At 58.0% G+C, this 114,343-nt stretch carries 110 protein-coding genes, 1 tRNA gene and 1 pseudogene (2 of these 112 cut by a window edge); 53 read left to right on the forward strand and 59 right to left on the reverse strand.

The window, feature by feature from the left end; all coding sequences use genetic code 11:
- The 4 genes in view from Q0792_RS15555 to Q0792_RS15570 are tightly spaced (at most 59 nt apart) and all read right to left on the reverse strand, a layout consistent with a single transcriptional unit that may run on beyond the window.
- Positions 1-379: the 5' portion of a hypothetical protein gene (locus Q0792_RS15555; protein ID WP_298842751.1), read on the reverse strand. 8 nt of this gene lie to the left of the window's left edge; the window shows 379 of its 387 coding nt (coding positions 1-379); it begins with the start codon at positions 377-379; its stop codon lies beyond the left edge, outside the window.
- Positions 380-430: 51 nt separating this feature from the next.
- Entirely contained in the window at positions 431-1,471 is a 1,041-nt protein-coding gene (locus Q0792_RS15560; protein WP_298843824.1) for a DUF2235 domain-containing protein, read from the reverse strand.
- 16 nt (positions 1,472-1,487) lie between these two features.
- On the reverse strand, positions 1,488-3,785 hold the full coding sequence (locus tag Q0792_RS15565; protein WP_298842754.1) for a xanthine dehydrogenase family protein molybdopterin-binding subunit: 2,298 nt from the start codon (positions 3,783-3,785) through the stop codon (positions 1,488-1,490).
- Between the two features lie 59 nt (positions 3,786-3,844).
- Positions 3,845-4,744, reverse strand: a complete 900-nt coding sequence (locus tag Q0792_RS15570) for a LysR family transcriptional regulator (RefSeq protein WP_298842756.1) — start codon at positions 4,742-4,744, stop codon at positions 3,845-3,847.
- Between the two features lie 102 nt (positions 4,745-4,846).
- Here Q0792_RS15570 and Q0792_RS15575 point away from each other — a divergent pair, with 102 nt between their 5' ends.
- The 4 genes from Q0792_RS15575 (at position 4,847) to Q0792_RS15590 (ending at position 9,897) form a co-directional block, all read left to right on the forward strand.
- Complete coding sequence (locus Q0792_RS15575; RefSeq protein WP_298842759.1) at positions 4,847-5,725, forward strand: phytanoyl-CoA dioxygenase family protein; 879 nt, start codon at positions 4,847-4,849, stop codon at positions 5,723-5,725.
- On the forward strand, positions 5,725-6,321 hold the full coding sequence (locus Q0792_RS15580) for an HD domain-containing protein (protein WP_298843827.1): 597 nt from the start codon (positions 5,725-5,727) through the stop codon (positions 6,319-6,321). The genes Q0792_RS15575 and Q0792_RS15580 overlap by 1 nt, the downstream gene beginning before the upstream one ends.
- Positions 6,322-6,492: 171 nt before the next feature.
- Positions 6,493-9,558 carry a valine--tRNA ligase gene (locus tag Q0792_RS15585; protein WP_298842762.1) on the forward strand — a complete coding sequence of 1,022 codons (3,066 nt, stop codon included), beginning with the start codon at positions 6,493-6,495 and terminating at the stop codon, positions 9,556-9,558.
- Positions 9,559-9,567: 9 nt separating this feature from the next.
- The gene (locus Q0792_RS15590; RefSeq protein ID WP_298842765.1) at positions 9,568-9,897 is read left to right on the forward strand and encodes a DUF1992 domain-containing protein; all 330 of its coding nucleotides are present in this window, start codon (positions 9,568-9,570) and stop codon (positions 9,895-9,897) included.
- A gap of 96 nt (positions 9,898-9,993) precedes the next feature.
- Here the strand turns inward: Q0792_RS15590 and Q0792_RS15595 are convergent, their stop codons facing one another.
- Positions 9,994-10,782 carry a crotonase/enoyl-CoA hydratase family protein gene (locus tag Q0792_RS15595; protein WP_298842768.1) on the reverse strand — a complete coding sequence of 263 codons (789 nt, stop codon included), beginning with the start codon at positions 10,780-10,782 and terminating at the stop codon, positions 9,994-9,996.
- A gap of 114 nt (positions 10,783-10,896) precedes the next feature.
- Here Q0792_RS15595 and Q0792_RS15600 point away from each other — a divergent pair, with 114 nt between their 5' ends.
- Together Q0792_RS15600 and Q0792_RS15605 are read left to right on the forward strand one after the other, a co-directional pair.
- Positions 10,897-12,000, forward strand: coding sequence for a pyridoxal phosphate-dependent aminotransferase (locus tag Q0792_RS15600; protein ID WP_298842772.1), 1,104 nt, complete (start codon positions 10,897-10,899; stop codon positions 11,998-12,000).
- 54 nt (positions 12,001-12,054) lie between these two features.
- Positions 12,055-12,300 (forward strand): hypothetical protein, encoded by a 246-nt coding sequence (locus tag Q0792_RS15605; protein ID WP_298842774.1) that lies wholly within the window; start codon positions 12,055-12,057, stop codon positions 12,298-12,300.
- On the opposite strand, the gene Q0792_RS15610 is transcribed toward Q0792_RS15605, so the two are convergent.
- Positions 12,277-13,485, reverse strand: a complete 1,209-nt coding sequence (locus tag Q0792_RS15610; RefSeq protein ID WP_298842776.1) for an aminotransferase class V-fold PLP-dependent enzyme — start codon at positions 13,483-13,485, stop codon at positions 12,277-12,279. The genes Q0792_RS15605 and Q0792_RS15610 overlap by 24 nt on opposite strands.
- A 93-nt stretch (positions 13,486-13,578) precedes the next feature.
- Entirely contained in the window at positions 13,579-14,253 is a 675-nt protein-coding gene (locus Q0792_RS15615) for a TIGR04283 family arsenosugar biosynthesis glycosyltransferase (RefSeq protein WP_298842779.1), read from the reverse strand.
- Between the two features lie 69 nt (positions 14,254-14,322).
- Between Q0792_RS15615 and Q0792_RS15620 the strand changes: the two genes are divergently transcribed.
- The gene (locus tag Q0792_RS15620; RefSeq protein ID WP_298842783.1) at positions 14,323-15,063 is read left to right on the forward strand and encodes a folate-binding protein; all 741 of its coding nucleotides are present in this window, start codon (positions 14,323-14,325) and stop codon (positions 15,061-15,063) included.
- 51 nt (positions 15,064-15,114) lie between these two features.
- Here Q0792_RS15620 and efp read toward each other — a convergent pair whose 3' ends face one another.
- Positions 15,115-15,678, reverse strand: coding sequence for an elongation factor P (gene efp / locus Q0792_RS15625; protein ID WP_298842786.1), 564 nt, complete (start codon positions 15,676-15,678; stop codon positions 15,115-15,117).
- A gap of 220 nt (positions 15,679-15,898) precedes the next feature.
- Here efp and Q0792_RS15630 point away from each other — a divergent pair, with 220 nt between their 5' ends.
- The gene (locus tag Q0792_RS15630; RefSeq protein ID WP_298842792.1) at positions 15,899-16,219 is read left to right on the forward strand and encodes a DUF6280 family protein; all 321 of its coding nucleotides are present in this window, start codon (positions 15,899-15,901) and stop codon (positions 16,217-16,219) included.
- Between the two features lie 57 nt (positions 16,220-16,276).
- Here Q0792_RS15630 and Q0792_RS15635 read toward each other — a convergent pair whose 3' ends face one another.
- Positions 16,277-16,855 carry a cobalamin biosynthesis protein CobQ gene (locus tag Q0792_RS15635; protein WP_298842795.1) on the reverse strand — a complete coding sequence of 193 codons (579 nt, stop codon included), beginning with the start codon at positions 16,853-16,855 and terminating at the stop codon, positions 16,277-16,279.
- A 62-nt stretch (positions 16,856-16,917) separates the two neighbouring features.
- Between Q0792_RS15635 and Q0792_RS15640 the strand changes: the two genes are divergently transcribed.
- Positions 16,918-18,372 (forward strand): cobyric acid synthase, encoded by a 1,455-nt coding sequence (locus tag Q0792_RS15640; protein WP_298842797.1) that lies wholly within the window; start codon positions 16,918-16,920, stop codon positions 18,370-18,372.
- 8 nt (positions 18,373-18,380) lie between these two features.
- Here Q0792_RS15640 and Q0792_RS15645 read toward each other — a convergent pair whose 3' ends face one another.
- The 3 genes from Q0792_RS15645 to Q0792_RS15655 form a co-directional block, all read right to left on the reverse strand.
- Complete coding sequence (locus Q0792_RS15645; RefSeq protein WP_298842799.1) at positions 18,381-19,115, reverse strand: hypothetical protein; 735 nt, start codon at positions 19,113-19,115, stop codon at positions 18,381-18,383.
- Between the two features lie 69 nt (positions 19,116-19,184).
- Entirely contained in the window at positions 19,185-20,615 is a 1,431-nt protein-coding gene (locus tag Q0792_RS15650; protein WP_298842802.1) for a TolC family outer membrane protein, read from the reverse strand.
- Between the two features lie 56 nt (positions 20,616-20,671).
- Positions 20,672-21,325, reverse strand: a complete 654-nt coding sequence (locus Q0792_RS15655) for a protein-L-isoaspartate O-methyltransferase (protein ID WP_298842804.1) — start codon at positions 21,323-21,325, stop codon at positions 20,672-20,674.
- Between the two features lie 146 nt (positions 21,326-21,471).
- Between Q0792_RS15655 and Q0792_RS15660 the strand changes: the two genes are divergently transcribed.
- Positions 21,472-21,545 (forward strand) — tRNA-Cys (locus Q0792_RS15660).
- 62 nt (positions 21,546-21,607) lie between these two features.
- Here Q0792_RS15660 and Q0792_RS15665 read toward each other — a convergent pair.
- Both Q0792_RS15665 and Q0792_RS15670 read right to left on the reverse strand, forming a co-directional pair.
- Positions 21,608-22,684 (reverse strand): tyrosine-type recombinase/integrase, encoded by a 1,077-nt coding sequence (locus Q0792_RS15665; RefSeq protein WP_298842807.1) that lies wholly within the window; start codon positions 22,682-22,684, stop codon positions 21,608-21,610.
- Positions 22,671-22,928, reverse strand: coding sequence for a hypothetical protein (locus tag Q0792_RS15670; protein ID WP_088634877.1), 258 nt, complete (start codon positions 22,926-22,928; stop codon positions 22,671-22,673). The genes Q0792_RS15665 and Q0792_RS15670 overlap by 14 nt, the downstream gene beginning before the upstream one ends.
- Before the next feature lie 227 nt (positions 22,929-23,155).
- On the opposite strand from Q0792_RS15670, the gene Q0792_RS15675 reads away from it, so the two are divergent.
- Positions 23,156-23,461: a hypothetical protein gene (locus tag Q0792_RS15675; protein ID WP_050673817.1), complete on the forward strand. Its 306-nt coding sequence runs from the start codon at positions 23,156-23,158 to the stop codon at positions 23,459-23,461.
- A gap of 2 nt (positions 23,462-23,463) precedes the next feature.
- Here the strand turns inward: Q0792_RS15675 and Q0792_RS15680 are convergent, their stop codons facing one another.
- The gene (locus Q0792_RS15680; RefSeq protein WP_298842824.1) at positions 23,464-24,063 is read right to left on the reverse strand and encodes a hypothetical protein; all 600 of its coding nucleotides are present in this window, start codon (positions 24,061-24,063) and stop codon (positions 23,464-23,466) included.
- 200 nt (positions 24,064-24,263) lie between these two features.
- Here Q0792_RS15680 and Q0792_RS15685 point away from each other — a divergent pair, with 200 nt between their 5' ends.
- From Q0792_RS15685 to Q0792_RS15695, 3 genes are all read left to right on the forward strand, one after another.
- Complete coding sequence (locus Q0792_RS15685; protein ID WP_298842829.1) at positions 24,264-24,476, forward strand: helix-turn-helix transcriptional regulator; 213 nt, start codon at positions 24,264-24,266, stop codon at positions 24,474-24,476.
- A gap of 2 nt (positions 24,477-24,478) precedes the next feature.
- The gene (locus Q0792_RS15690; RefSeq protein ID WP_298842832.1) at positions 24,479-24,679 is read left to right on the forward strand and encodes a hypothetical protein; all 201 of its coding nucleotides are present in this window, start codon (positions 24,479-24,481) and stop codon (positions 24,677-24,679) included.
- Between the two features lie 126 nt (positions 24,680-24,805).
- A complete protein-coding gene (locus tag Q0792_RS15695) occupies positions 24,806-26,632 on the forward strand; it encodes an AAA family ATPase (protein WP_298842835.1) in 1,827 nt (608 codons plus the stop codon).
- 88 nt (positions 26,633-26,720) lie between these two features.
- Here Q0792_RS15695 and Q0792_RS15700 read toward each other — a convergent pair whose 3' ends face one another.
- Positions 26,721-26,978: a hypothetical protein gene (locus Q0792_RS15700; protein WP_298843830.1), complete on the reverse strand. Its 258-nt coding sequence runs from the start codon at positions 26,976-26,978 to the stop codon at positions 26,721-26,723.
- Between the two features lie 193 nt (positions 26,979-27,171).
- Here Q0792_RS15700 and Q0792_RS15705 point away from each other — a divergent pair, with 193 nt between their 5' ends.
- The 14 genes from Q0792_RS15705 to Q0792_RS15770 all read left to right on the forward strand — a co-directional run bounded on the left by Q0792_RS15705 (position 27,172) and on the right by Q0792_RS15770 (position 37,987).
- Positions 27,172-27,498, forward strand: coding sequence for a hypothetical protein (locus Q0792_RS15705; RefSeq protein ID WP_298842838.1), 327 nt, complete (start codon positions 27,172-27,174; stop codon positions 27,496-27,498).
- Positions 27,499-27,562: 64 nt separating this feature from the next.
- Positions 27,563-28,141, forward strand: coding sequence for a lytic transglycosylase domain-containing protein (locus Q0792_RS15710; protein WP_298843833.1), 579 nt, complete (start codon positions 27,563-27,565; stop codon positions 28,139-28,141).
- Positions 28,141-28,431 (forward strand): TrbC/VirB2 family protein, encoded by a 291-nt coding sequence (locus Q0792_RS15715; protein WP_298842840.1) that lies wholly within the window; start codon positions 28,141-28,143, stop codon positions 28,429-28,431. The genes Q0792_RS15710 and Q0792_RS15715 overlap by 1 nt, the downstream gene beginning before the upstream one ends.
- 7 nt (positions 28,432-28,438) lie before the next feature.
- On the forward strand, positions 28,439-28,717 hold the full coding sequence (locus Q0792_RS15720; RefSeq protein WP_024096577.1) for a VirB3 family type IV secretion system protein: 279 nt from the start codon (positions 28,439-28,441) through the stop codon (positions 28,715-28,717).
- Positions 28,707-31,073, forward strand: coding sequence for a type IV secretion system protein B4 (locus Q0792_RS15725; RefSeq protein ID WP_298842843.1), 2,367 nt, complete (start codon positions 28,707-28,709; stop codon positions 31,071-31,073). The genes Q0792_RS15720 and Q0792_RS15725 overlap by 11 nt, the downstream gene beginning before the upstream one ends.
- Positions 31,066-31,224 carry a hypothetical protein gene (locus Q0792_RS15730; protein WP_298842846.1) on the forward strand — a complete coding sequence of 53 codons (159 nt, stop codon included), beginning with the start codon at positions 31,066-31,068 and terminating at the stop codon, positions 31,222-31,224. Before Q0792_RS15725 ends, Q0792_RS15730 begins: the two co-directional genes overlap by 8 nt.
- Before the next feature lie 46 nt (positions 31,225-31,270).
- Positions 31,271-32,365 carry a lytic transglycosylase domain-containing protein gene (locus tag Q0792_RS15735; protein ID WP_298842852.1) on the forward strand — a complete coding sequence of 365 codons (1,095 nt, stop codon included), beginning with the start codon at positions 31,271-31,273 and terminating at the stop codon, positions 32,363-32,365.
- Complete coding sequence (locus tag Q0792_RS15740) at positions 32,362-33,141, forward strand: type IV secretion system protein (protein ID WP_298842855.1); 780 nt, start codon at positions 32,362-32,364, stop codon at positions 33,139-33,141. Before Q0792_RS15735 ends, Q0792_RS15740 begins: the two co-directional genes overlap by 4 nt.
- Positions 33,142-33,145: 4 nt before the next feature.
- Positions 33,146-33,796 carry a virB8 family protein gene (locus Q0792_RS15745; protein WP_298842858.1) on the forward strand — a complete coding sequence of 217 codons (651 nt, stop codon included), beginning with the start codon at positions 33,146-33,148 and terminating at the stop codon, positions 33,794-33,796.
- 3 nt (positions 33,797-33,799) lie between these two features.
- Positions 33,800-34,495, forward strand: a complete 696-nt coding sequence (locus Q0792_RS15750) for a TrbG/VirB9 family P-type conjugative transfer protein (RefSeq protein ID WP_298842862.1) — start codon at positions 33,800-33,802, stop codon at positions 34,493-34,495.
- Complete coding sequence (locus tag Q0792_RS15755) at positions 34,488-35,801, forward strand: TrbI/VirB10 family protein (protein WP_298842865.1); 1,314 nt, start codon at positions 34,488-34,490, stop codon at positions 35,799-35,801. The genes Q0792_RS15750 and Q0792_RS15755 overlap by 8 nt, the downstream gene beginning before the upstream one ends.
- Before the next feature lie 2 nt (positions 35,802-35,803).
- Positions 35,804-36,799, forward strand: coding sequence for an ATPase, T2SS/T4P/T4SS family (locus Q0792_RS15760; protein ID WP_298842868.1), 996 nt, complete (start codon positions 35,804-35,806; stop codon positions 36,797-36,799).
- Positions 36,792-36,968, forward strand: coding sequence for a DUF4177 domain-containing protein (locus Q0792_RS15765; protein WP_298842871.1), 177 nt, complete (start codon positions 36,792-36,794; stop codon positions 36,966-36,968). The genes Q0792_RS15760 and Q0792_RS15765 overlap by 8 nt, the downstream gene beginning before the upstream one ends.
- 20 nt (positions 36,969-36,988) lie before the next feature.
- Entirely contained in the window at positions 36,989-37,987 is a 999-nt protein-coding gene (locus Q0792_RS15770) for a type IV secretion system protein (protein ID WP_298842874.1), read from the forward strand.
- Positions 37,988-38,093: 106 nt separating this feature from the next.
- Here Q0792_RS15770 and Q0792_RS15775 read toward each other — a convergent pair whose 3' ends face one another.
- From Q0792_RS15775 to Q0792_RS15820, 10 genes and pseudogenes are all read right to left on the reverse strand, one after another.
- The gene (locus Q0792_RS15775) at positions 38,094-39,164 is read right to left on the reverse strand and encodes a hypothetical protein (RefSeq protein ID WP_298842877.1); all 1,071 of its coding nucleotides are present in this window, start codon (positions 39,162-39,164) and stop codon (positions 38,094-38,096) included.
- 83 nt (positions 39,165-39,247) lie between these two features.
- Positions 39,248-40,147, reverse strand: a complete 900-nt coding sequence (locus tag Q0792_RS15780; protein ID WP_298842880.1) for a hypothetical protein — start codon at positions 40,145-40,147, stop codon at positions 39,248-39,250.
- 126 nt (positions 40,148-40,273) lie between these two features.
- Positions 40,274-42,166, reverse strand: coding sequence for a type IV secretory system conjugative DNA transfer family protein (locus Q0792_RS15785; protein ID WP_298842883.1), 1,893 nt, complete (start codon positions 42,164-42,166; stop codon positions 40,274-40,276).
- Positions 42,159-43,967 carry a relaxase/mobilization nuclease domain-containing protein gene (locus Q0792_RS15790; protein ID WP_298842885.1) on the reverse strand — a complete coding sequence of 603 codons (1,809 nt, stop codon included), beginning with the start codon at positions 43,965-43,967 and terminating at the stop codon, positions 42,159-42,161. The genes Q0792_RS15785 and Q0792_RS15790 overlap by 8 nt, the downstream gene beginning before the upstream one ends.
- Positions 43,954-44,544 (reverse strand): hypothetical protein, encoded by a 591-nt coding sequence (locus Q0792_RS15795; RefSeq protein ID WP_298842888.1) that lies wholly within the window; start codon positions 44,542-44,544, stop codon positions 43,954-43,956. Before Q0792_RS15795 ends, Q0792_RS15790 begins: the two co-directional genes overlap by 14 nt.
- Before the next feature lie 174 nt (positions 44,545-44,718).
- Positions 44,719-45,000 carry a hypothetical protein gene (locus Q0792_RS15800; RefSeq protein ID WP_298842891.1) on the reverse strand — a complete coding sequence of 94 codons (282 nt, stop codon included), beginning with the start codon at positions 44,998-45,000 and terminating at the stop codon, positions 44,719-44,721.
- A 22-nt stretch (positions 45,001-45,022) separates the two neighbouring features.
- Positions 45,023-45,211: pseudogene (locus Q0792_RS15805) on the reverse strand (hypothetical protein); the annotation flags it as partial.
- Positions 45,208-45,411: a hypothetical protein gene (locus Q0792_RS15810; RefSeq protein WP_054463963.1), complete on the reverse strand. Its 204-nt coding sequence runs from the start codon at positions 45,409-45,411 to the stop codon at positions 45,208-45,210. The pseudogene Q0792_RS15805 and the gene Q0792_RS15810, both read right to left, overlap by 4 nt.
- Positions 45,408-45,716 carry a hypothetical protein gene (locus Q0792_RS15815; RefSeq protein WP_298842898.1) on the reverse strand — a complete coding sequence of 103 codons (309 nt, stop codon included), beginning with the start codon at positions 45,714-45,716 and terminating at the stop codon, positions 45,408-45,410. Before Q0792_RS15815 ends, Q0792_RS15810 begins: the two co-directional genes overlap by 4 nt.
- Positions 45,717-46,340: 624 nt before the next feature.
- Entirely contained in the window at positions 46,341-47,219 is an 879-nt protein-coding gene (locus tag Q0792_RS15820; protein WP_298842903.1) for a zincin-like metallopeptidase domain-containing protein, read from the reverse strand.
- Between the two features lie 584 nt (positions 47,220-47,803).
- Here Q0792_RS15820 and Q0792_RS15825 point away from each other — a divergent pair.
- The 8 genes from Q0792_RS15825 to Q0792_RS15860 are packed head-to-tail and all read left to right on the forward strand — an operon-like array spanning position 47,804 to position 62,559.
- Positions 47,804-48,700, forward strand: a complete 897-nt coding sequence (locus Q0792_RS15825; RefSeq protein WP_298842906.1) for a WYL domain-containing protein — start codon at positions 47,804-47,806, stop codon at positions 48,698-48,700.
- A complete protein-coding gene (gene brxF, locus Q0792_RS15830) occupies positions 48,697-49,155 on the forward strand; it encodes a BREX-3 system P-loop-containing protein BrxF (RefSeq protein WP_298842908.1) in 459 nt (152 codons plus the stop codon). Before Q0792_RS15825 ends, brxF begins: the two co-directional genes overlap by 4 nt.
- 14 nt (positions 49,156-49,169) lie before the next feature.
- Positions 49,170-52,901 carry a DUF6079 family protein gene (locus tag Q0792_RS15835; protein ID WP_298842911.1) on the forward strand — a complete coding sequence of 1,244 codons (3,732 nt, stop codon included), beginning with the start codon at positions 49,170-49,172 and terminating at the stop codon, positions 52,899-52,901.
- A 5-nt stretch (positions 52,902-52,906) separates the two neighbouring features.
- On the forward strand, positions 52,907-54,256 hold the full coding sequence (locus Q0792_RS15840; RefSeq protein WP_298842914.1) for a hypothetical protein: 1,350 nt from the start codon (positions 52,907-52,909) through the stop codon (positions 54,254-54,256).
- Positions 54,257-54,268: 12 nt separating this feature from the next.
- Complete coding sequence (locus Q0792_RS15845) at positions 54,269-57,037, forward strand: DNA methyltransferase (RefSeq protein ID WP_298842918.1); 2,769 nt, start codon at positions 54,269-54,271, stop codon at positions 57,035-57,037.
- A complete protein-coding gene (locus Q0792_RS15850; RefSeq protein WP_298842921.1) occupies positions 57,034-59,847 on the forward strand; it encodes a DEAD/DEAH box helicase in 2,814 nt (937 codons plus the stop codon). The genes Q0792_RS15845 and Q0792_RS15850 overlap by 4 nt, the downstream gene beginning before the upstream one ends.
- Positions 59,844-61,856, forward strand: coding sequence for a BREX-3 system phosphatase PglZ (gene pglZ, locus Q0792_RS15855; RefSeq protein ID WP_298842924.1), 2,013 nt, complete (start codon positions 59,844-59,846; stop codon positions 61,854-61,856). The genes Q0792_RS15850 and pglZ overlap by 4 nt, the downstream gene beginning before the upstream one ends.
- Entirely contained in the window at positions 61,837-62,559 is a 723-nt protein-coding gene (locus Q0792_RS15860; protein ID WP_298842927.1) for a hypothetical protein, read from the forward strand. The genes pglZ and Q0792_RS15860 overlap by 20 nt, the downstream gene beginning before the upstream one ends.
- A 175-nt stretch (positions 62,560-62,734) precedes the next feature.
- On the opposite strand, the gene Q0792_RS15865 is transcribed toward Q0792_RS15860, so the two are convergent.
- The 5 genes from Q0792_RS15865 to Q0792_RS15885 all read right to left on the reverse strand — a co-directional run bounded on the left by Q0792_RS15865 (position 62,735) and on the right by Q0792_RS15885 (position 66,958).
- Positions 62,735-62,932 (reverse strand): hypothetical protein, encoded by a 198-nt coding sequence (locus Q0792_RS15865; protein ID WP_298842930.1) that lies wholly within the window; start codon positions 62,930-62,932, stop codon positions 62,735-62,737.
- Positions 62,933-63,233: 301 nt separating this feature from the next.
- Positions 63,234-64,256 carry a hypothetical protein gene (locus Q0792_RS15870; RefSeq protein WP_298842933.1) on the reverse strand — a complete coding sequence of 341 codons (1,023 nt, stop codon included), beginning with the start codon at positions 64,254-64,256 and terminating at the stop codon, positions 63,234-63,236.
- A gap of 87 nt (positions 64,257-64,343) precedes the next feature.
- A complete protein-coding gene (locus Q0792_RS15875) occupies positions 64,344-65,564 on the reverse strand; it encodes a type II toxin-antitoxin system HipA family toxin (protein WP_298842936.1) in 1,221 nt (406 codons plus the stop codon).
- Positions 65,557-65,859: a helix-turn-helix transcriptional regulator gene (locus Q0792_RS15880; protein WP_298842939.1), complete on the reverse strand. Its 303-nt coding sequence runs from the start codon at positions 65,857-65,859 to the stop codon at positions 65,557-65,559. Before Q0792_RS15880 ends, Q0792_RS15875 begins: the two co-directional genes overlap by 8 nt.
- Before the next feature lie 235 nt (positions 65,860-66,094).
- The gene (locus Q0792_RS15885; protein ID WP_298842942.1) at positions 66,095-66,958 is read right to left on the reverse strand and encodes a hypothetical protein; all 864 of its coding nucleotides are present in this window, start codon (positions 66,956-66,958) and stop codon (positions 66,095-66,097) included.
- A gap of 1,201 nt (positions 66,959-68,159) precedes the next feature.
- On the opposite strand from Q0792_RS15885, the gene Q0792_RS15890 reads away from it, so the two are divergent.
- Entirely contained in the window at positions 68,160-69,167 is a 1,008-nt protein-coding gene (locus Q0792_RS15890) for a tyrosine-type recombinase/integrase (RefSeq protein ID WP_298842946.1), read from the forward strand.
- Positions 69,168-69,214: 47 nt separating this feature from the next.
- Here the strand turns inward: Q0792_RS15890 and Q0792_RS15895 are convergent, their stop codons facing one another.
- From Q0792_RS15895 to Q0792_RS15905, 3 genes are all read right to left on the reverse strand, one after another.
- Entirely contained in the window at positions 69,215-70,240 is a 1,026-nt protein-coding gene (locus Q0792_RS15895) for a tetratricopeptide repeat protein (protein ID WP_298842948.1), read from the reverse strand.
- Between the two features lie 10 nt (positions 70,241-70,250).
- Positions 70,251-70,799 carry a recombinase family protein gene (locus Q0792_RS15900; protein WP_298842951.1) on the reverse strand — a complete coding sequence of 183 codons (549 nt, stop codon included), beginning with the start codon at positions 70,797-70,799 and terminating at the stop codon, positions 70,251-70,253.
- 947 nt (positions 70,800-71,746) lie between these two features.
- A complete protein-coding gene (locus tag Q0792_RS15905; RefSeq protein WP_298842954.1) occupies positions 71,747-72,937 on the reverse strand; it encodes a hypothetical protein in 1,191 nt (396 codons plus the stop codon).
- Positions 72,938-73,465: 528 nt separating this feature from the next.
- On the opposite strand from Q0792_RS15905, the gene Q0792_RS15910 reads away from it, so the two are divergent.
- The 4 genes from Q0792_RS15910 (at position 73,466) to Q0792_RS15925 (ending at position 77,428) form a co-directional block, all read left to right on the forward strand.
- Complete coding sequence (locus tag Q0792_RS15910) at positions 73,466-74,689, forward strand: YcaO-like family protein (protein WP_298842957.1); 1,224 nt, start codon at positions 73,466-73,468, stop codon at positions 74,687-74,689.
- A complete protein-coding gene (locus Q0792_RS15915) occupies positions 74,686-75,465 on the forward strand; it encodes a TfuA-like protein (RefSeq protein ID WP_298842960.1) in 780 nt (259 codons plus the stop codon). The genes Q0792_RS15910 and Q0792_RS15915 overlap by 4 nt, the downstream gene beginning before the upstream one ends.
- A gap of 38 nt (positions 75,466-75,503) precedes the next feature.
- The gene (locus Q0792_RS15920) at positions 75,504-76,778 is read left to right on the forward strand and encodes a hypothetical protein (RefSeq protein ID WP_298842963.1); all 1,275 of its coding nucleotides are present in this window, start codon (positions 75,504-75,506) and stop codon (positions 76,776-76,778) included.
- Between the two features lie 74 nt (positions 76,779-76,852).
- The gene (locus tag Q0792_RS15925) at positions 76,853-77,428 is read left to right on the forward strand and encodes a pentapeptide repeat-containing protein (protein ID WP_298842966.1); all 576 of its coding nucleotides are present in this window, start codon (positions 76,853-76,855) and stop codon (positions 77,426-77,428) included.
- Positions 77,429-77,433: 5 nt separating this feature from the next.
- On the opposite strand, the gene Q0792_RS15930 is transcribed toward Q0792_RS15925, so the two are convergent.
- Positions 77,434-79,209: a tetratricopeptide repeat protein gene (locus tag Q0792_RS15930; RefSeq protein WP_298842971.1), complete on the reverse strand. Its 1,776-nt coding sequence runs from the start codon at positions 79,207-79,209 to the stop codon at positions 77,434-77,436.
- 1 nt (position 79,210) lies between these two features.
- Positions 79,211-79,840, reverse strand: coding sequence for a GNAT family protein (locus Q0792_RS15935; protein WP_298842974.1), 630 nt, complete (start codon positions 79,838-79,840; stop codon positions 79,211-79,213).
- 291 nt (positions 79,841-80,131) lie between these two features.
- Between Q0792_RS15935 and Q0792_RS15940 the strand changes: the two genes are divergently transcribed.
- Complete coding sequence (locus Q0792_RS15940; RefSeq protein ID WP_298842977.1) at positions 80,132-80,533, forward strand: ACT domain-containing protein; 402 nt, start codon at positions 80,132-80,134, stop codon at positions 80,531-80,533.
- 1 nt (position 80,534) lies between these two features.
- On the opposite strand, the gene Q0792_RS15945 is transcribed toward Q0792_RS15940, so the two are convergent.
- Genes Q0792_RS15945 through Q0792_RS15960 form a run of 4 tightly spaced genes read right to left on the reverse strand, consistent with a single transcriptional unit; the run spans position 80,535 to position 84,261 of the window.
- The gene (locus tag Q0792_RS15945) at positions 80,535-81,818 is read right to left on the reverse strand and encodes a TRAP transporter large permease (protein ID WP_298842979.1); all 1,284 of its coding nucleotides are present in this window, start codon (positions 81,816-81,818) and stop codon (positions 80,535-80,537) included.
- Positions 81,815-82,363 (reverse strand): TRAP transporter small permease subunit, encoded by a 549-nt coding sequence (locus Q0792_RS15950; protein ID WP_298842982.1) that lies wholly within the window; start codon positions 82,361-82,363, stop codon positions 81,815-81,817. Before Q0792_RS15950 ends, Q0792_RS15945 begins: the two co-directional genes overlap by 4 nt.
- A gap of 23 nt (positions 82,364-82,386) precedes the next feature.
- Positions 82,387-83,418 (reverse strand): TRAP transporter substrate-binding protein, encoded by a 1,032-nt coding sequence (locus tag Q0792_RS15955; protein WP_298842985.1) that lies wholly within the window; start codon positions 83,416-83,418, stop codon positions 82,387-82,389.
- A gap of 24 nt (positions 83,419-83,442) precedes the next feature.
- The gene (locus Q0792_RS15960) at positions 83,443-84,261 is read right to left on the reverse strand and encodes a putative hydro-lyase (RefSeq protein ID WP_298842988.1); all 819 of its coding nucleotides are present in this window, start codon (positions 84,259-84,261) and stop codon (positions 83,443-83,445) included.
- Positions 84,262-84,386: 125 nt separating this feature from the next.
- Here Q0792_RS15960 and Q0792_RS15965 point away from each other — a divergent pair, with 125 nt between their 5' ends.
- Positions 84,387-85,295, forward strand: a complete 909-nt coding sequence (locus tag Q0792_RS15965) for a LysR family transcriptional regulator (RefSeq protein ID WP_298842991.1) — start codon at positions 84,387-84,389, stop codon at positions 85,293-85,295.
- Here Q0792_RS15965 and ptsP read toward each other — a convergent pair whose 3' ends face one another.
- The 7 genes from ptsP to Q0792_RS16000 all read right to left on the reverse strand — a co-directional run bounded on the left by ptsP (position 85,296) and on the right by Q0792_RS16000 (position 92,011).
- Positions 85,296-87,539 (reverse strand): phosphoenolpyruvate--protein phosphotransferase, encoded by a 2,244-nt coding sequence (gene ptsP / locus Q0792_RS15970; RefSeq protein ID WP_298842994.1) that lies wholly within the window; start codon positions 87,537-87,539, stop codon positions 85,296-85,298.
- A 48-nt stretch (positions 87,540-87,587) separates the two neighbouring features.
- Positions 87,588-88,826, reverse strand: coding sequence for an aspartate kinase (locus Q0792_RS15975; protein WP_298843000.1), 1,239 nt, complete (start codon positions 88,824-88,826; stop codon positions 87,588-87,590).
- Between the two features lie 124 nt (positions 88,827-88,950).
- Entirely contained in the window at positions 88,951-89,589 is a 639-nt protein-coding gene (locus tag Q0792_RS15980; protein ID WP_298843003.1) for an SDR family NAD(P)-dependent oxidoreductase, read from the reverse strand.
- A 4-nt stretch (positions 89,590-89,593) separates the two neighbouring features.
- Positions 89,594-90,016: a DUF1178 family protein gene (locus Q0792_RS15985; RefSeq protein WP_298843006.1), complete on the reverse strand. Its 423-nt coding sequence runs from the start codon at positions 90,014-90,016 to the stop codon at positions 89,594-89,596.
- 71 nt (positions 90,017-90,087) lie between these two features.
- Positions 90,088-90,543 (reverse strand): NUDIX hydrolase, encoded by a 456-nt coding sequence (locus tag Q0792_RS15990; protein ID WP_298843009.1) that lies wholly within the window; start codon positions 90,541-90,543, stop codon positions 90,088-90,090.
- A gap of 116 nt (positions 90,544-90,659) precedes the next feature.
- A complete protein-coding gene (locus Q0792_RS15995; RefSeq protein WP_298843011.1) occupies positions 90,660-91,451 on the reverse strand; it encodes an EcsC family protein in 792 nt (263 codons plus the stop codon).
- 44 nt (positions 91,452-91,495) lie between these two features.
- Positions 91,496-92,011 (reverse strand): GNAT family N-acetyltransferase, encoded by a 516-nt coding sequence (locus tag Q0792_RS16000; RefSeq protein WP_298843835.1) that lies wholly within the window; start codon positions 92,009-92,011, stop codon positions 91,496-91,498.
- 64 nt (positions 92,012-92,075) lie between these two features.
- On the opposite strand from Q0792_RS16000, the gene Q0792_RS16005 reads away from it, so the two are divergent.
- On the forward strand, positions 92,076-92,681 hold the full coding sequence (locus Q0792_RS16005) for a flavin reductase family protein (protein ID WP_298843013.1): 606 nt from the start codon (positions 92,076-92,078) through the stop codon (positions 92,679-92,681).
- A gap of 77 nt (positions 92,682-92,758) precedes the next feature.
- Complete coding sequence (locus tag Q0792_RS16010) at positions 92,759-93,586, forward strand: GMP synthase (protein ID WP_298843015.1); 828 nt, start codon at positions 92,759-92,761, stop codon at positions 93,584-93,586.
- Between the two features lie 60 nt (positions 93,587-93,646).
- Here Q0792_RS16010 and Q0792_RS16015 read toward each other — a convergent pair whose 3' ends face one another.
- Positions 93,647-95,281: a SulP family inorganic anion transporter gene (locus tag Q0792_RS16015; protein WP_298843017.1), complete on the reverse strand. Its 1,635-nt coding sequence runs from the start codon at positions 95,279-95,281 to the stop codon at positions 93,647-93,649.
- A gap of 286 nt (positions 95,282-95,567) precedes the next feature.
- Between Q0792_RS16015 and Q0792_RS16020 the strand changes: the two genes are divergently transcribed.
- The 5 genes from Q0792_RS16020 (at position 95,568) to Q0792_RS16040 (ending at position 100,681) form a co-directional block, all read left to right on the forward strand.
- The gene (locus tag Q0792_RS16020) at positions 95,568-97,325 is read left to right on the forward strand and encodes a hypothetical protein (protein WP_298843019.1); all 1,758 of its coding nucleotides are present in this window, start codon (positions 95,568-95,570) and stop codon (positions 97,323-97,325) included.
- 115 nt (positions 97,326-97,440) lie between these two features.
- Positions 97,441-98,313 (forward strand): S-methyl-5'-thioadenosine phosphorylase, encoded by an 873-nt coding sequence (locus Q0792_RS16025; RefSeq protein ID WP_298843021.1) that lies wholly within the window; start codon positions 97,441-97,443, stop codon positions 98,311-98,313.
- Between the two features lie 25 nt (positions 98,314-98,338).
- On the forward strand, positions 98,339-98,959 hold the full coding sequence (locus Q0792_RS16030) for a LysE family translocator (protein ID WP_298843022.1): 621 nt from the start codon (positions 98,339-98,341) through the stop codon (positions 98,957-98,959).
- Positions 98,960-98,969: 10 nt separating this feature from the next.
- On the forward strand, positions 98,970-99,500 hold the full coding sequence (locus Q0792_RS16035; protein WP_298843024.1) for an adenine phosphoribosyltransferase: 531 nt from the start codon (positions 98,970-98,972) through the stop codon (positions 99,498-99,500).
- 23 nt (positions 99,501-99,523) lie between these two features.
- A complete protein-coding gene (locus Q0792_RS16040) occupies positions 99,524-100,681 on the forward strand; it encodes a CynX/NimT family MFS transporter (RefSeq protein ID WP_298843025.1) in 1,158 nt (385 codons plus the stop codon).
- Between the two features lie 5 nt (positions 100,682-100,686).
- On the opposite strand, the gene Q0792_RS16045 is transcribed toward Q0792_RS16040, so the two are convergent.
- The 11 genes from Q0792_RS16045 to coxB form a co-directional block, all read right to left on the reverse strand.
- Complete coding sequence (locus tag Q0792_RS16045) at positions 100,687-102,102, reverse strand: FAD-binding oxidoreductase (protein WP_298843027.1); 1,416 nt, start codon at positions 102,100-102,102, stop codon at positions 100,687-100,689.
- 41 nt (positions 102,103-102,143) lie between these two features.
- Positions 102,144-102,968, reverse strand: coding sequence for an MBL fold metallo-hydrolase (locus Q0792_RS16050; RefSeq protein ID WP_298843029.1), 825 nt, complete (start codon positions 102,966-102,968; stop codon positions 102,144-102,146).
- Positions 102,969-103,160: 192 nt separating this feature from the next.
- Positions 103,161-103,754: a GNAT family protein gene (locus Q0792_RS16055; protein WP_298843031.1), complete on the reverse strand. Its 594-nt coding sequence runs from the start codon at positions 103,752-103,754 to the stop codon at positions 103,161-103,163.
- Positions 103,754-105,016: a pitrilysin family protein gene (locus Q0792_RS16060; protein ID WP_298843033.1), complete on the reverse strand. Its 1,263-nt coding sequence runs from the start codon at positions 105,014-105,016 to the stop codon at positions 103,754-103,756. The genes Q0792_RS16055 and Q0792_RS16060 overlap by 1 nt, the downstream gene beginning before the upstream one ends.
- On the reverse strand, positions 105,013-106,401 hold the full coding sequence (thrC, locus tag Q0792_RS16065; RefSeq protein WP_298843035.1) for a threonine synthase: 1,389 nt from the start codon (positions 106,399-106,401) through the stop codon (positions 105,013-105,015). Before thrC ends, Q0792_RS16060 begins: the two co-directional genes overlap by 4 nt.
- Before the next feature lie 5 nt (positions 106,402-106,406).
- Positions 106,407-107,087 carry an SURF1 family protein gene (locus tag Q0792_RS16070; protein ID WP_298843036.1) on the reverse strand — a complete coding sequence of 227 codons (681 nt, stop codon included), beginning with the start codon at positions 107,085-107,087 and terminating at the stop codon, positions 106,407-106,409.
- Between the two features lie 67 nt (positions 107,088-107,154).
- The gene (locus Q0792_RS16075; protein ID WP_298843038.1) at positions 107,155-107,976 is read right to left on the reverse strand and encodes a cytochrome c oxidase subunit 3; all 822 of its coding nucleotides are present in this window, start codon (positions 107,974-107,976) and stop codon (positions 107,155-107,157) included.
- A gap of 25 nt (positions 107,977-108,001) precedes the next feature.
- On the reverse strand, positions 108,002-108,586 hold the full coding sequence (locus Q0792_RS16080; protein WP_298843039.1) for a cytochrome c oxidase assembly protein: 585 nt from the start codon (positions 108,584-108,586) through the stop codon (positions 108,002-108,004).
- Complete coding sequence (locus Q0792_RS16085; protein ID WP_298843043.1) at positions 108,586-108,747, reverse strand: cytochrome C oxidase assembly protein; 162 nt, start codon at positions 108,745-108,747, stop codon at positions 108,586-108,588. The genes Q0792_RS16080 and Q0792_RS16085 overlap by 1 nt, the downstream gene beginning before the upstream one ends.
- Before the next feature lie 3 nt (positions 108,748-108,750).
- Positions 108,751-109,689, reverse strand: a complete 939-nt coding sequence (gene cyoE, locus Q0792_RS16090; protein WP_298843045.1) for a heme o synthase — start codon at positions 109,687-109,689, stop codon at positions 108,751-108,753.
- Positions 109,690-109,744: 55 nt separating this feature from the next.
- On the reverse strand, positions 109,745-110,626 hold the full coding sequence (gene coxB / locus Q0792_RS16095) for a cytochrome c oxidase subunit II (RefSeq protein WP_298843047.1): 882 nt from the start codon (positions 110,624-110,626) through the stop codon (positions 109,745-109,747).
- 191 nt (positions 110,627-110,817) lie between these two features.
- On the opposite strand from coxB, the gene tldD reads away from it, so the two are divergent.
- From tldD to topA, 3 genes are all read left to right on the forward strand, one after another.
- A complete protein-coding gene (gene tldD / locus Q0792_RS16100) occupies positions 110,818-112,239 on the forward strand; it encodes a metalloprotease TldD (RefSeq protein ID WP_298843048.1) in 1,422 nt (473 codons plus the stop codon).
- Between the two features lie 114 nt (positions 112,240-112,353).
- The gene (dprA, locus tag Q0792_RS16105; RefSeq protein ID WP_298843050.1) at positions 112,354-113,520 is read left to right on the forward strand and encodes a DNA-processing protein DprA; all 1,167 of its coding nucleotides are present in this window, start codon (positions 112,354-112,356) and stop codon (positions 113,518-113,520) included.
- A gap of 271 nt (positions 113,521-113,791) precedes the next feature.
- Positions 113,792-114,343 carry the start of a type I DNA topoisomerase gene (gene topA, locus Q0792_RS16110; protein WP_298843052.1) on the forward strand. It continues 2,031 nt past the right edge of the window, so the window shows 552 of its 2,583 coding nt (coding positions 1-552); the start codon lies at positions 113,792-113,794; its stop codon lies beyond the right edge, outside the window.

Here is a 114,343-nt window from a genome sequence, read left to right on the forward strand (position 1 = left end):
GATCAGTTTCCAGTCCTTCGTGCCGCGCAAGTGCGCGGCAATAGGCAGTCCAGTCGCGGAAATCCTGTGTAAACACGTAACCGGCGCCATGATCGTACCAGCCATTACACTTGCTGCGCCACATGCCAGAAACCCAGTTCTCCGGATCTGTTCGCCCTTTATGCTCCGCGCGGGCATAGGCCGCCTGCGCCCAGACATCCGCCGCGTGCAGCAGGCGTTCCTGACCGGGTCCTTCACTCACCCACTCCGCTGCGACAGAATAAAGCGCGCCACATTGCACCATGCTTTCACTGATGGGCTGGCCGGTCTGCGCCGGTGCGGCAATCCCCGCCAGCAATGCTGCGCTTTTTATCAGATGTGCGATGCCAGATCTTTCCATTCGCGATGGAACGCAGGTTAACCGCAGAACCGGGCATAAAAATGACGCGCCTCAGACCGTGCGACCGGTTCCACGCCAGCCCGTCGCCTGCGGCAGCGCCGCCTCGCGGATAGCCACACTGTCGTGCACCCGTTCCGAGCTGTCGCGCAGCGAAATGCGCGGGCGGCGCGAGACGAGCCACCGGCCATGCCCGCGGAACGTGCCCAGCATGGGGACCGTCGCATCGCGCGGGAAACGTTGTGACCACCCCGCCGGTAATGGCAGACCGCGTTTCTGCGCCTGTTCCAGCATCCACACCAGCGGAATATTTGCCAGCGGGCGCGCAGGCTCATAGCCGCCGAGCTGGCCCCCGACATCGCCGTGAGTGCCCGGAAACCACAGCTGTTCCACGCGCCCGGGATAGCCCTCGGGCGTGGTCCAGAGCACCGGAGAATAGGCCACCCGTGTTTCGTCCAGCGCCAGGGCCTGAAAACCCGCCCGCACATTGTGGCTCAGCTCGTGGCTGTGAAATGCATGCTTTTTCTCTGAAAGGCGCCACAGCCACGGCATGTTCAGTCCCAGTGATTTGACCGTATCCCAGACCCCGATCATTTCGATCTCGGTCGCTTCATGACAATAGGCCTTTGAAAAGGCCCCTGCCGCGTCGCTGGCCGGGTCATTCTGATAATGGCGGTACACCTCGCGGATATTACGCTCCGTCGCCTGTTCCGCACGCAGCAGTCCGACAAGATCGATAACCCCGGCGAGACTGCGCACGGCATAGGCGCCGCGGGAATAGCCAAAAAGGAAAATACTGTCGCCGGGTCGATAGCGCGAGGCAAGGTACCCGTAGGCGCGCCGGATCTGACGGTTGATACCGCGCCCCATCATCACATCGATCGCAGACCGCCAGTTGCGCCACTGCACCCCCGGCTCGTAAAACAACGAGACCTGGTGGCCCGTCTCGCGCAGAAGTTTATACGTTACACCGGCGTTGGTTTCACAGCCCGGCTCCAGCGACGACAGTGTCCCGTCAAGGATCACAACATGAACAACGGGGCCCCGGCGGGGACCAAAATCGCTGGCCGGACGCCGCCATAACCGCGCGCCCAGCCAGTCGAAAACGCCGTTATTCTGCAGCGATATCCTCACTGTTGAGAAGCTCCCATACTTTGTGCGGCGTAAAGGGCATATCAGCCTGCCGCACGCCACGCGACCACAGTGCATCCTGTACGGCGTTCGCCACAGCAGCCAGGGCACCAACAGTGCCTGCCTCGCCACAGCCCTTCATCCCCATAACATTCGCGGTTGACGGTACCGGTTCGGACGTAAAGGAAATATTGGGTACGTCATCGGCACGCGGCAAGGCGTAGTCCATGAACGATGCCGTGAGCAACTGGCCGTCTTCGTCATAGACCACGTGCTCTGTAATGGCCTGGCCGATCCCCTGGACAACCCCGCCATGAACCTGACCTTTGGCCAGCATCGGATTGATAAGATTGCCAAAATCGTCGACGACGGTATAGCGGTCCACGGCAGCAACTCCTGTCTCGGGATCCACCGTTACCTCTGAAATATGGCAACCATTGGGAAAGCTGCGGGCCTCCAGCTTTGCGCGCGCAACGTGACGTAACAGATCCGCGCGCCCCTTTGCGCGGGCCATTTCAGCGACCTCCAGCATGGTGGGGGTCATGTTCGATCCCTCAGCACGGAAGCGTTCGTCGTCAAAACGGATCTCCGGGGCCGGCACACCCATTTCATCGGCCAGAAATGCGGTAAAGGCCTCTGTCATCACCGACACCGTGGCCAGGGTAGCGTTGTTCTGCACCGTCACCGACCGGGAGCCACCGGTACCGCCGCCCTGGGAAATGCGGTCACTGTCGCCCTGCACCACCTCAATCAGATCAGCGGGAATACCCGTCTGATCCGACAGGAAGGTGGCATAGACTGTCTCGTGTCCCTGCCCCGTGCTTTGCGTGCCGACATAGATCGTCACAGTGCCATCCTCGTTAAACTCGACGCATGCGCCTTCCGCAGGATCGCCCAGAATACTTTCAATATAGTAACAGATGCCGATACCGCGCAGCAGACCCCGCGCGGCATCCGCCTGGCGCCGCGCCGCAAAGCCCGCAATATCGGCCTCGGCCTCGGCACGCGCCTGCACCCGGCCAAAGTCGCCCACATCGTAGGTCTCGCCCGTCGCAGACTTGTAAGGGAACTGATCGGGACGGATGAAATTGATGCGGCGCAGCTCAAAGGGGTCTACCCCCAGCTCGCGTGCGGCACGGTCCATCAGGCGCTCCAGAACATAGATCGCTTCGGGCCGTCCTGCCCCGCGATAGGCGTCGACCTGCACAGTATTGGTGTAAAACCCCTCGACCTGCAGCCAGGTGGTCTGCACGTCATAGCATCCCGCCAGCACACGGCTGAAAAGCTGGGTCTGAATGGGCTGGCCGAACTGCGAGTTGTAAGCGCCCAGATTGCACTTGGTATGCACCCGGTAGGCGGTGATTTTGTTGTTCTCATCGAAGGCAAATTCGGCCAGCGACGTCAGATCGCGCCCACCGTTGTCGCTCAGCATCGCCTCTGTCCGGTCGGACGCCCAGGCTACCGGGCGGCCCAGAACCCGCGCGGATTGTGCGCATAGGAAATACTCCGGATAGGCAAAGGCCTTCATCCCGAACCCGCCGCCCACATCCGGGATCGTCACCCGCACCGCTTCCGGGTCCAGGTTCAGCGCTTTCGCCAGCTGCGCTTTATGGGCCCAGACGCCCTGCGCGCCCAGCGACACATGCAGCCGCGCGCCGTCCCATTCTGCATAGCACCCGCGTGGCTCCATCGCGTTGCAGATGATGCGGTTATCGTCCACATCCAGCGACACGGTGCGTGCCGCTGCCTGAAACGCCGCCTCGGTCGCGGCTTCATCGCCCATGCCCCAGTCAAAAGCGCGGTTGTGCGGTGCCTCCGGGTGGATCACTGCGTCACCGGGACCCACATCCATATGCGCGTCCAGATCATCATAATCGAGTTCGATCAGCTCAGCTGCGTCCCGTGCCTGCTCCGGTGAGTCCGCCACGATAAAGGCCACAGGCTCGCCCACGAACCGCATCCTCTCCTTCGCGAGGATCGGGCGCAGTGGCTTTGCGCCATCCGTCCCGTCTCGGTTTTTGACGACGGTGCATTGCATCGCGATGTCCATACCGGCCGCTTCGAGATCTTCAACCGTCAGGACCAGATGCACACCATCGGCAGCACGCGCGTCTGTGACATCGAGACGCGTAATGACGCCATGCGCGACGGGTGCGCGGAAAACAAACCCGGTCAGCGCGTCCCGCGGTGCAATATCACTGACATAGCGGCCCCTGCCTGTTAGAAACCGTGTATCTTCGACCCGTATGACGGGCTGCGATCTGCCAAATTTATCCATAGGAAGGCTCCTTCGGGCGCTGGTCTGCGGGTGCGGATACCGCATGGGTACGCCGGTGTTCAGGTGGCGGGCGGTGTCCCGCCATCACGCTTCATATAGTCAAGAAGCCAGCCACGGAAAGCCCTGGCGGCCGGTCTCAGCGCACTGCGGTCCGCGCAGACCAGAAAATACTGGTCAGTGCCCGGGATTTCGACGTTTCCGGCACAGGGTATCAGTCCAGACTGCGCGACCACCAGATCGCTGGCAGGGGCACGTGCAAGCATGACGCCCACCCCCTGCGCGGCCATGGCGGATGCCATAACAGTACTGTCCGCATGCACAATTCGCAGCGGTGCCAGCGGCTGGCCCAGCGCGTGCATCACATGCCGCCAGCCAGACCGGTGCGTCGCCACTTCGATCAGGGGATGCCGGCTGAGCTCTGCCGGTGCCGTGATCTGCGCGGCCAGTGCCGGGGCTGCCACGGGACACAGTGTTTCACCCATCAGCGGATCATAGTCGCGCCCGAACTGCCCCGGCGTGCCAAAGACAATCTGCAGATCACTGTATCCGCCGTCAAAATCAGAGGCTGCATTGCCGGTGTTCAGCGTCAGCCGCACCCGTGGGAAAGCCGTCTGAAAATCCTTCAGCCCGCCCGCCAGCACCCCGTGGGCAAAGAGCAGGACGGAGCGCACAAAGACAGGCTGTTCCGCACCGCTGCCGAAAATACCCTCGGTCGCCTCTTCCAGCAGGCCCAGCGACTGCTGGACAGTCGGCAGATAGGACCGCCCCAGATCTGTCAGCGTGACCGAATGCGCGCCCCGCTCAAAGAGCGGCGCGCCCAGTTTGTCCTCCAGCGCTCTGATCTGCTGGCTGACGGCAGCCGCGGACAGGTTCAGCTGGCTGGCCGCCCGGGCAAAACTCTCGGTGCGCGCAGCCGCCTCGAAGACGCGCAGCCAGTTCAGGGAGGGAACACGGGACATGAGCGGAGGATAAGTTAAACTTAGCCTCAGAGGCAAGAGCCACCGTGCTGCATTCCCGCAAACCGGTGCGATGCTGCGGCAACGTCACAAAGGAGACCAGAGATGCCCCAGCCCCTCCCGCTTGCAAACGGTCGCCTGAGTGCGGCCCAGTCCGACCAATACCGCGCGGACGGGTACCTTTTTCCCCTGCCGGTCATGCCCGCCCACGACGCGCAGGCCCTGCGGGCCGAACTGGAAGCGCTTGAGGCCGAATGGCTCGACAGCGATCTGCCCCTGCCCTTCGGCACCTACAAACGGGTCAACGCGCATTGTGTCATGCCACTGGCCTGGCGCATCGGTCACGACCGGCGCATCCTCGATGTGGTCGAGGGCGTGCTGGGGCCCGACATCATGGTCTATTCCGTGGAGTTTTTCATCAAGGAGCCCAATACAAGGCACATCGTTTCCATGCACCAGGACCTGACCTACTGGGGTCTGGGAGAGATCGACGGGCTCGTGACGGCCTGGCTCGCGCTGTCACCCGCCACGCCCGCCTCGGGCTGTATGGACTTCGTGCGGGGCAGCCACAAAAACCCGATCCTGCCCCATGACGATACCTTTTCCGAGGATAATCTGCTGTCTCGCGGCCAGGAAGTGCGCGTGGATGTAGCGGAAGCCGACAAGGTTCCCATCGAAATTCACCCAGGTCAGATCTCCCTGCACCACGGGCTGATGATCCACGGCTCGGGGCCCAACACCACCGACGACCGCCGTATCGCTGCTGTTGTGCGCTATTGCACCCCGGCGATTAAACAACAGGTGGGTGCGCGCGACTACGCGGTTCTGGCGCGGGGCCAGGACCGTTTCGGACATTTTGAGGGGTTTGAGGCCCCGCAGGCCCCCTTTACGCCCACAGCCCTTGCCACCTACGATGAGATCCGGCGCGCCCAGGCCGCGACAATGATGAGGGGCGCGGAAAAAGAGGGAGGGCTTTACGCGTGATGGACAAGGTCAGCTTTACACAGATGAAGGACGGCACCGCCGAGGATTATGCCTTCCTCACAAAACACGAGACCGAATACACCCTTGGCACGGCCGACCGGCTGCTGCAGGCGATGGTGAGCCTGGATGAAGGCCTCTCGGGCTATCAGGTCACGCGGCTGGGCCACTCGCTGCAGTCAGCCACCCGTGCGGAACGCGACGGTGCAGACATCGACTGGATCGTTTCCGCGCTGCTGCACGACATCGGCGATATCTATGCGCCCTATAATCACGACGAATATGCGGCAACGATCCTGCGGCCTTTTGTGCGCGAACAATGTACCTGGGTGGTGGAAAAACACGGCGATTTTCAGATGGTCTATTACGGCCATCATGTGGGCGCTGACCCGCACAAACGCGACAGGTATAAAGGGCACGCCTATTTCGACGATTGTGCGACCTTCTGCGAGCGCTGGGACCAGGCGAGTTTCGATCCGGACTATGAGACGCTGCCGCTGGATCATTTCGCGCCAATGGTGCGCACAGTTTTTGCCCGGACGCCCTACGACCCGGAAGTAATCCGCGCGGGCGCGCGGGAGCCTCTTGTCGCAGGCTGAATACCGGCCGAGCAGTACGAAGCGGCCGACCGCCCATCGAGGCCGGACGGCCACTGCCCGGCTGCGCCGTGCGTACACCACACCGAAAGTCGGCGCAAACTTTGCGCGTGACCTTTTCCTTCGCCCCTCCTTCCGCTAGATGATCGCGCAACGCGGACAAAGGATACCGTCATGGCGCTCAACAAGACATTTGATGCAAAAGAAGCCGAAGCACGGCTCTATGCTGCCTGGGAAAAAGCCGGGGCTTTTGACGCCGGGGCCAATGCCTCGCGCGATGAGACCTTCTCCATCATGATCCCGCCACCCAATGTGACTGGTTCCCTGCACATGGGACACGCGTTCAACAACACTCTGCAGGACATCCTGATCCGCTGGCACCGGATGCGTGGATTCGACACGCTCTGGCAGCCCGGCACAGACCACGCAGGGATCGCAACGCAGATGGTCACAGAGCGGGAAATGGCAGCAAACGGTGAGCCGACACGACGCGAAATGGGACGGGAGAAGTTCCTCGAACGGGTCTGGGAGCAAAAGGTAAAATCACGCGGCACCATCATCGGTCAGCTGAAACGCCTGGGCGCGTCGTGTGACTGGTCGCGCGAGGCCTTTACCATGGGCGGCGCCCCAGGCGATCCGGAGGCCGGCACCGGCGCGCCTAATTTCCACGATGCGGTGATCAGGGTCTTTGTTGATATGTACAACAAGGGGCTGATCTATCGTGGCAAGCGCCTGGTCAACTGGGACCCGCATTTTGAGACCGCGATCTCGGATCTTGAGGTCGAGAACATCGAAGTCGACGGTCACATGTGGCATTTCAAGTACCCCCTGGCGGGCGGTGAGACATATGAGTATTTGGAGAAGGGTGAAGATGGAGAGGTGCTCTTCCGCGAGGAGCGCGACTATATTTCCATAGCCACCACGCGGCCGGAAACCATGCTGGGGGATGGTGCAGTTGCGGTTCATCCATCAGATGAGCGTTATGCGCCAATTATCGGAAAGCTTTGTGAAATTCCGGTTGGCCCAAAAGAACACCGTCGCCTGATCCCGATCATCACCGATGACTATCCTGACCCGGACTTCGGTTCCGGCGCGGTCAAGATCACCGGCGCGCATGACTTCAACGACTATGAAGTCGCAAAGCGCGGTGGCATCCCCATGTACCGCCTGATGGACACTAAGGGGGCAATGCGCGCCGACGGGGCCACATATGCAGAGGCCGCCGGCATCGCCATGACCGTGGCTCAGGGCAGTCAGACCCTGTCGGAAGCTGAAGCCGATGCGGTGAACCTCGTCCCCGACGAGCTGCGCGGGCTGGACCGGTTTGAAGCGCGCAAACGCGTGGTAGAGCAGATCACAGATGAGGGGCTGGCCGTCATGCAGACACAGCCGGTCATTGACCCCGAAGACGGCCAGGAAAGCAGCAGGTTGGTGCCGCTGGTCGAGTCGAAGAAAATCATGCAACCCTTTGGGGACCGGTCGAAAGTTGTGATCGAGCCGATGCTGACGGATCAGTGGTTTGTGGACACAGCACAGATCGTGCAGCCAGCGATTGATGCGGTGCGCAAGGGCGATGTGGCGATCCACCCCGAGCAGGACAAAAAGGTCTATTTCAACTGGCTGGAGAACATCGAGCCGTGGTGTATTTCACGGCAATTGTGGTGGGGGCATCAGATCCCGGTTTGGTATGGTGCGCCCAAAGGCACTGATAACACTCCACGTAGTCTCGAGCTCAAGGAAAATGTACCGTTTTGCGCTGCGAACGAGCGCGAGGTTCTAAAAATGGCAACTGACTACTACGGCGAAGACTGTGTCATCGCACAAGATGCCCGGGAGTACACGGAAAAGCTGGCCACGGAAACCCGTCCCATACTGGTTCGCGATCCCGACGTGCTCGACACCTGGTTCTCGTCTGGCCTCTGGCCCATCGGTACGCTCGGCTGGACCGGTGACGCCGATCAGGACGCCCAGAACGATGCGCTGCAGAAGTACTTCCCCACGTCTACGCTGATCACCGGGTTCGACATCATCTTCTTCTGGGTCGCCCGGATGATGATGATGCAATACGCCGTGGTGGGCCAGAAACCCTTCGACACCGTTTACGTGCACGCCCTCGTGCGCGACGAGAAGGGCAAGAAGATGTCCAAATCGCTGGGCAATGTGCTCGACCCGCTCGATATGATCGACGAATACGGCGCGGATGCGGTGCGCTTTACGCTTACCGCCATGGCGGCCATGGGGCGCGACCTTAAGCTCAGCACGCAACGTATTGCGGGATATCGGAATTTCGGCACAAAACTGTGGAACGCCTGCCGTTTCGCCGAAATGAACGAGGTATTCGCCCACCGCGCGGCGCGCACCGACATCATTCCTACGTCATACCGTCCCGGTGCCAACGTGACACAGTCGGTGAACAAGTGGATTATCGGCGAAACGGCCAAAGTACGCGAAGAGATCGACACAGCACTGGAAAACTACCGTTTCAATGATGCCGCGAACGCCGCTTATGCCTTTGTCTGGGGCAAAGTCTGCGACTGGTATCTGGAGCTGTCCAAGCCGCTTCTTCAGGATGCGGATAATACTGAATTTGCCGAAGAAACCCGCGAGACGATGGCATGGGTGCTGGATCAGTGCATGATCCTGCTGCATCCGGTGATGCCGTTTATCACCGAAGAGCTCTGGGCAGCCACGGGCACGCGCGACCGCATGCTGGTACATGCGGAATGGCCCGCCTATACCTCCGCCGAACTGGTTGATGCCGACGCTGATCGTGAAATGAACTGGGTGGTTTCTCTGATTGAGGCCATTCGCTCAGCCCGGGCTCAGATGCATGTGCCAGCGGGCCTCTATGTCCCGCTGATCGTGACGGAAATCGACGCAGCAGGTCAGGCAGCATGGGCGCGCAACGAGGTGATGATCAAGCGCCTGGCACGTGTTGAGGCGCTGGAGGAGGCAGACAGTTTTCCAAAGGGAACTGTTTCGCTGGCGGTGGCTGGCGCTTCTTTTGGTCTGCCGCTTGCTGATATCATTGATATTGCAGAAGAAAAGTCGCGGCTTGAGAAGTCTCTGGGCAAACTGGCAAAGGAACTGGGCGGTCTTCGGGGCCGCCTCAACAACCCGAAATTCGCAGAATCTGCCCCGGCGGATGTTGTTGAGGAGACCCGTGCCAACCTTGCGCTCCGCGAGGAAGAAGAAGCCCGTCTGAACGAGGCACTCGCCCGGCTGGCCGAACTGGGGTAAACTGCGTTTATGCGCAGTTTTCGCTCACTCATCGAACGCCAGATCGCCAAAGCGCGTGCCGAGGGTAAGCTGTCCGGCCTTGAGGGCGAAGGGAAACCGCTGCCTGATCGCCGCATAGCAACGGGTGAAGAAGCTGCTGTTTCGGCTGGCATGAGGATCATGGCCGAAGCAGGCGTGTTACCTGAAGAGTTCACTCTTAAAAAACAGCTCGACCTCGCGCGCACCGACTACGCCGCCTGTACCGATGCAGGAACACGCAAAGAACTGATGCGTCGCATATCCGACCTTGAGCTGCGCTACGGCATAGCGCGGGAAGCACGGCAGAAGTTTATGTCCTGATCCGCCTGATAATTTGCAAACAGCAGATCTGGTATTTGCAAACACCTCGAAGGGTTTTGCAAACAGGGGCAATTGATTTTGCAAACTGTCCGACAGCTAAGGGAAAACAGGCGTTCGGCGCGCAAAACGCGCTGCGATAACTTCCATCTGCTCCGGGGTCCCGAGCAATCCGGCCTGTGTTTCCGCTTCGGCAACCAGCACCTGTTCGGGTGTCATGCCACCGATGGACCCCATCAGTTGTTTTGCAGCCTGAACCGCCGCAGGGCTGTTGGATGCGATCTGCCCGGCCAGAGCAAGAGCCGCTGCAAGCGGATCATCATCGACCGAGGTAACAAGCCCCCAGGCTTCGGCCTGTGCAGCGCTGACCGGCGCCGCGGTGTACACCAGCAGGCGCAGTACGTCGTCCCGCACGAGGCCAGGCAAAAGCACCATACCGCCCATGTCCGGGATAATGCCCCACTTCATTTCCATCACCGCAAGCTCTGCGTCCGGAGATGCAATACGGATGTCTGCTCCCAGAGCGAGTTGCATGCCGGCCCCGAACACAGATCCCTTGAGCGCGGCAATCACAGGAATGTCGAGGCGCCGCCATGCCATCACCACTTCCTGCCACTGGTTCGTCGTACCGCCTCCGTGCGTGCGCGGGACCAGAAGTTCGCGCATGTCGCTGCCGATCATGCTGCCAAGGCTGTTCAGGTCGATACCAGCGCAGAACGTACCGCCGTCACCATGCAAAACCACCACCCGGGCACCCGACCCGGCAACGGTTCCGGCGGCGTCAATGATGCCATCGATCATTGCCTGATCCATTGCGTTTTTTTTGTCCGCCCGTGTCAGCGTGACACGTGCAATATGATTATCGACATTAACGCTGACCCGTGACATCTGCCTCTCCCTGCGGTTGCCCCCACAAGAGCGCAATCACCCGTGCTTTTCCAGCAAAACGTAGGGGCACACGTCAGGCTTGCTCAATTATCGCAGCGTGTTTTAATAGAGCTGATGACTCACTTTCGACTGACACCGCTGGCCGCCTCGCTGCCCGACACCGTACCCTTCGTCGGCCCCGAAACCCAGGAGCGCAGCCGGGGGCATCTTTTCGATGCACGCCTTGGCGCAAACGAGAACGTGTTCGGCCCCTCACCCAGCGCCATCCGTGCCATGGCCGAGACCCCGCAGTGGATGTACGGCGATCCTGAAAGCTATGACCTGCGCAACGCGCTGGCCAGTCACTACAGCATTGCCCCCGACATGATCATGGTCGGCGAAGGTATTGACGGGCTCCTGGGCTATCTGGTCCGGTTGATGGTCGGGCCGGGTGACGCAGTGGTCACATCAGATGGTGCCTATCCGACGTTTAACTATCACGTCGCGGGATTTGGTGGCGAAATACACAAGGTTCCCTACAACCGCGACCATGAAGACCCTGTGGCTTTGTTCAGAAAAGCCGCCGAAACAGGGGCCAAGCTCGTATATCTGTCCAATCCGGACAATCCGATGGGCAGCTTTCTGAAAGGTACAGATCTGCTGGCGGCGCTGGAACATCTGCCCGAAGGCACGTTGCTGATCCTGGATGAGGCATATATCGAATGTGCGCCGGATATCGCAGAGCTGCCACTGGCCTGGGATGATCCGCGTATAGTCAGGCTGCGCACCTTTTCCAAAGCGTATGGCCTTGCAGGTGCACGGGTTGGTTATGCCATCGGCGCGCCCGAGCTGATTGCCGCGTTTAACCGTGTCCGGAACCATTTCGGCATGAACCGCGCAGCCCAGGAAGGAGCGCTCGCCGCGCTGCACGATCAGACCTGGTTGCGTTCCGTGCTCGCCCGCATTGTCGCATCGCGTTTCCGCATCATGGAAACCGCGCGGGACTGTGGCCTGAAGCCTTTGCCGTCGGCAGCAAACTTTGTCTGCGTAGACTGTGGTCAGGACGGTGCCTTTGCAAAAAAAGTGCTCGATAATCTGGTGGAAGACGGCGTGTTCGTGAGGATGCCGTTTGTCGCCCCGCAGAACCGCTGCATCCGTATCAGCTGCGCAACCCCGGCTCAGATCGAAATTCTGGCAGATGCACTGCCACGCGCTCTGCGTGAGGCAGAAATTAGCTGACGAAAACGCAATTGGTTCTATAATTCTTCTGCACAGGCAGCAGAAGAGGTACTGATGCGCGACCCGACGCCCGGACGAGCCCCGAATTTCACCGGAGCCTGTATCGTGATGTTTGGCGTAAACCTTGGCTGGGTTCTGCTGCTGCTATTCGCGATCTATGGCTTGATTGCAGCTGTTTTTCTCGGTCTCGTGGTGAACCACTGGCTGAACTGGCTGGAAACCCGGCGCAGGCTGGCGGAGCAGGCGTTTGATAGCATGAACCGGGACCGGCACAGATCAGCGTCCGGCGATCACAGCTGAGGCCGCGTCGAGTGCGCCCTGTCCATGGGGAATACCGAGCGCCCGGAACCCTGCATCCATACCGCCCAGCAGGCCCATGATCATATGGCCATTGATGTGGCCCATGTGGCCCAGGCGGAAAAATCCGTGCCAGGCGGGATCGCCCGCCGGGGCCATGCCCAGACCGATGCCGAGCGTCAGCGCGAGGTTTTCCTCGGTCCAGTCGCGCAGGGCTGTGGCCTGAGGGCTTTCCAGGCGCAGAGATGTGACTGCATGACTGCGGTGCGCGGCATCCCGGATGTTCATTTCCAGACTGCCCCCCTGCCCCCAGGCGTCACAGGCGGCCCATATGGCGCGCGCCAGACGTTCATGTCGTGCCCAGACGTTTTCCATGCCCTCTGCCATCAGCATGTCTAGTGCGACACGCAACCCGTAAAGATGATGCGTGGGCGCCGTGCCGTTCCAGTATTGCCAGAAGCCATCGGGGTCGGCGCGCGGCGCCCAGTCCCAGTACCGGCTGACGCGGGGCATTTCGGACCGCACAGCCGCAGCGCGGTCATTAAAGAATACAAATGACATACCCGCCGGGACCATCAGCCCCTTCTGGCAGCCAGTGACCATGACATCGACGCCCCATGCGTCCATTTCAAAGACATCGCATCCCAGTGACGCGATACAGTCCGCCATCAGCAATGCAGGGTGACCACAGTCATCCAGCAACTGACGCAGCGCGGATACATCGTTTCTGACTGACGTCGAGGTATCCACATGCACGGCCAGTACGGCCCTGATCCGGTGGTCGGTATCCGCCTGCAGCGCTTCGGCAATCTGCTCTGTCTGCATCGGCGCCCGGTCACCGAACTCAAGGATCTGTGCACTGGCGCCAAGGCCTTCCGCCATATCGGCCCAGCCATGGGCGAAATGCCCTGTCGCCGGGACCAGCACTTTGTCTCCCGGAGCGATGACATTGGACAGAGCGGCCTCCCAGGCCGCATGACCATTGCCGATATAAAGCGCGACATGGCCAGCAGTGCGCGCGACTTTCCTGAGGTCAGACACGATGCCAGGCATCATTTCCGGGAGCTCTCCTGCATAGATGTTCGGCGAGGCGCGGTGCATCGCCCGCAGCACGGCATCCGGGATCACGGACGGCCCCGGAATGGCCAGGTAGGAACGGCCCGAAGGAGGCGCGGAAAACTGCGGCATAACTGCTGTCCTTTTTGTCTGGGCTGACACTAACCCGCGCGTGGCCCGCGTCAATCGGGCGGAGCGCAGAAACAGGCTGCAGCGCAGCCGATTTCAGCGCCGGTACTGCCTGGCAAGGACGGACACATCCACACCGGCGAAATAACGCAGCAGTGTCCAGAGGTTTCTGGCACCACGCCGAAGCCAGCCCTGCGACCTGTAGCGCTCTGGCGAGGTCCCGGCCACAGCCTCGATACGCGCCAGACGCCCGCGCAGGGCACGCGCGATCGCGACGTCCTCCATCAGCGGCTGATCGGGATATCCGCCAACGGCCTGATACAGCGCACGGGGCAGCAACAGCCCCTGATCGCCGTAGGGCAGGCCAAGCAGACTGCGCAGGTTCGCCCAGCCCGCCACAAACCGACCAGCGAGGCCACCCCGTGTAAAGGCAAGACGAAACCAGCCCGCCCGGTCGGTCTCCAGATGCTGAACGACCGGACCAACCCAGTCCGGAGCGAGTGCCGTATCCGCGTGCAACACCAGTAACCAGGCGCCCTGCGCCCCGTCACACCCGCGCCTGAGCTGCCCCCCGCGGGATGCGGCACCGCTCACCACCTCAGCACCCCAGGCCCGTGCCACGGCGACAGTTGCGTCCGCCGACCCGCCATCTGACACGATGACTTCACGGATAAGGCCGGCCTCGAGCCCGGGCAGCAGTGCGCCGAGACAGATGCCCAGCTGGTGTTCTGCATTCAGTGTCGGCACGATGACCGATATGGGAGCCCGCATACGTCTCCGCCCCTTCCGTTTGGCGTTGCCGGCGTTATATGACAGTCAGCACGCAAAGAGGAGCCCCCCATGTCCAAACGTCGCATCCTTCAACTCACAGGCGAAGACGTACCGGACTTCCTTCAGGGGCTGATCACCAACGACATTGGCGGGCTCAAAGACGGGCTGGTCTATGCGGCCCTGCTGACGCCTCAGGGCAAGTATATCTCGGATTTCTTTGTGGTTCCGCAGACAGATGGGGTGCTTCTGGACGTGACCGACGATCAGGCAGACATGCTTGTGCAGCGCCTGAGCATGTACAAACTGCGTGCTGATGTGACAATTTCCCAGACCGGTCTGCACCTGCACAGGGGAACCGGTGACATACCATCGGACGGGTTCGCTGACCCCCGCCACGCCTCTCTGGGCTGGCGCGCCTACCGCGATCATGCACAGGCCGACGACACCACTGACTGGACTGCGATACGCGTGGCCGCAATGATCCCGGAAAGTGGTGTGGAACTCACACCCGATACCTTTATCCTCGAAGTCGGGTTCGAGCGGCTCAACGGTGTGGATTTCCGCAAAGGCTGTTATGTGGGCCAGGAGGTCACAGCCCGGATGAAACACAAGACAGAACTGCGCAAGGGGCTGGCTCTTGTCTCTGTTTCAGGCGCGGCAGAGCCCGGTACCGAAATCACGGCCGGTGGCAGAGCTGCCGGAAAGCTGCTCAGCCGGAGCGGCGACACCGCCCTGGCCTATCTGCGGTTTGATCGTGCTGGTGGCGAAATGCAGGCCGGAGAGGCCCGGCTGACCCGTATCGCGACGTAAAAACGCCCCGCGGACGGATCCCGGGGCGTCACGTGCTGGTGCCTGCGGACCTCAGGCGCGCTCGGCGTATTCCATTGTCTCGGTGTTCACAACGATGTCCTCGTCCTGACCTACGAATGGCGGGACCATCACCTTGACGCCGTTGTCGAGGATCGCAGGCTTGAAAGAGTTCGCAGCGGTCTGGCCTTTGACGACCGGTTCGGTTTCCACGATTTTGCAGGTCACTTTCTGCGGGAGCGTGGCATTCAGCGCTTCTTCTTCGTAGAATTCCACGACAATCGTCATTCCGTCCTGCAGAAAAGGGCGACGCTCACCCAGAAGTTCGGCCGGCAACTGCACCTGTTCGTAGGTTTCAGTGTCCATCACCACGAGCATGCCGTCATCTTCGTAGAGGAACTGCTGGTCTTTCTGTTCCAGCCGCACGCGCTCAACTTTGTCGGCGCTGCGAAAACGTTCATTCAGTTTGGAACCATTACGCAGGTTGCGCAGTTCTACCTGTGCGAACGCCCCACCCTTACCGGGTTTTACATGATCGACCTTCACCGCGGCCCAGAGGCCATCGTTATGCTCCAGAACATTTCCAGGCCGGATCTCGTTACCGTTGATTTTTGGCATGTGGCTTACCTGTGTCCAAAGGTTGATGAAAAGTTGATGAACCCTATATCTGGGAGGAATGAGGGTGACAAGACAACGATATCTCGTGCTGCACATGCAGAAAGCCATGCAAATTGTGCATATAAGGCATGCAAAAACAGGGTATCCGAATCGGGCAAAACCCGTCATAACGGGCGTCACGCCGAAAAGACAAGAGCAAGAATAATGGAAAGGACGACGGATGAAAGACTTCGTTGACGGCACAGCCTTCAATAACGAGCAAGGCAACCGTGCACGCAAACTTTTCGCAGCCGTGGTACTGGCTGCACTGGACGATGCGATTGCAGACGACAAGAAGTACGGCAACGGGCCGGAACAGATTGCCCGCTGGGCACGCTCGCGCGACGGGCGTGAGGTTCTGAGCTGTGCCGGAATTGACCCGAACGAACGTGTTGTTCAGGGTCTGATGGAATTTGTGGGCAAAGGCGTGCGGACTTCCGTCGCCCTGTCCCGCGAGGAATCGGAGCGTCGCAACGCGGCGCAGCAGGCCGAAGCAGCCTGACAACCAACTGATTTCAGAAAATAAAAGCGCGTCCGCAAACCGGGCGCGTTTTTTTATTCAGGCAATATTAAAGACAAAGAGCCACTGGCGCACCACCCACAGTTCGGCTGCCAGCAGCAACAGGACAAATACTGAAAGTCCGGCACCGATCCCGCGCCGCCAGAGCAGAAACGCCGCCACGGTTGCGGCAAATGCCTCCAGGGGGGCAACAAATGCAGCACCCTGATCCCTGTCCCAATAGCTGAACGGGCTTTCAAAAATCCAGCCACTGACAGGCCAGAAATGCGCGCGCCCGTCGTCGTGGTGCAGGGGAAAGTCGAAGCACAGGTGCAGAAGAGCTGCGCCTGTCAGCGCAACAGCCCATGGCGCCCGACGCCAGATCGCAGCAGCCAGAAGCACACCCCAGACGACAAACGAATTGTCGATGGCGAAAACCGTCTGCCAGCTGTCCGAAAAGTAGAGTTCGTTAAAGACCCGCTGCGGCGGAATCCCGAACACGTACATCGCCCCGCCAGCCAGCACGTAAAGCGACAGATCAGGCATCAGAGCACCCAGAAAAGCGGCCAGAATGATCCCGCGGTCTGCGCTGCGCGTCATTGCGGCAGCCCCCAGCAGAAGATGTGCAGGCGTGTTCATCTTTGTTCCTTTTCTTTGGTCCGATCATGCGGCAGTTTGCCCGGAGAATGAAGAGGTGGCAGATGCGCGGCAAAGCCATAATGATCCAGGGCACCGGAACGAATACAGGCAAGTCCATGCTTGTCGCGGGCCTCGCGCGCGCCTTCTCAAAAAGGGGGCTGAATGTGCGCCCGTTCAAGCCTCAGAATATGTCCAACAACGCGGCCGTCACGCCCGGCGGCGGCGAAATCGGCCGCGCTCAGGCGCTGCAGGCGATGGCGGCCGGCGTGCCTGCCCATGTGGACATGAACCCGATCCTGCTCAAGCCGCAGACATCGACCGGTGCGCAGGTGATCGTGCAGGGACAGGTTGCCGGTACGCAGGAGGCGCGTGATTTCGGCCGCAACCGTGAAAGCCTGATGCCGCGCGTACTGGAGAGTTTTGAGCGGCTGCGTGGCGCGGCAGACCTCGTTCTGGTCGAGGGGGCCGGCAGCCCCGCAGAAACCAACCTGCGCGCGCGCGACATTGCCAACATGGGGTTTGCCCGGACAGCCGATGTGCCGGTGATCCTGGCAGGCGACATAGACCGTGGTGGCGTGATCGCTCAGATCGTCGGCACGCAGGCCGTTCTGGATGCAGAAGATAACGCGATGATCGCGGGCTTTTTGGTGAACAAATTCCGGGGGGATGTCACATTGTTTGACGGCGGGCGTGATGACATCGCAACGCGGACGGGCTGGCCCTGTCTTGGTGTCGTCCCGTGGTTCGATGCGGCGCGGAAACTGCCCGCCGAGGATGTGATGGACCTGCCGGCGCGGTCTCAGTCCGGTGGACAGGGTATCCGCGTGGTGGTCCCCCGCCTGCCCCGGATTTCCAACTTTGACGATCTGGATCCGCTGGCGGCAGAGCCTGGGATCGACCTGGTGGTGGCTGAACCGGGTGCGCCATTGCCGCGGGACGCCGATGTTATCCTTCTGGTTGGCAGCAAGGCGACCCTCAGCGATCTGTCTGCACTTCGGGCAGAAGGATGGGACAAGGATATTCTGTCGCACGTACGGCACGGCGGTCATATTCTGGGCCTTTGTGGCGGCTACCAGATTCTGGGGAACCGGATTTCTGATCCTGAAGGTATCGAAGGCCCTCCGGCATCAGCCCCCGGGCTGGGATTGCTCGACGTGGAGTCCGCACTGGTACCGGTCAAGGAACTGGCGCTGCGCGAGGGGCGCGCGTTGCTCACAGATACGCCGCTCACAGGTTATGAAATCCACATGGGGCGCACCAGCGGCCCGGACTGCGCGCGGGGCTGGCTGGATTTTGGCAAAGGCCCGGAAGGGGCCGCATCCGCAGACGGCCGGATCCGAGGTTGCTATCAGCACGGTATTTTCACATCAGACGCGTTCCGTGCAGCCTGGATGCAGGACCTGGGGCAGACATCCGAACGCGCCTATGCGCAGGAAGTCGAGCAGACCCTTGATGCGCTGGCGGCACATCTCGAAGCGACAATCGATCTGGATCTGCTGATGCGGCTGGCCCGGTAAACGTGCGGTCAGTCAAGGTCGCGGGTGGCAAGGGCCTGCATGATCTCGCGGCGCACCAGTTTGCGTACGTTGCGCGTGATGCGCTCACCCAGATCGCCCTGCAGCTCGCGCCGCACGATCTCTGAAACCAGTGCCGTCAGAGCCGCCTCGTCAAGAACCTGCTCTTCGCCTTGCGCGCGGGACTGCGCCGGCGCGGCACCGGCAGGCGCATGCGTCTCGTCGCCGACAGAAGCCACGGGTGTCATCGGCATCCCGCTGTCTGCAAGGGGTGCGCCGGTACCGTCCAGATCAACAGTGCTCTGCAGAGACACTGATGGTGCGCGGGTGCCGGCATAGGCATCGCGGCCATCGCCGTCTGGCTCCCACTGTTCTGACCGACCAGCAATTGCAGTTTCGAGCGCTGCTATCTTGTCCGCCAGACTGCTGGTAGCGCGCCGGGAGTCCGATTGCGCGGCCCCGTTGTTGTGGCGGATGAACTCGGGAACAGGCAGATCCGCGTCATCCTGCGGCGTCTGCCGGATGGCGTCTTCGGGCATCAGGGTCAGAACGGTTCTGTCGGATGTCGTATTAAGCTGTGGCGCGGGTTCGTCTGACACCGCGCTGCCGACGCGCTGTTGTGGCGACAGAACCAGCCGCTGGCTTTCATCAGCCTGCGGCGTGTTTCCACGCTTGTTATCACTGACCAGCCGCCGGATCGACGAAAGGACATCTTCTACCTGAGAATTTGTTACCGGATTCGACATACTGCACCACTCTTGCCCGCCCCGATCCTAACCCGGCGCAGGCAGTGGCACAATGCCTGGCGTCGGATGTCAGTTTTTTTGCAGAGACTTCAGCACTCGGTCCAGCTTCTGCCCCTGGGCAGACCGCGCAACGGGCGCGTCCTTGACGAGGTTGTAATATGCCGTGGGATCATATTGCTGAACGCCCAGACCCAGATCTCTGGCAGTAAGCCGGCCCGTTGCCTGCAGCACTGAATAGGCTGCAACATAGACATTGGCCTCAGCCGAAATCCGCGAGGTTTCCGCGTCCAGCAGTTCCTGTTCCGCGTCCAGCACGTCGAGTGTTGTCCTGGCCCCCAGCTGGGCTTCTTCGCGCACACCGTCAAAGGCAATGCGCGCCGCGCGGATCCGCTCTTCGGATGCAGAAAGGCTTGCCTGCTGCGCCGACAGCTGAGCATAGGCGGACCCCACGTTCTGCGAAATCGTCTTCTGTACCTCAAATAGGTTCCCGCGCTGCGCATCCCTGGAAGCGATGGCCTGGCGGATCGAGGAATCGATCAGCCCGCCCTGATAGATCGGCCCGGACAGCGTGATTCCGATGCTGCCGGAATTTGTATACGAGCTGTCGCCCAGGTTTTCCTGAACATTCAGAGCGCCGTTGGCGTTCAGCCGCGGCTTGATGCCGGCTTCGGCCCGCAGAATATTGAGTTCGGCTGCTGCCACCGAATGCTGTGCTGCTCGCAGGTCAGGGTGAACGCGCAGTGCCTGAGAGCGCGCGGCCTCGACATCACTGCCAAAGGACGGCAGAGACGGCGGCGTTGTCAGCTGGCCGGGGGTCCGGCCCACAACATTGCGATATTCTTCGATCGCCTGCTGCAGGTCACCCTGAGCTGTCGCGAGACCACTGCGCGCTTCTGCCAGCTGTGCTTCGGCCTGCGCCACGTCGGTTCTTGTCACCTCACCCACTTCGAAACGGTCCTGTGCGGCGCGCAGTTCCTGTTGCAGAAGGTTCAGGTTGTTGCGGCGCAGTTCAACAAACTCGCGCAGGGAGCGGACATTCAGAAAGGCAGAAACAGCACGCAGCAGGACCTGCTGTTCGATGCTGATCAGCTGCTGGCGCGTGGCCAGAACGGTTTCCTTTGCCGCTTCGATACCCAGCTGCGTTGCGCCAAAATCATACAGCAGCAGTTCGGCGACAAGACCGACCGAAGCGGTGGTCGACTCCAGATTATTCGTGCTGGGCAAACCGCTGAAGGAGGAAATACTGCGCGTGTCGCCGAAATCCCGTGTCACACTGGCTGTATAATTGATAACCGGCTTCAGTGCCGCCGCAGCTCCGGCAACATCCTCATCCGCCGCACGCAGCAGCGCGCGGTTCTGATCCAGCAGACCACTGTTGTTATACGCGCCCACCAGTGCGTCTGCGAGAGTCTCGGCATGCACCGTGCCCCCCGCAGTGATCACGAAAATACCGATCGCTGCCCGTTGCAGTGTCTTTCTGACTGCTTTTGTTATTGTCATACCTGTCATCCGTTGCACCTCTGCGGTTTTGCCGGGCCTGCTACCGGCTGGATTGTTCAGAATTCAAATGCTGCTGCGCGGTCAAAGCCCGGAAGAACCGGTGCGCCCGCGTTAAAGGACATCCGCCAGGACACCGCACCATCACTTTTGCGTCCGATACGGACCTCTCCCAGCGCGCCCTCGACAAAGAGACATGCGATGCGGCCGCCTTCCTTGAGCTGGTCCATCAATGCATCCGGCAGTTCACGTACACCGCCCTGCACCACCATGACATCATACGGGCCATGCTGGGCTGCGCCCTCTGTCAGCGGTCCTTCATGCATGATGACATTATCCGCACCGGCTTCCGACAAAGCCTCCTGCGCGTCACGCGCCATATCAGGATCTTCCTCAACGGCAACCACCGCCTCGGCCATATGTGCAATAACGGCAGAAGAATAGCCCAGACCGACCCCGATATCGAGCACCAGCTCGGCGTTTGACACATCCAGTGCATCCAGCATTTTGGCCAGCGTTCTAGGCTCGAGCATGACCCGGCCCGGCGCAAGTGGCAGGTTCTCCCCCATGTATGCCGCCTCTCTGTGGCTGGCGGGCACAAAATCCTCGCGCCGCACCGTCAGCATCGCATCAATTATAGGGAATTTCGTGACGTCGGACGGACGGATCTGCGTATCCACCATCATTGTGCGTCGGGCTGCAAAGTCAGTCATGCGTCTAAACTCATCCGTTCAGAAAATGTTCAACCAGATGTGGCACAGTTGCGGCGCTGCGGCAACGCCCGACACGCGAATTTTGGCAATCTGTGGCACTTGCGACCGCCTGCATTATCGGTTAGCTCTGCGCGCACACCACCGGCGGCGAGTTGGCGGAGTGGTGACGCAGCGGATTGCAAATCCGTGTACACCGGTTCGATTCCGGTACTCGCCTCCATTTAAAAACAATCACTTACATCACTCCTTGCCGTGTTTGAGACCCCGCGTTTACAGGGGCGTTTACATTTTTGTGTCTTGAGACAGTGATTTTGCTCGATTGAGCTTGCGCAGAACCGCATCGCTTTCGTCCGGGCTAACCTGCGCATAATGCTCGATTACCTGCGCCGCATAGCGAACCGACCACCCCATCAGCACCGCAATCTGACGCAGGGACAGATCGGCATTTAGCAGTCTTGTCGCTGCCGTCCCGCGCGTATCAGACAAAGTCTTCTCCCTGCCGTCGATCCAAGGGGGGATCTGAGCTTCGCGCCGCCACTTGGTGATCTGGTTCGATGCCCAACGGGCCGTCAAAGGCCTGCCAAGCTCTGATACCAGCAACATTTCTTGGCCTTCCGGCGTCTCTGCGATCAGTTTCGCAAGGGCCGATGTGGCAGGGATATATGCGATCTGGCCGCGCTTACTGGTCCTGAAACGAAGGCGTTTGCCGTGCGGCGTGTCTTCGAATTGGTCCATTTTGACCTGAACCAGATCGGCCGCTCGCAAGCCGGTTTCGCATCCGGCGGTCAGGATCCTTTGGACCCACTTGGGTGCATGTTTGTTAAACTGAGCGATGTCGCCGCTCGTCCAGATGATCTCTGTCCGGTTCGATTGGTAGAGCTTCTTGAGCTTGTGGCAGTGATGCTCTTTCAGCTTCCCCTCTTCCACCGCCCAATTGAGGGCGCGCGTCGCATGGGTGCCCGCCATATCGTGCTGCTTGGGCGAATGAAGCCACTTCTTGCGCCAATTGTTAACCTCGCCTCTTGAGGCGCGCTCTTCGAACATCGCGACAGGATCGGCACCGAACTCCTCGCGAAACAACTCCAGCCATTTGCGGATATCAGCCTTTGAACGCTCGGCCTTGGGCAGCGACGCACTGGACAGGAAATCGTCGACCAAGTGAGTCGTCAGATATTCAGCCGGGCTCACAGGGGTGCCACACTGAGAAAACGCATGGAAGAATTCGGGCTCTTTGGGGTTTGGGTCCGTCCCTTCCCAAAATTTGGGGCCACCCCGCCAAGCATAGAAATGGTAGCGAACACCGGACACGACCTTGCGCCGGACACGGTGGACGCCCTTGGGAAGATTACTTCTGGGCACGGCGCGCTCTCCGCTGTGCAACGAGGCTCGGTTGCGACGTGGCCTCGCGTTCTGCCGCGCTGATACCCTGAACAGCATCCAATCGCGCGCGGATGAGTTTCGGGTCATACCACCCGCGCCGGCCGGGCACTGGAGCGATACCAGTCCTGCGGCAAAAGTCGTAGAAAGACGCGCTCGGCTCGTTGTAGCCGAAGAGAAGCGCAAGCTCTGGGGTCGGAATCAGCTGAATATGGCTTGGGCTCATTTTTCGGCCCTTTCACCCACGGCTTCCTGTCGCGACATGGCTGCCCGCAAACAAGACACCACCTGCGCGCCCTGTGAGCGCAAGTTCCGCACAGCTTCTTCTTCAAGCCAGGCTTTGACGTCCGCTGGTAGGTTCAGTTTGAATTGGGTTGTCTTCATATTTACACCTCAACAAAAGGACATAAAATGTCCATACCATTGAGGACAAATATTGTCCATCATCGAATCATGAAAGAAGAAGCCTTGGTCCAATTCAAACTCTTGCTTCCTGCCGCGCTCAAGAAGCGCCTGGAAACGCATGCAACACTGAACCGGCGCAGCCTGTCTCAAGAAATCGTCGTCGCCCTTGAGGAGAAGTATCCGGCCGCAGAACCGGATGCGACATCCGATCCAGCGGCCCGTATGCTGTTCTGGCTCGCCAAACGCATCCGTCGAAGAAACCCAAAGCCTGGGACGCCAAGGGACAAACAAGCCGCCCTGTATGAGCGCATTGCGGGCGACATTGCTGAACGCATGAAGGACATCGGCGAATAACCCTAGTAGGCCACCCACTCATATCCGTGGTTGCCTTCGTGATCCTCCCATTCAACACCGACCCCGCGACGCCAGCTTGACGACGAACAGCGCCGTGACGGCAGAACCCATTGCGGGGCGGCGGCTGGTGTCGTGCGTTGCCAGCCAAATTCGCCTTGTGTGCCGTAGGTCCCGAGGCGCATGTAATAACTCTCAGAGCAATCATCGTCGCGGCCGCGTTCGCGATGGCTGTAGTGCCGAACATCCCAAACACGGATCGAGCGCACAAAATCGAATTCCAGACCACTGATGTCGATATCGGCACCATCTTCGACCACCTGTGTCAGAATGACTTGGCCGAACGTCTGACCTGATTGGTTGCTGGCCTCCCAGATTTTCGGGGCCGTGCTTTGCAAAGGCGCGCGCTCAGAAACACCCATCGGGCAGCGCCAGATTTGCAACGGCGGCTCTATTGGCCAGGGCGTAATCCTGCGGATAAACACGGCGCGGGCATGGGCACATTCTGCGGACGCGGGCCACCCACCAGCCAGGCAAAGCAGAATGGCGCAGTCAACCTGATAGGCTTTCGCCGCTTGTGGAGCCACGGTTGAAAGCAAAGCCATAGCGACCCCGCCGAGCCAATTCTTGATGAATCTGCACCGCATATCAATTCATGCCTTTTGATTACATTACTGCACTATTGTTACCCTACCGCCACTCTCTGCCTTTACACCATATGCGAGCATGCTCTTTCTGAGGCTCGCGCGTGTTTTGTGGAATATATTCCGTAGAGCGGTTCGTGTGATCTGGCCGAATACAGGCCATGAAATTGAGGGAACAAGTAGGGCTAAACATCCGGAATTTAAGAAATTCCAAAGGTATGAGCCAAGAACAACTAGCTTTGGCTGCAGACGTGGACCGCAGCTACATCAGCGAGATCGAACTCGCCAAGAATTCAGCATCAATCGATATTCTGGAGCAGATTGCGCTTGCCCTCGAAGTTGCCCCGAAGGAATTGTTTAACGAGAGGGGCTAGTTTTGCCCAAACTTGATAGTGTTCGCAAGACGGCCGAAGCCATCGGCCGTATTTCATGCATCAAATCAGGTGAAGAAATCGGCCTTCTGTATCGCTGGGACAACGGCGAGACGCAGGCAGCGCTGTACGAAGACGGCCTCCCTACAGCACCCGACTGCTTAAATCGTACAGCTGAACCGGAAGTTGGCACAAAACGCGGCTAACGGCTCGACACTCCCCGATGTGAGCGATGCTGCGTATTGTTCGAAAGGCAGCAAATAAGAGTTCACGACTCGCAAACTGACCCTCTCAGAAGTATATTGAGGCAACGATTGAACTTGGGGCAGATTATGCGGCTTTCAGAATTTTGTATCACGAATTATCGAAACATCATTAATTCCGGATGGATCAAGGCAACCGACGTGACGGCGATCGTCGGACAGAACGAAGCGGGGAAGAGCAATCTCTTTGAGGCGCTGTATTGTCTGCACTCCTACGTCGACACTCGGTATAACCCGGATGAGGACTGGCCGGTCGACGATTGGAAGGGCAAGAAAAATGCGGACGGAAAGCCCGTGGCCCAAGCATACTTTGAATTTGGTCCAGGGGAAGCCGAAGCTCTGTTTGAGTTTGCCGCGGAAAAACAGACCGATGATGAAGGAAATGAGCTTCAAGCCGCGATCGATGAGCCTCCCGATGGGCTTCGTCTCTTCGCCCGCCGCAGCTATGGCCACCGTACTGGCTTTTACTTGCACGATCAGCAAGGCAACGTGATCCCTGCGGTTGATTTAAAGCTATCTAACGAAAAAGTATCCGAGTGGGCTGTTGAGCACGTCCCGCGCTTCGTCCTGATTCAGGACTATGAATTTTCCGGAGCACAGGTTGAGTTGAACGAGCTTAAGAGCCGACTGGACGCGGCGGGTGGCCGTAGCCATGAGCTCTCCGTTGACGACCAGACGATCCTGATTGTGCTGGACCTAGCTGAGATTGATCTCGAGGACTTTGTTGAGAAAGGCGGTACCGCAGAGGGTCGAACCCTACGCCAGTTCGATAAGCGCGCCGCCTCTGCCTACCTGACACAACAGTTTCAGAAGTTGTGGAAGCAGAAGAAGGTCAAGTTCGATATTGATGTTGACGGTCCAACACTGAACATCTTCGCCGAAGACGAAGCGATTGGCTTTCCTGTGCGTCTAAATCGGCGTTCTACCGGATTCCGGTGGTATGTTTCTTTCGCTTGGAAGTTTACCCACGCCTCAGAGGGTGATTTCGAGAATTGCACGCTTCTACTGGAAGAGCCTGGCATCCACCTTCACTACAGTGGCCAACGTGACCTCTTGGGCGTTTTTGAAGACCTGTCATCTACGAACACAGTCATGTACACAACACATCTATCTTCGATGGTCGATCAAGCAAATCCCGAGCGGGTGCGCATCATCGAAACTGATGCCAACCACCATCTGCAGGTTACACATGGCGTTGTTAGCAGCCAATCAGCACCGATGGCTGTCATTGAAAGCGCTCTTGGCTTGACGCCCGATCTTTCTGGGATGCTCGGCAATCGTAAGGTGTTGATTGTAGAGGGTGGAACCGATGCCCTGATCCTTAGTAAACTCTCGGGTTTACTCGCCAAAAGCGACAAGGTTGGACTGTCCGATCAAATATATTTATGGCCAGCTCAAACCTCGACCAAAGCACCAATGTACGCGGCGTTTGCGGTCGGCCAGCGGTGGGATGCCGGGGTTTTGCTCGACACCGATGAGGCAGGCCACCAAGCGCGCGCGAAGATCAAAGATATGAACCTCAAAGCCTACGCCGATGATACTGGACACGAGTTTCGGGTATTGATGCTTGGAGAAGCGGCTGGCGTGAAGAAAACAGATGTCGCGATTGAGGACCTATTTCCGGATGAATGGTTTCTCGATTGCGTTAATCGCGCCTATGGTCTGGCGCTAAAGCTGGAAGACCTTCCCGAAGACGGCTCGACACTGATTGCCAAGCGCGTGGAAATTGCCTTGAAGCAACGCCAAGGTCGAGATCTCAAGAAGAAGGATGTGCTAAATGAAATGCTGAGGGATTTCGACGGGTGGACGAAAATCAGTGACTTGCCGGAAGGCACCGCTGCCAATGCAGAACGCTTGTTCAAGAAGGTCAATGCTGCATTTGGGGTGGAGAGCTAGACTGTCTTTTCAGTTGCGAGCCAACAAGCGTTGGCGACCATCGTGGCAGAAATATTGAACGGGAGTTTTCTCTACGTGAGGAAGGGTTTCATTTCCTCACGCCGTCCAAAATCTCCAAAACGCGCGCATAGTCTCCACTGACCGCGCGCGCTTGCTCGAAGACCTCACGACGCTCCTGATCCAGACAACGGAAGTACCGCTCGACATCGGTAAAATACGTCTCGGCATCGCGCCTCAACAGGTCCGCATAGGCCCGCACGTCATCTGAAACGGCGGGCATCCAGGGCGGCGCAGGCGGCAAACAACTGCCCGCGATCGCGGCAGATCCCCAGCTCAGAACGACCATAGCCACGCATGTTTGTTTCAAAAGCGCCATATTATCTTGGCTCAGCCACTCCGTTGCAGTAAATTTGTTTCAACGCATGAAGGGTGCAATAACGCAAATTGCACCTATTGATTGCAACATTATAATATTGTATCGGTTCGGTAGTCCATGAGGGACTGCCGGGCTAATGCACAATTCTGCAAGGCTCGATCCTATGAATTTGATGCAAGACGTCCCCAATGTTGTCAGTGAAGACGGGCTGCGCACACTACTTGCCGAGGGTCATTCGGCGGATGTTGTGTGCCGGGTTACGCCCAAGCGTACAGGTGCTCAGTGGTCCGGAGTTTGGACCGTGCATTGCGTCTCGCCAGATGGCGAGACGCGTCGCCTGCTCGTCACTGCACGCAACAACATGGCAGCTCGGGAATTCAAGACAATCAATGGCTTATCCAGCTTCCTTGCGGGCCTTGGTGTTTCGATCGTCTCGATCCCGATGCTCGAAGGCAAAGTTGCCTCACACAAGCTGGACGACGGGGGCTAAGCTATTTACCGTCCTGGCAGCATTCCTTGCTGCCCCTGCCTATTCTGAAGGCTTCGTGCTTTCCATGCGGGTCGATGGCCAGCTAGAGACCAAATCCCCCCAATCAGGCTTTGCACAAAGCTACGTCGACGGGATTGGCGCAAACCCGCCAGAGCTGATCGTTTTTGCAGCGCCTGAGCCTGAGGCATCGCCTCCTACACCCGCCCGCGTAGTTCCCCGCCCCGAAATCCTCGCAGCACTTGAAAGCACCGCGCATCGCTATGGCGGGCACCCGGCGTTGCGTCGCGCGGGTCTGTCGGTGACGGAATGGCAGGCCCTCTTCCAAGCCAATATCGAGATTGAAAGCGCCTATCGCCCGAATGCGCGTAGTTCCGCAGGGGCGATTGGCCTCGGGCAGTTGATGCCCACGACAGCCGCGCAGCTCGGCGTCGATCCGCATGATTGGCAGGCCAACCTCGACGGGTCCGCCCGCTACCTTCTGATGATGTTGGCACAGTTCGGCACGCCCGAACTCGCGCTTGCCGCATACAACGCAGGGCCTGACGCGGTCGCGCGCTATGGCGGCATCCCTCCCTACCAAGAAACCCAAAATCACGTGCGCCGCGTCATGGCTGTGCGTGACCGACTGACTGGAGCCTCCTGATGCACATTCATTTCCGCACGATCCTGTCGCTGGCTCTGGCCAGCTTGATGATTGCCAACCCCGCCTTTGCGCAGAGCATCGACCTCTCGCCGGTGCAGAACCTGTTGCAAGGTATCGTCGACACGATCACCGGCCCCTTGGGTATTGTCATCGGCACCTTGGCCTTGATCGGTGTGTTCCTCTCCTGGCTCTTCGGCATTCTGGATTTCCGCCAAGCCCTTTGGGTGCTGGTGGCCATTGCGGGCATCGCAGCGGCACCGACCATCGTGACCGCGATCTGGGGCGCGTAAACCCGGCATGGCAACGCAAACCCGCCTCTTCCTCGGTCTGATCCGGCCGCCAAAGCTCATCGGCTTGCCGATCATGTATGCCATGGTGTGGCTCTTCGGGTTTGTGTTGCTGTTTCTCTGGGTCCAGAGCTGGCCGGTGATCATCATCGCCGCTCTGGCCTATCCCGCGCTGTGGAAAGCAGCCGATTGGGATCCGGCCTTTCTTGAGGTGATGGTCACCGCGTTGCAGGAAACGCCGCCCACTCCGAACCGCAAGATCCATTCGGGGGACAGCTATGCTCCGTGACCCCTCGGATGATCTTGAAACGCTGCCGGACTGGGCGCGTAAAGAGCGCCCGATGGCCAGCATGCTGCCCTATGTCAGCCTGGTGAATGATGTGACGATCCGCACGCGCGGCAATGCATTGTTCCAGTGCATCCGCCTTGATGGCGTCAACAGCATAACCAGCGATGACGCGCATCTGGAGAAGGTCCGCGCGCTCTTCGCGGCGATCATCGCACAGATTGGGCCGGAGTACAGTTTCTACGTCCACAAGGTTTCAAAAGCGATCGAGACCGTCTTGCCGCCGGTGCCAAATGAAGGATTTGCACAAGCGCTGGATACCCGCTGGCAGCTGGCCATGGCGAGGGCAGGTCTGCGGGACAAGACGCTCACGCTCACCGTGCTGAAGCGTCCGCCCCTCGGCGCACGGCTGCGCCTGAAGCGTTCAGACTCAATCGCACAGATGAAAGACCAGACAGCCAAACAACTGCGCAAGCTCGAGGAGGTCGTTGGTTTTCTGCTGTCGTCCTTTGCAGAGATGAACCCGCGCCTTCTTAGAGCCAAATGCGGCGAACTGCTGGGTTTCCTCGGGGCGCTCAACATTGGTCAGGAACTGCCGCTCTTCGCAAAATCCCGCTTTGGCGTCATCGCAGAAGATGTAGCCAACACCCGCGTCACGTTTCAGGGGCGAGGTTTTGCGCTGGACGATGGGACGGCGGGCAAGCGGTTTGGCACCAGTTTTGCGATCAAGACCTATCCCGCCAAAACCAGCTGCACCATGTTCGATGAGCTGAACCTGCCTGTCGACATGGTGGTCACGCATTCTTTCACGCCGATCAACAGCAACATCATGGCAAGCCGGATCAAGCGCCAGCAGCGCCTGATGAAGGCCAGCGATGATGGGGCAATTTCTCTCGCAGAAGAACTGGTCGACGCGCTCGATGATCTTGAATCCAAGCGCCTCAGCTTTGGTGATCATCACATGACGGTGACGGTTTTCGCCGAGACCGAGGAAAAGCTGGAAGCAATCGCCGCCGAAGTGCGCAACATAGCCGCCAGTGAAGGCGTCAATCTGGTGAATGAGAGCTTTGCGGCTCGGACCCATTATTTCGCGCAGCATCCGGGCAATGGGCAGATGCGCAGCCGCAAGGCCGCCATCACCAATACGAATTTTGCCGATCTCGCAGCGCTGCATCGCGGTCAACTTGGGAAACCTGGTCACCAAGTGCCTTGGGGCAAGCCAATCACCCTGTTCCCGACGCCTGAACGCTCGGGCTTCCTGTTCAACTATCATGAGACGGGTCAGCCGGACAAAGAGCCGACGGGCGGGCACACCTTGATCCTCGGTCGTCCTGGCTCTGGCAAGTCGGTATTGTCGGCCTTCCTCATGACCCAAGCCCGTCGCTGCGACGCGCGCGTGTTTGTCTTTGACTATCGCGCAGGCATGGAAATGGCGGTGCGGGCCAATGGCGGGCGCTACAGCGCCATCAAGGCAGGTGAAGCAACCGGTCTGAACCCGCTGCGCACCGAAATCGACGGGCGCGGGCAAGCCTGGCTTTCTGATTGGCTGGCAACACTGCTGCATCGCACCGACAAGCCCCTGAGCCCTGTTCAGATTAATCGGATCCAAGAAGTGGTGCGCCAGAATGCCGGTGCCAGCGATGCCGCCCTGCGCAACTGGCAGGATTTGGCCTCACTCTTTGTCGCTGGGGCGGATGAAGGCGATCTGTTTGAGCGGATACAGGAATGGACCGCAGATGGCCGCTATGGCTGGATCTTCGGTCAAAGCGCTGAGGATACCTTCTCGCTCGATGGTGATGTCGTGGGGTTCGACCTGACCGGTATTCTCGACAGCGAAAGCGAGAAAGAGCGCATGGCGGTCCTCTCCTACCTGTTTCGGCGGGTGGAACGCGTGATCGAGGACCGCAAGCCGACGTTGATCATCATCGATGAGGCCTGGAAGGCACTCGACAACCCGTATTTTGCCGACCGGCTCAGCAACTGGCTGGTTACGGCACGCAAACAAAACGCGGTTGTCGTGATGATGACCCAATACGCAAGCCAGCTTGAGAAAACCCGCACGGGGAAGACGATTATCGAGGCCGTGCCGACGCAGCTCCTGCTTCCCAACATCCGCGCTTCGGCCAGCGATTACACCATGCTGGGGCTCACTGAAAAAGAGCTCAGCGTTCTGCTCGGCACCGGCAGCAACTCCCGTTTGGCGCTGGTGCGTGATGATCAAGGATCGGTCGTGATCGATGCCGATCTGAGCGCCCTTGGACCCTACCTCACTATCCTTGGCGGCATGGAAAAAGGAGAAGCGCTGGTCGGCGCGGATTATCGCCAGAACCCAGTTTTTTGGAGACAGATTGATGCGTAGAATTTGCGTGCTGACCCTCACACTTTTGACCCTGACAGCCTGCGCGGAATACCGGCCCTCTGAAGCCGAATGCTTCAGCTCCTTTGCCGAGGTCAGCCGCAGCAACTGCAATTTTGAACTGCTTGGGCCAATTGGTGGTCTCGGTGAGTAGGCACCGCCTGCATATCTTTGCGGGCTTGATGTGGTTCGCCACGCCAATGGCCTATGCCCAAGGCGTGCCGACCTTTGATGCGGGCATGTTCCTGCAGCGTGAGCGCGTGTTGCAGCAGGGCGAACAAGATCTGGCGCTGCAGCGGGATCGGCTGACCAAAGAAGAAGAGCTCGAAGAGCTCGAACAAGAACAACTCCAGGCGCTGGAAGACATCCTCAATGCCACGACGTTGGCCAGTGGGAACTCAGGCGCACTGGTCGCTAGTTTGGAAGCTGGTTCATCGCCTGAGAGCGCCGCAGAGACGCTTTACGGTCCGGTCGACCCAAACCCCGGCGCGGAACAGATGTTCGGCGATGCATCCGGCTCGATCGAAGAGCTGATCATTCGGGCCGCGCAAGAAACGCACCATATGTCCGGCGTGCGCGCAGCGGGTCTGTCGCCCAAGCAGTGGCGCTGCCTAGTGCAGGCGCTGATCTGGCAGGAAAGCCGCTTTACCATCGGCGCGCGCTCACCTGTTGGCGCATTCGGCCTGACCCAGATTATGCCCGGCACGGCGCAGGACCTCGGGATTTACCCGGCCTACTACGAAAACCCCTATATCCAAGTCACGGGCGGAGCGCGCTATCTGGCGCAAATGCTGGCCATGTTTGACGGCAACATCATTCACGGGCTGGCCGCCTACAATGCAGGTCCCGGCAACGTGCAGCGCTACGGCGGCGTGCCGCCCTTCACTGAGACCCAACACTACGTTCAGGTGATCCCCGAGCGCTACAATCTCTACCTTGCCCGCGTCGGCGGCGTCGATGCGCTTGGCACCATCGATCCGGTTCTCCTCGCCAACTCCACAATGAGCCTCACCTCTTTCGGCGCAGGGGTCTATGGCGATTATTCCATGGTATCGGTGCAAGCGGCCGCGCTGCGCGTGCAGGACATCATCACCCGCATTGGCGAGACAGATGACATACACGCGGCCGTGTCGCTCAACACCTATGCGCGGGCCGAGCTCGCTCGCCTGATCGCAATTCGCACGCGCCTCAAAGCCGCTCATACCGGCACCCTAGGGGCTGCCGAGCTGACCATGGCAGCCGCGCAAGCCCGTGAGCAAGACTTCATGCAATTCGATCTGGAGGTACTCCGATGATCCGCTTTCTTTCTGCCGTAGCCGCCTGCGCTTTGATGGTTGCCTCACCCCTTTCTGCCCAAGGCGTGCCGACGGTCGACACGCGCAACATCGCCCAGGAAATTCGCCAGCTGCAGCAGATGCTGGAGGATTTTGGGATCCAGACCGACCAGCTCGACACGCTTCTCGAACAGCTTGACTTAGTGCAACAGCAACTCGACACGCTCAACGAGACCTACGCGGCTCTGACCGGCGCGACAGATATCATTGAAATGGCCATGGGTGGTGATCTCGACGGGCTTCTCGATCAGGAGTTCGGCGATCTCCTTGGCACCATCCGGCAGATCCAAAACGGTGACTTCAGTGGCCTGATCGGCAATGCAGCCCCTGAAATGGAAGGTCGCATGACACAAGCCTTGGAGGATGCAGGCTTTGACCAAGACAGCCTGTCCGACATGGCTAGCAGTGGCAATCCGGGGGCCGAGCGTATCGCCAGTCAGGCAAGCACCGGGGCGGTGATGTCGGCGGCCGCTGAGAACAGCTATGAAGAGGCCGCGCAGTCCCTCGAACGGGTCGAACAGCTGGTCTCGCTGATCCCGGACATGGAAACGCTCAAGGAAGCCGTCGATCACAACACCCGCGTCACAGCCGAACTGGCCATTGCCATGACGCGCATGTGGGAGCTCGAAGCCATTCAAACCGTTGGCGCGGGCCAATCTGGCGTGGTGGATGCCGCCACGCTGGCCGAAGAGCGCCGCTACATGGACTTCACCCTGCCAGAGCTTCGCGCGGACTGACCCCATGAACAGCGAGGCCGAAAACATCGAAGAAGAGCTCGTCTACGGCGCAAGACGACGCGAGCTTTTGTGGCAGAAACTGGGGCTGACAGGCATGGCGTTTGGCATGACAGGCTGCCTCGCCGCTGCCCTCGTGGCCCTGTTCGACGTGGACCCGCCGCCCATGATCGTGCCCTTTGATAGCGAAACCGGCATGGCCCTCCCCAATGCCGTGGTTGAAGCGGTCTCACTCACGGAACGCCCCGCTATCATCGAGGCACAGGTCTACCGCTATGTCATTGATCGAGAGACGTACAATCAGCTCGACAATGATGTGCGGGTGCGGCGGGTCCTGGACCAGTCGGACGGCGCGGCCGCTGCAGGACTGCGCGCGCTTTGGACAAGTGGCCATGAGGCCTATCCGCCGGACAGCTATGGCACAGATGCCCGCCTTGATGTGGAAGTTTTGTCGATCACGCACATCAGCGCCAATCGTGCCCAAGTGCGCCTACGCAAGCGCCTTAACTCGCCGCGCGGCAGTCAAAACGGGCTCTTCAGCGCCACGCTGATGTTTGAGTTTCGGCCCGAGAACAGCCGGTCGATCGACGATGTCTGGCAGAACCCTTTCGGCTTCACCGTCACCGAATACGCGATCCGCTCGGATCGTTTGGAGTAACCAATGCGCCGCCTGTTCCTGATCCTCACCCTCATTGTTCCGCTTGCTGGCACCGCCTATGCGGAAACGCAGCCGCGCCAAGGCCCCTATGACGCCCGCGTCAGACTGGCTACCTATCAGGATGGACAGGTCTACCGCATCCGCACCAGCCTGACCCATGTGACCAGCATCGAGTTTGGCCAAGGCGAGACCATCCGCTCAATCATTGCAGGCGACACTGAAGGCTTTCTTCTCGACGGTGTGCCCGGCGGTCAGGCCTTCGCGATCAAGCCGGTTTCGCGCGGCGCGCATACCAACATCACCGTCTACACCAACCGACGCAGCTATTATTTCAATGTGACCGAGGCAAGTTCACCGACCTTCTATGTCATCCGCTTCACCTATCCTGAGGCGGCCCCTCAGCAGTCTCGAGTTGCCGCAAGTCAGCCCGCAAACCATGCCTATGGCGTTAGCGCGCGATCCGAGATCACACCACAAGAAATCTGGGACGACGGCACATTCACCTATTTCCGCTTTGCCGCGAATGCGCCGTTGCCCGCGATCTTTCGATGGTCTGCTGGAAATGAGCGGAGCGTGAACGCGCTCACGCAGCCAGACGGCGTGATCCGCGTGTCAGGTGTTAGCGATCGATGGGTTCTCAGGCTCGGCGAGGATGAAATCTGCGTCCAAGAGATGAGCGAGGTAAGCCACGATGAGTGAGACAGCTGAGCTGAGGAAACGCCTCGAAGCACTTGAAGGAAAACCACAAAATCGAAGATCTCGGCCGTCTGCTAGCACGATTGCCCTAGGCATTGCGGCAATCGCGGCTCTTGGTGGCCTCTTGCTGCTGTTCTCTGGCAGCTCTGAACCCGACAGCCTGGAAACCGCGTCCCCTGATGAGTTCCAAGCGGCGGGTCTGGGCTTTGGTGCGCTTGAGCCCACGCCTGCACCGATAGAAACAACCCCGTCGCCGGAGCCGCAAGCAGACAGCGAAACAGAAGAGCTGCGCGCGCAAATGGACGCTATGCGGTCCGAGCTTGAAGCGCTGCGCAACGCACCTGCACCTCAGGCCCCTGCCGTCGACACGGAGGCGCTTGATACCTTAGGCGCAGAAATCGACGCGCTGCGCAGCGAGGCCGCAGCGACGCAAACCGCCCTGCGCGAAGAGTTGGAAGAACGCGCACGTCAGATACAGCGACTGCAGAACGATCTGGAGCTTGCGCGCCTGGAAACCCCGCGCACGCCCGCAACAACCGGCCCCACGGCCGAGGAGCTGCGTCTGCAAGAGCTCGAGCGGCGGCGGCAAGCCGAACTTGAGGAACTCCAAGCCCGTATCACCAGCCCAATTATCGCCTTTGGCGGTTCGAGCAGCAGCAACACGGAAACCGCAGCACAGCAGCGGCGGCTTGATGGCGACACAGAGTTTGTCCGCAATGGTGCTGAGCCAGCTGAGGTGACGCAGGCCCAGTTGATCGTGAATCCGTCAAACACAGTTGTTCAGGGCACGATGATCCAGGCCGTGCTCGAGACAGCGATCGACAGCTCGCTCGCCGGTCAGGTCCGCGCGATGGTGTCTGAAGATGTCCACGCCTATGACGGCTCACGGGTTCTGATCCCGCGCGGCGCGCGTCTGATCGGGAGGTATCAATCCGGTCTCGATATCGCACAGCAACGCGTGACCATCGCTTGGGACCGGATCATTCTGCCCAGCAACCAGACTGTTGAAATCAGTGCCTTCGGTGGTGATGAACTGGGCCGCTCCGGCACAACTGGCTTTGTCGATAGCCGTTTTGGCACGCGGTTCGGGTCAGCGGCCCTGATATCGCTGATCGGAGCCTTGCCCGCCGTGGCCGCCCAAAACACCGAAGATGAGATTGCCTCGGATGTGCTCGAGGGCATTGGCGAAGACCTTCAGGACAGTGCGCAAAGCGTGATCGGCGAATATTTATCTGCATCGCCCGTGATCTATGTCGATCAAGGTTCCCGCGTCACCGTGATGGTCGACCGCGATCTGGAGATTTTTTGACCATGGCGGCCAGCTATCTGCAAAGCTCGATGGACAAGATCCCCGAGGCGCGTGACCCCAAGCTGATCGAGCTTTGCATCAACCCCGACGGCACGCTGTGGGCCGAGTTTCAGGGGGATCACTTTATGCGGCGCGTCAATCGACAGCTCTCGCCGAACGAAATCAAGGACCTTGGCAATCAGATTGCGTCAGCCGCGAACACCACGCTCAGCCGGACCAAGCCTATCGTCTCGGTCAGCATCACCTATCGCGACCGCCCCATCCGCGCGCAAGTCATACAGCCTCCGGCCGTTGATGGCGGTTACGCGATTTCCCTTCGGTTCTTTGCTGACCTGCCGCTGGACCAGATCAAGCTGTCCTATCTCTTCGGCAAAGAGCGCAGCAACGAGGGGGCAAGGCTCAAGCGCAACGCCGAACTGCGCAATGTCGTGGCCAGCGGCGACATCGACGCTGCGATCAAGTTCTGCGTAACCCATAAGCTCAATATGATCGTGTCCGGCGGAACCTCGACCGGCAAGACCGTCACGGCGCGCAAGATCCTCTCCTTTGTGCCCGCGGACGAGCGGATCATCACCATCGAAGAAGCCGCCGAATTACGTCCAACGCAGCCAAATGTCGTCACACTAATGTCTGACCGCGACGAAGCCACGCGCAGCGCTGATGTCCTGCTGACCTCTACCCTGCGGATGCGGCCGGACCGTATCGTCCTGGGCGAAGTACGCGGCAAAGAGGCCATGACCTTCCTCGAGGCCATTAACACCGGCCATGGTGGCTCACTCACCACGCTGCACGCTGAAACGCCTCAGCTGGCTGTCCAACGTCTCGCCATCGCCGCCCTGAAAACCGACGTGCCCATGACCTACCAGGACATGAACGACTACATCACCCGCTCGATCGATGTGATCATCCAAGCCGGTCGACATGAAGGCGCGCGCGGCATCACCGAATTCTACCTGCCGATTGATCCGGCCCATTCGAAGGAAACAGCCCATGTTTGAATACAAGATTGAACTGATCAACACCGCCAAAACCAAGCCACCGAAGATCGAAGCACAGCTGAGCGCTCTTGGCAAAGACGGCTGGGAGTTGGTCTCGGTCGTGCCGGATTTTGACGGCGAACATATCCTGAAGGCCTTCATGAAACGTCGCACCGGCGCGAGCGCCTAAAGTAGACCGAGGAAGATCCGATGGGCGTCGTCACCTGGATGGTAGAAACAACCGACAACTTTCTGGACGACGCTGCCCAAACCACCTTTGGCAACGTCGCTGGTCAGCTTGGCGGTGTCATTGCGGTGGCCTCGACGCTCGCCGTGATCGGCGTCTTCCTCAATATGGTGTTACAGTACAAATCCATGGATGGGCGGACCGCCTTCTGGTTCGCCCTCAAACTGATGCTGATCTCCCTCTTCGCGATGAACTGGATCCAATTCAACGCAGTAGCCAGCGCCCTTATCAACGGGCTCGACCAGCTCGCGGGCGGCATGGTGGCAGGGCTTGGCGGCGGCGGTGCAGGTGCATCCTACTTTGCCGGGGCCTTTGACGACCTCATCGAAGAATTTGGTGACTACCTGAACGCGGCCGGTGACAACATGCATTGGATGGCCGGAGCCCTGATCGGCGCGATTGGTGCGTTCCTCCTCGGCGTCATCGGCGCGCTCTGCGGCCTGGTCCTGATTTTCGCGAAGATCATGCTGGCGTTCATGATCGGCATCGCCCCAATCATGATCGCGCTGTCGCTGTTCGACGTCAGCAAGGACTATTTCCACCGCTGGCTGTCCAGCACTGTGTCCTACGCGCTCTATCCCCTCGTGATCGCGGGCGTGTTTTCCACCGTCGTGGGAATGTCGCGCTCGCTCATGACCGAACTCGGAGACCCCTCTGGCGCAAGCAACATTGGCGCGCTGGTGCCTTTCTTCATGATGATGTTCCTCGCAGGCGGCATGATCATCGCGACCCCGCTGATCGTGCGCTCAATCTCAGGCAATTTTATGATGGCTGGACCGCCAAGCATTCCCGGTCCCGGCGGTTTCGTCAAAGGCTTGATCGGCACCAAAGGCTCACGGGCACGGGCGCGGTTCGGGACAAGGTCGAATGCTGAGATCGCAGGGGCTGGCATACGTCAGGCAGGTGGCGTGACTGTTTCGATGGTTCAAAGGGTAGCTGACCGGGCGAAACGGTTGGAGTGAGGGTTTTAGGCCCTACGGAACTTTGCGAACGGTCATAGACGCGGCACCGAAGTTTACTACAAGCAAACTATTGCATACTTAACTGGCGTTGCCAGAACGCGAATAATCAAGATCTTTTTGCCGAGAACTTCACGAAGGCTCCGATTTCACCTGCAGCATTTAGAGCTTCATGAACTTCCTTATGGCGATCAAAATAAGCAGATGGATCGGTCCATATTGTTGGCATTCTCTCGTCGATAGTTCTTAAAGAAAGGCGTGTGTCATCTAAAACTCGGTGTATAGCAGTTGGCAGTATCGCGTTTAAATGATTGTCCTGATGAAAGAATCGCCGTCTTCCAGCAGCAGTCAAAATCCTGCCCGCATCATGATCTGGAATTAGCAAGAACCTAGCTTGCACGGTTGAATCCACCGCGTGCTCGTAAACTCTGGAGAAGTGATCCAAGGTACCATTATGAACGGTCTCATCACGAAGAACCATCAACATTCTCAAATCATCGGTTTGGTTGGTAAGAGCCGTATCTTTTGCCAACTTGATCTTTCGCCACCCTCCGAAAGTCACACTCGACGTGTTGAGGCGACCGGTAACTTTTTTACCGTCCATCGCCGACAATTCGGCTATATATTTACTAAGAAAATCGAGGAAGCTTATGACTTTCTCGATACAATAGCTCAATCTCTCCCATATCCTATGGCAAGTCGGGGAAGTCAGGTTTCGATAGTGTTCACCGCCATGGGACTGAACCGCCAGTGGCACCTTCTCTTCCAAATTTTCGTTAGAAAGCAATTCATAAGCATCCCCAAGGCTGATGATCACATGTTTGAGCATATTCTGGGCAGCATGATTGTACCCCCTAACAGAATAGTAGAAGATCAATTTTTGGGCATCGCCTGAAGCGGACTTGAAGAAGTCGTTGAATTGATCTCGACCTGCACGTGCCTCTGGGTCGAGTCCAGCCTGCAAAAGATCAAAATCAAAAGTGGCCAGGGCGTCCCAAAAACCCAAAGGATCAGAGAAAAGGCGTTGGAGCAACTTCAAATTAATATCCTCGAGCGAGGACATTATTTCATCAACTGGTAAGCTCGGATTATTTGAAATCCATATCCCATCCAAAGTTTTCTCAAAGTACCCAGTTGATGGCCGGTCTACTGTTTTTCGACCGTAGAAATCTATATACATTGATTGTAATTCCTTACGGCCCTCTGCGTTACTTTTATGGAAAGACAAGGAGTAGCACTTAGCGAACGGACAGTCAGATCATATCAAACTTTCTGCTCTGCAGCATCTACCGCCAAACCAATTTCGATGGCCTTCGAGTAAAGAGAGTTCAGATCGCGGCTTGAAATCCCTACTAAGAACTCGGAATGATCTTTGGATCCATGTCCTGCCTTTCTTGCTTCCATCAGAATAAAGTCTTCGGCTGCCCTTGCGCCAGCGACTGTAGCAAATTGACTCGATGATCTTTCGGACCACTTCGCTTCCCCTTGGCTCAGGCGACGATACCGATTTAGATCTTCAATTCTTTCTGCAGCTTTCCCTGAGCCGATTTTGAAGGTCAATCCGTGGGCGTCGTAGATTTGTGCGATGTACAGATGCCTGCCAGGATCCACACTTGCGGATGCGCGCATCCCGGCCTTCTGGCGCCAAGGACGCCGAAGCGAGCCTTGGAATGGTAACTTTTCAGTAGCCTCTTCTCTAACCTGTTCACGGACACTGAGCGACATAAGTCGGCCAATCTCCTCTGGCCTCATCTCGTGGATGCTCGCTGCGCCTTGCATGCCCTTGTCGGCGTGGTCCGGGATCAGCGTATCGTTGCTTTCTTGCTCGATGAAAACCCATGTACGCGACACTGCAATACCAAAAGGCCAACGAAACCGCCCATCTCCCTCCCTGTAATGCTCGGGCAGTCGTTTCCCGTCTGGTCTCAGGGACTCGACATCGACCTCCTGAATAGGATCAGCAATCTCTACAGCACCGGCAAGTCGTCCGCGCAGCATGGGATCGGACTCTTTTGCGTCGCTAGTGAGAAAGACAACGATGTCGCCGGGTTGGAGGTAGCGTAAGATACGACGCCGCGTGCCTTCGTGGCTCAGCGCCAGCGCATCGTATTCAGGGACGTCAGGCGCACCCCAGGTCTTGGTCCAATAGTACCGGCGGCTCATGCTATCATTCTCATTTTCTAGTGATCGCATGGTAATCATTCGATTGGCGAAAGCCAGAAAAGACAACGTATGCGCACCGCTCGACTGGTATTTTCCAAAGGCGCAGCGTATGGTCGCTTTCCGGTTTTATCCTCCAGCTGCATCCTTCATAAATCTTTCCACACGTTCAGTTCCTGCCTGATAGTCACCCAAACTAGGCTTGTCACCGGACGATACTCCACGCGATTCATCGACTAAGCCATCAACTTCCTCGCGCCGCTTCCCACCACCTTCAGCGCCATCACCTGAAACCGCTCTCGGCATCTGAAGCGCCCCAATCTTTGCCTCCAGCGCCTTGATCTGCCCTTGCAGCCCGCATATTTGATCCCCGGCCGAGGGATATGGGAGATCGCCTGCCTGCTTATCAAAGATCTGCTTAAAGAACCGGTCATCATAGTATTTGATCCGCTTGGCGCGCACGGGCATTTGCGCGTCGACGACCAGAACGATGTCATCAAGATCCATGCGCCGCGCTTCATCCTCGGGTAGCAACGCAGTTTCCTCGGTCCGTTCGGACATGCTGCGCCCGGCGAAAGGGTTTCGGCCGACGGAACGCGAGCGGGTCACAACGCGCTTGGTGGTTTTGCCGACGGCTTTGCTGAGCTCTTCGATAGTCTTTTCATCCGAGGGGGTCAGGTAGAGCTTGATGCCCGCGTTGCCCTGCAAGGCACGGCGGGCGTTTTCACCGTAAATTTCATCAAGCGCAGGAATGGTCTGAGTGACGATCGCAAGATTGGCTCGGTACGATCGCAGGGTTTCAATGCTGTCCAGAACGATCGGCATTTTGCCCAGGCGGTTGAACTCATCGAGCATAATCATCACCGGCCAGGGTTCGTCCTTGCCGGGTTCATGATCCTGAAGCGATGCCAGCAAATCCGAGAAGAACAAGCGGATCAACGGCGCGAGGGGTTTCACCATGAGCGGCTCGACCACGAGATAGACAGAAAACGGCGCTTTTCGGATGTCGCGAAAATCGAAGTCTGAAGTTGCTGTTGCACGGTCGATGGCGGGGTTGGACCATTGCTTGAGGCCTGAGGTCATCAACAGTGACAGGTAGGACGTCAGCGTGTCATTGTTGGTCGAGGCCATGCGCATGAAGATCAGCTTGGCGGCTGGATTGACCACTTCATCGGCGCGGCGGCGATACTCCTTCTGCTTGTCCCCGCCTGATGCGGTGATGCGGTAGATCTCGCCCAGGGTCGGCCGCTTTCGCTCAAAGGCCAGAAGCCCTGCCGCAACAAACAGATCGATGCCGCCATCGAGAAGCCCTTGGACGCGGTCGGTATCTGCTTGCAGGAACAACGAAGCCAATAGCTGCAGCTCCATTTGCTGGCGGTCGACGTTTTCGAGCGCCGATATCCGCAGCAAGGGATTGTAGCGGTGCGAGCGGCCATCCTTCCAGTCAGTCGGCGCGAACCGGAACACCTTGTCGCCCTGCGCAGCCCTGTGGCGGGCCGTTGCCTCGAAGTTCTCGCCCTTCACGTCCAGAACCACCGCACTGCCCTGATAGGTCAGAAGGTTCGGGATAACGAACCCCGTCGTTTTGCCGCGTCCGGTCGGGGCGACGATCAGGGCATGGGGAAACACCTTGGACATCACGAAGGGTTTACGACTCTTGGGCTTGCCCATTTTGCCGAGGACAAAGCCGTGGCCGGGCTTTCCGAAAAAGCCGTTCCGCCTCATCTCGGACATCTTCTGCCAGTGGGTTTCCCCAAATTTGGTCAGCGCATCGTTCATCAAGACCGCACTGAGCAAAACACCGGCACCAGTGCTGATCCCCACGATCAAATGAACAATCTGCATATCGGCCGGATGGGTCATTCGAAGAACCCCATAGCTGCGTGCCAGCATCAAGAAATCGATGTCCGCCCCAACCCCGAACCAGCGGAACGTCAGAAAGGCCGACGCCAAAACATACCCCAACACCGCGCCCAGAAGAGCAAAGCTCATGACGCCGAGTGCGATCCGCGCCTTACCCATGCGTCACGCCCTTTTCGCCATCGCTATCGACATGCCGCTCGCGTCGGGCGTCTATTTCTTCATTGGCGATCTCGTCGAGGACGTGCTCCATTGCCACGCTGCTCGCCAGAGCGGCATCGCTCTGCAGATAGGCTTTGGCCGCATAGAGCCGATCCAGGCGGTCTTCGATATGTTCCTCCAGCGCGGTCTCATCGCCAATCGCCAAGTCAAGGGTGTTTTCTTCACCGGCCAGATCCTCCAGTTCGGCCCTCAAGGTCTCGCGCTCCAGATCGCTGCGGAATGGATCTGCGGTTGGGTCTTCCCTCAGACGGCTCAGGATATCAGAGGTGGTCGGCGGAAGCTGGTCGATAATGGCTTCCTGCCGGTCAGACTCCGCCGATCCGCTGTCTTTGAGAACCTCAGCATCTGCCAACACACGGCCCAGATCACTGTGCACCTGGTCAAGGCGGTCGATCGCTTTCTCCAGCTCATCGGCGCGTGACAAATCAAAGCCGTCCTTCTCGGTAATCGCCTTCAAATCCTGTCCAAGCCATTGCCGTTCCAGCGCGGCATTGCCCGCGCCGATTTCGACGCGGCGCGTCACCTCTTGCGCGTCAATGCCGGTGCCTTTCAAAGCCTGCTGAAGACGTTCTGCCAGAGCTGGATCCTGCAAAGCGCCTTGAGCCTCGGCCTGAATATTCGCGGCCGAATAGATCCCACTTCGGGAGGCGTCCTCGAGCAAGGTGTGGGACTGCGTTCCCATGGGGCTCAGATGTGACAAAGAGCGATAGATGTCGTTCAGCTCATGCTCGAGCGCCGCGCGCCGCTCTACCGGGGCATCCGCCACAATGCGTTCGGCCTGGTTGATCTTGTCGTGGAAGGCATCCACGACAAGATCAAACGAATGCTGTTCTTCGGCCATGCCATATACCTTTCCATCTGCTTCTATCGATTTGCCCTGCGCCAAAAGCACCGCGGCCTTGTCCAAGGCAGCTGCAATGTCATGCTGGTTCTCGCGCGAGGCCTCGGCAGCCAGGCCGCGATATAGCTGCGCGTTCTGCGCCACCTCAGCCAAGGCACGGTCAAGCTCTGGCCCCACGCGCTCACGCTCAGCCAGCTTCTGGCCCGTGGCTTCCGCGCGACGCTGTTCTATATCGCTTGGCCTCTTCGTCGTGATCCCGCGCTCAAGCTTTCGGGTCGCCTCAAGCCGCAGCCCATAGCGGTCCGACACCTCCACCATCGCCTCGCGAAAGCTGTCGTAGTTGAAATGGTGCCCTTCCTTTAGAAAGAAGAACTCGCCGTCCTTGCTGCGCCGGTTGAGAACAATATGGGCGTGCGGATGGTCCCGGTCCTCATGCACGGCGGCGGTGTAGTCAAAATGGCTGCCTTCGCCCTGAAAGAACCGCTCGCAAATCTCGCGCGTGATCTCGGCGACATCCTCTCCGCGCGTGCCAATTGGGAAGGCCATCAAGAGATGCGAGGTATGCCCCAGCTTGGGATGAAAGCCCTCATTCCACTGCGCTGAAAACCGGCGTGTGACCTGCTCGATCTCTTTGGCTGACAGAACGCTTTGGCCGTCATAGGTGCCACGGCTGTCGATGATATAGCTCGACTTGGTGGTCAGGTATTCCAGCTGGTTGCGCAGCTGCGCTTTGTTGTGGGTGCCGCCGTCGCGAATGGCTTTGAAGATCGCGGGTGAATGGCCCATGGAGGCGCGCGCCATTTGCTTGGCACGGGCACGCGGCACGCTGCCGCGAATGCGGCTCCAGTCGCGATCGAAGAAGGCCTCCTGCGCGGCGGCAACGGCGCTATTCCGGGCCATCGGCAAAGCCTCCCAGAACGCGAGCAACCTCGCCAGACAGCGCACTTCGGCGGCGCTGCGCCATGTCTTGGACTTGATCAGCGATATCGAAGATCAGCCCGGCCAAAGCGCGCACCTGGCCATGGGCAGAATTGCCATAGGGTGGCGTTTTACCCTGGCGCTTTGCCTCATTCAGACGCTGCGCAATTTGGTTGATATTGTTGCCGGTGCGATTGAGCGAGGCCGATAGCCCCTGCATCTGATTGGCCAGTTCATCGTCAGGAACGAAGAGATCGTTTGACGCATGAATGAGTCGCCGCAGCCCCTCCGCCCGGCTGGTGATATCATGCCGCGTCAGGACCGCATCAAAGCTCGCAAGCTCCTTTGGCGTCAGCCGGACATTCACCAGTTCGGAGCGCACACGCGCATCAAGTTTGCGGCTTTGATCGGCCTTCAACGTGTAGAAGATGCTGCGGGTCGTGACTCTGAATTCATGGGCCAGATCCTCGATTGGCACACCTTCGGCACGCTTGCGCACGATGGCAAAACGCTGGTTCTGCGTCAGTCGCTTGTGCCGTGGTGCGCGCGGTCGGCCCATGTGAAGTAATCACCCCTATTTCTTGCCAGCATCATACAGGCAGCCCTGTTATGGCATTTCGACATAATTGATTCAATATTATAATATTGCATCAACTGCCTGTATTCCGTTTGGAGCAGCCATAGGCTGCGAACGCCGGGCAAAGCACGGCTACATGCGCAAGGCATGGCACCACTAATCGTGGTTCCATACCTCAGCATCGCCAAGCAATTGCAGCGCTATTGCGCGGGCCGCGCGTTCAGCGCTGGCATAGGTTTGATGATCGGGCAGCTCTTGCAGATCAAAGGGCTGTTGCGGGTCGTCCGGAGTCTCAACTCGGACATAGATCGCCCAGCCATCAATCAGTTCCGGATCATCACAATACTCCTGACCGCCGTCGGGCAGATTGCAAAACCCATGTAGGTGCACACTGGCGCGACCCTCTCGGGCCGCCTGCCTGATGTCAGAGTATTTCATCGCAAACCTTGGCGCTTTCACCGACGAAAAATTCGTCAGGCTCGCCGTTCAGGCGGGTGCCATCCCGACTGGTCAAGCCGATAGCCGACCCGTTCCGCGTGAATGTGATGAGGTATTGCCCGAGGTCATCACGCGTCACCACATACCCGCTATTGACCCAGTGAACGCGGTTGCCCGCGTCCACTGCTGTTTTGATCTCTTCCAAGGTCATCGCAACGCCTCCTCAAGGATTGCGAGAGCCCCAAGACAATCGTCGATATAGGGCTGCTCCTCACCCTCCAGATCGTTCAGCTCCAGCCGGTTCAACACCGCGTAAAGCGTGGCGCGGGCCTCACGGGCGGCGCTTCGCAAGCTGACGGTATCTTCCAGACGCGCTGTCGCAAAATCATCACTGTGATAGTCAGGGATCATTGGATTTCTCCCGCCTTGTGCTTCCAACGCGGAGCGATGTCTTTGAACGGCACCGTGAAGGGCGGCAGCGCGTCAAAGCCGTTCGAGCTTTTGACCACCTTCACCTTGGCGCAATCATCCTCGACGCTGAGGATCTCGACGTAGAGCACGCCGCCCAAACCCGACGGAACAACGATTTCCTTCAGCTCGTGCCGATGCTTCCCGCAATAGACGCAGGTGCTATAAAGCCCGTCGATGATGTGACCGCCGGTCGCGCGATCACAGTCGCAGGTCCAGAATTTCGGGGGCTGATATTTGTGAGCCATTTGTGGCCTCCTCTTGGGTGCTGCGGTTGGGGCTTGCGCCCCCTTCCGCCGATGGGCTGCACACCGGCCAATCTGATCTGACCGAATACGCATGTATTCGGCGGAACAGAGTGGGTGGGGGCACAGCCCGACCCACGGCCCAGGAGCGTCCAGTCAATGGGTCAAAGCCAGCAACTGGTGCGGCCCGCAGCGCGCCTTCGCGCGAGGACACGGGTTGCAGGCTTTGACGACGCGCCCGCGCGGCGCTTGCCCATTGACGGGACGTGACAGGGATGTTGGGCGGACCAATCAATTGAAAGAAGCCTGAAGGAGGTGAGCGGGCTGAAAGCCAGTCGATCCTCCGCACAGTCCGTTTCTCAGAGAGGCCCGTGCGCAGCAGCACGGGCCACAATTTATCATCCCGATCAAAAATGCCTGCGCCCCGCCACGTGAGGCGGGGCGCAGGTGCTCAAAGCTCAACACCGGCTTTCAAGTTACCGTCCTGATCCAGCCATTTGCGCGCCTCTGCGCAGTCCAAGCAAATGCACGAACAACTGCCTTTCACGATGACCGGCGCGAGAAAGATCACTGGGTTTGACGCGCCGCATCTGCGGCACGTCATCGGGGGCAGGATTGCGGGGCCGCTCATGCTGCGGCCGCTTTCCATTGACCTGCGGCTGCTAGGACAAAATCGGCTGCCTTCTGCGCCTCGGACGCCGCGCGAAAAATAGCCCGCTTGTCCTCTTTGAGCGCTTTCAGCCACCCTTCGACATAAGCAGCGCTTTGACCGAACTCAGGCGCGACGCCAATCTGAGCACCAAGGAAGCAAGCGCCGATTTCCGCCACCAGCTCTTCAAAGGCATAGGCCTCTCGGTTCGCAAATTTCTTGATCCGCTCAAGCCGCTTTTCGCTACCGGTCCAGTGGATCACCTCGTGGGCCAACGTCCCATAGTAGCCTGTCGCATCATGAAACGTGGCAATTGGCGGCATGTGAATGTGGTCTTTGGCAGGGCTGTAGTAAGCACGGGGATCATCGCTGGTGAGGATCTCCGCCCCTGTCCGGCTGAAAAACGCCTCAAGCTCAGGATCTTCCGCCGTCCCAAGATCGCGCGGGGCCTCGGGTCGGATGTAGTACTCCTCCGGCAAACCTTCGATCTGATCGGCATTGAAGACGCGGTATGCGCGCGCATAGGGCAACTCTTCCTCGATGCCCAGCTCGTTCTCTCGGGTGAACGTCCCGTATTTGACCACGGTCGACGACGTTTCGCCTTTGCGGACTTGGCCGCCCAGCTCCTGCGCCTGTTTGTAGGTCATCCAGCGGCTGGACACATAGCCATGCTTTGCTGCCATGACCCAGAGCATCAGGATATTAATCCCGCGATACTCCTCGCCATTGTGTCGGGTCGGCAGGGCAATGCCCGACGCGCTCCCTGTCCACGGCTTGCGCCAAGGCGGCGTGCCTGCCTCGATCTCTGCAATAATGCTGTCGGTGACATGGGCATAAACATCAAACTTCGGTGCCATTTGTGGCCTCCTCGATCAAAGTGACGCGGGTGAGGCTTCGCGCCCCCTTCCGCCGATGGGCTGCGCCTCGGCCATCTGATCTGACCGAATACGCATGTATTCGGCGGAACAGAGTGGGAGAGGGCAAAGCCCGACCCACGGCCCTGAACGGGGCTGTCAATCGGCCACATTTGCGAAGAAAATGTCTGCGCCAAAATCAGACGCCAATTTGTCGCGCGAGGAATGGATCGCCCGCGAGACAGGGGAAATTGGTGGCTGATTTTGGGGGTGGACTAAGGTTGACCGCCACGGTCAGGGATGTTGGGCGGACCTAAATAAAGACGATTTCAGTATTGCAGGGAGGTTAGCAAAGCTGCCGATCCGCAATACTGCCACTCGCGCTTCAAAACCCACTGACGCCATGTGTAGACTTGCGCAAGCAATGCTTCCGAATAGACCACCAACCCTACAACCCTGTGATGTTCTAAACACCTGAAAAACACCAAAAACGGCCTTGTAATTGAGCAGCTGCAAAGCTAGCGTGGCGCCAGACCAAAAATTGTGCGCGCATAGTTTTCGTACGCATTTATTGCTGGGAGGCCATCTTGAAGAACGAAAAAACGGGACTTCGATGGGGAGTCGAGCAAAGGCTCGAATTTATTGAGTTTCGTCTTTTCTGGGAGGGGCATGTGAACCGGAGCGATTTGATGGATCAGTTTGGACTTTCGGTCAACCAAGCGTCCGCCGACCTGAACCGCTATATCGGCTTCGCCTCTGAAAACATGATCTACGACAAGAGTGCGCGGACTTACGTGCGAGGCAATGATTTCCAACCACAATTCCTGGAGCCTGATGCGAGCCGCTATCTAGCTCAGCTGCGGTCCGTGGCCGAAAATATTCTTGACCGTGAAGACTCTTGGATCGCCAATCTTCCGTCCTTCGCCTCTGCGCCCACGCCGGTCCGTGGAGTTGATCCGGTGACTCTTCGTTCCGTTGTGGGAGCGATCAGGCGGTCCGAACAGATAGAGATCCGATACCAGTCGCTTTCCAGTCCGGATCCGCGATGGCGGTGGATTGCACCTCATGCAATTGCCTTCGACGGATTTCGTTGGCACGCCCGCGCGTTCTGCCTAACCGACGGGTGTTTCAAGGATTTTCTTCTCTCCCGGATGATCGAGATTCGTGGATCGCGCGCGAGCGAGGCCTCGGCCGATGATGATCTTGACTGGAATTCGGAAGTCGTGCTTGAAGTCGCACCCCATCCCGAACTGTCAGAAACGCAGGCTAAGGTGATTGCCCTTGATTACGGGATGCGTGGCGGCAGCGCGAAGATCAAGGTGCGGCGCGCGTTGCTCTATTACGCGCTGAGGCGCTTGGGATTAGATACAGATCCCGCAGCGAGGCGCCCGCAAGACCAACAGATTGTCCTTATGAACGCCCCCGAAATCGGGCACTCAACACTGAGCGTCTCGGCACCTGTGAGCGGAGGCCTAAGCGGATGATCGGGGCACTTGAACGCGTTGTCGACGATCTTGCCGTGGTGAACAGCAAGCTATTGCTGCTGATCGGCGCACCAAATTCCGGGAAAAGCGACTTGCTACGCCAACTTGCTGGACGTCGAAAGCTGCACATCCTCAACATCGGAGCCGCCCTCGGACGTGAACTGCTCACAATCCCGCGTCCCCGGAGACACCTTCAAGCAGCCGACCTTCTGAAAGGGTTGGCGGATGAGTTCTCGCGGGAGGGACTTCTCCTCATGGACAATCTCGAACTCCTGTTCGATCAGGAGCTGAAGCTAAGTCCGCTCGATTTGCTCCGGCGGCACTCTCAGGCGCGACGCGTTGTTGCGGCTTGGCCGGGGACGCTCACAGACAACAGGCTGTCGTATGCAATGACAGGACATCCAGAATATCAGGACTACAGCTGTGATGGCGTGGTTCCGTTCAGAGTTAATTGAAAGGAAATATCGAGATGGCAATGCGTTACGGCGATCTCATTCAGTTTGAGCCCATTGAATCGGTTATTCAGCTTCTCGATGCAGATCGTCCTGACGAAGCCAAGAAGCTTGTGTCCACCTATGTCATCTCGGATGACATGGCCGAACGCATCGCCAAGCTCATGATCCCGCAGCTCTCCTTCGATGAGGCGGTGGACCACAAAGGCGTCTTGGTAGTCGGAAACTATGGCACTGGTAAGTCGCACTTGATGTCGGTGTTGTCACTCGTCGCTGAGGACGATGCCTATTTGCCGATGATCCAGCACCCCAAAGTGGCTGAAGCTGCAAAAACAATTGCAGGTCGTTTCAAGGTACATCGGATCGAGATTTCGAGTCAGATGTCATTGCGCGATATCATCACCCAACAGCTTGAAGTCTTCCTGGAAAAGCACGGTGTGAACTACACGTTCCCGCCTGCCGATCAGGTCATCAATAACAAGGCTGCGTTCGAGGAGATGATGTCGGCCTTTGCGGAGGTTCACCCGGATCAAGGTGTTCTCCTCGTCGTCGATGAGTTTCTCGAATACCTGCGATCGCGCAAAGACCACGAACTGGTACTCGACTTGTCCTTCCTCCGCGAGATCGGAGAGGTTACCAAACATCTCCGGTTCCGTTTCGTTGCAGGCGTTCAGGAAGCGATCTTCGATAGCAGCCGCTTCCAACATGTGGCGGATAGCCTGCGGAGGGTTAAGGACCGTTTCACTCAGGTTTTGCTGGCAAGACAAGATGTCAGTTTCGTTGTCGCGGAACGCCTCTTGAAGAAGTCCGCGGACCAGCAGGACAAGATCCGCGCCTACCTTGCGCCATTCTCGAAATTCTATGGTTCAATGAATGAGCGGATGGACGAGTATGTGCGTTTGTTCCCAGTACACCCAGACTACATCGGTACGTTTGAGCGCCTCGTGTTCACCGAGAAACGAGGCGCCTTGGTGACCTTGCGTGATCAGATCCAGGCAATCCTCGACGATGAAGTTCCTTCAGATCGGCCTGGTTTAATCGGCTTCGACAAGTTTTGGGACACTGTCGCAACAAACTCCGTTCTGCGCTCAGATCCGAATATCGGGCCAGTTCTCAAAGTTTCAGAAGTGCTTGCGGAGAGGGTCTCCAAGGCATTCACTCGTCCTGCATATAAGCCGATGGCGCTTCGCATCATTGATGGTCTTTCAGTCCATCGTCTGACGACGGGTGGGGACATCTATGTTCCCGTCGGACCGACGGCTGAGGAATTGCGCGACACGCTGTGCCTGTTTCAGCCGGGTATTGAAGACATGGGTGGCGACCCGTCCGACGATCTACTCACAGCAGTCCAGACCACGCTTCGAGAGACCCTCAAGACGGTAAATGGTCAGTTCATCTCCAAAGCGCCAGACACCGAGCAATATTATCTCGACCTGAAGAAAGACGTCGACTACGACGCGCAAATCGAGAAGCGGGCCGAGGCCCTCTCCGAGGATGCGCTCGATCGCGCTTACTACGGCGCCATTCGCCAGCTCATGGAGCGCACGGACGAGTCCAGCTACGTGACGGGTCACCAGATTTGGCAGTACCAGATCGAGTGGCAGGAACGCCGCGTTGAACGTATTGGCTATCTGTTTTTCGGCGCACCAAATGACCGGCCGACCGCTCAACCTGAGCGCGATTTCTATTTGTACTTCATTCAGCCTTTCGATCCCCCGCGTTTCCGTGACGAACAAAAGCCCGACGAAGTGTTCTTCCGCCTGAAATCGCCTGACGAAACGATCAAGCGATTGCTGAGCTTCTATGCGGCCGCGCAGGAGCTCGCATCTACGGCTAGTGGCGGTGCCAAGGGCGTTTATCTTGATCGGGTCCGCGACACGCTGCGCGAAATGAGCAAATGGCTGCAGGAAAGACAGCTGGAGGCATTCGAGGTCACCTTCCAGGGCAAGTCCAAGACACTTCGGGATTGGACAAAGGGCATTTCGCTCAGGGACAAGGCTCGCTTGGGGCCTGACGAGCGCATCAACTTCCGCGATGTCGTCAACGTGATCGCGGGGATCGCGCTGAGCAGCCGCTTCGCAGATGTTTCGCCTGAATACCCAACGTTCTCGGCGCTGGTGACGGAGTCCAATCGAAAGCAGCTCATTGGCAACGCGCTTCGTGCTTTGACCGGCAGCAGCCGTACGAAAGATGCTGTGATCGTCCTGGATGGCCTCGAAATGCTCGATGGTGATCGTATCGACCCAGTTCAATCTCGATACGCGCAAGAGGTTCTCGGGCGTCTGAAGGCCAAAGGTCATGGGCAAGTGCTCAATCGCAGTGAGTTGCTCGTTGGCAATGCGGATATCGAATATTTCAGCCCTGACAAATACCGGCTCGAGACTGACCTCCTAGTTACAGTGCTCGGTTCATTGGTCTATTCCGGTGACATCGTCCTGGCGATTACCGGGGACAAGATTGACTCCGGCAAGATCGGGCTGCTCGCTGGCCGTCCCCTCGATGATTTGAAGCAGTTCAAGCACATTGAAGCGCCGAAGGAAATCAACGTTGCAGTGCTTCGGTCACTGTTCGAGATGCTGGAGTTGCCGCCTGGTCTAGCGCAGCAGGCCACGCAAGGTTCGGACGAGCCGGTCAAGGCGCTTCAGGAGGAGGTCAGCAAACTCACCAAACGCGTGCTTGCGGCATCCACCGATATGGCGAACCGGCTGAGCTTCTGGGGTCAGCCTCTCCTGCGCGACGAAGAAATCAGCGACTGGAGATTGAAGCTCGACGAGCTCAAGGCATTCTCAGAAAAAATGTCGCCCTACAACACGGTCGGCAAGCTCAAGAACCTGCGCATTGGGTCTGACGACATCGCAGCCCAGAAGAAAAACCTCGACGTTCTGAACTCCGTCGAGGGGCTCATCAGCCTGATCGGTGAGCTCGGGAACACGGCAAGCTACCTTGGTCAAGCCGAGATGGTGCTACCGTCTGACCACGCATGGGTGAAGCAGGCCCAGGATACGCGCAAACAGGTTCTCGACGCATTGTCGGAAAGCCGCACTGGACAAAACGGATCCGAGCACCGGCAGACGCTCGCAAAGCTCAAAAAGGACTATGTGGCGGCGTATGTCAGCCTGCACAGCAAGGCACGGCTCGGGGTGTCTGAGGACAAGACAAAAACCGCGCTGCGCAAGGACTCCCGTCTCGTCGCCATGCGGGTTTTAGCGAATATTTCGCTGATGCCGACAAGTCAGCTCACCACCTTCGAGGAGAAGCTCGACAAGTTGAAGAGCTGCGCCTCGCTGATCGACTCCGAACTCGCGGCCAGCCCGGTTTGTCCGCACTGCAGCTTCCGCCCAGCGAACGAGCAAGGCGATATGTTGCCCGCCGCCAATGTGCTCAAGCAGCTCGATGATGAGCTCGATCAGCTGCTGGACGGATGGGTGCAGACGCTTCGAGACAACCTCGAGGATCCAATCATCCAGTCGAACTTCGAACTGCTCAAGGAAGGCTCGCGCAAGATCGTCACCAGCTTTGTCGACAGCAAGTCGTTGCCTGATCCGGTCACGCCCGAGTTTATCAGCGCTGTGCAAGAGGCGCTTTCCGGCCTCGACAAGGTCGTCGTTTCGGGTAGCGACATCCGGCAGGCCCTGCTTCAGGGTGGATCGCCCGCGACACCCGAAGACCTGCGCAAGCGGTTCGAGGCGTTCCTGAACGATCGCTGCAAGGGCAAGGACGCCACAAAACTGCGCTTTGTGGTGGAGTGAGGGACATGTCGAACCAGGCAGTAACTGACATTGACGTTCTTGCGCTTTCCGTGCGCGATCAAGAGTCTCGGCGGCTGATCGAAGAGGCCATAACAGCGTACCGTGGTGGCGCCCTAAGATCTGCAATTATGTCGGCGTGGATTGCAGTAGTGCATGATGTTTTTTCAAAAGCACGGGAGTTGGCGGCGCAAGGAGACGCCGCGTCCACAACATTTGTTGCAAAGATCGATAACGCTATTGAGCACAAGAACATTGTTCAAATGCAATCCTTAGAGCGCGAGTTGCTCGAAACGGCAAAAGACGAATTGCAACTAGTAACGCCGCATGAACACGAGACTCTCAAACGAATTCAAGACGATCGACACATGTGCGCGCATCCAGCCTTTATTACGGAGGACGAACTTTTCCAGCCGTCTCCAGATCTAGTCAGATCGCATCTTGTGCACGCACTGCAATGCTTACTCATACACGCACCACTGCAAGGCAAGAGTGCACTAAATCGTTTCAAAGCAGACGTTCTAAGTCCGTCCTTCCCATCGACCCAAGATGGCATCAGAACATTCGTTTTTGCCAAATACCTAAACCGTTCGAAGGATGCTTTGGTCGCCAACCTAATCAAGGTTCTCTTGAAAGCGCCTTTTCTTGAAGGTGAAGACGAACTCCTTAGAAAGAAGCGGCAGTTGGCTTGGACGTTGAGCGAAGTCGCCGCACGAAAGACGCCCATATTCGAAGAAATCGCCAGACCTTTTGTCGGACAGTTCTTTGACGGAGTCGCAGATGAAAGACTGCTAAACATCTGCACCTTCCTAGGGGCTGAACCACAGCTTTGGTCTTGGCTCAGCGAACCAGTCAAGCTGCGTTTGGTCCGCCTCATAGAAGAGTGCCCAATTGACGACCTAAAAGAACACCTCGTCTTTGACGCGTTTGAAGTGCCCGAACTTGTTGATTCACTGCTCGCAAAGTTTACGAGTTACGGGACCGAAGAACGAATTCAGCTGCTCTCGGACAACCCTAGCAAACAATTTGTTTCGTTTGGGATTGAAATTTATTCTGCCGTCGGGAGTTATCGTGAGGCCGAAAAACTAGGACAATCTGTTGTTATCCCGTTGGCATCGCATTTTAGCGCCGACGACATCCGCAGTTTGTTAGACGCGATCCTAGGCAACAGCCAAATTTCTTACGCATCTGGCACCTCGGATGTGCTAGTCGAAGTCTTTAAATTGACCGCATCAATTTTCCCGGCATCCCGCGAGCACTGGCAGAGGTTTGTTGACGAGATGACCGCTCAGCATGGCGGCGAACAAGACACGCCGTATTCCTACCCAAGTATTCGCGCCAAGCTCGACGCCGCGTAAAGGAAAAACGAAATGAACGACCTATTAGATCAGGCACCAAAAAATACTCAGTCGAACGAAGTCGAATGCCTCGGTCAGACATTTCCGAGCGATGACGCGCGCCGGGAGCACTTCTTGGGGCTTCTCGCGGAGAGGCTGAAAGATCCAGACTTTCGGAACCAGGAAGGGTTTCCGCAAGGGTCGGATGACGCGATCCTCGCCATGTCGGATCCGCCTTACTACACGGCCTGCCCCAATCCATGGCTCGCAGATTTTGTTGAGCATTACGGATCGCCCTATGATCCAACACAGTCTTATGCTCGTGAGCCAATGGCCATCGATGTGTCCGTCGGCAAGACCGACGCGTTGTATAAGGCGCATGGGTATCACACCAAGGTTCCGCATCTCGCCATCGTTCCGTCGATCCTGCACTTTACGAAGCCGGGCGACATTGTGCTCGACGGGTTTGCTGGGTCTGGGATGACAGGTGTCGCGGCGCAATGGTGTGGGACTGCGCCCGCCGCCTATCGCCACCAATTGGAAATGGAGTGGAAAAAGGCGGGGATGGAAGCACCCGAGTGGGGTGCGCGGCGCGCTGTGCTCAACGATCTATCCCCGGCGGCCACGTTCATCGGGGCCAACTATAACCTGCCGTTTGATGTCGACGCCTTTGCCAAAGCAGGGAAGCAACTGCTGGCTGAAGTCGAAAAAGAAATCGGCTGGATGTATGAGACGCTTCACACCGATGGAAAGACGATTTGCCAGGTCGACTATGTCGTTTGGAGCGAGTTTCTCGGATGCCAGTCTTGTGGCGGAGAGTTGGTCTTCACCACAGCAGCTATGAAAGACGACACCCAGAAGGTCTCAAAAAAGATTTCTTGTCCACAATGCGGAGCGGAAGCGACTAAGGAGCAGATGGATCTCGTGTTCGAAAGCTTCATTGATCCAGCCGACGGGGAGATCAGGAAACGCCCAAAGCGTACACCTGTGAGTATCGCATACAAGATTGGCCGCCAAAAATTCAAAAAGGAGCCAGACGCTTCAGATCTTGAAATATTGCGAAGAATCTCTGAACTTCCTCTTCCCGACGATTTACCACTAGACCAACTACCTGACTCCCAGATGACTAGGGTCGGTCGCATGAAGACGACCAATACGGCGGCAATTCATCACATGTTTTTGCCGAGAGCAGCTCATGCGATGGGAATGTTGTGGAACAAGGCGAAGAGCCACAAAGATCCAAGGACCCGCAATTTCTTGCTCTTTTTCGTGGAGCAAGCAATTTGGACGATGTCGATTCTTAATCGAAACCGGCCAACCGGATTTTCTCAGGTGAATCAATATCTAAGCGGTGTCTTCTATGTCGCCAGCCAAACTGCGGAGTGCAGTCCGTGGTATGTGTTAGATGGTAAGCTATCAAGGCTTTCAAAGGCATTTCAGTCATACAGACCGAAGAATGTGGCCTCTATCACAACAGGGTCCGCAACGAGTCTGCCGCTTTCGGATAACTGTATCGACTATGTTTTTACAGACCCACCATTTGGCGAGAATATCTATTACGCTGATCTGAACGTTCTTGTTGAAGCATGGCATGGTGTTCGCACCGATACCGAACCCGAGGCGATCGTAGATCGAGTGAGGGATAAAGGAGTGTTAGAGTACCAAAAACTCATGACACAATCGTTCTCTGAATATTACCGCGTTCTGAAGCCAGGACGATGGATCACGATTGTTTTCTCGAATAGTCGGGCCGCAGTTTGGAATTCCATCCAAGTTGCTCTCCAACAGGTAGGTTTTGTCGTGGCTGAAGTTACTGCTTTGGACAAAAAGCAGGGAAGCTTCCAACAAGTTGTTTCACCGAATGCCGTCAAACAGGACCTTGTGATCTCGGCCTATAAGCCGAATGGGGGACTGGAGCAACGATTGGTAGAAAGAGGAGCAGCTTCAGAATCCGCTTGGGATTTCGTCGAGACGCATCTGCGCCAGCTGCCCGTCTCGAAGCTGAAAAACGGGATCCTCGAGATCGTTGTAGAACGTGACCCGCGCCGCATCTACGACCGGATGGTCGCGTGGTTCATCCGCCATGACTTCCCGGTCCCGCTCTCAACGGAAGAATTCCTCGACGGGCTGCGCAGCCGCTACCCCGAGCGCGACGGCATGGTCTTTTTGCCCGAGCAGGTGGCAGACTATGACAAGAAGCGCGCAAGGGTGGAGCAAGCCCCGCAGATTGAGCTTTTTGTTTCTGATGAACGCTCGGCCATTGATTGGCTAACCGACCATCTGCGCAAGCGCCCCTCCACCTATCAAGATATCCACCCGGATTTTACCGTTCAGATGGGTGCGGGTTGGCGGAAGCACGAAGAGAAGCCAGAGCTGTCGGCGCTGCTGGAAGACAACTTCTTGCGCTATGATGGGAACGGCGACGTACCCAGCCAGATCCACAGCTATCTGTCGACCAACTTCAAGGATCTCCGCGGTCTTGAGAAGGAAGATCCACTCCTGAAAGGAAAGGCGAAGGACCGCTGGTATGTGCCCGATCCGAACAAGGCAAAAGATCTGGAACAGAAACGCGAACGAGCGCTGCTGAAAGAGTTCGAAGACTACAAGACAGCGACCAAACGTCAGCTCAAGGAGTCGCGTCTCGAGGTGTTGCGTGCCGGGTTCAAGACGGCCTGGGGGGCAAAGGACTACAAGACAATTATTGGCATCGCCGAGAAGTTGCCGGACGAAACGCTGCAAGAGGATGAAAAGCTCCTGCTCTGGTACGACCAGGCGCTGACCCGCACGGAGGCTGATGCGTGACGCATGCCGCCCAAGACTATGGCATTGGCGCGTGGTGCTGGCATGAACGACATGCCGCACCCTGCCGTGTCGTGGACCGGGAAGAGATGTGGGGCGAAACCTCTTACCGCGTCTGGCTCCCGGGCAAGGATGCTGTTGTCCGCGCCAGATCTCGGGAGTTAGGGCCGCTCGACGCTGTCCGAACGACAGTCGACCAGATCTTGCACACGGCCGCCGCGGCAAAGCTCCTTGATGCGCTGGAAGACAATCTGCTTCTGGCGCCGATCCAGTCGAGCGTCGTTCCTTTGCCGCATCAGCTCTATGCCCTGAACCGCGCTATGAGTCGGGATCGGATCCGTTATCTGCTTGCGGATGAGGTGGGGCTCGGCAAGACCATCGAGGCCGGTCTGATCCTCCGGGAGTTGAAGCTTCGCGGCATGGCCAAGCGGATCCTTGTCGTCGCGCCCAAGGGTCTGGTGCGGCAATGGCAGGCCGAGATGCGTCTGCACTTCGGGGAGAACTTTCAGTTCATCGAGCCGTCAGAGCTTTCGGCATACCGTCAGTTCCGAGATGATGAGGAGAATCTCTGGCGGCTGCACGATCAGGCGATCTGTTCGCTGGATTCCGTGAAACCGCTCGAAGGGCGGCGCGGATGGAGCGCGGAGCAACTCAGCACCTACAATCGTGAACGGTTCGAAGACCTTATTTCGGCCAACTGGGACCTTGTGATCATCGACGAAGCTCACCGAATGGGAGGCAGCACGGATCAGGTTGCACGCTATAAGTTGGGCGCGGCACTTGCCGAAGCAGCTCCATATCTCTTGCTTTTGTCGGCAACGCCGCACCAAGGGAAAACGGATCAATTCCACCGTCTGATGCAGCTCCTGGATCGGGACTCTTTCCCCGATGAGAACAGCGTCTCGAGCGATCGCGTGCGCCCGTTCGTTGTGCGGACAGAGAAGAGGCTTGCGATCGATGCTGAAGGCAAGCCTCTGTTCAAGCCACGAATGACCCGCATTCAGGCTGTCGCCTGGCTTGACCGACACAAAGCACAGCAAGGGTTGTACGAAGCGATCACTGAGTATGTTCGCCACGGCTATAACCAAGCCATGGCATCGAAGCAGCGGCACATCGGCTTCTTGATGATCCTCATGCAGCGTTTGGTGACGTCCAGCACCGCAGCCATCCGTGCAACCTTGGAAAAGCGCCTCCTTGCTCTGGACGACGACCAGCGACAGCTTCAGCTCTTTTCCACCGAAGGTGTCGGAGACTGGCATGAGCTAACGGGTGATGACCAGATCGATATCGCTGTGGCCTTCGATGCCTTGGATGACGAGCGAAAAGACGTTGAGGCACTCTTGTTCCTCGCTCGTGAGACAGAGGCGCAAGGAACAGACGCAAAAGCCGAAGCACTCCTTGAGCAGATCTACAAGATTCAGCAGGAGGAAAATGATCCTGAACTCAAGGTTCTGGTTTTCACCGAGTTTGTTCCGACCCAGGCCATGCTCGCGGAATTTCTCGAAAGCAGGGGGTTCTCGGTTGCAACGCTCAATGGGAGCATGGACCTTGAGGCGCGTGGCCGTGCGCAACGGGCATTCTCCAAGGATGTGCGTATCCTGATCTCGACGGACGCTGGCGGCGAGGGCCTCAATCTTCAATTCTGCCATGTCATCATCAACTTCGACATGCCGTGGAACCCGATGAGGGTCGAGCAGCGTATTGGGCGCGTGGATCGCATCGGGCAACCGCATATTGTGCGAGCCATCAATTTCGTACTCGAAGACACCGTCGAGCATCGGGTTCGCGAAGTTCTCGAAACAAAGCTCGCTGTGATCGCCGAGGAATTCGGCGTGGACAAAGTTGCCGATGTGATGGATTCGGTCGAGGCGGAGCCACTGTTCGACGAACTCTTTGTGCAGGGGATCCAAGACCCGGCGTCGATCGAAACAGAATGCGATGCCGTTCTGACGCAGCTTCGATCCTCGTTGGCAGAGAACCGGAAGAATAGTGATCTGCTTGCCGACGGCCATGAACTAGAAGCCGATGATGCGCGCAAGTGGCGAGACCATCCGGCACAGTTTTGGCTGGAGCGGGCAATCACAACTGGCCTCCCTGCGCGGGGGGGGGAAGCCAAGAAGGAAGGCGATACCTGGCGGATACGGTGGGCCGATGGCACAGAGTCATCTTCGGTGTGTTTTGATGCGCGCACCGCGGGAGATCGGACCGAAGTAGAGTGGGTCACGCTGGAAGATCCAAGAGCGCAGGCCCTGATTGCCGATCTTCCGCGTTGCATCACCGGTCAACCCGTCCCCGCTGTCCGCATAACAGGCCTGCCTGATAGTGTGAAAGGCGTCTGGTCGCTTTGGGAAGTCAGTCTGGCAGCCGACGATTTCAGCCGCCGCCGCTTCCTATCCGTTTTCGTCAATGATGAAGGGCGCGCCTTCCAACCGACGGCAAAACGCATTTGGGACGTGCTTCTGACGGAGCAGATCGAGCCGATTGCTGCGCCTCAGATTGAGGCGCCGCGCTACTGGTTCGAGAGATCGAAAGGGGCTGCGGTCACGCAAGGAGAGCGGGTGTTCTCCGATCTTGTGACAGAGCACAAGGCTCGGATCGAGGAAGAACGCGAACGCGCACTCTATGCTTTCGAAGCTCGACACCAGGCGATTGGCAGAGTGGGGCTTCAGACTGTTCGTGATTATCGACGGAAGCGGCTGCAGAAAGAACATGAAGCTCGTATGGCGCAGCTCGATGCTGCGGCATCTTACTCGCCCGATCTCAATGCCCTCCTCATGTTGCGAATTGGCGAAACGGTGGCTGGTGCACGATGAGTATTTGGGCTGATCGTATCCTGCGGGAGTTTCCCGCAGATCTGTCTCGCTTCTGGATCGCCTTGGATCCGGATGGCCTGCTCTTGGATGAGACCATTCTGCTCGGGCTCCGCGAACGCGATTTTGAGGTTCTCCCGTTCGAAGATTCTGTTTCGTTTAGAACCGAGTATGAAGAGCGTTATCGATCCGCATGGGATGCGGGTGAGAAAGGTTCCGCCAAGGCACTCATCCTGCAGTGGCGGGGTGCGGACATCAATTCACTCCCTTGGGACTACATAAGGTCTGGACGGCAAGTCAGCTTGAGCTTGGCCGATCTCTTTCCCAACCTGAATTATGGGGTTGTCCGCAAGCTTGAAGCTGAACACCACGAAGGGCTCTTCCAAGCCTATCAGAAGCACGCGACGCAGCTACTGGGAGAAGGCGCAACCAAGGATTTTATCCTCACGCACATCTTCAGGCTTAGCCCTTATCTGCTGAATCGACCGGAGGATTTTTGGCGAGAAGCTTTGCGGCTTCACTATCGCGGGGCGGGCCTTCCCAGCCTATTTGCAGACCATGTCGCAACCGTCCTTCGGGACACATCTCTTGGAAGTCTTCCGATTAGCGAACTGCTCGCCTCAAAGCCCTTCATGGTCCGCGCCATACAGGAATCCTGGGCGCGTTTCGTCGCACAATATGGCGTTGAGCCTGATGCCCGCGACAGGGATCAGGAGCCGGTCGAACGCCATGCGTTTGACGTGCCCTTTGATCACCCCGACGTAAGGGTGATCATAGATACCATGTTCCTCGAGGGAGCCCTTCAGCCTATTGAGGCAACTTTCCGTCCTGAGCACCTTCCCGATTGGATACAGGTTGGTTTGATTGATGACCCTCGGGCACTTGCGCATTTGGTGTCAGAGGGAGCGAAAAGGATCGCGGCGAGTCTACCCTCAGAGGGGGCGTCGCATCGAGATTGGGTAGAAGCGGCGCGCCGCCTTGGAGAACTCATCTACCGCTTCAACGAACTAAAGGCAGTGGATGCAGATAGCCTGCGGGGGCAGCTCCAGATCTTGCAAAGAGATGCCGATGCCCGCCTCAAGGATTGGGTGCTTCAGCATTTTGCGGACTTGCCCTCGCTACCTGTCGCAAAGGCGCCAGTGATGGTTCATCACGTGCCGCGCTATCTCGCGATGCGCAGAGGCTTTGGCGAAGATCGAATTGCTCTTCTTGTCTTTGATGGCTTGGCATTAGACCAGTGGGCTCAGATCAGGGAACACCTGTCGACCAAGCTTCCCGACTTTTCGGCCGACGAGGGTGGCTGCTTTGCGTGGCTACCCACGCTAACGTCAATCTCTCGCCAGGCGCTCTTTTCGGGCCTCAAGCCACGGGAGTTTCAAGGCTCGATGGATACAACGGCGAAGGAGCCTTCTCTGTGGACTAAGTTCTGGCAGGAGAACGAGCTCAAGCAGCCTGAAGTCGTATTCCAGAAAGGGCTCAAACACTCTGAACAATTGGCAGGACTGGAGGAAGTGCTTTCGAAGCCTACCACCAAAGTTGCAGGCCTTGTTGTCGACATGGTCGATGAAATCGTCCATGGCGCAATGCTCGGGAAACGCGGTATTGCGAGCCAAATTCGCGAGTGGTGTGATACCGGCTTCATCGAAACGCTGTTTCAAATGCTCAGTAGGCATGGCTACCATATCTACCTGACTGCTGATCATGGCAATGTTGATGCTGCGGGCATTGGACGGCTTAGCCAGGGTGTTGTATCAGAGATGAAGGGGGAACGCGTCAGAGCGTATCGCAGTGAGGACCTCGCGGCGTCTGTTCCGCAAGAGATCGATGCATTTCAGTTTAGCGGTCCAGGACTTCCGCCCGACTTCTTGCCCGTTTACGCGAATGAACGCGGCGCGTTTTTGCCCAAAGGGAACATGGTTGTTGCTCACGGAGGAATGGCGTTAGAGGAACTGATTGTGCCGTTTGTGAAAATAAGAATGAAGAAAGAAGAGCATGCGACCGACAGCGCCTAAGATAGGATTTGACCGTTTCATCCGCCTTGAATGGGCAAAAAGAGCGCTGGAAGTCAGAGCTGGTCTCACTGAGCTCGATGAGCTTGATGTTCTCCTGGATGAAGCTCACTCTGGCCCATCCGCCAAGAAAAAGACCAGAACCGTACTGAACCGCCTCTGGTTGGAGCCGCGGAAGGATCTGGAGCCTTTTGCTCAACGCGCCGTGGAACTTTTCCAATCGTCACCGTCTACGTCACCAGCTGCCCTTACGTGGGGCATGGCCATAGTGACATATCCCTTCTTTGCCAAAGTGGCTGAAATCGTTGGCCGATTGACCTCACTCCAAGGCGACTGCACCACCGCTGAGGTGCATCGTCGGATGGCAGAAATCTACGGCGAGCGCGAAGGTACGAGAAGAATGACCAACATGGTGCTTCAGTCCCAGATAGACTGGGGACTGCTAAATCGCAGTGACAACGGCAAAACCCTCACTCGGAAAAAAGCCATTGCCTTAGAAGAACCGGATCTCATGCGTTGGATGGCAACGGCCGTTCTGGAAGCCGTGGGGCGTCCTATAGGGCTCGGGACACTAGATGCCCAACCAGTGATCTATCCCTTTGTCCTTGGCGATAATCTTGGTTTTGTTCTCTCGTCTGCGGCAGATCTTGAACTGCGTGCCGATAGTGCTGGAAACCAAACCGTTTCGCAGGTCAAAGAAGCGTAAACCAAAAATCTCGACTACGGTCGGTATCAAGTGAAGCGCTCAAATCTATCCCGCTGAAGAGAAAGACTTTCACACGCCGATGCTTGCACAAATCGCTCACTGCGGTTGAGTTACCCACTTGGCGCTGGCCACAACGAACTTGCGCCAGGGCGGGAACTCCGCCCTGGCGCTGAGGTCATTCGGTGACCGGATCTTCGTCGCGGCGCGGGAAGGCAACCATTTCGACGTCGGGGAACATGCTGTGTTTGACGTTGATTGACGTGATGTTGCCGCTGTCGTCGGTGTTGACGAAGAGGACGCCGCAGCGGTCCCAGAAGTTCTTGCCGTCTTTTTCGCCGGATTTGACGCTTAGTTTCAGAGTTTGAGTAGCCATTTTTTGATCCTCATTTTGAGTGTTTCGATGAACATGACCAAAGCTGGCACCAAGAGGCTGTCAGCGAGAAACTTGCCTCGCGAGGAATGCGCTGGCGCAGGGGAATTTTCTTGTTTAAGCAGGGCCTGCCCCGCGTCGGACACGGCTGCCCGCTTATGTTCAGCAATCGGAAACACGGCAGTGAGAACGAAAAAATGGCAACCTCAAAATACTGCTGCGTAACTTTCACAAACCTCAAAAGAACCAGAACTAGAGACCACGGCCTGGCCAACTGAAACCAAAATGACGGACGTAGTATTTGTCATGCATGTACTTCAGATCGTCTTCCCAATCCGAAATCGCATCCTCGTAGCCGCGTGACTGCATTTTTTTTGAAGTTTTTCGCTAGACCGGCAATGTGATAAGCGATTTTTCTAAGCCTCAAAGCTGACTTTGGTTCGCCCCACATACGAAGCGCCGAAATCCCTTCGACTGGTGGAAGATGTCCCGAGAAGCAGCGGTCCAGGATCAACTGCCGTGTTGATGCTGGCAAGCCATTTGTTTTCCCGACGGTATATCCGAGCACTTTCAGAAAACTTTCTTCAGCCCTCTCAAAATCACCGCCACCATAACCACTTCCAACATCTGTGGTGGGCCATTTGAAGGCTTCCACCTCGGGCAGATCTCGGACCCTTCGCCTCCACTCCTTTTCGACAGCGGAAACAATCAAAAGGTGTTCGTTTTTCTTTTGGCCTGTCGAATTGGCTGCACGTGATGTGTTTGCCTTCCACAGGTTTAAGAGTTGCTCATTGTTTGACTTGGACAGGGAAGAGCGAATTCTTTTTCCGCTTTCGACGAGTGATGACATCTCTCGCTTCTGACGAGCTTTTGCTTGCCGCTTCACCTCTTCTTTTCTGCGAGCTTCTTTTGATTTCCCCTCTTCCAGCCTCTTTTGGACTTTTTGCTCTGTGGCTGCCCGTTGTTGATCGAGATGCCGCTGCTTTCTAGCAGCTGTTTCGATAGTCTTTGCCCATGAATGAAAGTGTCGGTCGTAGATCAAGTCTATTTCCGCCTCGTGGCGGATGACGGTTTGCCCTTTGAAGGTCAGGCCGACAGTGAATTTCGGTCCTTCTTGCGGTGACCCGACCCACATTTCATCTCTCATCACAGTGAAGAGGCGCACGAAAACCTGGTTGAAGATCGGATCGTCGCCAAAGCCGTGCAGTTCCTGATAAGCCTTACCGACAGCAACCCACTCTTTTGGCTGATCAGCCAAGCTGTTCAAAACGAAAAGCGACAATTTTCGAACAGTATCGAGTTTAAGTTCAAATTTGGATCTGCTCATTAGCATCCGCTTTCAAAGTATTTTAATTCGAGGCCAATGGATTTGCGCCCTCATCTCAAGAACCCCAGGCTGGCCGATCACCATAATTCACGCTCGCGCCAAATCCGCTTCCTCGTGCTCGAAGGCTGTCGCCATCTCCTTGATTTCCCTCTCCGGAGCCCCCATAGCCCGAGCAACGTCACGCCAAGCCATAGTTGCTTCGGCTACCTCTGCAATGATGCGGTCTGCCTCGCCGCGTTCGAGAAGATAGGATTCATGTTGCGCGCGGTGCAGAGCGATACTGGCATCCGGATTGTCGTCGTCAACGTAGCTCTTGAGCGAGCGTGGTTGGTTCGGCACAGGGTTGATGTCGTAGGCCGGTGAAAGGTGCCAGCCACCACGCCCACGCAGAAATCCGTGATTGCGCATGTGGTCATCGAGGTTCGTCACTAGAATGGAAAAGGCAACCCGCCGGTAGAGCTCCTCGCGGTCTTGGTCAGGCGTGACGCTTTCTGAGGTGATAATATCGGCTAGGTCCAAATAGCTGTAGCTTTCGCCATCCTTGCCGCCCAGCATCGCCATGGCTGAGATGAACGGGATCCTGCCGTCATCGTTCCGGTCAAACCGATGGGACAAGAAAACAGGCTTGTCGCCAGCCATCTCAAGTGTGTGATCGGAGACCGTGATTCCGGCGCGTCTTGCCAACTCCAATGCAATGGCCTCCCAGCGTTCCACGCAATAGGTGTCCGTCTCTTTCGGAAACTTGGCGACAGACAGACGGCCGTGTTGGTCGAGGATGCTGGCCTTTGGCCGAGCACCCCCGAGGGAACTTCCGGGAGCAAACAGCATTTTGAGGTCATCAGTGGTCTCTTCCCCGCGCAGAACGCGCTGAGACGCATGAAGCAAATCCCCTAGGCTCACGAGCGCAGGCACCCCTATACCCTCGCGCGCTTGGAACTCACCATCAACCTTAAAGCGCAGCGCACCCAAACGGGTCTCATCATTCACCCCAAGCAGGTAGTCGGTTTCTTGCAGCACTCTCGGACGTCGCCCTTCGGCCTCTGCCATGCGCCCCTCAAAGCGCCGCATCACCGTTCGCCCCCAGGTGTCGGGGGCAGAATCCCCAAGCGGTGCAAGCATATCTTGCCCAGCTTCAGGCGCGAATTGCCCTTTGACGAGAGGCATGTCCGGCGAAAGCGCAAAGGCATTTTCGTCGGCAAGCCAATCGTCATGATAGGTAAAGGACACCCGCTCTCGGCCGCGCCCAGCTGTGCGGTGGAGCGTGCCAACCCGTTTCAGTCCTTTCCAGTCGATCCAGACCTCAACCATTTTTCAGTCTCGCACGCTGCGGGAGGTCGTCCAGGGCCATTTGCTCACCAACCGGGTCATCGAGGCCCCCCCAGCCTTTCAGAAGGCCGAGCGCCTGCAGTACTGCCACGTAAGTGCCGATCTTGACTGCAGGGTTCCCGCTTTCGATCTTGGCGATGGTCTGCCGCGTTGTGCCAGCACGCTGCGCAACAATCTCAGCGGTTAACTTGCGGCGCAGTCGTGCAACGCGAATGTTTTCCCCAAGTGTCACGAGCTCCTTACGCGCCGCCCTGGGCATTTTAATCGGAACAGCCATAATGATATCTCCAAGCGACATTAAGCTTTTATATGTTACACTGAGATAACATTAATGTCAATTTCCACCGCTTGGCCCTATAATCCACTGCCGCCACTCCAGTCACACATTATGTTACCTCAAAATGACATTGAACCCATTAAGGTTATCATTAAGCAACACAAGCCGGTCACCTCACCACACTCATACAACGCGTCTGCTCGAACGAAACGATTGCGTTGCCCTCCTTCGAAAGTCATGCCTGCAGCCCCGCAGCGCGCACCTGTTCGGGCGTCACCAGCTTCGACGCGATCAAATCCTCGATCTGCCGGTTTGTGATGTGGCGGCATAGAGGATGGCGCTCGTGGATCCATTCGGCAAGGCTCGCACGGCCTTTGGCTTCGGCCTCTCGAGCCTTCTCGCGGTCGGCCTGGATCTGGGCCAGTCCCTTCTCCCACCGGCGCATCTTGAACCAATTGTCCGAGAAACAGACCTTGCTGCGCGTGTAGCCCTCACTTTCCTTGGCATAGGCTTTGATCGCTTGCTTCAGGTCAGCGGGCTCCACACCGGCTTTCACAGCCGCTGCAATCAGGCGCAGAGTAGTCCGCCGGTCTCGGATCCTGTCTTCGGGATAGGCTGCCATGATCTTCTCAGCTTCAAGATCTTCTACCTCCTCCGCCGCCTCGCGCCTGCGCGTAGGTGGTTTATGGATGGTTTTAGGATGGTTTGGGGTCCACCGTGAACCCCGTACCCCGTTCACCGTGGACCCCGTACCGGGTTCAGGCTGGACGGGGTTCACAGTGACCCCCGTGTCGATGTCAGGCTCGGCCGTGGATTCGAGCGCGGCGACGCGCTCCAGAACGATGCGGTAAATGACGGTGTAGCCATTCTTGCAGTGCCGCCGCCCTGTCTCGATCAGAATGCCTTCGCGCAGGAAGTCGATGATGGTGCGCTTCACCGTGCTCTCGCTAAGCTCTGTGTGGCGCTGGATCGTCCCTTTAGAGCACCAGATGCCTGAGCCGTCATCACTCGCCTTGTCGGCCAGAAACATTATGATCTGCTTGCGCGCAGCGCTTCCGAAGCGGCGCTCGGCGCATTCATTTGCGATGCGCCAGCTCATGATCTCACCGCCAATTGGGTTGAGGTCAGACTGGAAATGCCGTAGGTATTGGGACGGAAATATTCTTCTATGCCGTTGAGGTGGGTGGCCGCCCCCTCAGCGGTTTTTCTTTGCCTTTTCGCCAGAGCAAGAGCCTGTGAAAAACCGTTTACTTGGGTCTCGTAACCTATTGAAAAGTGACCCTGAACGAAACAAGTCCGTTTACAATTTTTCCCTTTGAAATCAACGAAATTTTCCGGATTGCAAATCCGTGTACACCGGTTCGATTCCGGTACTCGCCTCCATTTAATATCAATGACTTGTCTCAATTTTGAGAATCCCGCACCGTCGCGTCTAAACATTCGTCTAAACATTCTGTTTTTGTTCCGTTCTCAAATATGGCCGCCGCGTACCAGTTTTAAGATTGGAAAACGCCGGAGGTGGGCCACACCAAACAAGCATTGAAATCGGTTTATCGCGTCGCAACCCAAGCGTGCTCTCTCAGCAAAACGAACAAAACGAAACAGGCCAGCATTCGAACTGAAGAAACAAAAGGGGAGCGACATCTGCGAATGCATATGTCGAGCTCCGCCCCATCGGGGTTGTTTCGGGTCAGCCATCATCTGCGGGGGAGCCGCCTGCTATCCGCAATGCACTTTCCACCGTAGCCACCATCGCGACGGCTCAACCCGGTCCGCCATGGGCGCAGCGCAGCGATGCCCAAGGCGCGGCCGGTCCGCATCCTCTAGCTTGTTACAGTATACATTTAGCGACACGCTGACCCGCCGCTCCGGCGCGATCCTTGCGTCAAGTAAAAAGTGCTCCTATCCGGATCGCGGGGTTGATTTTAAATCTCAAGTGTCGCGAACAAAGCACGAATATTATGTATGCATTTAGCGACACGATTTCGCAGTTCGTGAAACAAACATTTTTCTCTCAGTTGCCGCCGAATCAGTGACCGACTAGATTTCCTATATCGATTGTTTGCATGGGCCGACTGGCACATTCAGCCTTATGGATGCGCGAACAGAGCAATGGGAAACGCTAAGAGGCAACCGGGTAATGTCTGGCAACACAACCGAAAGAAGGGCTTTGGCGATGCTCAAAACTTTCGAGCAGGCGGGGAAGCGTGTGGTATCCGTAAGTGTCGACGGACGGAAGATCGAGGTAAAATTCTTAGAAGAAAAAAACACAGACGAATTTGACGGATTGGATATGCGCCATGGCCAAACGTGAACTTCCAAAACATGTATATCGTCAACGAAACGGTATCTACTTTCAACGTCGCGGCTGGCCGTCGCAGAAGTTCGAAAGCGAGTTTGGAACACCCGAGTTTTGGAAAGAATACGCGGATATCCTCGCAACAAAGGATCAGCCGAAGGTCATTGTATCGCGCTCGTTCAATGCATTGATTAAAAGCTACCGCGCATCGCCTCGGTATCGAAACCTCAAGCCCCGCACCGGCTTGGACTATGACAAACACCTCGATTTCTTCGCATCGATCATGGGCGATAAAAACCCTGCCGGCCTGCAACGCAAGGACGTGATCCGAATGCGCGATGCGAACGCCGAAAAGGCGTATTTCGCAAACTACGCGTTACGAGTTCTCCGAGTGCTCATGGAGCATTGCATCGATTTGGGTTGGCGAGCGGATAATCCAGCCCGTGGTGTACCAGAACTGAAAGGCCAGAAACGTGCCGAACGCGAACCATGGCCGCGTGAGCTGCTTGAAGCCTATCGGGATGCCTGCGCGATCGGAACCCGTGAACGCCTCGTCATGGAGCTCTGCGTCGGTACAGGGCAACGAATTGGCGATGTGCTGGAAATGCGCTGGTCGGACATCGAAGATTGCTCGGTCTTTGTCAAACAGAGCAAAACCAAGAAAGAGCTGTGGGTTCCAATCCTTCCGGAGCTTCAAACCACGCTGGAGGCAGCAAGCCGTCATTCAGTTTTCATCCTGACAAATGAACACGGTAGCAACCGCTGGTCCTACAGAGGCGCGTCAGCCGCCGTCAGAAAAGTCAGAGAACGTATCGGCGCTCTGCCCTATGACATCTATAGCTGGCGCTACAACGCTGCGTGCGAGCTTCTGGAAGCTGGCTGCAGCGATGACCTTATCGCCGCCGTGACAGGCCAAAGCCCTGCGATGGTGCTCCACTACACCAAGAAAGTCCGTCAAAAAATTAGAGCAATCGAAGCGCAACAAAAACGCCGAAATCGCGATCAATAAAATTCAATCTCAAGCGCGATAACACGCGTAGGGTTCATTATGTAATGTTACCAGTCTGACCCCAATTCCCTTAATCTATTTTGTGAATTGAAGTTTCCTTGTCTCGCTGCACGCCTGTACCAGTAAACCGCTTGAGAAGTATCGTGGACCACTCCGTATCCATTGTCGTACATAAAGCCTATGTTGTTCTGTGCCTGAGCATCGCCTTGGCTGGCAGCCTTCTCAAAAAAGCGGGCGGCCTTAAAGTGATCTTTCCCGATGCCAACACCCTCCAGATAGGCTAGCCCAACGGCAACTTGACCATAAAGGTCTCCCTCTCGCGCTGCCTTGGAGTACCACGAGAAAGCTTCCTTCGGATTGACGGCCAATCCGTTACCTGTCGAGTAGTGATCGCCTAAGGCTGTGAACGCACGAGTGAAGTTTAAGTCCGCAGCTTTTCGAAGCCAGTCAATTGCAAGCCTGTTGTCTTGGCGTACACCGGTTCCCATTAAGTAAGCTTGGTAAACAAGAAAAACGGCATACGGCGCGTTTTGGTGGGCTGCCTCATTGAACCACCTGAAAGCTTCAGATGCATCTTCACGTACACCCAGACCATCTCGGTACATCAAGCCAAGATTGATTTGGGCAGGAGCATAGCCCTCTTCTGCCGCTAGATAATAAAAACGCGCAGCCACTTCTTCGTTCTGACGAACGCCTCTGCCAGAAAAATAGTCATAACCGCGCTCAAAGTGGTCCTTTGCCGAAAATCTTTCCGGCTCTGCCAATTGAACTCGGTCACTGGCGGTTACTTCTAGGTTATCTAGTGGATCAACGGGTTCACGAGATGATTGAACATCACCAGAAACCACACTGTAGAAGCTGGAAACGTTTGAGTACCCTCCGGCAAACGCTAGCAACAAACCTACGAATGGAAGCAAGTATTTGTAAGGTGCGGGAATTTCTTCGGGCAGTGCATCAGCCGCCTTGTTTCCAGTAACAACTGCATAAAGATGGCGAAACGCAAGGTAGAGATACTTGGCAACTAAAAGCAGGACACCGAAAACTAGGACCGCTACCTTCACTAGTGTCATCATTTTGGACTAATCACCCTCTTAGTCTTGAGATCGTTGTGTGAGCCACGCCCGAATCCTTTGCGATTGCGCGGCAACTGTCTCCAGATGATAGCCGCTCAAGAGCCAATGAGCGCTGATGTTCTGTCAGCTTGGGCTTTGGGCCGAATTTCACGCCACGCAGCTTGGCAGCGTATCTGCCTTCATTCGCACGGGATGTGATCCGTTCACGTTCATCCTCGGCTAAAGCAGAAGGAAATGCGAGGATGCCCTTCCCCATCGGCGTAGGGAGATCTAGCCACGGTTTATCCAGCACCTTCACCGTCGCACCGCGGTCTGCCACCTGTAGAATGATGGTATTACCGTCCATCATCGAACGAGTAGCCCGATCCCATTCGGCGATCACCAGCACGTCGTCAGTGCCAAGTGCGTCGATTGCCTTTTCGAGCTGTGGGCGGCCCTTTATGGTCTTAGCTGCCGCTTTCTCCCGGAAGATGCGCCCTACGCCCACGGCGTTCAGTGCTCCTATTTGGCGGTCGACGCTCAGGGCTTGGGGCGATACTCTGGCGTAGCCGATTAGCATAAATCTAGCATGTCAGATCGTAGTGAAACCTGCACCTGATTTATGCACCACATCCACAGCATTATTTTCTGCTGTTAGTCGAGGCGGTGCACAAATTATGATCTATGCACCATAGTAGTCATTATGCGACCGTACGTATGACCTATTTTTACAAGTTATAATTTATTCAGAATGACAAAGGGCAGCTACTGAGAACTGCCCTTTCAAGTACGCCAAACATGCTCGCCCGCAACTATCTCTAAAATGTCTTCACGAAGACAAAAGCAAGTATCACCGCAAGAACCGCAAGAACCGCAACCGTTCCAGTAGCAGACAGATTTACCGAACCATCTGACGCTCGAGAAATTTGCAAGCGACTAACAGAGCTCTCGCCTACTTTTTCTTTTGAATCTTTGTTTGAGATTGGAGGAGAGTCTTTGTTTAAGCGAACTCCTTCGCTAGTGTTGTCCATGACGTAAATCCTTTCACTGGGGTTGTCAACAATGGGTGCGCAGATGTGCAAGTCTGCGCACCCTCACCATAACATATACAATTACAGTCAACACTAAAGTATCCATACAAATCATGTACTTACGATTTAGTGTCTTTGCGAAGAGTGATTTATTGGCACATCACGTCTATTCTCACCCACCTAGTTTTCTACTAAGTTAGATAACTAAAACTCGAATATGTTAGTAATTTGTTGTCTAGTTTTTTTGCTAGGCACTAACTTGCCACAAATGCGCTTACCTAGATGTCAACACAATATATTGTAGTTTATAGTGAGCTTGAGCACTTAAGTTAAAGTATTTTAGAGAGCTCTCAGAGCTTCTAAAGCTAACTTCTAGATATTTTACACTCACAAACTGCTATAAGCTAACCTCACTGCTTGTTCATTCTTACTTGCACTCAATGCTTCTGAGCTCCACTTTCCTATGAGAGCTAGATTATTTTCTAGTCTTCCTCTCTTAGTCTACAACCTCCTGCGCCTCTAAAAATCGAGGGTTGCTCTCCATCACATCACGACTGTTTTGTACGATCCAGCTTGGCAACAAAAAATCAAACCACATCCGATTCATCATGTGATCTCCTACAATGAAGAATGGAGTTCCTTGGTCGGTCGCAAGGTCTTCAAAGTTTATCTTACATTGAAGAACATCTTCGGTCGCTTCGATCTCAACCTTCACACCATCAACGGAGAACTTACGGTCAAAGGCATTCAAGTCCAGCATCGAAACTATAGAAATTTCTCCCCGAACAAACATCGCATAGTGATCAGGCTCTGAGAGCGTTAAGGCGTACGGTAAATAGCATCCCCAGAGCATGTTTGACTTAAGTTGATTAACAAAATTGCAGAGTGATCTAGAGGGTTCGACACCATCAAAAAGCACGTCTAGTTCAGATTTTTCAACACCATCTGTTGTCTTAATTAGGAACCTCAAACACCCATCAACCTCAAAAAACGCTGACCCGTTCTTCTTTGCTTCGGTGAGCGCTGTAGCCAACAATCCGCCAAAGGACTCTGGCTCTGCTAAAAATGCGATTCGGTATGTTGTGCCTTCGAAGCCACGTAGGTTCTCAGCCTGATCGTTCTCAAAAAAATTTGTCAGGGTCTCTAATTTCTTCTTCTGACGTTTGCCACGAGCATCTTTATTTTTTGAAGATTTCACCTCTATCGGAACAGGGTCATTTGCACATAGAAGACAAATATCGCCATACCTAAAAACATTCGTAAGGTCGCAAAGCACGGCTGGCACGTTATGAGATATTGCATCCTTCAAAACAGTAAGCTCCGCTGCCAAGCCTGCCTTGCCAGAGAGAAAGCCGCCGCTTTGTTTGGGGTTCTCGTTATTAACATTGAAGAACGTCTGCTTAAGCGCAAACCTATCAATATAAAGAAAAACCAAGCAGTCTCCCAAACACAAAAAATTATAGCGCAGGTACTGCCATTCAGTTGGATCGCGTTTTTCAGCTTTGGCTTGTCTGATCTCTTCTTCAGCCTCCATAACTGAAAAGACGAGCTTCTTTTGAATATCCAGAAGGCGCGCAAGGTTGTTCAAATCCTTAGAGAGCTCATGTATTTCTCGGTGCAATTCGAAGAGTGCAGGATAAAGTCGATTGTTATCAGGTGGCTCAAACCCTTCGGGCAAATCTTCCATTCTTAACTACCGCCCTCGTCCACCTCTTTAGCTTTTCGATGTTGCGGAAGCTTCTGACGAGGTGGCTTGTCTGCTGTCTTGATTTTCCTTGGAAACTCGTTGGGATACTACTTGGCAACCTCGGTCAACATATCAGAGCTTTAATGCTGGTTGAATGTCACGCGAAAAGATATCGCTTTTGGCGTATAAGCCCTTATATGTGACGTTCTCGAAACGGGTTTTAGGCAGCTTTAGAAGACCGATTCTGCCGACGTCCAGCCGTCTAAACATTCATGCTATGTTCTTCGCAATGCGGGTGCAATTCTAAACATAAAACGCTTATTTTTCAACGACTTTCCAACTCTTGCAAATCCGTGTACACCGGTTCGATTCCGGTACTCGCCTCCAGATTGCTTCTCCCCGGCAAGGCTGCAGCGACTGGCTCGTGACTGTGTGGAGATGTCTGTTTCCGCCTTCTGTTCGCCCGGGGTATTGCCATTTCAGCGGGATTTCGTCTGAGTATGCCGGGAACACGGGGGTATTCAGAAGATGACGAGACCTGAGGCGGCGGGAAAAACTCCTGTCAGGGACACAACAAGGATCTGCGGGCCCGCAGAAACCCTTGCCCGGATTTTGCCACGCATGCGCGAATTTGGCATTACCCGACTGGCGGATGTCACAGGTCTCGACCGGATCGGCATTCCCGTCATGCTCGCCGTACGCCCGAACGCGCGTTCCATCGCAATATCGCAAGGCAAAGGGAACACAGCCGATCATGCGCGTGCGTCCGCGCTGATGGAAGCCATCGAAATCTGGCACGCCGAGCACATCATCAGGCCTGTGCTCTATGCCAGCATTGCGGATCTTGAACTTGCAGGCCACCACCTGGCTGACATCGACAGGTTGCCTACCACGCCTGCAGGGCCTGTACCGCGTGGGCTTCGGTTGCACTGGATGGTCGCTGAGGACCTGATCAGCGGCGCGGAGCGCGTGGTCCCATATGAAATGGTACATGCTGATTACACGCACCCGGTCGCGCAGGACGCGGGGTATTTTGCGGCATCGACCAATGGCCTTGCATCGGGCAACCACCCGCTCGAAGCAATCTGTCATGCCATCTGTGAAGTGGTCGAACGCGATGCGCTGGCGGTCTGGCACCATTTGCCCGCAGATGCCCGGGCGCAGACGCAGATCGACACAGACACTTTGCTGGCCCGGTCCCTGCTTGCGTCTCTGGACCGCTTTGATCAGGCAGGCCTCGACGTTCGAATCTGGGACATCACGTCTGACACGAAAGTGCCGTCGTTCATGTGTCTGATCCTCGACAACAGTTCGGACGGTGCGCACCCGGGCCTGGGGTCCGGCACGCATCCCGACCCGGTCATCGCGATGCAACGCGCGCTGAACGAGGCCGCCCAGACGCGTCTCAACTATATCTCGGGCGCCCGCGAGGATCTTTGCGAAGGAGAGTACAGTCACGCAGGTCTTACAGATCGTATGACCGCCTTTCATGCGCTTCCGACACACGACGGCCCGCGCCGGCACTTTGACGGGGCCGCAGGTCTGAAAGCACAGACACTCGAAGAAATGCTTGAATGGCTCAAAACGCGGCTGATCCAGGCCGGCATTGAGGAGATCGCGGTGACCGATCTGACCCATCCGGCACATAATATCCCGGTGGTCCGCGTCATCATTCCCGGCCTCGAAGCGCCACATGACGACAATGCCTATGTGCCCGGACCCAGGGCACAGGCGGCGGAGGCTGCTGCATGATTGTTTTCGCGGGACCATCGCTCGCCGGCCTGCAACCGGCAGACTGGCCAGACATGGAGTTCAGACCGCCGGTCCGTCAGGGGGACCTCTTTCTCGCAGCCTGCGAAAGGCCTGCCGCTATAGGCGTGATTGACGGGTATTTTGAGGGCGTGCCAGCCGTGTGGCACAAAGAAATCCTCTGGGCGCTGAGCCGGGGTATCCGGGTTTTTGGCGCGTCCAGCATGGGGGCATTGCGGGCAGCAGAGCTGGATGTCTTCGGTATGAAGGGCGTGGGCCGCATCTATGAAGACTACAGGGATCTCGTCTGCACGGACGATGATGAGGTCGCACTGCTCCACGGGCCTGCGGAGCTCGGATATCCCGTGCTCAGCCTGGCGATGGTAAATCTGCGCGCCTCACTGCATGCTGCGGTGGCCGAAAAGATAATTGACGCAGCGGGCGCCAGTCTTATCGCAGCCACCGGCAAATCTCAGCATTACAAAACGCGCACGTGGAAAACAGTTCTGGATGCTGTGCCGCCCGAAGTACCAGAACGACAACTGGCTGCGCTGCATGACTGGAGCCGCCTGCACGCAGTGGATCAGAAATGCGCAGACGCCCAGGCCATGCTGGAACTGATGACGCATTTCCCGCTGCATGACACCGCATCAGAGTTCCATTTCGAGCGAACCGATCTGTGGGTGCAGGCGACCGAAACCTGGAGAAAACGAAGCGCGCAGGCAGACACAGGTGGTGGCTATAATTTGTTTAAAGACAAGAGCTTCATAGACCGCTAGACTGTGCATGCTGACGGGTTTTGCAAAGAGGTACGGGCGTGTGGGGCGGTAATCAGTCTGAGGGAACGCGGTTTCGCCTGTTTCCGCAGCCGGGCTTTCTGGACAGCTATGCCGAGCCAGAGGTGGTTATGGTGTCCTCGCCCGCGGGTTCCGTGATGGAAGGGCCTTCAGACGATCGGATGTACACAATCTTTCCCATCGGCAAGCCGGAGCCCTATGGGATCGCCCCCAATGGCGAGGATGTTCTGGCCCCGCCATGGCGGGGCGATATAGAAGCACCCGCACAGCCGGATGAAAACGGGCATTTTGACTATCTGGAACCCGGCACGCCACAGTTTGAGACGGCGCATCTGTTCGGCACCGTGCGGTTTGTACTCGACATCTGGGAGGGTTACTTCGGGCGCCGTATCCCGTTTCACAGCGAAAAAACCTATGATCGCGTCGAACTGACCATCCAGCCGACCCTTGAAAACGCCTATTCCGGCTACGGCTTTCTCGAAATGGGTGGCGACCGGTCAACAGGAAGCTACAAACCTTTCAGCCTGAATTTCGATGTGATCGCCCACGAAGTTGGCCACTCTGTTATCTATTCCGAGGTTGGCGTGCCCGACCCGGAGAATGTCACAGGCGAGTATTTCGGCTTTCACGAAAGCGCCGCCGATCTTGTGGCACTGATTTCGTCGCTCCATTTTAACTCTCTGGTGGACCTGCTGCTCGAAAACACGCGCGGCAACCTGTACATGCTCAACGCGGTAAACCGGATCGCCGAGCTGTCAGACAACAAACAGATCAGGATCGCCGCCAACGACCGCCGGATGTCCGAGTTTGCCGATGGCTGGGTCAAGGAACACCACCTGTCGCAGCCGCTGACCGGTGCCTTTTTTGATATTCTCGTCGATATCTTCCATGAGATGCTACTCGATTACGGTGCGATCAGCCCGGAGATGGAAGACCTGTCAGACAAACTGCTGGCGACGGCGGATTATGCGCCGATGATGCAGGAAATGTTTGACGAAGCCTACGCGGATCACCCCGAAAAATTCAAACTGGCTCTGCTCGATGCCCGTGACATTCTGGGCACCTACCTTGCCGATACCTGGGAACGTCTGAATCGCCAGGATCTGAATTTTGTGGATGTCGGTGACGTCTTTCTCGACGTCGATCAGGATCACACCGGTGGTCGTTTCGCCAGTATTATCCGCGGCAATTTCAGGCTGCGCGACATAGGTTTCGTGGAGGTTGGGCCACAGCTTGCACCGCTGGGCAAGGACAGCCATGCAAACTCCGTCAGAACATTGCTTCCGATGGACTGACACCACATAATACTTTAACCATTTGAAAAAGAAGTTTTCGGGATACCCGTTTCCTCAGAAGGACACATGACAGAATGACGAACAAAACAGTTTCCGCACACAAGTCAAAAGACAACAAACCCTTTCCGGAAAAACTGGGGCGGGAAACGCTTGCGAGTTCTGCATCGATTGTGCTCTTCGGCCGCCTGGTGGACGATCTCTCTGTTGTCAAAACGCACGACGGCAAACGCGAGGAAGACATTGATCAGAACCAGCCTGCGCGCATTTACGGTGCCACGTACGACGGCGTGTACATTGATATGGTGACCCCGGTTCTCTTCATGGTTGACGCCGAAAAGTCATATGACCCGAAAACCGTTCCGGTGCCGGGACCCAGCACAAAGAACCATGCCTTCTACAACGATCTGTCCGCCTGGGTCGTCCAGCGCACAGACAAAACCGTCCGCCTCGATGTGGACGAAGGCAAGTTTGAGGATCTTCTGCTCGAACTCGGGGGCGAGGATCTGACCGGTATTTCAGGCGCCCGGGTCTCCGGCGCACGGGTCTCCGGCGCGCGGGTGTCCGGTGCACGGGTCTCCGGCGCGCGGGTGTCCGGCGCACGTGTCTCCGGCGCGCGCATCAGCGGCGCACGCGGCGACGCATCCGACTGAGAGGATTAAAGACCGGCGCGCTTCATGCCATCAAGGAAGTGCTGCACGTCATCTTCAAATTTATCCGGCTGAACAGCGGCCCATCTTTCAACTGAAAAGTTGGGGTGGGCCTCTCTTACCAGTGCCGCCTGTGCGCGCGCTTCATCGATCCGTCCCAGATGGCCGTAACTTGCTGCGAGGATGCGGCGCCCTTCGGTCGGGTTCTGCATCTTCTGAATGGCTTCAATGGCCTCTTCGTAGCGTTTGAGATTGAAGTACGCACCACCCAGATGCCAGATATACTGGTCAGGATAGAACGGGTTCAGGCGCATCGCCTTCTGCAGCAGCTCAATGGCTTCCTCTGACCGCCCGGTATGCGCCAGCGCGTCCGCCATGTCTGACATCAGATCGGCATCATTCGGGTTCAGCTTGAGGGCCCGGTCGTAGGCATTGATCGCCGGATCATGTTCTTTGCGGTAAAGATGGGCAAACCCCAGCTCGCCAAATCCGCGGGCATCCGATTCATCCAGATCAATAGCTTCCCGGGCAAAATTCAGAGCGTCATCCAGCGCAATATCCGGCTTTTCGGCCCAGTCATAGCGCCAGTCGAGATTGAACGTACGTGACTTGGCCGCATAGGCGCGGGCATATCGCGCATCACTGCCAATCGCACTTTCATAGAACGTGCGTGCCTGGCGCACTTCAGGCTGCGTATACTTCAGCACGTGACGATGGCCTTTGAGGACAAAGCCATAAGCCATCAGGTTGGCAGGCGGCAGCAGACGCATACGATCCCGCTCTGTCGCCTCGATCCGGGCGGCCGTTGCCGACACGATGATCTGTGTGATTTCGTCCTGCAGATCAAAAATGTCCTCGACGTCCCGGTTATACTGCTCGCCCCAGATGGTCCGGTCCTGGAGGGCATCCAGCAGCTGCAGTGTAATGCGGATACGGGATCCGGCCTTGCGCACAGAGCCGTCAACGGCATAGCGCACACCCAGTTCGCGCGCCGCCTGCGCCGGTCCCTTGACGCGGTCGGCATACATATTGGCAGAGCCGCGCGCGATCACAAAGAATTCCTGGAACCGCGACAGATTTGTCGTGACGTCCTCGGTCAGCCCGTCCGCAAACCAGCGGTCATCCAGATCACTGCCCTGAAAACCGAACGGGAGCACCACAATAGACTGACTGGCGATGGGGCGCTCTTTGAATTCGGCGGAATTTTCCAGATTGCGGCGCAGACCGGGCGTCATTGCCGCCGATGTCGGATTCTCGTGCACCTGAAAGACATCGATGGTCCGACCGATGTTTTTGAAGTCCTGGCCGCCCAGATACTCATAGCCGTATTTTAGCTTGTTGCAGACATGGTCATAAGCGGCACCTGAAATGCACACCTGCCCTGGCGCGGCAAAAGCCTCGATCCGGGCGGCAATGTTGATGCTCTCGCCGGTGACTTCGTCGCCGCTGACCAGCACTTCGCCGAGGTTGATACCAAAGCGGAACCAGATCTGCTCGTTGTCCTCGAGTCCTTCGTTTTCCTCTGCCAGTTCTTTCTGCATCTCAACGGCAAAGGTCACCGCGGCCACGGCGCTTTCAAAAACCATAAAGGCGCTGTCACCGGCCGAGCCCTTGAACTCGCCGGAATAAGAGGCAATCCGCTCGCGGAACTTCTCAAGGCGGCTGGCCACCGAAAGCGTGGTGCGGACTTCATCGGCGCTCATCATCGAGCTGAAATTGGCGACATCAGCAAAGACAATCGCCACCAGCCTGCGGCGCAGACCGTCTCTGGGTAAAGATGTCATTTCAGAGCTGTTCGCCACGTTCCGATTTCCAGCATGTAGGTGTGAACGTCAGGTTGCAGGTCGCTTTCACAGAGTCAATAACGCGTTCCCGTTCTGCCTGCCAATCTGAAGCCAGAATACCGGCAATGATGATATCCTGGCGTTTTCCTTCAGAAAACCAGCCTTCCCGGCACGTGCCTTCGGTTCTGAAACCGAGACGGGACAGTGCTTTGGCAGAAGGTACATTGTCCGCGCGGTAATAGGTTGTTAGACGGTGCAGGCGCAGACGGTTGAACGCGAGATCAAGCATGGCGACCGACATTGCCGTAGCCAGTCCGCGGCTGCGGAAATGCTCGGCCACAAAAAACGGCAACACCCCATCCCCCTGAATATAGCTGATCTTCTCCAGCCCGCAGATGCCCAGCGGCGTACCGTCCTGAGCCTCGGCCATAAACCAGTAGCCTGCCGGTGGCGCTGTCTGTTCCAGCGAACGGCGCCAGCTTTCGCGCATGCCATCAACACTGACGGGTACCGGCAGCGCACGGTCGAAAAGCGCTGCATCGTCAAAATTCCAGAACCATTCCGCGATCCTTGAAATGTCATCAAGACCCATAGGCCGCCAGGTAATCAGTTCTGCATTCTGTTCTGTCATTTTACTTCACCAACGAGCCCGGTTTCAGAGTACGGGACCACCCTGCGCTCGGATTTACCGGGCGTCCTGCGCCCGCAAATCTATGAACCCGTGGTTAACAACACTTTCCGGCACCGTACGTATCAATGGCCGATTTTCGGCTGTTTGTGAAGCGTTCTCATCCCGTATGGCGTGCATACTGGCCGTCACGGGCCCTTATTGACAGGCCGGCGATGCTCTGCGAAGGCAGACGGCGACGGCTGTTCAGACAGATGAGAAATCCCGGGATTACGCCCGATCAGTGAGGTGAAAATGAGCGGTGAGAACAACCTCGACCGGCTGCTGCAGGGTATGTCCGCAGAGTTGCAGCCCGGTGTTTTTGTCTTTGTGACAATCCGCGATGGTTGTGTCCCAGAAGGTGTCACGCCGCGTATGATCTTTGCAGAAACCGAAGGCACGACGCTGATCCTGCCTCAGGACGAGGTTAAGGCCGCCGGCCTCGAGGCGGAATTTCCCTGCCGGATGATCACGCTGAATGTGCATTCAGCACTCGATGCGGTCGGCTTTCTGGCGCGTATTACCACAGCACTTGCAGCCCGCAACATGGGCGTAAACCCGGTTTCCGGATTTTTCCATGATCACCTGTTTGTCCCCGAGGACAGGGCGGATGACGCGATGCAGGTGCTGCACGCTCTGTCTGCAGCAGACCTGTGATCTATTGCAGAGCCTGCGGCAGGAAAAGCGCAATGGACGGAAAAGCGATCAGTGCCACGACCATCAGCAGCATGGCGACAACGTAGGGGATCGCGCCAAGCATTACTTCTGACAGGGTCCCGGATTTGCGCGCACCCTGTACCACATAGAGGTTGAGACCCACCGGCGGCGTGATCAGAGCCATTTCGATCAGCACGATCATCAGGATGCCGAACCAGATCGGATCAAACCCCTGTGCGACCACCAGCGGTACGATAATCGGGATTGTGACCACCATCAGGGACAGGGTCTCGATAAAGAAACCGAGCACAATATAAAGCACCACGACGACCATGATGGTGCCCAGCGGGGTCAGCCCCAGCCCGTTCATAAACGCCGTCAGTTCGCGTCCGAGGCCCGCTGATGCCAGAGTGAAGTTGAGAAATGACGCACCGATGACAATGAGCATGATCATCGAAGTGATTTTGACGGTTCCGAGCACGCTCTGTCGCAGCATGTCAAAGGAGACCCCGCCAAAGAACAGCGCGATCAGCAGGGCTCCCGCCACACCCACTGACGCGGCCTCGGTGGGCGTGGCCCAGCCTTTGTAGATTGAGCCGACGATCAGTCCAAAGAGCAGCAGGATCGGCACCAGGTCGACCAGAGCGCGCAACATCAGCGACAGCGGAAAGGTCCGGCGCACTCCGCCCAGACCGGGCCGGATCAGGCAAAGCAACACAGTGATCACCATAAAGGCAAACGCCAGCCCCAGACCGGGCAGCAGACCAGCCAGGAAAAGCTGTGGGATCGAGGATTGTGTCAGGAACCCGTAAACGATCAGGTTGATCGAAGGCGGGATCATAATGCCAAGGGTGCCGCCCGCGGCGATAGCACCTGAAAAGAGTTTCGGGTCATAGCCCAGTTTCTCCGCCTGTGGCATGGCGACAGTCGCAACAGTTGCTGCGGTTGCTACAGACGATCCGGAAGTGGCCGAGAACATGGTGGCCGTGGCGATATTGGCGTGCACCAGGCCGCCCGGCAGCCAGCTGACCCAGCGGTCCAGCGCCGCGTATGTGCGGGTTGCAACCCCGCTTCGCACCAGAATTTCTCCCAGCAACACAAAGAACGGTATCGCGATCAGCGTGGCCGAATTGGACGCCGACCAGACCATGTTTCCCAGGCCGCGCGTGAGCGGAAATGAGGAGAAGAAGGTATCGACACCGAAACCCAGCAGAAACAGCACAATTCCAACCGGAATAGAAAGTGCAAGCAGGCCCAGCAATCCTGCGGCGACAGACCCGATCATTGCAGCATGTCCTGTTCAGCAAAGGCGCCCACGGCCGTTTCGACCTCGTTGTGACGGCCTTTCATCGCAAGCGACAGTGCAGCGAGCGTCATCACACAGGACACCATCGCAAACCAGACCCAGCCGGCGAACCAGGGTGTCTGCACCCAGGCCAGTGGCGTTTCCAGCGGTGTATTTGCCCGCGACCCGTTGCTCAGAGAGCGCTCAAGAACGGGCCAGGCTTTGATTGCGATCATGACGACCACACCGCTCATTACGGTCATGGAAAACACGTCAAAAAGCGAGCGTACCGTATCGCCGCCCCGGCTGCGCAAAAGGTCGATGCGCACATGCCCCAGCTCCAGCAGCGTAAAGGCCATGCCCCACGAGGTTGCAATGGCCATCACATAACCGCTGATTTCGTCGGTCCCGCCCAGCGAGCCCCCCAGACGGCGCAGAATGATATCCAGCAGCACGATGCCGGCGCAGGCAAAGAGCATCAGCCCGACCAGCAGAGCGATCGCGTGGTTGATACGGCGCAGCTGCGCGATGATCTTCTGTTCCATCTCAGGGGTCCCGGAGCTCAGGGTTACTTGATTTCGACGCCGACGACCTGACCGACAGAGGCGTTCCAGCGCGCGGCCCAGTCACCACCGGCGCGCTCCGCCCAGTCGGGCAGCACTTCAGAGGTCAGGATATCCCGCGCTTTGGTGAAATCTGCATCCGAGGCTTCGACCAGCACCATCGACCGGCTGTCACCTGCGGGGCAGTCACCATTGCCGGTCAGACAGGCAATGTCATTCACCAGCGCGTCCTGCGCAGAGGCCCAGGCCGGGTCCTCAAAACCGGCTTTGGCTTCTGCGGTGATCAGCGCCTGCGTACCGGCATCCATGCCGTTCCACTTGTCGAGGTTTACGGCAGTCACAACGGAATCCCAGCCCCCCAGCGGCAGCGGCAACAGATGTGTCGATACTTCCCACCAGCCGGCGCTGTAGCCCGAACCAGCACCCGTTACGGCGCAATCAACAACACCGTTCTGCAGCGCACCGGGCACCTCAGAAAACGACACATTCACCCCTTCAGCACCAAGCGCTTCCAGCAGCTTTGCGGTCATGCGGCCCGACGCGCGCACTTTGAGCCCCTGCAGATCGTCAAGACCCGCGATCTCATGGTTGCAGAACACAACCTGAGGCGGATAGGGCGCGATGGCCAGCACATGTGAATTGAACCGGTCACGATAGATATCGGCGACCATCGGGCGCGCGGCGTCAACCATTGCGCGTGCTTCGTCCGCCGTGAGCGCCAGAAGTGGCACATCGAGACCTTCAAGCTCCGGCGCATCGGCGACAGCATAATCAGCAACGGTCATTGCCACATCATATACCCCCTGCCCGAGCAGCGGATAGATATCGCCAAGACCAAGGCCCATCTGGTTATGTGTCGTCAGCTCGACGGTCAGCTTACCGTCCGACGCTGCGGGCAGTTTTTCATTCCAGAACGGTGCCTCATATTGTTTGTGCAACGGCAGGCTGGACCAGCTGCCGACCACGGACAGGTTTTCGGCTATTGCCGGTGTCGCGAGCGCTGTTGTTGCCACCAGGGCTGTGAGTGTCTTGCGCATGTGATGTCTCCTCGTTGGTTTTTTTCAGTGTCGGTGTGCGTGGAATGTGGGGATATCTGCATCTTCGGCCACGTCCGCGACCAGCATGTGGCCCGGTGCATGGGTGATGCAGAACGGTATTTCTGCTTTCATCAGAACATTTTGCGGGGTCACGCCGCAGGCCCAGTAAACCGGGATCTCGCCCGGGCCCACGTCAACAGGATCACCCCAGTCCGGCCGTGTCAGATCGGCAATTCCGATAGTCGACGGGTCGCCTTTTGCGATCGGTGCACCATGCGCCTGGGGATAGCGTGCGCTGATCTTCCATGCATCTTCAACACGATCCTCCGGTATCGGGCGCATGGTCACAACCATCTCACCTCCGAAAGGTCCCACCCCGGTCAGACCAATGTTGCTGCGATACATAGGCACCGTCTGATCAAGATCGATGTGTTTGACGGAAATTCCCTCGGCCATAAGTGCGTTCTCAAATGTAAAGGAACACCCCAGCGCGATTGTCACAAAATCAGACCGCCAGAGATCATCAATGTCCGTGACCTCGCCCGCCAGCACACCGTGGCGAAACAGACGGTACTTTGGCACGTCAGTCCGGATGTCAATTTCAGCGCCAAGATCCGGCAGCGACGGATCGCCGGGCCTGCCAATGGCGACGATGGGACAGGGTTTGGGGTTGAGCTCGCAGAACCTGATAAAGTCGCGGGCAAAGTCTTCGGGCAGAATAGCCAGGTTGCACTGCAGCCTTCCCGCGGCCAGCCCTGCGGTATGCCGCGTATACCCGCCCTGCCGGATCAGGCGCCGGAGAGCGCCGACATCAAGGTCGGCCAGTTCTTTGTGCGTTGACACGATCGTCGCTCCGGGTTCCGGGTTTCAGGTTAGTGCGTCGTAAGTGTCCGGTGCAGAGCGCATACAGTCAAATTGATTATTTCTTCCTGATACGATAGATTTTTTTTATAATCTACGGAGCGATAATGCGGATCAGAAATCTTGATACCTTCTACTGGATCGCGACCCTGCGGAGCTTTCGCGCGGCGGCTGACAAACTCAATCTGACGCAGCCCGCTGTTTCCGCGCGCATTCAGATGCTTGAGCAGGATCTGGGTGCGCCGGTCTTTCTGCGCCAGAACAGAAATGCGGAGCTGACACCTGTAGGCCGGCGCCTGCTGCCATTTGCTGAAAAGTACCTGGCGCTTGAGCAGGACGTGCTGTCGGCCTTCTCGGGGCAGACCAGCATCAAGCAAACCATACGCCTTGGTGCATCAGAAACCATCGTGGCCAGCTGGTTGCCGGATTTTCTGAGCGTCCTCGGTCAGACGCGCCCCGGCCTTTCCTTTGATCTGATGGTTGATTCAACAGACAGCATGCGGAACGCGCTGGTCGCCCGCGAGCTTGATCTGGCTTTTCTCATGGGTCCGGTTGCCGAAGTCAGTGTCACCAACAAAGACCTCTGTACATTCAGGATGGTATTTGCCGCAGCACCGGACGTGGCGACCCGGTCTGATCACTGGAGCCTTGAACAGATTGCGGCCCAGACGGTTCTCACATTTGCCCACAATACCAAACCCAGCCGCCAGATCCGGCAGATGCTGACCAGCCACAACAACAGCCTCCCCGCCATGACAACCTCATCTTCTCTGGGGGCGCTCATCCGTCTTGCGCGAAGCGGTTTCGGCATCTGCGCCGTGCCCGAAACAGTGATCGGCCCGGAACTGGCATCCGGGGAGCTGGTCGTGCTGAAAACGGATACCGTCCTGCCTCCGATTGCCTTTACAGCTTCTTATGTCTCCGGCAGCCCGGTCAGCGGTCTGATGGCAGAACTCACTGTGGATGCCGTTGAGTTTCTGCGGGAAAACCCGCTGGAAACTGCATCCCGGGTCTGATCAGCCCTGATCGCGCAGCCATTCCATAATCGCGGGGCGTACCGACATTTCCCCGCGATGGCGTGCATCTGCAATGACTTTGCGCACCTGACCGAGATCAGACCGGCGCAGCAGACTTTTCACCGGCCCGACAGAGGCGGGACGCATGGAAAGTGACCGCAGACCGATGGCCGCAAGACACAGCGCCTCGACAGGCCTGCCGGCATCCTCTCCGCAGAACGACAGGGGGGTACCGCTGATACTGCAGCGCTCGACAATGCTCTCGATAAAGCTCAGGAACGAGACGTTCAGCGTGTCATACCTGCGCCGTACCCGCTCGTTTTCGCGGTCCGCGGCAAAGAAAAACTGTTTAAGGTCATTGCCGCCGATCGACAGAAAATCGACCTCCTCAAAGAACTTCATTGGCGCAAAACCGAGGCTAGGCGTCTCAAGCATCGCGCCGATACTGACCGCTTCCGGCAGGACATGGCCCAGCCTTTCTTCGGCGGCCATGGTTTTGTCCATCAGGCGTCGCGCGGCACGGTATTCTTCGAGCTGTGCGACAAAGGGAAACATCACCGTCAGCGGACGCCCGTTTGCCGCCCGGATCAGCGCCTGCAACTGCATCCGCATGATGCCGGGTTTGTCCAGACCCACCCGTATGGCGCGCCACCCCAGAGCGGGGTTGGGTTCATCATTGGGCTTCATATAGGGCAGAACCTTGTCCGACCCGATGTCGAGCGTTCGGAAGACAACGGGCTTACCACCCGCTGCATCCAGCACCCGTGCGTAGAGCGCCACCAGTTCCGCGCGCCGCGGCATCTGGTTACGCACCAGGAACTGCAATTCAGTCCGGAACAGGCCAACACCTTCGGCCCCAGAACTGGGCAACGACGGCAGATCGGCCATCAGACCCGCATTCATCTGCAGGCTGACAGTATTCCCACAAAGCGTTTCAGCAGGCTTGTCGCGAATGGATGCATAGCGTTCCTGCGCCTCGGCCAGCATCGCAATCTTGTCGCGGAACGCGGTCACGACCGTCTCGTCGGGGCGCAGGTGCACGATACCCTGTTCGCCGTCGACCATGATGTGGTCGCCATTGAGCGCTTCGGTGGTCACGCGTGCCGAATGCACCACCAGCGGAATGGCCAGCGCGCGTGCGACGATCGCCGCATGGCTGCCAACCGACCCTTCTTCCAGCACGATACCGCGCAGACTGCGCCCGTATTCCAGAAGTTCGGCCGGGCCAATGTTTCGGGCGATCAGAATGGGATCGGCCGGCATTTCCGCGCCCGTATCCGCACCCTGCCCCGTCAGAATTCGCAGCAAACGGTTGCTGAGGTCATCGAGATCACTCAGGCGTTCGCGCAGATAGTTGTCGGTAACACTGCCCATCCGCGCCCGCGCCAGCGACTGCTCTTTCTCGACTGCCGCTTCGGCAGACAGCCCGTTGGAGATATCTTCTTCCATGCGGCGCATCCAGCCCCGCGAATTGGCGAACATCCGGTACGTCTCAAGAACCTGCGCCTGATCCTTGTCGTGGGTTCCCGCAATTTCGAGCATCTTGTCCACGCCGACCCGCAGTTGTTCCACAGCCTCACGCAGTCGTTCAGATTCGCGTACAGGGTCGTCTGCGATGGGGTTCGTGACCACCACACGTGGTTCATGCAGCCAGACATGGCCTTCGGCGGCACCCTCCTGACCGACGGTCCCCCGGAACATCGCCGGTTGCGAGTGCCGCGCGGACATTGCCGCCCCCTCACCCACAAAAGCGCCCAGTTCCGTCATTTCGGCCAGAACCATCGCAACGACTTCCAGTGCATAGACCTCGTCAGCCAGGTATTCGCGCTGCGACCGCGACTGCACAACAAGTACGCCCAAAGGCTCACCCAGTCGCAGGACGGGTACCCCCAGAAAGCTGGAATAAATCTCTTCGCCTGTCTCCGGCATAAAACGGAAACCACGTGCCTTTGGCGCATCGGCTTCGTTTACCACCATACGACGGCGCGCAACCTGACCAACAAGCCCCTCACCGACCTTCATGCGGGTCTTGTGAACAGCGTCCTGATTCAGACCCTCTGTTGCACAGAGCTCAAGCGTCTTTTCGTCCCGGAACAGATAGATAGAGCAGACCTCGCACCCCATGCTGTCTGCGATAATCTGGGTAATCCGGTTGAGGCGCGCCTGACCTTCGATATCACCTGCCATCGCATCGCGAAGGCGTCCCAGCAGGCGGCGGGATCCGGTTTCAGGACGTTCTGCCACTGTCGCAACCCTCCCAGGTCAGCGATGCGCGGCCTGTCTCAGATGTGATCAGGCCGCCTTGTCGAGGTCGAAGGCATCATGCAGTGCCTGTACGGCGAGTTCCATGTATTTCCGGTCAATGAGCACAGAAATCTTGATCTCTGATGTCGTAATGACCTTGATGTTGATGCCTTCGGCACTCATCACCTGAAACATCTTTGCGGCCACACCGGTATGGCTGCGCATCCCGATCCCCACAACGCTGACTTTCGCCACGTCTGTGTCGGCGATCACTTCCTGATAGTTGATCACACCGTTCTCTTTTGCCGCCTCAACAGCTTTCTGCGCGCGCATCACCTGATCAGTGGGGCACGACCAGGTCATATCGGTACGGCCTTCCTCAGAGATGTTCTGTACGATCATGTCCACGTTCACACCGCCCTCACTCAGGGCCGTAAAGATGCTTGCCGCAATCCCGGGGCGATCCGCGACGCTGACCAGGGTCATCTTGGCCTCGTCGCGGCTGAATGCGACACCTGCAACAACATTGCTTTCCATGATTTCCTCCTCGTCGCACACCAGCGTGCCGGCCTCGTCTGACTGTTCTTCGAAGCTGCTCAGAACCCGCAGCTTGACTTTATAGCGCATCGCCAGCTCGACAGAGCGGGTCTGCAGCACCTTGGCCCCCAGCGAGGCCAGCTCAAGCATTTCCTCAAAGGCGATGCGGTCCAGCTTGCGGGCCTTGGCCTCTACACGCGGGTCTGTCGTGTAGACACCATCCACATCCGTATAGATATCGCACCGCTCAGCGCCGAACGCAGCAGCAAACGCCACAGCCGTGGTGTCCGAGCCGCCACGCCCCAGCGTCGTAATACGGCCCTCGGGGCTGACCCCCTGAAACCCGGCGACGACGGCAACTTTCATACCCTCGCCAAACTTGGCCGTTATGTTGTCGGTCGGAATCTCTTCGATCCGCGCCTGGCTGTGCGCCGATGTGGTTTTTACCGGCACCTGCCAGCCCTGCCAGCTGCGCGCAGGAACATCCATCTCCTGCAGGGTCAGCGCCATGAGACCCGCGGTCACGTTTTCTCCCGAAGACACAACGGCATCGTATTCGCGCGCGTCATACAGCGGAGAGGTCTCGTTAACCCAGCCAACCAGTTCGTTGGTCTTGCCGGACATGGCAGAGACGATGACGATCACGTCATAGCCCTTGGCCACCTCGACACCGACGCGCTTTGCCGCCCGTCGGATCCGGTCCAGTGTTGCAACGGACGTGCCGCCGAATTTCATTACCAGAACAGGCATTGCCCTCGTCCCTCATCTCGTCCGAGGGGGGGTTTACGCGCAAGGACGCGGGATCACAAGAGACGCAGGCCCGCGTCCTGCCAGTTTTGCACAACCCTGCTGAACAGCGTCACGCGGGAGCAGGTCAGAACGGGTGTGGACGTCCATCCCATGTTTCAAAACACCCTGTTGTGCCGATGCTCAGCCCGTCAAAGCGATCAACAAGGCCTGACACCGCTTCATCCACACTGATGTCGCCGCCCGCACCCCCCATATCGGTACGCACCCAGCCCGGGTGATAAATACCGACGGCAATGCTCTCTGGTTTGAGGTCCTGTGCCAGGTTGCGACCAAGGTTCAGCACCGCAGCTTTGGAGGCGCGATAAATATAGCTACCACCCGGGGCCCGTTCGCTGGAGGCCATCTGCGAAGAGATAATCGCTATCTTCGGCGCCTGTGCGGCCCGCAGGTTCGACAAGAGCCCGCGGACAGTCAGGAAAACGCCCGTCACATTCGCGGCAAAACTCTGTGCCCAGAGCTCCGGTCCGTAGCCATCCTGCAGTGTATGTCCTTTGTCGAGGTAGACGCCGGCATTGCACACCAACAGGTCCACCGGCTGCTGCTCCAGTGACGCGGCAAAGGCCGCCTGAGACGCCGGGTCCGTCACATCCAGCGGCCACTGACCGTCACGGGTGGTGCCGATAACCGTCTCGCCGCGCGCAGCGAAAGCCTCTGCCAGCCCGGCACCGATGCCGCGGCTGGTACCTGTGATAACCACTGTCATTGTGTCAGTTTGCCTTTCGTCCGGGCAGGAAAGGCAGCGGTGCGACCGGGATACCATCCTCGATCAGCTTCTTCGCCTCTTCGCCGTTTGCCTCGCCGTAGATCGCGCGCTCCGGGGTTGCCCCCAGATACATGGACCGCGCTTCCTCGGCGAATTTTCCACCGACGTAATCGGCATTCTCCTCAACATGCCGGCGCAGCTCGGCCAGCTTGCGTTCGGTGTCGCTGGCCGGCGTCTGCAGCGACTGCACCTCGGTCACCTCAGACGTCGAAACGCGGGGCGCCATCATCGCTTTGCTTACCGAAGCTGACCCGCACTCGGCACAGGTGAGGTGACCGGCACCGACCAGCCTGTCAAAAGCCTCGGCCGACTGGAACCAGCTGTCAAACCGGTGATCGTTGTCACATTTCAGGGTGTAGCTGATCATTCAGGTACAATCTCCGCTTCGTCTCCTGATGAGATGGTACAGCCCGCCCTCCGGGTCAAGACCGCTGCATCTCAGACGCGCGGATCGAAATCGAGCAATATGCGCGCCAGTTCGGGTTCATCAACCATCTGTGCGGCCTTCTTGCGCGAGACCCAGCGGCGTTCGCGCTGGCCGGCTTCGGGGTAGTCATCGGCAATTGCCGTCACCTCGACCGGAAAGATCATGCCCAGACAGGGAAATTCACCCGCCTCTTCAGTATCCTTACTGTATGAATAAATCCCCAGGCACCGTCCGTCCGAACGACCGCGCACGCCAGCCTCTTCCCAGGCTTCCATCGCCGCGGTTTCAGCAGGTGTCTGCCCATGAACCGGCCAGCCTTTTGGCACAATCCAGCGCCGCGTACCCCGCGAAGTGATCAGCAGAATACGAATCTTTTTCTTTTCGATCCGGTAACACAGTGCAGCGAACTGCGACCTGACGTCGTCTTTCCGTGCCCCGGATACGGATATGGGCAGTTGTTTTATCATCGTGCGCTAACGCGTTTTTTGGCCCGGATGTCGTACCCGGTTGTCTGCTCCCGCCTGTATATTGCCCGAAAAACGGTGTTTTGCCAAGAACTTCGGGTTATATCCCGCTGTTGCGCCTAGTCAGGCCTGCGGTGCCGGTTGGTGACGTCATCATTCGGGTTCGACAACACAATACGCAACCGGTCGGTCAGATCATCCAGCGGCACGTCAGCTTCTATCGCAAGGCGCCGCAGTCCGAAGTGCACATGCGCCATTTCCTGGTAATAGCTGGTGTAAGCATAGTTCGTGGCAGCCCCGGCCACGGCCCCCAGGACGGGCACGGCCTGAGCCGCAAGTTTCTGACCCAGCACGGTAGCAAGGCGCGGTGCAACGCGGGCAATGATGCCTTTGACCGCCGGACCGGTCAAAGCCACGCGGGCAGAAATAAATGCAAGGTCGGCGCCATCATCGTCGCTCAGCGGTCCGGCGGCCGAGAACACAGCAATACAGTCAAACCGGACGTTCTCTTCATCGGGGTCAAAGCCGTATTCTGCCGCAACACCCTGGATCACGCGCAGCAGCAGTGTCGTTGTTACAGGCAGCTCCGCCAGCGCTGTCGGCAGACCTCCCATGCCGCCTACAGCGCCCATAGCCGCCCCGGCCGCGGAGTTGAGCCAGCTTTTCTGGTCGCCGACAACGCCACGGCTGTAGTGTGCGGCTTTGGTCGCTTCGCGCAATGCCCGCGCTGTGGCTTCGTCCAGCCCGCTGCGAACAGGTCCTGGCAACCGGTCAAGCATACTCTCTGCCTGCCCGCCGAGCAGATTCAGCAGGTCAATTCCTGCACCACCCGCATTGCGGTATCTGTCGGCCAGCACCTTGAGTTCAGCCTCGGTATCCGGCGGTGACGCCCTGCCCTCGATCAGATCCATGCACATCCCTTTCTGTTAACAAAATGGGGAGCAAAGACGATAAATCAATCACCCGACCGACGGGTGACACGGCCGGACACCCCGTCCCACGCGCCCGGGATCAGCGCACGGCCCAGAACCCTGTCGGGGTTCGTCGGCGGCGGCATCGCAACAGAAGAGAGGCGTTCAAACCCGAACCGGCCATAATAGGGTGCGTCACCGACGAGCATTACCCGTTCCCATCCCTGATCCGCCGCGAGCGCGAGGGAGTCGCGGATCAGACGCCCCGCGAGGCCCTCCCCCTGACGCGTCGGGTGCACCGCGACGGGCCCCAGCAGCAGGGCAGATCTTTCCGCCACAGATACCGGCCAGTAACGTATTGCTCCGGACAGGATACCGTCGGCGTCCCGTGCCACCTGTGACAGCTGTGTCACCGGCGCGACATCATCGCGCAGACGGTACGACGACAACGCCTCCCGGCCCGGCGCGAAACAGGTGTCAAAGAGTGCCTCAACCTCATGATAGTCCTGCGCGGTTTCAACAGTCAGTATATACACGGAAAACGCAGGCCCCGGATCCATGGGTTTCAACTGGCCCGGACGTAGCACATGCGTTATGGGGGCTGCAAACCAAGAGGAGTGCATCATGTTTTATCGCCCCGAAGACGGCCACGGCCTGCCGCACAACCCCTTTAACGCGATCGTCTCTCCCCGTCCGATCGGCTGGATCTCCACCCGTGGCGCAGATGGCAGCAACAACCTCGCACCCTACTCCTTTTTCAATGCTGTGGCTTATGTACCCCCGCAGGTTATGTTCGCCTCGACTGCCGCAAAAGAAGATCGTGGCGACACCAAGGATACTGTGGCGAATATCCGGGAGACGGGCGTTTTCTGCGTAAACATCGTGGAATACGCGATGCGCGATGTCATGAATGTCTCCTCGGCGACACTCCCGCGTGAGGTCGACGAGTTTGCGCATGCGGGCGTGGCGCGCGCAGACTGCACATCCATAGACTGCGCCCGCGTCGCAGCCGCACCGGCATCGCTTGAATGCCGCATGACGCAGATCGTCCGACTCGAGGGCGAGGCAAACTTCGTCGTTTTCGGTGAGGTGACAGGCGTGCACATCCGCGACGATGCGCTGGTCAACGGACGATTTGATGTAACCACCTTCCAGCCCCTGTCGCGCATGGGCTACCGTGACTACACAGTCGTACGCGAGGTTTTCGAACTGGCGCGGCCTGACGACTGACAGCGTACGCTGAATACACTCGTTTCTACCCAAAGCTGTGCTAGGCTGCCCTCAGGGATTTTTCAAAGGGGGCATTCATGGTCGCATTCAATCATTCAATTATCCGTGCCGCGGTCTGGAATCTGGCGGGTTTTTCCCGCCCGGGGCGGCCGGTGGGCATCTCGGGCAGATCGCAGAAAGCTGCCAACCAGGCCGAAGGTCTGGCACTGCTGGATGCAGAGTTTGTTACTCTCGTCGAAGTTTCACCTGCCAGTTACATTGAAACGCTGGTCGCGAAACTGGCTGAATACGGTGTTGAGTACAGTCACACACTCCTGCCGCAGCAAAGCGGCAATATTCACATCGGTTTTCTGCATAAACCCGGCATAGAGGTCACAAATCCACGTTTCATCCCGGGCTCTGAGGGCGATTACGCCCGGGGACGGCAGGCTTTTGCAGTTGATGTCAAGGTGGGCAAACTCAAGGCCATCGTTATCGGTGTGCACCTGAAATCCGGCCGGGACCGCGACGAGCAGAAAATGCGGGACAGCCAGTGCCGCGTCATTGGAGAGTATATTGCCGAAGTCCACCGGACACCTGGCACCAAACGGCGCGCAATTTTCCTGATGGGTGATTTCAATATGATCCCGGGCCAGGACGTCTCCAACTTCCATCACCTGGGCGGGGACGACACAATGGACTTCGTCTCCAGCTGGGATCTTCAGGACAGGTTCTCACACATTCTCGAGAAAGGCCGCGCAAATCTGCTCGACGGCTTTGCCGTCAGCCGGAACTATTCTACCGATTATATCAAAGGCAGCCTGCGGCTTTTCCCGATGCACTGGACCATGGATATGGGGCGCGAAAAGTTCCGCCGGAACGTCTCGGACCACCTGCCCTTTGTGGCGAGTTTTCGCATCTACTGAAGCGATGCTGCGGGACGGTGGGCGGGGCGTTCTGCCCCCGGGCAGGGGCGCCGTACGCCGTCAGTGGCCGCCCAGCCTGCCGGTGCGCACCGAGTAGTCGACGGCAAGCGCATAATCGGGGTCATCATCGCTGTCGACCATCAGCTGTCCGGCTTTGTTCAGCAGACGGTGACAGTCCCGGCTCAGATGCCGCAGCATCAGCGTTTTGCCAGCAGTTTCGTATTTCTCCGCAATCGCCTCAATGGCCTGAAGTGCGGACTGGTCGACAACACGGCTGTCGGCAAAATCGACAATGACCGTGTCCGGATCACCGGCGACATCGAAAAGCTCCATAAAACCGTCCGATGACCCGAAAAAGAGCGGCCCCTGGATTTCATAGACCTTGGCACCCTTTTCGGTATGCGAGTCACGCGTTTTCGCATGAATTCGCCGGGCGTTGTTCCAGGCATATGCCAGAGCACTGACTATGACGCCAACCACAACAGCTACGGCAAGGTCTTCCAGCACGGTCACAACCGTCACCAGCAGGATAACAAAGGCGTCTGTCAGCGGCACTTTTCTCAGGATGGTGAGCGAATTCCACGCAAAGGTTCCGATCACCACCATGAACATCACACCGACCAGCGCCGCCAGCGGTATGAGCTCAATGACCGAAGAGCCCACGAGAATAAAAAGAAGCAGGAAAACGGCCGCAGCGATCCCTGCGACCCGCGTCCGGCCGCCGGATTTCACATTGATCATCGACTGACCGATCATCGCGCAGCCACCCATACCGCCGAAAAAGCCGGTGACTGTGTTTGCGACACCCTGTGCAATACACTCCTGGCTGGCGCCGCCCCGCTCGTTGGTCATGTCGCCCACAAGGTTCAGGGTCAGCAAACTTTCGATCAGGCCGATGGCGGCCAGGATCACCGCATAGGGCAGGATAATCTCAAAAGTTTCCCAGTTCAGCGGCACCATCGGAATATGCAGCGCGGGCAGGCCGCCCTGAATGGAGGCCAGATCACCGACCCGCGGCACATCGAGGCCAAATGCAATAACTATGGCTGCAACAATGCCAATGCCAGCGAGTGGCGCCGGAATGGCCCGGGTTACCCGCGGCATGACCCAGATGATTGCCATGGTCACCGCCACCAGCGCCAGCATCAGGTAAAGCGGCGGGCCGGTAAGCCATTCCCCCCCGCCCATACCGTGCCCGGTATTCTCCATGCTTCCGGGCACTTTGAACTGCCCGAGCTGCGCGAGGAAAATCACGATCGCCAGCCCGTTCACAAACCCCAGCATCACCGGGTGCGGCACCAGCCGGATAAACTTACCCCACTGCATCACGCCCGCGAAAATCTGCAGAATCCCCATCAGAACCACAGTGGCAAAGAGGTATTCGACGCCGTGCTCTGCCACCAGAGCCACCATAACCACCGCCAGCGCGCCTGTCGCACCGGAAATCATGCCCGGACGTCCCCCGAAGAGCGCCGTGATCAGACCAACAAGAAACGCCGCATAAAGCCCCACCAGCGGGTGAACCCCTGCCACAAAGGCAAATGCCACCGCCTCCGGGACGAGCGCCAGCGCGACAGTCAGCCCCGACAGAAGCTCAATGCGCAGCCGCGCCGGTGTCAGCCCGTCTTTGGGCGCCCAGCGCAGATCGGTCACATCAAGGTTTCTGGTAAACTCACGAAACGTCGTTTTCGCCATGAAAGGCTCCTGTACTGTCAGGTCGTGCGGGAATGCCGGAAGCAAGGTCCCGGGTTGCGCGCTGCCTAGACCCTTTGTGACAGAATGGAAACCCCGCCTGCCGGTTCGTACCTCGGGCAACATGGTTAATTTCGCGTGAATATCCGGGTGCGCATGTTTTTTCAGCGTTGCCGCGACCCTGCGTCTCTGCGCTGGAGGTGCTGTTGCGCATTGCCACTCAATGTGGTTTCAATGCTCTTTTCAATCTCCGCGTGTCCGCTAAGCTGCCACAAAACGGAAACGCGACATGCCCACAATTCGATCTGACGCTGATCTCGACACCCTGCGCCCGCTGACGCCGGGCGAGATTCAGCTGCTGGCGGCCTGCCGCGCGGGAGAACCCTGCCGGCTTGGCGACAGCAGCCTGCCCGGTTCGGGCAGCGTGCAGCATGAGCAGTTTATCCGCGCCGAGGTGCTGCGGTATCTTATCGTCGGCGGTTGCGAGGTTAATCCGGTCGCCGGTTCGGGCGTTGACCTGCATGGGGCCTTTATTTCCGGTAAACTTAATCTGGCAACAGAGCAGGCGCATGGTTCACTCAGCCTGCAGAACTGCAGGTTTGACAGGCTGCTGAGCGTCTTTCAGGCGCGGATGCAGAATCTGCGCCTTGATGGCAGTCACCTCTCGGGGCTGAACGGGCACGGGCTCTGTGTCGCAAATGATGTCATTCTGCGCCGGGTTACTGACACTGGCGGGATCAACCTTTTTGCGGCGCGGATCGGCGGGCGGCTGGACTGTCAGGCCGCGGATATCGCCCCGCGGGAGCACCTGGCGCTCAACGCGAAAAATGCCGAAATCGCCGGGGGCCTGACCCTGAGCGAAATCCGGGCGCGCGGGCGGGTTTCGCTGAACGGAGCCGTAATCAACGGTCAGATGTCCTGCGAAAATGCTCATTTTGACGGGGACAGTGCCGCATATGCGTTCAAAGCCCAGGATGTCACGGTGCGCGCCGATCTGAACTGTGCAGGTGTCGAAGCAAGGGGCATGTTCAGCCTGTCCGGGGCAACCGTCGGCGGGCGGCTTGTGTTCGATGGTGCCAGCTTTGATGCCGGCGACGACGACCTGCAAAGTTCTGCCGTTCGCCTGGTGCGTATGAATGTTGCCGAGGGCTTCCACTGGAAAGCGATCCGCCTCGGGCGCGGCCGGGTCAGTCTGACTGCAGCGCATGTGGGTGATCTGGTTCACGACCTCAACAGTGATATGGACAGCTGGCCCTCGTCGGATCGGTTCGATCTGGACGGATTCACCTACGACCGTATGACAGGGCCATCGATCCCGCCGGGGATTTTCATCGAATGGCTGCGCAAAGGCAGTATTGAACAGGAGAACTTTCTGCCGCAGCCCTTCACACAACTCGCCAAGGTACTGCGCGAACGGGGTCACGACCGGGACTCGCGGCTGATCCTTGCTGAGCGCGATCGCCTGATCATGAAAAACGTGCGCGACCGGACGCGCATCACCGAATACGATGGCACATGGAACACCGCTTTTCTCAGCCTGTCGCGGGACGCCAGCAACCTGCGGCGGTATCTCGTTGATCTGTTGCTGCGCCGCGCCGTCGGGTATGGGTATCGCCCGTTCCGCAGCATGTGGATGCTGGCGACCCTCGTGGCAGTGGCCATCCTTCTTGCCCAGATGACATGGCGCGAGGGATCTTTTGTCCCTACGGCAGAAGCGGCAAACAGCTCGGAGATCTGGCTTGCCCTCTCCGACAGCGGAACAGCCAACCCTGCGCAGGTCTGGTCACGCGTGCCGGTTGTTCAGGCTGACGGTCAGACGCGCCCGCCACCCGGGCGCGATTACCCCCGGTTCAATGCATTCGCCTGGGGCGCGGATCTGGTCATCCCGATTATCGATTTCGGTCAGACCGCAAACTGGGGACCCTCGTCGGGTCGCGGCCCCTGGGGCGTCTGGCTCTGGCGTGCCTCCTTTTTTCTCGCTGCTGCCGGCTGGATTGTCACAGCTCTGGGTGCTGCTGCGATCACCGGGATCATCCGCCGCGAGTAGGATGCGTGCGCTTACTTTGCGATTTGCAAAACACCCCGTGATCAGATGCAGTCAGCGCTTTTCAAATACGCAGGCCAGGGTAAGCTGGCCTGCGTCGGGCAGAAGGATTCCATGAATGACCAGTACAAAGATCGCCGTTATTGGCGGCTCGGGCCTTTATGACATTGACGGTCTTGAAAACACCACGTGGGAAACGATCGACACGCCCTGGGGCGCACCATCCGACGCCCTGCTGACCGGGACACTGAATGGTGTGGACATGGTTTTTCTGCCGCGGCACGGGCGTGGCCATGTGCATTCGCCCACGACAGTCCCCTATCGCGCGAATATTGATGCCCTTAAACGTCTGGGCGTAACGGATGTGATTTCCGTGTCGGCCTGCGGATCCTTCCGCGAGGAAATGGCGCCCGGCGATTTCGTGATCGTCGACCAGTTCATTGACCGGACCTTTGCACGCGACAAAAGCTTCTTCGGTAAAGGCTGTGTGGCACATGTTTCGGTCGCGCATCCGACCTGCCCGCGACTGGGCGAAGCCTGCGAGCATGCCGCAAAGGATGCCGGGATAACCGTGCATATGGGCGGGACGTATCTGGCCATAGAGGGGCCGCAGTTTTCCACGCTGGCAGAATCGAAAATGTACCGCGAAAGCTGGGGCGCCGATGTCATCGGCATGACGAATATGCCCGAAGCCAAGCTCGCCCGCGAAGCTGAGCTCTGTTATGCCTCTGTGGCGATGATCACCGACTACGACAGCTGGCATCCGGACCACGGAGAAGTTGACGTGACAGAGATCATCCGCACGCTGATGGGCAACGCTGACAAGGGGCGCGACCTGGTGCGCCGCCTGCCGGCTCTTCTGGGCACAGACCGTGCGCCCTGCCCGCACGGCTGCGACCGGGCCCTCGAGTTCGCAATCCTGACACAACCCCACGCACGTGACCCTGCGATTATGGCGAAACTCGACGCCGTTGCAGGCCGGGTGATCTGATCCGCCCACAGAAAGGACAAGACCCGTGCCATTTGATCTCTGGCTGACCTTCGTCGCCGCCTCGGTCGCCCTGTTACTGATCCCGGGACCTACGGTTCTGCTCGTGCTGAGTTACGCGCTTTCCCGGGGGCGGTCTGTGGCCGTCGCTTCGGCAGCTGGCGTTGCAACCGGCGATCTGATCGCCATGACCGCGTCGCTTCTGGGGCTTGGTGCTCTGGTACTTGCCTCCGCCACTGCGTTTACGCTGCTGAAATGGGCCGGCGCTGTCTATCTGGTCTGGATGGGCATAAAGCTGATCCGGTCTGCGCCGACCGAAGGTCTGACGCCTGCACAGAATGTCACGGCCCGGGGCGTCTTTGGCCACACGGCGGCGGTCACGGCGCTTAATCCCAAATCTGTCGCCTTTTTTATCGCCTTTGTGCCTCAGTTTATCTCCACCGAAGCGGCTCTGCTGCCGCAGTTCATCATCCTTGTCTCGACCTTCGTCGGTCTTGCAGCACTGAACGCCCTTGCCTACGCGCTGATGGCCGACCGTCTGCGCAGACTGATCGCCCGGCCTTTGGTGCTGACATGGATCACCCGCGCCGGCGGCACTGCCCTGATCGGAATGGGGGTCATGACGGCCACCCTGCGCCGCGCTACCTGAAAGAAAGATCATGAAAACAGTCAAGGATTACATCCGCACAATCGTCGACTTTCCGCACGAGGGCATCATGTTCCGCGATGTGACGACGCTCTTCGCCGATCCGCGCGGGTTCCGCATGGCGATCGACCAGATGCTGCATCCCTACGCGGGCATGGAAATCGACAAGGTCGTGGGCCTGGAGGCACGGGGCTTTATTCTGGGTGGCGCTATCGCGCACCAGCTTTCCGTTGGTTTCGTGCCGATCCGCAAGAAAGGCAAACTGCCCGGTACAACAATCAGCCAGGATTACAAACTGGAATACGGAGAAGCGATCGTGGAAATTCACGACGATGCCATCGAAGCCGGAGAGAAGATCCTCGTCGTCGACGACCTTCTGGCAACCGGTGGCACGGCCGAGGCAGGTATCCGGCTGATTGAAAGGCTGGGTGGCCAGATCGTCTCGACGGCCTTCATTATCGATCTGCCTGACCTGGGCGGCCGCACAAAACTTGAGGCAATGGGCGTGGAAGTTCACGCGCTCTGCACATTCGACGGCCTGTGACAGACAAAACGACGGGGATACACATGAATAAACGCTGGTCGGTCCTTGCCGTCCTCTGTCTGGCCCGCACCTGCATGGCGTTTCAGTTCCAGTCAGTTGCAGCGCTGGCCCCGCAGCTGTCAGAGCGCTTTGCCCTCGGCATCGCCGACATCGGTATCCTCATCGGCCTTTTTCTCGGTGCCGGTATCTTCGTGGCCATTCCCGGTGGGTCTCTCGCAGCCCGGTTCGGCGACAGACGGGTGACGGTGATCAGCCTAATACTGATGATTGCCGGCGCATTGCTGATGGTGTCTGCCGAAGGGTGGTGGCTGCTGGCCCTCGGCCGGGCCCTGTCCGGGATCGGCGGCGTGATCATCAACGTCATTATGACCAAGATGGTGATTGACTGGTTCACAGGGTATGAGATCGGCACCGCAATGGGCGTGCTCATCAGCACATGGCCCTTCGGGATTGCGGTTGCCCTGCTGATGCTGCCACCACTTGCGGTCGCAGGCGGTCTGACACTCGCCTGGGCGGGACTGATCGGCACAATTACTGTGTCACTTATCGCGCTTGCGCTGGTCTATGAAAGCCCGCCGGCTGGCGACACGCCTGCGGCGAACACTGCCGCGATGCCTGCACACTGGGTGCCACTGATCTGCGCGGCGCTGATCTGGGGGCTCTACAACGTCGGTCTTTCTATGGTGTTCGGCTTTGGGACCCTCGTGCTCGCACAACAGGCCATGTCCGCAACCTCTGCGAGTTCCGTTATCGGCGTTTACATTCTGATGGTAGGTGTCGGCGTCCCCCTGGGCGGCATCCTGTCCGACTGGCTCCGCAACCGGGATGCGGTCATCTTTGCAAGCATTGTGTTCTCTGCAGCCGCCATGCCTCTGCTGATATGGACACCCACTGAGAGCGCGACAGTTGTTTATGGAGCAGCCGGCCTGTTTATGGGCCTCGCCGCCGGACCTGTCATGACCATGCCGGGGCAGGCTCTTCCACCGGCGGTCCGCGCCTTCGGCATGGGAGTTTTTTTCACGATCTACTATGCGCTCATGATGTCCGCCCCGGGCATTACCGGCGCAATTGCCGACCGCGCAGGCGACGTGACAATGGCATACTGGACCGGTTGCGCAGTATTTCTGCTCTGCCTGCCCGCACTTGTGATATTCAGACGGACTGTCCCTGCAGACAGCTGACCGTCTCAGGCTCTGAGAACAGCGCCGGGATTCATGATGCCCACAGGATCAAGGGCTGATTTGATGGCACGCATCGCCGACAGCTTTGCCGGGTCGCCGTACCTTTCAAGGTCACCGACTTTGAGCCGCCCGACACCGTGTTCTGCACTGAATGATCCGTCAAATTCGTGCACCAGATCATGGATGGCCCGCTGCAGGTCTGCGCGCTGGTTCAGGTGCTCCTGCTTTGTCCGTCCGGGCATCGGGAAAATATTATAATGCAGATTGCCGTCGCCAAGATGACCAAAGCAGTTGATCCGGAACTCACCGATCGCGGCAATGCGCCCTTCGCCCTCTGAGATAAACGACGGGATGGCGCTCAGAGGCAATGATACGTCGCTGGAAACAATCGCCCCCACTTTTTTGTTGGCAATGGGGATGTTCTCGCGCACGGCCCAGAAATCATCAGCTTCACGGGCATTCTGTGCAATCACGCCATCGTTGACGAGACCTGCATCAAGCGCTGCCTCAAAAAGACCGGCCAGAGCCTCATCTGGTGACATGCCCTGCACGGTTCCGATCTCGATCAGCACCGACCAGTCCGGCGCCTGAGAGAAAGGCTGACGGACCTGTGGCAGCTCTTCCGCCAGAAACCCGAATGCCCGTCCGGAGATCAGTTCAAATGCGGTGACAAGATCACCCAGACGATCACGCGCCAGCGCGAGCAGGCTCAGGGCAGTGGTGGGAGTATCCGTCACAAAAATGGCGGTGCCCGTACCGGCAGGCTGCGGGAAAAGCTTCAGCGACGCCGCGGTGATCACTCCCAGCGTTCCTTCGGATCCGATCAGCAGATTTCGCAGATCGTACCCGGTGTTGTCTTTGCGCAGCCGTCGCAGCCCGTGCCATATCTGCCCGTCCGGCAAAACTGCTTCGAGACCAAGGCAGAGATCCCGCGTGTTGCCATACCGCAGCACCGCAGTGCCACCAGCGTTCGTCGCGAGATTCCCGCCGATCCGCGCAGTTCCTTCCGCCGCGAGCGACAGAGGAAAGAGCCGGCCGGCTTCGGCTGCCGTCTTTTGTACATCTGCCAGAACGACGCCGGCCTCGCAGATCATCACGTTTTCTTCGGGGTGCACAGCGCGCACTTTGTCCATCCGCTCCAGCGACAGGATAAGCGGCAACGGCCCATCGGGCGATATCTGACCGCCCACAAGACCTGTACCACCGCCATACGGCATGACGGGCACGCGGTGCTCGGCTGCCTGCCTGACGATCAGAGCGGTTTCTTCGGTAGAGCCCGGTCGGGCAACGAGCGTCTCGCGCCCGGTAAATGTGCCGCGCGGCTCTTCAAGGTAACGGGGCTCGGAACGCCTCAGAACCTGCTCGGGCAAGAGCGTGGCCAGCAGATTTTCAAATGCGGTATCGGCAGAATTCAGTGTCATGGCCCTTGATCCCCTGCCACAGCACAGGATGCAAGAGCGCTCTAGGGTTCGCTCAGGAAAGCCGGTCGCAGCACCATAATCGTGGGTCGCGACGGCAGGCGGTCCAGCGACATCTCGAGGGAGGGCCCGCCAACCTCGACGACGGCGAACTCGTCAGACATGCCTGCCAGAAATTCGTCCAGCGCAAAAAGAGAGAACCAGTGCATCGGGATGACCACCGAAGAGCGCAGACGCTTGAGCACACGCGTCATCGTCGGCAGATCCAGCGTAAACCCGCCGTCGACAGGCGCCATTACGATATCCAGCCGCCCGATTGCCGCGTATTGCTCCGCATCCGGTTCGTGATGCAGATGCCCCAGATGGCCGACGCACAGACCGGCCAGCTCAAAGATGAAAATCGAATTTCCCTCTTTTTCGATCCCGGAAAACTGTGACCGGATGTCCGTCGATACGTTGCGTATCAGCACCTCGCCCAGGTCAAGGCGATGGTCGATCCCTTGTCCGAACTCACCCCACCCGGGCAATACGTGCGGAATGGCCGGATCCGGAAAGGCCGTCCAGTGCGTATCATGTGCGTGGTTCATCGTGACCACGTCCGGTATCAGTGGCAGCGTGCCGGTGTATCCGGTGTAATCGGTGACCATATTCAGGCCACCATGGCTGCGCACCAGAAAACTGGCGTGGGTGATGTAGTGAATCCGTACGGTTTCCTCATCCACCGGCCCCAGCGCTGCAGGCACGATGTATTCAATACCCGGTGTCTTTTCGGCAAGCGCGATACAATGGCTCGGCGTCCGCTCACTGACCTGCGCCTGTATTGTCGTCGCACAGGACAGCAGCATCATAGTGGTCAGAATTCGCAGCATCGCATGCACCTCCCTCTTTCCAGAAGTATAGCGCGCTGTGCCGGTTTTTCAGCAAAGAGACGCCTGGTGGCGACTGATCCTGCAACCATCGCACAGAAACCACGCAGAAATCTGAGCGTTCTGCCTGCGGCTCAGGCGATTTTCCGCCGGAAAATCCAGGGAAAGGAAATGCGGCGCAGCCGCTCCGCCGGATCAGGCGCGTTCGGCCTGCGGGACCTTACCACGCCGGTCGCTGCGCAATGCCGCGTACAGTACATGCGTCCGCCACCGGTCATTGATCTGCAGATAGCTCTGCGCCACGCCTTCATATTTGAAGCCGGACGTCTCCAGCAGGCCACGCGAAGCGGCATTTTCCGGCAGGCAGGCTGCCTCGATCCTGCTGAGATCAAGCCGCGTGAATGCATGATGTACCACAGCGGTGATCGCCTCGCGCATAAACCCACGCCGTGCAAAGGGCTCTCCCGTCCAGTAGCCCAGCGTGCCAGACTGTGCCGGACCGCGTCGTATATTATCAAGTGTGATGGCCCCAAGCAGAGCCTCATCTGACCTGCGGATCAGAAAAAGCGGCAGCGCGGTCCCGCCGGATACGGATCGCTGCGCCCAGTAAACACGGTTGGTAAAAGCTTTTCGCGAGAGGTGATCGTCCGCCCATGCCGGCTCCCACGGCGTCAGATAGTCAACGCTCTGCGCACGAAGCTTGGACCATGGTCTGAAATCCGAATGGATCGGCGGCCGCAGAGTCATGCGCTCTGTTTCAATCCGCAGTTTGCGAAATCCGCGCAGCATCAGGCGGCCCGACGAGCCTGCAGTTCCTCGAGCGTCGGTGCGGCGTCAACAGGTCCGTAGAGGGCAAGGGCCGCGAGAGCCCCTGTCGCCATCTTCTCGGCAAATTCGCGCACATCGCCTGTGGTTACGGCATCTATCATCGCAACGGTCTCTTCCAGCGGCGGTACCCGTCCCCAGATCTGGACAAGACGCGCCAGACGTTCCGCGCGGTTCGACGGGCTTTCAAGCCCCATCAGCAGGCCCGCCTTCATCTGAGCGCGCGCGCGTGCAACTTCCGCCGGCGACATGTCCCCGGCGGCGCGTTTCATCTCGTCGATTGTGATTGTGGCAAGCTCTGGCAGCTGAGCTGCACTGGTGCCGGCATAAATCGTGGTCATGCCGGTATCGGCATAGGCGCCGGCCTGCGCAAAAATTGAATAACACAGGCCGCGGTTCTCGCGGATCTCCTGAAACAGCCGGCTCGACATGCCGCCGCCCAGAGCAGAAGCGTAGATCTGCGCCGTATAGATCGCGTCTTCGCGATAGCCCGGGCTTTCAAAAGCCAGTGCAAAATGTGCCTGTTCAAGGTCGCGGGACCTGCGCCGCTCGCCGCCCGCAAACTGCGCAACCGAGGGAGCAGCCGGGGCCTTTGCCTGCATACCACCGAAGAGGTCTTCCGCCAGCCTGATAATTTCGTCATGATCGACGGCACCAGCCGCCGCAAGGATCATCTGGCCCGGGCCGTAGTGGTCTGTAATAAACGCCTGAAGGTCTTCGCGACTGAACGCTGAAACACGTTCTGCCGGGCCCAGAATGGTGCGCCCCATCGGGTGATCCGGATAGGCCTCTTCCTGCAGCCAGTCAAAGATCACGTCGTCCGGCGTATCCAGCGTCTGGCCGATCTCCTGCAGGATCACGCCGCGTTCCACCTCGATCTCCGAAGGCTCCAGCGTGGGGTTCAGCAGAATGTCCGCAATCACATCCAGCGCAAGGCCTACGTCATTGCGCAGCACACGTGCGTAATAGGCGGTCACTTCACGACTGGTATAGGCGTTGATGTACCCCCCTGCGTCCTCTATCGTTTCTGCAATCTGCAGCGCCGTGCGCCTTTTGGTGCCCTTGAAAGCCATATGCTCAAGAAAATGCGCAATGCCGTTCTGGTGCGGTGCTTCGTTCCGTGCACCGGCGGTGACCCAGACGCCCACAGAGGCAGATTCTAGCCCCGGCATTTGCTCGGTTACAATACGAAAGCCATTCGGCAGCTGGTGCTGTTGCAATGTCACGCGGACAGGTTCTCCCTGATGTGTTCTTTCAGCGCGCCCAGATCGTTGGGCACCCTGCTCACCCGTTCGGAGCGTTCATACAGGTCAGCCATACGGGCAGGCAAGGGCGGGTGAACGCCCGAGGCTTTCTCGACCGCTGCCGGGAACTTTGCGGGATGCGCCGTAGCCAGCGTGATCATCGGCGTACCCGAAATTCGTGCCTCTGCGGCGACCTTCACACCGACCGCAGAATGCGGGCAGAGCAACTCGCCACTGGCGGCAAGCTCGGCCGCAATCGTGGCCGAGGTTTCTGCCTCAGACGCACGCCCGGACTGGTAATGTGACTGCAGCACCTGCATTGCACCCTGGCTGACATCGAACCCGCCATCCTTAAGCTCATCCATCAGCCGGACAATCGCGGGGGCCTCTCTGTCGTAGGCATCGAACAGAGCGCGTTCAAAGTTGGAACTCACCTGAATATCCATCGATGGACTGATCGACGGAACGGTTTCTCCCTTGTGATACCCCTGCCCGCTCAGACAGCGGTGCAGAATGTCGTTCTGATTGGTGGCGACTACCAGCCGGTCAACCGGCAGACCCATACGCCTGGCAATATAGCCTGCAAAGATATCCCCGAAGTTGCCGGTAGGTACCGTAAAGCTCACCGGGCGGTGCGGTGCGCCAAGGGAGACCGCTGAAGAAAAATAATAGACGATCTGCGCCAGTACGCGGCCCCAGTTGATCGAATTCACGCCCGCCAGGCGGACGCCATCACGGAATTCAAAATCATTGAACATATCCTTCAGGCGGGCCTGGCAGTCATCAAAATCGCCGTCTACGGCAAGTGCATGAACGTTGGATTCCTGTGGCGTCGTCATCTGGCGGCGCTGGACCTCAGATATGCGGCCGTGGGGGTACATTACGAACACATCGACATTGTCCAGCCCGCGGAAGGCCTCGATCGCAGCCGAACCTGTATCTCCCGAGGTGGCCCCGACAATGGTGACGCGTTCTCCCTTGCGGCCCAGCGCAGTCTGGAACATCTGGCCGATCAGCTGCATGGCGAAATCTTTGAAGGCAAGCGTCGGGCCGTGGAAAAGCTCCAGCAGGAAGTGGTCGGGTGCCAGCTGTTTCAGGGGCGCGCGGGCGGCATGGCCAAAGCCGTCATAGGCACGTCCGATGATCTCGCGGAATTCGGTATCCGTGAACACGTCGCCCACAAAGGGGCGCATCACACGGTAAGCTGTCTCTTCATAGCTCAGTCCGGCCAGCGCCGCGATATCGTCGCGGCTCATCGCGGGAATCGTCTCGGGAACATACAGACCGCCATCCCGCGCAAGGCCTGTGAGCATCGCCTCTTCAAAATTCAGAACGGGCGCGGTTCCGCGGGTAGATATGTATCGCATCTTTTTCAGCTTTTGTTGGCCGCGGTACCGCGGCGCAGGAAGAAGAACGTCATCACAGACCAGATCGCGGCCAGAGAGAACCAGGTGACCGCATATTGCAAGTGGTCGTTCGGAATTTCGCCCGTGTCTACCGGAAAAGGCATGACAGGTCCCGGCACATCTGGCGGGTCGCGGCGCACAATCAGAACCGGGCGCGTGCCAAGCTCCTCTGCCATCGCGTCCACGTCACGGGCAAACCAGATGTTACCGGCGATGTCAGGGTCGGGAGTGTAGCTGTCGGTTTCCTGCGGCCACTGGAGATTGCCGGTTATTGTCAGCGGCGGGCCCTCTTCAAACCTGAGCGCATCCGCGTCAGCCACACGGACAAATCCCATGTCAACAAGGATGTTGCCATCATCGCGCAGCATCGGCCGGATAATCCGGTAACCTGCGCCGGCACCTTTCTGAGACACCAGCACCCTGATGTATCCTGCCCCCAGACTGCCTGTCGCCTCCACAGGCAGATAGGCATCCCGCGCCGGATCGGGCATTGCCGGCAGGGGCACGGGGTCTGCCGCAATCCGCAGTTCGATCTCTGCGAGCAGACCTTCTTTCCAGCTCAGGCGCTGTACCTGCCAGACACCCAGGCTGATCAGGATTGCCGCGCCGCCGAGGCCGAAGATGATGAAAAAAGCCAGTCTTCCCATGACCACTCCGGTCCAAAGAAAAACGCGCGGAGGCCGCGCGCTTTGGTCTCAGTGATTTTGTTCGCGATCAGTGCGCGCCAGGCATCTGTGCCACGCCCCAGATGTAGACGGCAAAGAAGAGGAACAGCCACACAACGTCAACAAAGTGCCAGTACCAGGCCGCGGCCTCAAAGCCCACATGCTTTTCTTCGGTAAAGTGGCCCTTCATCGCCCGGACCCAGCACACTGCCAGGAAGATGGTGCCGATGATCACGTGCGCGCCGTGGAAACCCGTCGCCATAAAGAATGCGGAGAAGAACGTATCACCACCGAATTCCCAGCCCTTGTAGAGCAGGTAGCTGTATTCATAGCCCTGCAGGAACGTGAAGAGCACGCCCAGAACCACCGCAATGCCCAGACCGTTGATAAGGTCCTTGCGCGGCCCGCCATGGACCAGCGCGTGGTGCGCCCAGGTGACAGCGCAGCCCGAAAGCAGCAGTACCAGCGTGTTGATCAGCGGCAGGTGAAAGGCGTCTACATGATAGATTTCCGGGCGCACATATTCGGTGCCCATGTATTCGCTCATCGGATAGATGCCATCCTTGAAGAAGGCCCAGAACCATGCGGCAAAGAACATTACTTCGGACATGATGAACAGGATGAAGCCATACCGCAGACCGATGCGCACCACCGGTGTGTGATCACCGATCTTGCTTTCAGTGACGACCTCAGACCACCAGCCAAACATCACGTAGAGCACCGCGACAAAGCCACCCCAGAAGAGGAAGGGCGTGATGTCCTGCATCCACAGCACAGCGCCGAAGAGCATGACGAACCCGGCCAGCGCGCCCAGGAACGGCCAGATAGAGGGGTTCAGAATGTGATAGTCGTGATTCTTTTCATGGGCCATGGTTGCGTCCCTTACCTTATGTTGGTCAGTTCAGACTTGTGTCTGAGTTGGTCGTGGCATCCTCCACCGAAGCATAGCCTTCGGGAAGGTCAATTTCATAGAATGTATATGACAGCGTGATCGTGTGGATATGCTTACCATCGCGGTCATCAACGATTTCCGGGTCAACATAGAATGTGACAGGCATCTGGACCCGTTCTCCGGGTTGCAGCACTTGCTCTTCAAAACAGAAACACTGGATCTTGTTGAAGAAACCGCCAGCCTGATAGGGCGTGACGTTATAGCTGGCCGATCCCGCGATCGGCCGGTCTGTGGGGTTATAGGCCTCGTAAAAGGCCAGGCCGGTTTCGCCGATGCGGACTTCCATTTCGCGCACGACAGGTTTGAATTCCCAGGCCATGTAATTGTTGAGTGACCCGTCAAAACGCACTTTGATCGTCTGGTCGAGCACGTCTTCGGGTGCGACGTCCGACACGCCTGTGACGCCCCCGAAGCCTGTCACACGACAGAACCAGTCATAGAACGGCACCGACGCCCAGGCCAGGCCACCCATGAGCACGACAACGCCCACCGTCTGGGCAACTGTTCTGGCAGGACCGGTCAGGGCCATCAGCGTAATTCCTCTGCTTTGGGAAGTTCAAAATCGCCGCTTGTCACCTTGGTAAAGGTCAGGGCGAGCACAAGCACAACAAAGCCGGCCAGCATGAGGCCAACACCGACGTTGCGCCCTTTGCGGCGCGTATGGATTTCGTGTTCCTGTCTCAGCGACATGAGTTACCAGCCTCCCAGACCAAATGGACGCAGGGCTGCTTCGGCGAGGATCGCACCGAAGTGCGCGAACAGATACCAGAGCGAGAGGCGAAAGAATTTTTTCTCGACGCGGTAGTCATCAGCGATCGCGGCCTCTTCGGGCCGGCGCCAGATATCCACTGCACCCTTGAGGAACATAATGTTCAGTACAATGGCCACTGCCAGATAGAGCGGGCCACCAATTGCCGTAACACCTGTTCCGACGGCCAGAACGGCCAGAAGCACGGTGTAGGCGATGATGTGCAGCCGCGTTGATCTGCGGCCGTGCGTGACGGTCAGCATAGGTACGTTTGCATCGTCGTAGTCGGACTTCATGAACAGCGCCAGCGCCCAGAAGTGCGGCGGGGTCCACATGAAAATCAACGCGAACATCAGCCAGGCCTCAACGGAGAAGCTGCCCGTTGCGATCACCCAGCCAATTACCGGCGGAAAGGCCCCTGCCGCGCCACCGATAACGATGTTCTGAGGCGTCGAGCGTTTCAGCCACATGGAATAGACGACAGCGTAAAAGAAGATCGTGAAGGCCAGCAGTCCGGCGGCCAGCAGGTTTGCCGACAGCGCAAGCATCATAACCGACAGGCCCGACAGCGCGAGCCCCAGCGAAAGCGCCTCACCTGCGGGCACGCGGCCTGACGGGATCGGGCGTTTTGCAGTGCGCCGCATCACACTGTCGATGTCAGCGTCCCACCACATGTTCAGCGCGCCGGAGGCTCCGGCACCGATTGCAACAAAAAGGATCGAACAGAACGCGATAACCGGGTGGACCGGGACTGGTGCTGCGAGCAGGCCAACAAGAGCAGTGAACACAACGAGTGACATGACACGCGGCTTGAGCAGCGCGAAATAGTCGCCCAGTTGCGTTTCATATTCACCTGTCGGCGTGTTGTAACTTACGTCGGACATAACCTTGCCTCAGCCAGCGCGTGTCACGGGCGGCACCGGGTGCCGCCCTGCGCGATCATCTGGATGCCAGAACCCGTGTCTGCGGGATGCCGGCATATTCTTCCCGGGCCTCTTCAAGCCAGGCCGCATAGGCCTCCTCCGAAACCACTTTGACGGTAATGGGCATGTACGCGTGGTTCAGACCGCAAAGTTCAGAGCACTGACCAAAGTAAATGCCTTCCTGTTCGGCTTTGAACCACAGCTCGGCAAGGCGGCCTGGAACAGCGTCCTGCTTTACACCAAAGGCGGGGATGGTCCACGAGTGGATCACATCACCTGCGGTGACCTGCATGACGACCGTCTTGTTCACAGGAACAACGACTGATGTGTCAGTAGCCAGCAGGAACTCTTCTTCGGAATAACCGGCTTCTTCCAGCATCGCGATGGTTTCAGGTGATTTGGAGTTGTCACCCCCCGTGGCCGGCGAACCGATCATGTACGACGAGAACTCAAAGCCTTCGTCCACGTATTCATAGTCCCAGTACCACTGATATCCTGTTACCTTGATGGTCAGGTCAGCTTCGGGGATCTCCTGCTGCTTGAACAGGACGGGCAGCGAGAACGCGCCGATAAACACCAGAATGACGATCGGAACGACTGTCCATGCCACCTCAACCGGGGTGTGGTGCGTGAAAGTCGCAGGCTCCGGGTTCCGCTTCGCATTGTAGCGGATCGCGACCCAGGCGATCAGAGCTGTGACAAACAGCGTGATCACAGTGATGATCACGAGAATCATCCAGTCGAGCGTGTGGATGTCGCGCGCAAGTTCTGTGACCGCCGGCTGAAAGCCGGTCTCGCCGTCGACAGGACGCCCGATGATCTCGAGATTGTCCTGTGCCTGAACGGCCGTCGCTGAGAGCCCGGCTGCAAGGCCGGAAAAAGTGAGGAGGTTCTTCATTTTTTGTCCTGATCTCTGGGTGATCGGTGGATCATTGTTGCGCATTGTCGGGAAGATCAGGCTTATGCACCTGCTCCTCCGTTGTTTTCACGCACCTTACAATCATATTCTGTAACTGAGATAAAGTGTCATGCTTGCGTCAAACAGACGCTGAACGCCGATTTCTGTGCCCGATCCAGAGGATTACCCAAATGACCGAAGCCCCGTTCTCCCCTTTCGACCAGTTGCTGGACCGCGAGGAGGCTCTGAACATCCTGCGCGACGCCACGGCCGGCGCAGATGACGGAGAGTTGTTCTTTGAAAGACGCCGCTCAGAATCACTCGTTTTTGATGACGGGCGGCTGCGCAATGCAAACTACGACGCAGGTCAGGGGTTTGGGCTGCGCGCTGTGCGCGGCGAGGTTGCAGGATACGCCCATTCGACCGACATCTCGGCGGCGGCCCTGAAACGTGCCGCGGAGACGGCCCGGCTCGCCGTTGGCGAGGGTGGCGGCACATGGGCAGATGCCCCCGTCGCAACCAACGAGCGCCTTTACACCGACGATGACCCAATTGCAGGCGCCGCATTCCCGGTCAAAGTTGAGACACTGCGCGAGATTGACGCCTTTGCCCGCGATCTGGACCCGCGTGTCGTCCAGGTCTCTGCCAACATTGCGGCAAGCATTCAGGAAATCGAAATTCTGCGGCCTGATGGACAGTCTTTCCGGGACACCCGTCCGATGACCAGGGTAAACGTGTCAGTCATCGTCGAGGAAAACGGCCGCCGGGAAGCCGGATCCGCAGGCGGCGGCGGACGCGTGGGACTGGACGGGTTGCTGGATCCGGCGGACTGGCAGGCCAAGGCACGTGAGGCCCTGCGCATTGCAGTCGTGAACCTGGGCGCTGTCCCTGCCCCGGCCGGTGTCATGGATGTTGTACTTGGCCCCGGATGGCCCGGAATCCTGCTGCACGAGGCCATCGGTCACGGGCTGGAAGGTGATTTCAACCGCAAGGGTTCCTCTGCCTTCGCCGGTCTGATGGGCCAGCAGATCGCCAGTCGCGGAGTCACCGTGCTGGATGACGGAACAATCCCGGACCGACGGGGCTCGATCACAATAGATGATGAGGGCACGCCATCCGGCAGGAATACCCTGATCGAAGACGGCGTTCTGGTCGGTTACATGCAGGACCGCCAGAATGCGCGCCTGATGGGCGTGGCACCCACGGGCAACGGACGTCGCGAAAGCTATGCGCACGCGCCGATGCCACGTATGACCAACACCTACATGCTGGGCGGTGATTCAGAGCCGGCCGATATTCTCGCGGACCTGAAGGACGGTATATATGCGGTTGGCTTCGGCGGCGGCCAGGTTGATATCACAAACGGCAAATTCGTCTTTTCCTGCACCGAAGCCTACCGCGTGGAAAACGGCAGACCCGGCGCGCCCGTAAAAGGCGCCACACTGATCGGAGATGGTGCGACCGCGCTGAAGCACATCCGCGGTATCGGCAATGACATGGCCCTCGACCCGGGGATGGGCAATTGCGGCAAGGCGGGCCAGTGGGTGCCTGTGGGTGTCGGCCAGCCCACGCTTATGATCGGTGGCCTCACTGTCGGTGGATCGGCTTCCTGAGACCTGCATCCTGATCCTGGCATCCCCATAAATAGCGAGGCAGATTATCGCCGATCTTCACAGGTTGTTAACCAAGTCCGCTTAATTCTGTTTCCGCAACAGACGGAGCCGAGGATGACTGACAGGGATTTGTTTCCTTCTTCCACTCACCCCCCACTCCCACCCACCTCGGAAGACGAACAGTTCTCCCGGCTCCGTCTCTTGCGCTCCCGCCGGGTTGGCGTAACGACGTACAAACGACTGCTGACTGAACACGGCACTGCGCAGAACGCGCTGGCCGCGCTGCCTGAGGTGGCGCGTGCCGCCGGCGTTCAGAATTACGAGATATGCCCCGAAGCGGTTGTTCAGGCCGAGCTGAACGCTGCACGGGACGCAGGTGCCCGGCTCATTATGCAGGGTACCCCGGCCTATCCTTCCGCACTGGACGAAATTGCTGACGCCCCGCCCTTTCTGTGGGCGCTGGGTGATCCCGGACTGCTCCTCCGTCCAATGATTTCGCTTGTCGGTGCACGAAATGCCTCCTCTCTTGGTGTCCGTATGGCCACGGCGCTGGCGCGGGATCTCGGGCAGGATGGGTATACTGTGGTTTCCGGCCTCGCACGCGGCATTGACACCGCCGCGCACCGTGCCGCACTGAGCACCGGCACAATCGCGGTGCTGGCAGGTGGGGTGGACACTGTTTACCCCGCAGAGAACAGCGCGCTTGCCCATGACATTGCGGGCACTGGCCTGCTCCTGTCTGAGCAGCCGATGGGTCTCAGGCCGGTTGCCCGTCATTTCCCCGCGCGCAATCGCATCATTTCAGGACTGAGCCGGGCCACAATCGTTGTAGAAGCCGCAGCCAAATCCGGAAGCCTGATTACTGCACGCGATGCACTGGATCAGGGCCGCGATGTACTGGCAGTGCCAGGCAATCCTTTTGACGCGCGCGCGGCGGGGTGTAACCAGCTGATCCGGGACGGCGCGATACTTGTCCGCTCTGCCAGCGATGTGACCGAGGCTCTGGCGCCGATCGGGTCGGGCAAAGAAACGGATGTGGCCCCGCGGGATACCGCCGGCAAAAAGAGCCCTCCGGAACCAGCAAAAGAAACGCCTTTGCGCCGGGTTGCAGCTCTGCACCAGCAAATTCTTGACCGGCTCAGCCCGTCGCCTATCGCCGAAGATCAGCTGATCCGGGATCTCGCAGTCGGAACGAGCGACGCAGCACCCGTCCTGCTCGAACTTGAACTTGATGGGCGGATAAGCCGTCAGTCCGGAGGCCTGCTGGTACGCGAGAAATAAAACGGCGTTTTTTCCGGTAATGACCTTCCGGTGCCGCCTGCGCGACCTGCTCCCGAAGGACGCGGGCGCACAGGCGCAGAACCACAGTTTCTGTTGCGGATAATGACCTGCACAACAGTAATGAAACCGGATCAGAAAGGCCCGGCAACAACGCGGATAACACGACTGTCAGGCGCCTGGTTTAATTTCACCGATTGACAATATTCACTTGCACACCACCTCTGAGGTGGCCATAGAACCTGAAAAATTTTGCCCAGAGGTATCCCGTTTCATGCCGGTAGTTGTCGTTGAATCTCCTGCAAAAGCAAAAACGATCAACTCGTATCTCGGGAAAGACTACACCGTTCTTGCGTCCTACGGACACGTCCGGGACCTGCCGCCGAAAGACGGCTCTGTCGATCCGGAAAACGGGTTTGACATGCTCTGGGAAGTGGCGTCCGACAGCAAAAAACACGTCAAGGCCATCGCCGATGCGCTGAAAGACGACAACGCCCTGATCCTCGCCACTGACCCCGACCGCGAGGGAGAGGCCATCAGCTGGCACCTGCAGGAAGCGCTGACCAAACGCAAGTCCATCAAGAAAGATACGCCCGTCAGCCGCGTGGTTTTCAACCAGATCACCAAAAAGGCCGTGACCGAAGCGATGGAAAATCCGCGCGAGGTCGATATGCCGCTGGTAGAGGCCTATCTGGCCCGCCGGGCGCTGGACTATCTGGTCGGCTTCAACCTCTCACCGGTGCTGTGGCGCAAACTGCCGGGGGCAAAATCCGCCGGGCGTGTGCAGTCAGTGACACTGCGTCTCATCGTCGAACGCGAAATGGAA

Origin of the sequence: uncultured Roseobacter sp. (assembly GCF_947495025.1) — a bacterium.
Lineage (GTDB): Bacteria > Pseudomonadota > Alphaproteobacteria > Rhodobacterales > Rhodobacteraceae > Roseobacter.

Bases quoted from the DNA above. Each gene is read 5' to 3' on its own strand.
- Q0792_RS15565 (WP_298842754.1), bottom strand. From the start codon at position 3,785: ATGGATAAATTTGGCAGATCGCAGCCCGTCATACGGGTCGAAGATACA.
- Q0792_RS15570 (WP_298842756.1), bottom strand. From the start codon at position 4,744: ATGTCCCGTGTTCCCTCCCTGAACTGGCTGCGCGTCTTCGAGGCGGCT.
- Q0792_RS15575 (WP_298842759.1), top strand. From the start codon at position 4,847: ATGCCCCAGCCCCTCCCGCTTGCAAACGGTCGCCTGAGTGCGGCCCAG.
- Q0792_RS15580 (WP_298843827.1), top strand. From the start codon at position 5,725: ATGGACAAGGTCAGCTTTACACAGATGAAGGACGGCACCGCCGAGGAT.
- Q0792_RS15585 (WP_298842762.1), top strand. From the start codon at position 6,493: ATGGCGCTCAACAAGACATTTGATGCAAAAGAAGCCGAAGCACGGCTC.
- Q0792_RS15590 (WP_298842765.1), top strand. From the start codon at position 9,568: ATGCGCAGTTTTCGCTCACTCATCGAACGCCAGATCGCCAAAGCGCGT.
- Q0792_RS15595 (WP_298842768.1), bottom strand. From the start codon at position 10,782: ATGTCACGGGTCAGCGTTAATGTCGATAATCATATTGCACGTGTCACG.
- Q0792_RS15600 (WP_298842772.1), top strand. From the start codon at position 10,897: ATGACTCACTTTCGACTGACACCGCTGGCCGCCTCGCTGCCCGACACC.
- Q0792_RS15605 (WP_298842774.1), top strand. From the start codon at position 12,055: ATGCGCGACCCGACGCCCGGACGAGCCCCGAATTTCACCGGAGCCTGT.
- Q0792_RS15610 (WP_298842776.1), bottom strand. From the start codon at position 13,485: ATGCCGCAGTTTTCCGCGCCTCCTTCGGGCCGTTCCTACCTGGCCATT.
- Q0792_RS15615 (WP_298842779.1), bottom strand. From the start codon at position 14,253: ATGCGGGCTCCCATATCGGTCATCGTGCCGACACTGAATGCAGAACAC.
- Q0792_RS15620 (WP_298842783.1), top strand. From the start codon at position 14,323: ATGTCCAAACGTCGCATCCTTCAACTCACAGGCGAAGACGTACCGGAC.
- efp (WP_298842786.1), bottom strand. From the start codon at position 15,678: ATGCCAAAAATCAACGGTAACGAGATCCGGCCTGGAAATGTTCTGGAG.
- Q0792_RS15630 (WP_298842792.1), top strand. From the start codon at position 15,899: ATGAAAGACTTCGTTGACGGCACAGCCTTCAATAACGAGCAAGGCAAC.
- Q0792_RS15635 (WP_298842795.1), bottom strand. From the start codon at position 16,855: ATGAACACGCCTGCACATCTTCTGCTGGGGGCTGCCGCAATGACGCGC.
- Q0792_RS15640 (WP_298842797.1), top strand. From the start codon at position 16,918: ATGCGCGGCAAAGCCATAATGATCCAGGGCACCGGAACGAATACAGGC.
- Q0792_RS15645 (WP_298842799.1), bottom strand. From the start codon at position 19,115: ATGTCGAATCCGGTAACAAATTCTCAGGTAGAAGATGTCCTTTCGTCG.
- Q0792_RS15650 (WP_298842802.1), bottom strand. From the start codon at position 20,615: ATGACAATAACAAAAGCAGTCAGAAAGACACTGCAACGGGCAGCGATC.
- Q0792_RS15655 (WP_298842804.1), bottom strand. From the start codon at position 21,325: ATGACTGACTTTGCAGCCCGACGCACAATGATGGTGGATACGCAGATC.
- Q0792_RS15670 (WP_088634877.1), bottom strand. From the start codon at position 22,928: ATGAGCCCAAGCCATATTCAGCTGATTCCGACCCCAGAGCTTGCGCTT.
- Q0792_RS15675 (WP_050673817.1), top strand. From the start codon at position 23,156: ATGAAAGAAGAAGCCTTGGTCCAATTCAAACTCTTGCTTCCTGCCGCG.
- Q0792_RS15680 (WP_298842824.1), bottom strand. From the start codon at position 24,063: ATGGCTTTGCTTTCAACCGTGGCTCCACAAGCGGCGAAAGCCTATCAG.
- Q0792_RS15685 (WP_298842829.1), top strand. From the start codon at position 24,264: ATGAAATTGAGGGAACAAGTAGGGCTAAACATCCGGAATTTAAGAAAT.
- Q0792_RS15695 (WP_298842835.1), top strand. From the start codon at position 24,806: ATGCGGCTTTCAGAATTTTGTATCACGAATTATCGAAACATCATTAAT.
- Q0792_RS15700 (WP_298843830.1), bottom strand. From the start codon at position 26,978: ATGGTCGTTCTGAGCTGGGGATCTGCCGCGATCGCGGGCAGTTGTTTG.
- Q0792_RS15705 (WP_298842838.1), top strand. From the start codon at position 27,172: ATGAATTTGATGCAAGACGTCCCCAATGTTGTCAGTGAAGACGGGCTG.
- Q0792_RS15710 (WP_298843833.1), top strand. From the start codon at position 27,563: ATGCGGGTCGATGGCCAGCTAGAGACCAAATCCCCCCAATCAGGCTTT.
- Q0792_RS15715 (WP_298842840.1), top strand. From the start codon at position 28,141: ATGCACATTCATTTCCGCACGATCCTGTCGCTGGCTCTGGCCAGCTTG.
- Q0792_RS15720 (WP_024096577.1), top strand. From the start codon at position 28,439: ATGGCAACGCAAACCCGCCTCTTCCTCGGTCTGATCCGGCCGCCAAAG.
- Q0792_RS15725 (WP_298842843.1), top strand. From the start codon at position 28,707: ATGCTCCGTGACCCCTCGGATGATCTTGAAACGCTGCCGGACTGGGCG.
- Q0792_RS15730 (WP_298842846.1), top strand. From the start codon at position 31,066: ATGCGTAGAATTTGCGTGCTGACCCTCACACTTTTGACCCTGACAGCC.
- Q0792_RS15735 (WP_298842852.1), top strand. From the start codon at position 31,271: ATGGCCTATGCCCAAGGCGTGCCGACCTTTGATGCGGGCATGTTCCTG.
- Q0792_RS15740 (WP_298842855.1), top strand. From the start codon at position 32,362: ATGATCCGCTTTCTTTCTGCCGTAGCCGCCTGCGCTTTGATGGTTGCC.
- Q0792_RS15745 (WP_298842858.1), top strand. From the start codon at position 33,146: ATGAACAGCGAGGCCGAAAACATCGAAGAAGAGCTCGTCTACGGCGCA.
- Q0792_RS15750 (WP_298842862.1), top strand. From the start codon at position 33,800: ATGCGCCGCCTGTTCCTGATCCTCACCCTCATTGTTCCGCTTGCTGGC.
- Q0792_RS15755 (WP_298842865.1), top strand. From the start codon at position 34,488: ATGAGTGAGACAGCTGAGCTGAGGAAACGCCTCGAAGCACTTGAAGGA.
- Q0792_RS15760 (WP_298842868.1), top strand. From the start codon at position 35,804: ATGGCGGCCAGCTATCTGCAAAGCTCGATGGACAAGATCCCCGAGGCG.
- Q0792_RS15765 (WP_298842871.1), top strand. From the start codon at position 36,792: ATGTTTGAATACAAGATTGAACTGATCAACACCGCCAAAACCAAGCCA.
- Q0792_RS15770 (WP_298842874.1), top strand. From the start codon at position 36,989: ATGGGCGTCGTCACCTGGATGGTAGAAACAACCGACAACTTTCTGGAC.
- Q0792_RS15775 (WP_298842877.1), bottom strand. From the start codon at position 39,164: ATGTATATAGATTTCTACGGTCGAAAAACAGTAGACCGGCCATCAACT.
- Q0792_RS15780 (WP_298842880.1), bottom strand. From the start codon at position 40,147: ATGAGCCGCCGGTACTATTGGACCAAGACCTGGGGTGCGCCTGACGTC.
- Q0792_RS15785 (WP_298842883.1), bottom strand. From the start codon at position 42,166: ATGGGTAAGGCGCGGATCGCACTCGGCGTCATGAGCTTTGCTCTTCTG.
- Q0792_RS15790 (WP_298842885.1), bottom strand. From the start codon at position 43,967: ATGGCCCGGAATAGCGCCGTTGCCGCCGCGCAGGAGGCCTTCTTCGAT.
- Q0792_RS15795 (WP_298842888.1), bottom strand. From the start codon at position 44,544: ATGGGCCGACCGCGCGCACCACGGCACAAGCGACTGACGCAGAACCAG.
- Q0792_RS15800 (WP_298842891.1), bottom strand. From the start codon at position 45,000: ATGAAATACTCTGACATCAGGCAGGCGGCCCGAGAGGGTCGCGCCAGT.
- Q0792_RS15810 (WP_054463963.1), bottom strand. From the start codon at position 45,411: ATGATCCCTGACTATCACAGTGATGATTTTGCGACAGCGCGTCTGGAA.
- Q0792_RS15815 (WP_298842898.1), bottom strand. From the start codon at position 45,716: ATGGCTCACAAATATCAGCCCCCGAAATTCTGGACCTGCGACTGTGAT.
- Q0792_RS15820 (WP_298842903.1), bottom strand. From the start codon at position 47,219: ATGGCACCGAAGTTTGATGTTTATGCCCATGTCACCGACAGCATTATT.
- brxF (WP_298842908.1), top strand. From the start codon at position 48,697: ATGATCGGGGCACTTGAACGCGTTGTCGACGATCTTGCCGTGGTGAAC.
- Q0792_RS15835 (WP_298842911.1), top strand. From the start codon at position 49,170: ATGGCAATGCGTTACGGCGATCTCATTCAGTTTGAGCCCATTGAATCG.
- Q0792_RS15840 (WP_298842914.1), top strand. From the start codon at position 52,907: ATGTCGAACCAGGCAGTAACTGACATTGACGTTCTTGCGCTTTCCGTG.
- Q0792_RS15845 (WP_298842918.1), top strand. From the start codon at position 54,269: ATGAACGACCTATTAGATCAGGCACCAAAAAATACTCAGTCGAACGAA.
- pglZ (WP_298842924.1), top strand. From the start codon at position 59,844: ATGAGTATTTGGGCTGATCGTATCCTGCGGGAGTTTCCCGCAGATCTG.
- Q0792_RS15860 (WP_298842927.1), top strand. From the start codon at position 61,837: ATGCGACCGACAGCGCCTAAGATAGGATTTGACCGTTTCATCCGCCTT.
- Q0792_RS15865 (WP_298842930.1), bottom strand. From the start codon at position 62,932: ATGGCTACTCAAACTCTGAAACTAAGCGTCAAATCCGGCGAAAAAGAC.
- Q0792_RS15870 (WP_298842933.1), bottom strand. From the start codon at position 64,256: ATGAGCAGATCCAAATTTGAACTTAAACTCGATACTGTTCGAAAATTG.
- Q0792_RS15875 (WP_298842936.1), bottom strand. From the start codon at position 65,564: ATGGTTGAGGTCTGGATCGACTGGAAAGGACTGAAACGGGTTGGCACG.
- Q0792_RS15880 (WP_298842939.1), bottom strand. From the start codon at position 65,859: ATGGCTGTTCCGATTAAAATGCCCAGGGCGGCGCGTAAGGAGCTCGTG.
- Q0792_RS15885 (WP_298842942.1), bottom strand. From the start codon at position 66,958: ATGAGCTGGCGCATCGCAAATGAATGCGCCGAGCGCCGCTTCGGAAGC.
- Q0792_RS15890 (WP_298842946.1), top strand. From the start codon at position 68,160: ATGGCCAAACGTGAACTTCCAAAACATGTATATCGTCAACGAAACGGT.
- Q0792_RS15895 (WP_298842948.1), bottom strand. From the start codon at position 70,240: ATGATGACACTAGTGAAGGTAGCGGTCCTAGTTTTCGGTGTCCTGCTT.
- Q0792_RS15900 (WP_298842951.1), bottom strand. From the start codon at position 70,799: ATGCTAATCGGCTACGCCAGAGTATCGCCCCAAGCCCTGAGCGTCGAC.
- Q0792_RS15905 (WP_298842954.1), bottom strand. From the start codon at position 72,937: ATGGAAGATTTGCCCGAAGGGTTTGAGCCACCTGATAACAATCGACTT.
- Q0792_RS15910 (WP_298842957.1), top strand. From the start codon at position 73,466: ATGACGAGACCTGAGGCGGCGGGAAAAACTCCTGTCAGGGACACAACA.
- Q0792_RS15915 (WP_298842960.1), top strand. From the start codon at position 74,686: ATGATTGTTTTCGCGGGACCATCGCTCGCCGGCCTGCAACCGGCAGAC.
- Q0792_RS15925 (WP_298842966.1), top strand. From the start codon at position 76,853: ATGACGAACAAAACAGTTTCCGCACACAAGTCAAAAGACAACAAACCC.
- Q0792_RS15930 (WP_298842971.1), bottom strand. From the start codon at position 79,209: ATGACATCTTTACCCAGAGACGGTCTGCGCCGCAGGCTGGTGGCGATT.
- Q0792_RS15935 (WP_298842974.1), bottom strand. From the start codon at position 79,840: ATGACAGAACAGAATGCAGAACTGATTACCTGGCGGCCTATGGGTCTT.
- Q0792_RS15940 (WP_298842977.1), top strand. From the start codon at position 80,132: ATGAGCGGTGAGAACAACCTCGACCGGCTGCTGCAGGGTATGTCCGCA.
- Q0792_RS15945 (WP_298842979.1), bottom strand. From the start codon at position 81,818: ATGATCGGGTCTGTCGCCGCAGGATTGCTGGGCCTGCTTGCACTTTCT.
- Q0792_RS15950 (WP_298842982.1), bottom strand. From the start codon at position 82,363: ATGGAACAGAAGATCATCGCGCAGCTGCGCCGTATCAACCACGCGATC.
- Q0792_RS15955 (WP_298842985.1), bottom strand. From the start codon at position 83,418: ATGCGCAAGACACTCACAGCCCTGGTGGCAACAACAGCGCTCGCGACA.
- Q0792_RS15965 (WP_298842991.1), top strand. From the start codon at position 84,387: ATGCGGATCAGAAATCTTGATACCTTCTACTGGATCGCGACCCTGCGG.
- Q0792_RS15975 (WP_298843000.1), bottom strand. From the start codon at position 88,826: ATGCCTGTTCTGGTAATGAAATTCGGCGGCACGTCCGTTGCAACACTG.
- Q0792_RS15980 (WP_298843003.1), bottom strand. From the start codon at position 89,589: ATGACAGTGGTTATCACAGGTACCAGCCGCGGCATCGGTGCCGGGCTG.
- Q0792_RS15985 (WP_298843006.1), bottom strand. From the start codon at position 90,016: ATGATCAGCTACACCCTGAAATGTGACAACGATCACCGGTTTGACAGC.
- Q0792_RS15990 (WP_298843009.1), bottom strand. From the start codon at position 90,543: ATGATAAAACAACTGCCCATATCCGTATCCGGGGCACGGAAAGACGAC.
- Q0792_RS15995 (WP_298843011.1), bottom strand. From the start codon at position 91,451: ATGGATCTGATCGAGGGCAGGGCGTCACCGCCGGATACCGAGGCTGAA.
- Q0792_RS16000 (WP_298843835.1), bottom strand. From the start codon at position 92,011: ATGGATCCGGGGCCTGCGTTTTCCGTGTATATACTGACTGTTGAAACC.
- Q0792_RS16005 (WP_298843013.1), top strand. From the start codon at position 92,076: ATGTTTTATCGCCCCGAAGACGGCCACGGCCTGCCGCACAACCCCTTT.
- Q0792_RS16010 (WP_298843015.1), top strand. From the start codon at position 92,759: ATGGTCGCATTCAATCATTCAATTATCCGTGCCGCGGTCTGGAATCTG.
- Q0792_RS16015 (WP_298843017.1), bottom strand. From the start codon at position 95,281: ATGGCGAAAACGACGTTTCGTGAGTTTACCAGAAACCTTGATGTGACC.
- Q0792_RS16020 (WP_298843019.1), top strand. From the start codon at position 95,568: ATGCCCACAATTCGATCTGACGCTGATCTCGACACCCTGCGCCCGCTG.
- Q0792_RS16025 (WP_298843021.1), top strand. From the start codon at position 97,441: ATGACCAGTACAAAGATCGCCGTTATTGGCGGCTCGGGCCTTTATGAC.
- Q0792_RS16035 (WP_298843024.1), top strand. From the start codon at position 98,970: ATGAAAACAGTCAAGGATTACATCCGCACAATCGTCGACTTTCCGCAC.
- Q0792_RS16040 (WP_298843025.1), top strand. From the start codon at position 99,524: ATGAATAAACGCTGGTCGGTCCTTGCCGTCCTCTGTCTGGCCCGCACC.
- Q0792_RS16045 (WP_298843027.1), bottom strand. From the start codon at position 102,102: ATGACACTGAATTCTGCCGATACCGCATTTGAAAATCTGCTGGCCACG.
- Q0792_RS16050 (WP_298843029.1), bottom strand. From the start codon at position 102,968: ATGCTGCGAATTCTGACCACTATGATGCTGCTGTCCTGTGCGACGACA.
- Q0792_RS16055 (WP_298843031.1), bottom strand. From the start codon at position 103,754: ATGCTGCGCGGATTTCGCAAACTGCGGATTGAAACAGAGCGCATGACT.
- thrC (WP_298843035.1), bottom strand. From the start codon at position 106,401: ATGCGATACATATCTACCCGCGGAACCGCGCCCGTTCTGAATTTTGAA.
- Q0792_RS16070 (WP_298843036.1), bottom strand. From the start codon at position 107,087: ATGGGAAGACTGGCTTTTTTCATCATCTTCGGCCTCGGCGGCGCGGCA.
- Q0792_RS16075 (WP_298843038.1), bottom strand. From the start codon at position 107,976: ATGGCCCATGAAAAGAATCACGACTATCACATTCTGAACCCCTCTATC.
- Q0792_RS16080 (WP_298843039.1), bottom strand. From the start codon at position 108,586: ATGGCCCTGACCGGTCCTGCCAGAACAGTTGCCCAGACGGTGGGCGTT.
- Q0792_RS16085 (WP_298843043.1), bottom strand. From the start codon at position 108,747: ATGTCGCTGAGACAGGAACACGAAATCCATACGCGCCGCAAAGGGCGC.
- cyoE (WP_298843045.1), bottom strand. From the start codon at position 109,689: ATGTCCGACGTAAGTTACAACACGCCGACAGGTGAATATGAAACGCAA.
- coxB (WP_298843047.1), bottom strand. From the start codon at position 110,626: ATGAAGAACCTCCTCACTTTTTCCGGCCTTGCAGCCGGGCTCTCAGCG.
- tldD (WP_298843048.1), top strand. From the start codon at position 110,818: ATGACCGAAGCCCCGTTCTCCCCTTTCGACCAGTTGCTGGACCGCGAG.
- dprA (WP_298843050.1), top strand. From the start codon at position 112,354: ATGACTGACAGGGATTTGTTTCCTTCTTCCACTCACCCCCCACTCCCA.